Below are 112,907 nucleotides of genomic sequence, written 5' to 3'. Positions count from 1 at the left end.
GATCGCGCTGTTGCGTTCATCCAACTGTTTTCTGCCGCCGGTCCGGGTCCCCCATTTGTGATGGGCCGTCTTCGGTTTCGGAATGTAGATGATTTCTCCCTGCACGTACTTTTGGATTTCTGCGATCAAGGTTTCTGGCAGCATGCTGGCTGCATTCACATATTTCATTTCCGCTCGCTCCTTATTTTTGAAGTGAAAAATAAGGGGCAAAGCCAGGAAATAAGAAATGAGATACGTTAGAGAAGGCGATGAATTGTCTAAACGACTGTCCACCTCATGCAAAGTATCGCCTTATTCCCAGGCTTTGCATGAGACGCTGCAGTATCTGGCAAACCAATTCCATTCACCAACCACACACCCCCTCGTTCTCGTTTACTCCCTGCGCGCCGCCAAGTGCCCGCGCAGTAGTTCCCATTATAAATCATCTGTCCGCCATTTGCACCGCGGCTCTGGCGATTTTTTCACCACGCGCGCGCCGTCCGCCTATGCGACAAAGGAGCGGGGGACTCTTTACCTGGTCACAAGAGTGCGGAGCTGTTCTTCCGTCCACTTTTCCACATCCAGCAGCGCCTGGTATGGATCGTCTCCCGGAATGTTAAAATAGGAGGCAAAAGCAGGTTCGGTTTTCAGGCCGTCTTGCTTGAGCTGGCGGATGGCGCGGAGGGCGTCAGCGCCACCGAGCAGCAGCAAACGGTGCTCGACGACCATGTGCCGATACGCATTTTGCTGTTCGACCGGGCGCGGTTGGGCAAACAGCTCAAACCAGAAGCCGCAGGCAAAAAACGTAATCAGGCAGGTGGGCACGCCTTGCACGAGCAGACGAGCTTCCTTGTAGCCTTCATACGCCGCATACGAAGCGCGGACGACGTCGGCAAACTGCTCGAGGTCGTGGCACTCGCAAATAATGTCCAGATCGCTGTCCGCAATGTCGATGTCCAGAGGGATCGTACCTGCGAGCACGGGATCGAACGCTTGCAGCCGCTGCATGACCGCGGATTGGGCGATGGCCTGGCCCGCAGCTTTTTGTTTCGGTGTCCCGTTGTGCAAATAAGATAGGTCGCGCCAGTTTCGCGTCATAGTAACCCTCCGCTTTCGTTAAAATAGGCAGGTACTCCTCGCAGACGGCCTCACGGATTCGCAAAAGAAGAGTGCAACTTCAATCCGCTTTTTCTCGTATTACCTATGTGAGAGGAGTGCATAGAGAATGGATATTGTTCTTTGGATTATCGTGTTGGTGCTTTTCGCGCTAAGTATCGCCGGTATATTTTTGCCAGTACTACCCGATACGATTTTACTGTGGGCAGGCTTTTTGCTCTACCACTTTTTCATAGCCGATCCGGGAGCGGGGTTGCCAGCGTCTTTCTGGTGGGGGATGGTGGTGCTCAGTATCTTGCTGTACGGTGCGGATTTGTTGACCAACATGTTTTTCGTGAAAAAGTACGGCGGCTCCAAATGGTCTTCGGTGGCTGCGGCCGTAGGGATTGTTCTCGGAATCTTCGTGTTCCCGCCGTTCGGGATGCTGATTATGCCGTTCGTGCTCGTGGTGCTGGTGGAGTTGCTCGTGCAAAAGCAGCCGATAGAGAAAGCGGTAAAGGCAGGCTTTGGCTCGCTGATCGGCTTTTTGGGAAGCGCAGTTGTCAAAGTCGTGTTGCAGGTGAGCATGATCGTCTGGTTTTTCCTTGCCAGATAAATATAATGATAGAGACGAAAAAGGACAGCGGAGGCTGTCCTTTTTTCATGCGCTGGAACGATTAGTGGATGAGGCGATAGACGCCAATGACTTTTCCGAGAATGGTGACGTTGTCCAAAATGATCGGTTCCATCGTCGCGTTTTCCGGCTGGAGGCGGAAGTGGTTCTTCTCTTTGAAAAAGCGCTTGACGGTCGCTTCGTCTTCTTCTGTCATGGCGACGACGATATCGCCGTTGTTGGCGACGTGCTGCTGACGCACGATTACGTAGTCGCCGTCCAGGATACCGGCGTCGATCATGCTGTTCCCGGAAATCCGCAGCATGTACACCTTGTCTGAAGTCACGATATTTTCTGGAAGCGGGAAGTACTCTTCGACGTCCTCAATCGCGGTAATCGGCTGCCCGGCGGTTACTTTCCCGATGACGGGAACGCGAACGACAGAGTCCTCGAAGTTGTCCTGGAAGCGGTCTTCCTCAGACAGCAGTTCGATGGCGCGAGGCTTGGTAGGGTCGCGGCGGATCAGCCCTTTCTTTTCCAAGCGCGCCAGATGACCGTGCACAGTAGAGCTGGAGGCAAGTCCGACAGCTTCGCCGATTTCGCGGACGGATGGAGGATAGCCTTTGTCCCGGACTTCCTTGCGAATAAATTCGATTATGGCTTGTTGTCTGCTGGATAATTTTGACATAGAGAGACACCCCTGATTTCTCGAACATGTTTTCCTATATTATACCATGGGAGCTTGCGTTCGACAAACATAAGTTCGATTTTGATGCGAACAGGAATTTTTGACAGGGTAAATGCATTTGATTCGACAGCAGCGGCCAAATCTCGAAAAAAGCGCGGGCGGGCGGCCGGAGCCGTAAGTTGCAGCAGTTCCATTGTAATAGAGCCGGGCTAACTCCAAGTCGGCAAACAGTTCCATCGTCGCGGAGCCGGGCTTACGTCGAGCCACAAGCCGCTCCACTGTCGCAGAGTCGAGCTCACGTCAAACCGCCAGCCGCTCCAGTACCGAAGAGCCGAGCTTACGCCAAGCCACAAACCGCACCAACGCGGCACACTTGGACTTCTGTTCAGGTAGCAAGCAACCAGCTAGAAACGAGCTAAATCCACCCCAATAGAGTCGCCCGGCAGCGTCATCCGAAGCAAAAACGGCTGCGCACAGCAGCTCCGCGCGAATTTGCGAGACGGCGGTTTTTGTATTGACATGAACATATGTTCTCATTTATGATAGGGATACGAACTTATAGAACGTATGTTTGTAGGGGGTCATATTATGAATGCCATGTCTATCCATAACCGTTTCGAGAAAAAGCAGCCTCGCCGCGTCCGTTTGGGCATCACGAGAGGACAAGCTATTTTGTTTTTGCTGACGTTCTCTCTCTTTTTTTACTTGCTTACCGAACTGGTGTTTGCCTCTTCTGCGCATAAAGAGCCGCTAAAAGGAAAAGAAGTGACCGTTCGCTCCGGCGACAGTCTTTGGACGATTGCTGTGCGCCATCATCATTCGGAAAAGGTGGATGTGCGCGATCTGATTTTCGATATCAAAATGGCGAACAACCTCGACAGCAATCTCATTTATCCGGGGCAGACCTTGTTCATCCCGGAAACGGACTGATTCGAGCACTTGCCCGCCATCCGCTCTCTTGCCAGTTCCGACTGATATGATATAATAAAGCGGCATTACTACAGAGTGGGAGGAACCGGAACGTGGTATCTGACGCGGAAATTAAACGAATCAACGAACTGGTCAAGAAATCTCGCGAGGTTGGCTTGACTGACGAGGAAAAGCAGGAGCAAAAAGCTCTGCGCCAAAAGTACATCGATGCGGTCAAGATGTCGCTTCGAGCGAATCTGGATTCCATCCGCTATGTGGAAGATCTTGAGGAAAATCGTCCAAAACAGTAAACTTACTTGTATTGATACGGCAGACATCCTTGCTTGACGCTCGGGTGTCTTTTTGTTCCTGACGACTTCTGCCAGTTTTGCAATTGAGGAGGGGGACCAATGGCATGGGTGGCTGTAGCGGTTGGGGGAGCAGTCGGCTCGTTGCTTCGTTATGTGCTGGCGCTGGTTGCCAATCAGCCGGGCTGGCCTGTAGGCACGTGGCTGGCGAACATCATTGGCTCGTTTGCCATCGGCGTTTTGTTTGTGATCGGCAAGGAGCGGGGAGGCTTCTCGCCTGAGCTGTATCTTTTGTTTACGACAGGTATTATGGGCGGATTCACGACGTTTTCCACATTTTCGCTGGAAGTGGTTTCGTTCTGGGGAGAGGGACAATGGCTGCGCGGGCTCGTTTACGCCCTGCTCAGTATCGTGGTCGGCCTGCTCTCTTGTGCCGCGGGAATCTGGCTTGCCAGACAAATGCAATAACGACCATCACATTGATAAAAGACGAGAGGGGGGATGGGTGTGAGTACCCAACACCGCGATTACGAGGCAGAACAAAACAAGCTGGATGAGACGATTGCATTGATCGATGGGGAGATCGCTCGGCTGCGCGAAGAGATTCGGGAAGCGACCGACGATTACGTCAAGCAGGTCGTGAACGCAAGCAAGGCAAAAGACCTGCGTTATTTGGAGGATCACGGACGCGACAAGCCGTACTTTGGCCGAGTCGATTTTCTCAAGGACGAGGTTTACGAGCTTGACCAGGTGTACATCGGAAAAAGAGGGATCGTCCGCAGCGATACGTTTGATTCGATCGTCGTGGATTGGCGAGCGCCCATTGCCAGTCTCTATTATTCCGGAGAGAGCAAGGATGCGTTTTACCGGATGGGGCGCGAGATCGTGCGCGGCGAGGTGAGATTGAAGCGCAACTTCGCGATTGAGGACGGAAAAATCGTCGGGATTTACGATGGCGCTGTAAAAGAGACGATCAACCGCGAGATGGGGCACCCGGACGAGTTTTTGCAGGAAGGCTTCATCGACGAATTTTTGAACGCCAATCTGAACTTGACGAATGACAGCCGCTTAAAAGATATCGTCGCGACGATCCAGTCGGAGCAAAATGACATCATTCGCGCGGAAAAAGATCGGCCGATCGTCGTGCAAGGGGTTGCGGGCAGCGGAAAGACGACGATTGCGCTGCATCGGCTGTCGTACCTGATTTACAACTACCAGGATACGATGATGTCGAAAAAATTTATGGTGTTCGCCCCGAACCGGATGTTTCTGACGTACATATCAGAGGTGCTACCCGAGCTTGGCGTCGACGATGTTCAGCAATCGACGTTTGTAGACTGGGCGGCGCGGCTCGTGAAGCCGCTCATGCCCAAAGGCTGGCGGATCGTGAGCCCGGACAAACCGCTGCAGTTGTTTTTTGAAGAAGGGCAGGACGAGCGGGAGCAGGAAATCACCCGCCATCGGCTGCGTTTCAAAGGCTCGCTGGCGTGCCGGGAAGCCATGGAAGAGTACATACGCTACGTGATCGAGACGAGAATCCCGTTCAAAAAACTGAGTTTTCTTTACAACAAGACGAAGCAAGTGTTCTCCATCCCGGGCGAGACGATCCGGCAGTTTTTTCTGGAGCAGTTCGGGTCCTTGCCGTACCATCGGCGCGTCGATGCGCTGCGCAAGCATTTGAAGCAGGAGATGAACAAGCAACTATTTTCGCATTTGCGCGAGCGAAAAGTCGACCTCGACAAGCAAGGGCTGGCCAAGTTTGAAAAAATGCTGGAGCAAATTTTGGATACGTACCTCGTCTCCTTCCCGCGGCTGGACATTTTCGAGTCGTACCGCGAGCTGATCGCAGAGGAGGAGCTGTTGCGCAAGCTTGTCCCTGCGGACATTTCCGACGAAGTGGTCCGCGATGTGAGCCGGTCTTCTGCGGCGCTGTTTGCCCAGGAGCGGCTGGAAGCGGAGGATATCGCGCCGCTGTTGTATTTGCAGCATATCATCGAAGGGATGAACAAGGCCGGGCATTTCGACCATACCGTCGTGGATGAAGCGCAAGACTTGAGCGCGTTGGAGATTGCCGTGATTGCGCTCGCGACGAAGCGCCACTCGCTGACGATTGTCGGCGACATCGCCCAAGGCATTCACAGCTACCGCGGCATTCACGCGTGGGAGGAGCTGACCCAGGGTATTTTCGAACAGCTTCGTCCCGCCTACTACACGCTGGCGCAAAGCTATCGCTCGACAGTTGAGATCATGCTGTGCGCCAACGAAGTGCTGCGGCAGATTGAGCTGCCGGAAGCCGTCTTGGCGAAGCCCGTCTTGCGCCATGGCGAAAAGCCGGTCATGGTCGAGGCCGATTCGCGCGCCAAGCTGTGGACGGAAGTCAGCTCCCGGGTGGCCGCTCTGCAAAAGGAAGGGTTGCAAACGATCGCGATCGTCACCAAGACGATTCAGGCGAGCAAAAAGGCGCACAAGGCGCTTGCAAAGAGCATTGCCGATTTGACGCTGCTCGGCAGCAAAGACAACCAGTTTCCGGGCGGCGTAACCGTGATGCCTGCCTATTTGACAAAAGGCTTGCAGTTTGACGCGGTCATCGTGGTCGATGTGGATGCGTATCAAAGCAACGAATGGGACGCGAAGCTGCTCTACGTGGCGATGACCAGGCCGGTGCATCGCCTCGTGCTGACGAAGATGGCAGGGGAGCAGGCGCCACTGCTGGCTGAGCTTTCGCCCGAGCTGTACACGCAGGCTTGAACGTGGCAAATAGTAAAAACCCCTCTGGCTGAATAAGCAGCAGAGGGGTTTTTGCGTGTGTGGCTCAAAGCGATTAATGGTCGCCTGTGTTTCCTTTGGACGGGTTGGTGATGACGAAGCCTTCTTGCGGCAGATACAGGTAGTCGACGATGATGCCGTCCAGAAGCGGCTCGTCTTTTTTCACGACAACGTCGATTTCCTTGTCAGTGGAGACTACTTCATCCTCTTCGGTCGGTTTGTCCAGCGCCAGGCCGTAGTGTGCATGATCGCCGTGCGCGTGAGTGATATAGACACGCAGCTTCAGGTCTTTGTCTTCTTCCTGCTCCATGATCGTGGTCAGTTGCTTCGCTGCATTGCGAGTGATCTTTACCTTCATCGGTCAAGTCTCCTAACTGTATGTATGTAAGTTTCTTCTCCATCTTAGCAAAGAGGGAATTGCAGATGCAATGTGGAAAGTGTTCTGGAACATAGAGTTGCTAGACGAACATGCGGAAGGGGACGCTTTTATGAAAATGGATTTGCGCAGCGATACCGTCACGAAACCGACTGAAACGATGCTTCGCGCGATGGCGGAAGCCGAAGTGGGCGATGACGTTTATCGCGAAGACCCGACGGTAAACCGACTGGAGCAGCTTGCAGCGGAACGGCTCGGGAAGGAGGCGGCCTTGTTTGTCACCAGCGGCACGCAAGGCAACCAGGTCGCTGTGCTGACCCACTGTGTCAATGGTGACGAGGTGATCGCGGAAGCGGAATCGCATATTTTTTATTACGAAGGGGGAGCGATGTCGGCTCTGGCTGGCGTGCAAACCCGGACACTCGCGGGAGAGCGCGGTGCCTTGCGCCCGGAAGACGTGGAAAAAGCGATCCGCGGCAACAACATTCATTTTCCGCGAACGAAATTGATTTGCCTGGAAAATACGCATAATCGGGCTGGAGGCGCGGTGGTCACGGTCGAGCAGATGAAGGGCGTCTATGACGTGGCGCAAAAGCACGGGATTCCGGTTCATCTAGACGGGGCGAGGCTGTTCAATGCGGCGGTCGCCCAAGGAGTCGACGTTTGCGAACTGAGCCAATACACGGATACCGTTCAAGTTTGCCTGTCCAAAGGGCTGAGTGCGCCCGTAGGCTCCATTTTGGCTGGGGACCGCGCTTTTATCGAAGAAGCGAGATGGTGGCGAAAAAAGCTCGGCGGAGGCTTGCGCCAAGCGGGCTATTTGGCTGCGCCGGGAATCATCGCCTTGACCGAGATGGTCGAGCGGCTGCGTGAAGATCACGAGCGGGCACAGCAGTTGGCCGCAGGCTTTCGCAAGCTGTCCCTGACTGTCGAGCCTGTCGAGACGAATATCGTGCTGGTCAGGACCGATTCGATCCAGGAGACAGCGGTTGACTTTTTGCAGCGGCTCGCAGACAGAGGGGTGTTGGCGGTCGACTTCGACGAATACGTGATCCGCTTTACGACGCACCGTCATATCGACGAGCAAAGCGTCGCCAAAGTGCTGGAAGTCGTAGAGGAGCTGCTGGGAGCAGCGAAGTGTTCCGGGTAACGATACAGGCTGTTTGAGCGAGAGCGAAAAGCCAGTCCAGCACCAGACAAGGGGCGGACTGGCTTGTTGCTTGGGAAGCGCCGAAGAAATAGAATGAATTTTTTGACAATATGCACAAAAATCTTTCGCCGCTAGCACATGATTTTCTACCAACTCGTCCGATTCCTTTTTTGCGGTGATGCGATAGCATGGTGGAGAGTAAAAGACTGTCAATCAGTCATCTTCGCGAACTCGACACAGACGAGGAGGACGCGAGAGTTGAAGAAACGAACAGGCGCGCTATTGATTGGGTTTCTGATTTTTCAATTCGTTGCAGGCTGTAGTTCGTCCCAGCCGTCGGCAACTGACAACCAGGGCACAGAAACAACGAAATCCGAGCAAGCCAAAACGCAAGAGATGGTCTTGAACTGGAATGCGGAAGGGGGAGAACGCCGACGGCAGACCCGGGCCTGGCATCAGACGGGACTTCCTTTGACGTGATTACGGCCTGTTTTGAAGGGCTGACGCGCTACGGGCCTGACGGAAAGATTGCGGGAGCGCTGGCCGAGAACTACTCCGTTTCCCCCGATATGCTGACGTACACGTTTCAATTGAAAAAAGGCGCCCTCTGGTCCAACGGTGATCCCGTCACCGCGCACGATTTTGAATTTGCCTGGAAGTGCAAGCTCGACCCGCAAACAGGCTCGGAGTACGCCTACATGCTTTATTTCATCAAAGGAGCGGAAGAATTTAACACGGGAAAAGGAAGCAAGGATGCCGTCGCGGTCAAAGCGCTCGATGACCACACGCTGGAAGTGCAGCTCAATTCGCCCGCGCCGTTTTTTTACGAGCTGACCGCTTTCCCGACGCTGTTCCCGCTGCACCAAAAAACGGTCGAGTCCAATCCGGGCTGGGCGGCTTCTCCCGAGAACTACATCGGAAACGGCCCGTTCAAGATGGATGTTTGGGAGCATAAAAACAAGCTGGTGCTGGTCAAAAACGACAAGTACCATGACAAAGACGCGGTGAAGCTGGACAAGATCGTCTGGAGCATGATTACCGACACCAACACGTTGCAAGCGCTGTTTGATTCCGGCGATCTCGATTGGGGCGGCCACCCTGCCTATACGCTGCCTGTCGATTTGCTGCAAAGCTTGCAGGATGAGGGCAAAATTGTGCTCGACCCGTATCCGAATACCGTAGCGGTTACGTTTAATACGACCCAGCCGCCGTTTACGAACAAAAAAATTCGCCAGGCGTTTTCCTACGCGATTGAGCGCCAGCCGTTGGTCGACGGAATTGTCCTGCCGGGTGTTCCCGCTGCCTACGCCTGGGTGCCGCCCTCGATGAAGCTCAGCAGCAACGATTACTTCAAGGAAGATGCCGCCAAGGCGACGGACTGCTCGCAGAAGGCTTGAAAGAGCGAAAAATAAATCCAGAAAGCCCCCGTCTGTCCAAGAGCGGCTCTTGCGGCATGGCGGGGGTTTTTCTCCGTCGTTCGCGTGTATTTCCCTTCTTCCAAAGAAATACTATAGCCATTGACTGTTGAGGGAAAAGAGGGATGAACATGATATCGGCCAAAGAGCGTGAGCGGCTGCAAAACCAGATGAAGCGCGACGAGAGCAAGATCGTCAACATCGTTCTCCAAAATGCGCAGCAGGTAGCAGGAGAAATTGAAAAAGCCACCCACCAGGGCATTTACATGGTAGATGGCCGTTATTACGGATACGAAGAGATCAAGGAAATCAACGGCTCGCTCTAGCCGAAAACGGACACGTCGCCAAGCCAGCCGAGTCTGGAAGCGGCTACAGGCGCGGCGGCGGGAAAAAGTGGCGAAGGGCATCCGGCAGCTCCTTTTGCCACAGGCCCCAGACGTGATTGCCCGGCTTTTCGGCATAGGACAGGTTGGCCTGTTTGGCCGTGAGCAGCTTTTTCGCTTCCCGGTTCCATTCGACGAAGTCAAACGTTCCGATATGCGTCTCCACGGCGGTTTCGTCCAGTCCCACGACCATCCAGATGCGCAGCCAGGACAGGCTCTCGCGGCTTTGGATGGCGTCGAGCGTCGGCTGGAAAAAGGCTCCCGACAGCGCAAGCACCTGCGAAAACAGCTCAGGCTGGTCCAGGGCGAGATGCAGCGCCACAGTGCCTCCGAGCGAATCGCCTGCAAGCACGCGGGACGCTTTGTCGCGCCTAACGGGATAGCGCTCCTCGATGTACGGCAGCAGCTCTTCGCAAAAAAAGCGTTTGTACGCTTCGTTTCTTGCGCCGACGGGGGAGTATTCGCTCGTCCGCTTGCTGCGGTCTACCGAGACGCCGACGACGAGGAACGGCTCGATGCCTTCCTCCAAAATGAGCTGGTTGGCGATGGTAGCGATTCGTCCCATCGTAAAAAAGTCATTCCCGTCCTGGCAGTAGACGACAGGATAGGACAGAAGCTCGTTGTAGCCCGGCGGGAGGTACACTTTGACCGAGCGGGGAGTGTCCACATGATTGCTTGGCACTTCTTCTTTTATGATCGTTCGTTTTACATATTCAGACATCGATTTACACTCCTGTTTGCTCAAATGTAAAACTAAGCCTTGAAAAAAACTGATACAGCTTTTATAGTAAATGATAACAGAGAGGAAATAAACCCTGTAATATCAATACTATAACACATTAAACAGACAATTTGTCTGCAGTATAACAGGGTGGTGCAAACGGCGCTGTAAGCCCTTTCTTGCACGAGACAACTTTTCTTCTGCTTTTTCCATTATTGGGGACACTTCCGACATCGTTCGCACTCGCCGCCATTGATTGAGCATCTGCTCGGTGAAACGCGGCAGGGCGCACGGCAGGCAGGAAGCCCCTTATTCTAGTGACGAGGTGAATGAGATGAGCGTAACCACTGCTGTTGAACAAACAGAGAACAACGCCCCGCTGCAAATTCTTGCACCGGACGGTACGGTTGTTCGTCCTGACTTGATGCCTGAGCTCTCTGATGATGAGTTGCGTGAACTGATGCGTAGAATGGTCTTTACCCGCGTGTGGGACCAACGCGCTATCAGCCTGAACCGTCAAGGTCGTCTCGGCTTTTACGCGCCTGTAGCGGGTCAAGAAGCAAGCATGATCGGCTCCGAGGCAGCGCTTTCCAAAGAAGACTTCATCCTGCCAAGCTACCGCGACATTCCGCAAATGGTATGGCACGGTTTCCCTATGCACAAAGCGTTCCTCTACTCCCGCGGACACATCGAGGGTGGACGGATTCCGGAAGGCGTCAACGTACTGATGCCACAAATCATCATCGCTGCGCAATGTACGCAAGCGACAGGTGTGGCGATGGGCTACAAGCTGCGCGGCGAAAAGCGCGTGGCGATCAACTACTTCGGTGACGGGGCAACCTCCCAAGGTGACTTCTACGAGGGCATGAACTACGCAGGCGTTTACAAGCTGCCTGTCATCTTCTTCTCGCAAAACAACGGTTACGCGATCTCCCTGCCGTTCGAAAAGCAAACGGCTTCTGAAAACATCGCCGTAAAAGCAGTGGCTGCCGGTATTGCCAGCGAGCGTATCGACGGTATGGATATCCTCGCTGTTTACTACGCGGTGAAAAAAGCGAGAGAGCGCGGCGTGAACGGCGAAGGCGCGACACTGATCGAAGCGCTGACCTACCGCTATGGTCCACACACCATGGCAGGTGACGACCCAACCCGCTACCGCTCTGGCGAAGAGCAAAGCGAGTGGGAACTGCGCGATCCATTGATCCGCTTCCGCAAATTCCTCGAAGGCAAAGGCCTCTGGAGCGAAAAAGACGAGGAAGCTGTCATTGAAGAAGCAAAAGCAGCAGTTGCGGACGCGATCAAAAAAGCGGACGAAACGCCGAAAATGAAAGTGACCGAACTGATCGATGTAATGTTTGAGACACTGCCGCCTGCACTCGAAGAGCAAAAGGCAGAATTCCTGGCGAAGGAGTCGAAATAAGCCATGGCACAAATGACAATGGTTCAAGCCATTACGGATGCAATGCGCGTAGAGTTGAAGCGCGATGAAACCGTACTTGTCTTCGGGGAAGACGTAGGGAAAAACGGCGGGGTATTCCGTGCGACAGAAGGTTTGCAAGCTGAATTTGGCGAGCAGCGCGTATTCGATACGCCGCTCGCTGAGTCCGGAATCGGTGGACTGGCTGTAGGCTTGTCCATCAACGGCTTCCGTCCTGTAGCGGAAATTCAGTTCTTTGGCTTCGTTTTTGAAACATTCGACGCGATCGCTTCCCAGGCGACTCGTATGCGCTACCGTTCCGGCGGTCGCTTTTCCAGCCCGGTAACGTTCCGCTCCCCATTTGGTGGCGGCGTGAAAACACCTGAGCTGCACGCTGACTCCCTGGAAGGCTTGATGCTGCAAACGCCGGGTCTGAAAGTGGTTATCCCTTCCAACCCGTACGATGCAAAAGGTCTGCTGATCTCCGCGATTCGCGACAACGATCCGGTCGTGTTCCTGGAGCACATGAAGCTGTACCGTTCCTTCCGTCAAGAAGTGCCAGAAGGCGAGTACACCATCCCGCTGGGTAAAGCGAACGTAGTAAAAGAAGGCAGCGATGTTACCATCATCACCTATGGTGCTATGGTGCATACCAGCCTGAAAGCCGCAGAAGAAATCGAAAAAGCGCGCGGCGCGAAGGTAGAAGTCATCGACCTGCGCACCATCAGCCCGCTCGATATCGACACCATCGTCGCATCCGTGAAGAAAACAAACCGTGCGATTGTCGTGCAGGAAGCGCAAAAAACTTCCGGTGTTGCTGCGGAAATCATCGCGCAAATCAACGAGCGCGCCATTCTCCACCTCGAAGCGCCTGTGCTGCGTATCACTGCGCCGGATACAGTCTATCCGTTTGCACAAGCAGAGGATATCTGGCTGCCTGACGTGAAACGCGTGGTAGACGGACTCACGCAAGTGCTCGATTTTTAATCGGAAACAGACATAATGGCGGAAAAGTTGAGAGCTTTCCGCCTTCTTTCCGAAATTTGCAGGCTGTTCATTGAAGCGTAGTGTTTAAAAGGAGGAGATACTGTGAGTCGTTTTACATTCAGACTCCCGGAGCTCGGCGAGGGTATCCATGAAGGCGAAATCGTCAAATGGCACGTACAGCCCGGAGATTCCGTAGAAGAAGACCAAGTCATTATGGAAGTGCAAAATGACAAGGCGGTAGTAGAAGTTCCATCGCCTGTAAAAGGAAAAGTTGTCGAGCTGAAAGTGACAGAAGGGACTGTTTCTGTCGTCGGCGATCCTTTGATCGAGTTCGAAGTAGAAGGCGAAATTCCGAACCTGCCAGACCACGGTCACGGCGATGCGCATGGGGCTGAAGCTGCACCAGCTCCTGCTGCTGACAAAATGGAGCCAGGCTGCGACATCGGCTCCCAGGTGAGCGCAAATGCAAACCAGGCGCTGGAAACGCCAATGGCGCCGCAAGCGACAGCGACAGCGGTTGCCGCTCCAATCGACCGCAAGCACGTGTTGGCTACTCCTTCCGTGCGCAAATACGCGCGTGAAAAAGGCGTGCAGTTGACACTGGTACCTGGTACGGGCAAGCTCGGCCGCATCACCCGCGAAGACGTAGACCGCTTCGTAGCGGGCGGCGCTGTCGCATCCGCTCCTGCCGCACAAGCAGTAGAAACGGCTGCTCCAGCAGCAGTCGAAGCTCCGGCAGCGGCTCCAACTGGTGTTGCCCAAGCAGCATCTGCGCCAACCGTTCACTACAGCGCACAAGCTGGCGAACTGGAAGAGCGCGTTCCGCTGAAAGGCATCCGCAAAGCGATTGCCAAAGCAATGGTGAAATCCGCTTACACAGCGCCACACGTAACGATCTTCGACGAAGTGGACGTAACCGCACTGGTTGCGATGCGCAAAGACGCGAAACCACTCGCAGAAGAGCGCGGCGTGAAGCTGACTTACCTGCCAATGATCGTGAAAGCAGTCGTAGCGGGTCTGAAAAAGTTCCCAGAGCTGAATGCTTCCATTGACGATGAAAAACAAGAAATCATCTACAAAAAATATTACAACATCGGTATCGCGACTTCGACAGAAGACGGCCTGCTCGTTCCTGTCGTCAAAGCGGCTGACAGCAAGTCGATTTTCCAAATCGCTGGCGAAATCAGCGAGCTGGCGAAAAAATCCCGCGAGCGCAAAGCGAGTGCTGACGAGCTGAAAGGCTCTACCTTCAGCATCACCAACATCGGTTCCGCTGGCGGCATGTTCTTCACGCCGATCATCAACTACCCAGAGGTTGCAATCCTCGGCGTTGGTCGCATCAGCGAAAAACCAGTGGTGAAAAACGGCGAAATCGTGGTTGGCCAAATGCTGCATCTGTCCTTGAGCTTTGACCACCGCTTGGTTGATGGCGAACCTGCGCAGCGTTTCGTCAACTACGTGAAGCAGCTTCTGGAAAACCCGACGCTGCTCGTCATGGAGGGATAAGAGACAATGGTAGTAGGTGAATTTACGACAGAAGTAGACGTGCTCGTCATCGGTGCGGGCCCAGGCGGATATGTGGCGGCGATTCGCGCCGCCCAACTGGGGAAAACCGTAGCGGTTGTGGAAAAAGCAGAGCTGGGCGGCGTGTGCCTGAACGTAGGTTGCATTCCTTCCAAAGCGATGATCCATGCGGCACACACGTATGAGCACGCCCAACATACCGAATCCATGGGGATCACCATGGAAAACGTCAAAGTGGATTTTGCCAAAGTCCAGGAATGGAAAAGCGGCATCGTGAAGCAGTTGACAGGCGGCGTTGGCTCCCTGTTTAAAGGCAACAAAATCCAGGTAATCCCAGGTGAAGCGCTGTTCGTCAGCGAAAACGAAGTGCGCGTCTTCCACGGTTATGACGTGAACCGCTATCGCTTCGAGCATTGCATCATCGCGACCGGGTCCCGCCCGATCGAGCTGCCTGCCTTCCCGTTCGGCAAGCGCGTGCTGTCCTCGACAGAAGCTCTGTCCTTGACCGAGCTGCCGAAGAGCATGGTCGTGATCGGCGGCGGCTACATCGGCATCGAGCTGGGTACGGTGTTTGCGAAATTCGGTACCAAAGTGACGATTCTCGAAGGCTCCGATCAAATTTTGCCTGGCTTTGAGCCAGACATGCCGCGTCTCGTGGAGCGCAAGCTGAAAAAGCTCGGCGTGACCATCCATACCAAAGCGCTGGCGCAAGGCATGGAAGAGACCGAAAACGGCGTGATCGTGAAAGCCGAAGTCAAAGGCGAAGCGCAACAAATCGAGGCAGAATACGTGCTCGTCACCGTTGGCCGCCGTCCGAACACCGATGAGCTGGGCGTTCGCGATATCGGCATGAACTTGACCGATCGTGGCCTGATCGTCGTTGACAAGCAAGGCCGCACGAACATTCCTAACGTGTACGCGATCGGGGATATCGTGCCAGGTCCTGCGCTCGCCCACAAAGCTTCCTACGAAGGAAAAGTGGCTGCCGAAGCCATTGCCGGACATCCGGCTGAGGTGGACTACAAAGCGATTCCTGCGGTTGTCTTCTGCGATCCGGAAATCGCAAGCGTGGGTATCAACGAACGAGAAGCAAAAGAAAAAGGCATCGATTATGTGGTGGGACGCTTCCCGTTTGCTGCAAACGGCCGCGCTCTGTCTGTCAACGCAGGCGAGGGCTACGTGAAGCTGATTGCGGAAAAAGGCTCCAACCTCGTCCTTGGCGCGCAAATCGTAGGTCCGGAAGCTTCCAACATCATCGCGGAAATCGGCCTGGCGATCGAAATGGGCGCTACGCTTGAGGATATCGAGCTGACCATCCACGCTCACCCGACACTCGGGGAAGTGACGATGGAAGCGGCTGAGCTGGCGCTGGGTCGTCCGATCCACGTGATGAAATAACAGCGGCACCTGCGAAAAAAGCCTTGTTCCTATACGGATACAAGGCTTTTTTCTTCCACATCTTACCCTTTCCACCTGTTCTTATATAATGTAAAATAGTGGGAGACTGACGTGGGTGGAGGCTTGGCAGCATGGAAACTACGAGTAAGATGATTGATGACTTGCGCCAAAAGCTGGAACGTGCAGCCAAAGAAGCAGGCTACAATTTTCTTGACCCAGAAATCGTGAAAATAAGTCAGCAACTGGATAAATTGATCGTTGCGCATATGTTGCATGAAAAACGCCCTTCTTAAAGGGCGTTTTTAGTGGAAAAGCTCAGGAGAAGGAGTACAGCAGGTGAGCGTTCGTTCCCTTTTTGCTGAGACAAGGCTCCTGGGCATAATAATAGCTGGGATACAGGATTAACTGCTGCGCATGGTCGTCTGGGCCATGGCTCGGATATGTCAGGTGGCAAGTCTCTTCATCCAGGGAGAAGGCGGGAGAGAGCGACTGCAGGTAGGAAAGCAGGGCAGGAACGCTTTGCACGGCATAGTAAATGCGCTCCGCCTCTTTCACAAACTGCGGCGCGATGCTCTCCCAGTTCTCTTCAAAAAACAGTTGCCAGTAAGACGAGACGAACAGGCTGAAACGGCCTTTTACATAATCAGAGTCTTCCTTTATGTCCAAATACACTTGCGGAATCTCGTGCTGCTGCATCCATTGGTCGAGCATCGGAGTCACACTGCGGACAAATTGCTCGGTCGGCAGCGACACGAAGTATTCGTATTGATCGTCCACTCCCATCACGCCTTTTGTCTGGACGGGATCGAAGGAGTCGGGGAGACCATAGCGGAAGAGCGGGAGCAAATACTGCCATTCTTGCTTGAGGCGAGCGGATTCAAATTGCTCCAGCTTGTCCTCTGACCATGAAAAGAAGCGTTCAGGGGGAGTCGGCTGGGCGAGAGTGTGCAGGCTGGCTGCCAGCTCGTACAAAGGAGAGACGCTGTAGCTGATCGCGTTCGAAAGCGGGCCGTTGCCCGGAAGTGGAATGGTAATCATATTGGGCTAAACCTCCATTATGGATACTGCATCCATCATAGAGCATCCCTGTGGGACAATTCAATCATTTTGTTGTAAGAAAAAGGAAAACCCGAACGGACTGATTCCGCTCGGGCCTTTTAGCCAACAGCTTACCCTTCCCGCGTTTTGATGGAGCGGGAATGATTTTTTTGCTTGACTTTTTTGGAGCCAGCCAGCGGTTCGCCGGTCTGCTCCTGTGGCTTTGCCGCATTGTTGTATGTTTGGTGCGGATTTTCGTCGAGAATATGATCCTTTTCCATCAAATCATCTCCTTCTTTTCGTAGTTTGTCGCAATCCGATGGTGACGAACCATAGGAATTGCTGGTATTCTATAAGGAAGCGTGTCTGCGATTAGTAGGAATTGATATGTTGTCAAAAGAGCAGAAAGGCACGATACTGTTTATGTAGCGTCCGTTTGATTATGTAAACAAGAACCGCGCTTTTTTACGGATCTGAAAGGAGCAGCCAATGCCACTGTTGATTGCGCCCGTGTTTAATTCGATGACGACACAGCCCATTCGGATCGAGCTGCCTAATGCGTATTACTTGATCTCGGGGGCTGAGCGGCCGTACGAGATAGCTTCGCGTTATTTGCGAAACGAGATGGACGAGAACAAGCGCATTTTCGATTCGCGGGTCAACCGCAACAGCCTGTTTTTGGTTGCGGAGCACGCGGAGATGAAAGTGACGGATGACCGTCCATGGATCGAAGAGATCGAAAACAAGCTGAATTTGTCCGCCATAGATGGGACATGCTCGATTCCGTACGTCCTGACGATCAATGGCAACATGTGCGGGATCACGTACTTGAAGCGCTCCCTCGACGGAAGCAAATTCGAGTTTGACGAGGCGACCCAAAACGTGTTCGAGCGACTGATAAATCATCAACTGCCGTCGCTTGCTTTTCGCCGTTATTCCCTGTCGCTGGAGAAAAAAAGCAACGAAGACCAACTGCTCGATTTGTGGATTGCTCTGGAGTCGCTGTTTGCTCCCGACGGAAAAAAGGGCGAAATCACCTATAAATTGCGGGTGCGAATGGCGTATTATTTTGGAGAGTCGTACGCGCAGCGGCAAAAAATTGCCCAGTTTGTAAAAAAATCGTACAATCATCGTTCAGAGATCGTGCACAGCGGAAAAATGTTCGGCAACAAGCTGACAGATGAAGTCAATACGCTGCGGTTGATGGCGAGAGCGACGATTCTGAATACGGCGATGCACGGCATCAGCCTGCAGGATATGCGCGTGAGATTGGACGAGTTGATATTGACAGGCGAAACCTATGCACAACGGTATGCGCCGTCTTATTTTGAAAGTATTATTTTGTAGACCTCACAGAGGAAACAGGAGGAAGCGTTTGCATGAGTGTTTTGATTGTGGAAGATTTGTCCCATGGCTTTGGGGATCGCATTTTGTTTCGGGACGTGTCCTTTCGCCTGCAACCGAACGACCGCGTAGGTCTTGTGGGGGCTAACGGAACAGGCAAATCTACGATGATGAGCATTTTGACCGGACAAAACATCCCGGACAAAGGCCGCATCGAATGGATGCCGAAAATCCAGTACGGCTACCTCGACCAGCACACGAAGCTGCAAGCAGGGAAGACGATTCGCGACGTACTCAAGGATGCGTTCTTGCCGCTGTTGGAGCAGGAGCAGGAGCTGATGGCGATCGGCGAAAAAATGGCCGAGGCGTCGCCGGAGGAACTGGAAGAACTGCTGGAGCGCATGGGAGAAATTCAGGATAAGCTGGAGACGAGCGGGTTTTACCTGATCGACGCCAAGGTGGAGGAGATCGCCAACGCGCTTGGACTGAGCGCGATTGGGCTGGAGCGCGACGTCGCGTCCTTGTCCGGCGGTCAGCGCACAAAAGTGCTTTTGGCGAAGTTGCTGCTGGAGCAGCCGACCGTCCTTTTGCTAGATGAGCCGACGAACTACCTGGATGAAGAGCATATCGGCTGGCTGAAAAACTACTTGCGGGAATACCCGTACGCGTTCATGCTGATTTCCCACGACACGGCGTTCATGAACGAAGTCGTCAACGTCATTTACCATCTGGAGTTCACGAAGCTGAACCGTTACACGGGGAACTACGAATCGTTCCTGGCGCAGTCCGAGATGAAGCGCAGCCAGCATTTTGACGCGTTTGAAAAGCAGCAGGAAGAAATTGCGCGCATGGAAGATTTTATCGCCCGCAACAAAGCGCGTGCGTCCACGACAGGCCGCGCGAAAAGCCGCCAGAAGCAGCTTGACAAAATGGAGCGGATCGACAAGCCGGAGACAGCGGCGAAGCCTTCCTTCATTTTCAAGGAAGCACGCGCGAGCAGCCGCTTTGTCATCGAAGCGGAAGACCTGGAGATCGGGTATTCGCATCCGCTGCTGCCAAAGCTGAGCGTGAAGCTGGAGCGCGGCGAAAAGGTAGCGATTGTCGGGATGAACGGCGTGGGGAAATCCACTCTGTTGAAAACGTTGCTCGGCATCATTCCGCCGCTCGGAGGCAAGCTGGAGCAAGGCGATTTCCTGCACCCGGCCTACTTTGAGCAGGAAGTCAAGCCGAAGCCGATCACCGCACTGGACGACGTCTGGAACGAGTTCCCGTCGATGAACAACCACGAGGTGCGCGGAGCGTTGGCGCGCTGCGGCCTGAAAAACGAGCATATCAACCGCAACATGAACGCCCTGTCCGGGGGCGAGCAGGCAAAGGTGCGCCTCTGTAAGCTTTTGCAGCGCGAGAGCAACTGGCTTGTCTTTGACGAGCCGACGAACCACCTGGATGTAGTCGCGAAGGAAGAATTGAAGCGGGCCTTGAAAGAATTCAAAGGCACTGTCCTGCTCGTCTGCCACGAACCTGAGTTTTACGAGGATTGGGTCACGCAGACGTGGGATGTAGAAAAATGGAGTCTAGAGCAAGCGAAAACTCCGATTAAACTGTAAAAACAAACAGGCAGCCACATTCGTGTGGACTGCCTGTTTCATTTGGCAAAAAACTACGTGGAAAGCGATCAGGTAACGGCGTTTCGCATGCGAATCATGGAAAATTGCAGGCTGCTGTCGAGCAGCGCTGCTTTTAGCGGCATCAGGGACGGGGTGATCCGCAGTTCAATGTTCGCCTGCGCGAGCCGGGCGAGCAAGTTGCCCATCGCGGTGACCTCCACAGGCTGAACGGACTTGCTGGAGACGAAGTAGCCCGCCCCTTCGTCGAGACAGGAAAACAGATCGGCAGCAAACGTGTACTGGTAAAGCACGGTCGTGGCAAGCGTACTGTACCAGCGGCTTTCTATCGCAATGACCATCCTGGCACTGCCAAGGCCGAGAAAGCGCTCCTTGTCTGCCGCAGTCGAATCCGCTTTGGCATAAAAAGCAATGCGCGGGCAGTCGCGCGGGAAGTAGTACATCGGCGCGCGTTCCGCGTCGATTGCCCAGACCGAAGGAGGCAGGCTGGGATGGCTGGGATGCGCGCGCGGGTGAAACGTCGCAATCGAAGGGTCTTCACTGTAATGAAAGACGTAGTCCATGGCAGCTCCTTTCGTCGACCGTCTGACGAGGGCTAAATCACCGCCCAGGCGTTCGGGAGGTAGCGGCCGCGGTAATACGGGCAAGACGTTTTCGTAATCGCCTCGCCGTTGTACAGCATCATCGAGCTGGAGCCGCCGTCCATCGCCATGGCGGTTACGATGCCGCGCTCTTCCAGCAATTCTGCCAGGTCGTTCATGCTCGCGCCGATTGAGTGGCCAGGCTGGCGGCCGTCGATGACGACGAAGACGATCGTGCCGTCCGCTTTTTGCCCAATCGCTGTTCGCGGCTGGATGCCCCAGCTTTTCGCAGGCTTGTCCTTGAACAAGTTTTTCCCGTTCACAATCAGTTGCGGGCGGAAGCTCATCGCATCGCGAACGCCCATTTTCACCAATTGCTCGGCCGTATAGCTGCCGGTAATCAGCTTGCCGTCGTAGGTGATGCCCAAGGCAGTTTCTCCGCTTTTCGGATTGTAGCCCTGGAGAATTTTCCCGTCGTGGATCACCACGCCGTATGCTTTGGCGCCTTTTCCGTAGCCATCCGGGTCGGAGAAGCCGCTCGCGTTGACGATACCGATGGCGTTTGTCTTTTTGACGAACTCGTCGAGCAGATCGCCGCGGTCCTTGCGGTTGGTGACGACTAATTGTACCCGTTTCGGGTCGCTGATGTACATGATTTTTCCTTTGAAGTAGTAATTGCCTTTGGAAACGTCGATGTCTTCCACCTCGATCAATTGTTTCGGCTTTTCCGGTGGCGTTTCGACCACGGGCTGCTCCTGCGGCGATTCTTCCGGCTTGGCTGTTTCATCAGGCTCGGAGTTGATGACTTCCGGGTTGCGGATTTGTTGCTTCAAGGCGTTGAGCTTTTCTTCCGGCAAAAACGTGTACGGTGCCCAGTAGTCGTGCTGCGTCGTCAGGAGCGTCCCTGCCGCCCACTCGCGCAGCTCCTCGCCGCTTCTGGTGCCAAACAAAAAGATGATCCCGATGAGTGCAAGCGTAGTGCAAGTCAAGGCCGACGCCAGTATCAGGCGCTTTACCCAGCGCCAAGGTCTTTTTCGTGTTGCGAGCTTGCGCGATCGCGCGCGTGACAAGGTTTGCATGAGTCCTCCACATCCATCTGACAATATGATTGGTTATTCCTTATAAAAGGACGAATGAATGGGTAAAAAGTTTCAGCAAAATAATAAAGGATCACCAGGGGGAAAATAGAAGCGGGAGGTGATGGCTGTGCGCGGCTATGATGAAGCTTTTCAACAGGAAGTAGAGGAGTATCGGAACAATCCCGACAAGGGCACACGCAACCAGACGACGAGTCGGGACCGTCACGACCTGGCCGAAAAGCAGGAAACCCGTAAGGACTCGAACAACGGGTAAAGCACGCCAGGCGAAGTCCGAAACACGGATTTCGCCTGTTTTTCCACATCCGGGACTTGCAGCCTGGGCAAGCGGTCATTCGTGAGCCAGGCCCTCTGTTATACACGGGCAAAGTGTGGTAAGCTTACCCAATGTACGAATATACGCCAGGAGGGTTCTTGTGAGCACCACGTTTGCTGATTTACAAATTAGCGCGCCGCTTGTTGCGATTTTGCGCGAACGAAAAATGGAGACGCCGACCCCCGTGCAAGCAGAAGCGATCCCGTTGATCGCAGCCGGGCGGGACGCCTTGATCGAATCTCCGACAGGGACAGGCAAAACATTTGCCTATTTATTGCCGCTGCTGACAAAAATGGATCTGGATAAAAAGGACGTGCAGGCGCTTGTGCTGGCGCCGACGCATGAGCTGGTCGTTCAAATTGCGAAAGAAGCCGAAAAGCTGTTGCCAGGAGCCGATCATGCGGTCGTTCCGATCATCGGCGGTGTCGATGTCAAGCGCCAGGTAGAGCGTTTGAAGAAAAAGCCGGTGCTGGTTGTCGCCACGCCAGGCCGTCTGCTGGAGCTGATCGAGCAGCGAAAGCTGAAGGTGCACGAAGTCAAAACGGTAGTCGTGGACGAAGCGGACCGAATGCTCGATGCGGGCTTCGGCAAGCCGGTCCAGGAAGTGATGAAAAAAACATTGCGCGACACTCAGCGTCTGCTGTTTTCCGCGACGATTTCCGAGCAAATTGTCGAGGCGGCCAAAGCTTTTACAAAAGACGCTGTGCTTGTGCGGGCGCAAGCACCAGAAGGCGCAGCCGGAGTCGCCCATCTGTACCTCGTCTCCGATCCGCGCAAAAAAGTGGACACGCTCAGACGCTTGCTGCGGCTCGTCAATGTTCGCTCCTCGATCGTGTTTGTCAACCAGATCGAAAAAGTGGACGAGATTGTTTCCAAACTGAACTACCATCATCTGGCCTGCCGACTGTTGCATCGCGATGCGTCCAAGGAAGAGCGGGCGCGGACGCTCCAGCAGTTCCGGGACGGCGTGTTCCCGGTATTGATTACGACAGACGTGTCCGCACGCGGCATTGACATACCGGAAGTGGAATGCATCGTGCATTACGACCCGGCACCAGACGCAGATACGTACATTCACCGCAGCGGACGCACGGGACGGATGGGACGCGCCGGGCTCGTCTTTTCGATCATCAGTCCGCAGGAGCGGTTTATCATCCAGAAGTTCGCCAAACAGACAGAGCTTGCCATCGCAGAAAAAGTGATGTCGCACGGCGCCCTGGAAGATCCGCGACCGGAGCGAAAGCCAGCAGGCAAGCCAACGGCAAAAGGCAGACCGCAAAACCGCCAGCCGGAAGCGGGCAAGCCGGTTGCCGCGAAAAGCGGCTCCTCCTCAAAACGCGTACATAAGAAGGGCGGCTTTGGAACAAAGTAGGACAAGAGGTACACATCTTGTCTGCAGGAGGTTTCCATGCGCAAAGATCGCTTGTATGAAGAGGATTTGCTGGTGAACGGCACGGTCGGCGGAGAGGTTTTGTCGAAGCAGGAGCGGCAGGTGCTTCGCCGCGAAGCAGGAGAATTGAAGGAAAAGATGGAAGCGGCCAAGCAGGAGCCGATTTCCGAGTAACCAAAAACAAAGGAAAGAGCAGAGCAGCCGACGCAAGCGGTGCCCTGCTCTTTTTGCCTAATGCTCGTCGCGGGTGAGATTGCACTGCTGCAAAGGAATCACCTTTGTCTTTTTCACGAATTTATAGCCGAGCCAGAGCAGGAGGAACATGGGCAAGCCGATGTAGGAGACGAGAATGCCGTTCCAGTCGATCGTCTCGCCTGTGAATGCGCTGTAGTTTTGCCCGACGATAATCACCGTACAGAGAATGAAGGCGAACACGGGGCCAAACGGATACGCTTTTGCCCGATACGGCAAGTCGTTCAGATCGCGGCCTTGGGCGACATACGCCTTACGGAAGCGGTAGTGGCAAATAGCGATGCCGACCCAGGCGATGAACCCGGACATGCCGCTGGCGTTGAGCAGCCACATGTACACGACGCCGTCGCCAAACAGCGACGCCAGAAAAGCGAGCATGCCAACCGCCGTAGTCGCGTACAGCGCGCGTGTCGGGATGCCTCGCGCGTTGATTTTGCGCAAAAACTTCGGGGCTTTGCCTTCCATCGCCAAAATCCACAGCATCCGCGCCGAGGCGTACATCCCGGAGTTGCCACAGGATAAAACGGACGTGAGAATTACCGCATTCATCACGGAGGCCGCGAACGCCAGCCCCGCTCTTTCATAGACGAGCGTGAAAGGGCTTACAGAAATGTTTTCCAAATCGCCGCTCATCAGGTTCGGGTCTGTGTACGGGATGAGCAGGCCGATGATTGCAATGGACAAAATGTAAAACAGCAAAATGCGCCAAAACACTTGCCGGATAGCTCGCGGCACGTTCACCCGCGGGTTTTCGCTTTCGCCAGCCGCGACACCGACCAGCTCGGTTCCCTGAAACGAGAAGCCCGCGACCATGAACACGCCGATCATCGCCATAAAGCCGCCGTGAAACGGAGCGTCGCCGACCGTGAAGTTTTTAAAGCCGACCGCTTCGCCGCCCATGATGCCGACGATCATCATCAGCCCGATCGCGATAAAGCAGATAATCGCAATCACTTTGATGAGTGCAAACCAGTATTCCCCTTCGCCGTACGCTTTGACGGAGAGGAAGTTCAGCGCGAACAAAAGTGCGAGAAACAACGCGCTCCACAGCAAGGAAGAGCTTTCCGGCAGCCAGAACTTCATGATGAGCGCGGCAGCGGAAATCTCCACGGCGATCGTCACCGCCCAGTTGTACCAGTAGTTCCAGCCGAGCGCGAAGCCAAGCGCCGGATCGACGAAGCGGGAAGCGTACGAGCTAAACGACCCGGAAACGGGCAGGAACGTAGCCATCTCGCCCAGGCTTGTCATCAAAAAGTAAATCATGATGCAGATCAAGCCGTAAGCCGCAAGCGCACCGCCTGGCCCTGCGGAGTGGATCGTCGAGCCGCTGGCGAGAAACAAGCCTGTACCGATGGAGCCGCCGATGGCAATCATCGACATGTGCCTTGCGCGCAGCCCCTCTTTTCAACTCATACTGCTCTTTGTTCTCTCGTGTGTGCAGTGGAGTATGACTCAATATGATGCCCCCTTTTTTACAGCGAATGAAAATTTATAATATTCAGGTTACAAATAGGATAGTTGATTTGGAGCCGATAATCTATTCGACGGGGTGTCATAAAAATGGGAGTGATTATTATCCAACATGTACAAAAATCCCCTTTTTCCTCACTGGGAATTGGCTGCTGTCCATGCACATAAAAAAGCAGAGCAGCCGTTGTCGGGACGGCGCTCTGCTTTTGCCGGGGTCATGTTTGCTGCGGGCGACTCTCGCTGCGCTCGTGGCGTTGCAAGTACAGCGCAAGCTCCTGCAGCCATTCGCGAACGCTGCCATAAGGCTCGTCCATCTGGAGCAGCTTGCGAATCATGCTGCGGATTTCTGGAGACAGCGCTAGCTCCTCCTCCCAACTGCGTTCCGGCGCGCCTTCCTCGGGAGAGTAGCCGGAATAGAGCAAAAACAGGAAAAAGTGCCCAAGCGCATACAAATCGCTGGCAGGCGCCACTTCGCGCTTCAACTGTTTTTCCGACGGATAGGCGCTGAGCGATTCGGCCATGTACGTCGGCTTGTCGCCGATGAACCGCGCCAGCCCGAAGTCGATCAAATACGGCTGTCCGTCCTGCCAGATGACGTTTGGAATGCGCACATCGCGGTGGATCAGCCCCTGGTCGTGCAGATGGGCAACGAGTTGGCCGATCTGCTGCATGTAGCGGGCGCACTCGTACTCATCCACTGTGATGCCGCGCTCGAACAGCATCTCCTCCAAAGTAGGCCCTGACAAATACGTCATCACGAGAAACGAGTCTTTGCGATACGTAAAGGCGTCCAGGCAGCGAGGAAATTGCGGATGGGACAAGGAGGACAGCACCTTGCGCTCATACGCTTGCATGGCCGCTCCCTTTGGCGTATGGCGCAGGCTGGGCTTGACCTGCTTGAGCACGACCTGTTCTCCTGTAGGCGTGTGGGTGGCGAGATAGGCGATTCCGTAGCTGCCCATCCCGAGTACGTGCTGAATGTTATAAGCGCCGATCGTCGTGCCCGGGCGATAGGGCTTGTCCAGGAAGGTGTTCGTCCACCATTCTTTTACGTGCGTCCACATAGCCGCTTCTCCTCCTGTTGTCATCTTACCACGAATGGAAAAAGCCTGACCTTTTTTCGTGCAGGTTTGCTATAATCAGGTTCGGTACATGTAGACAGGAGCGACGAGTATGAATTTTATCATTGACTGGTTATCCTTTTATTTGATTGAACAGCCTGAGGAAGAAGACGGCATCAAGCAGGTGCGCATGACGCGCTACCTGGGCCATGATGAATATCAGCGCAGCGAGCTTCGCGACTTTTTGGACGGGGAGTTTGCCCGCATCGCCAAACGCAAGGTCGAAATGAATCCGAAGACGGAAGGGACGCCGACCAAGCTCGGCCAATTCGTGGTGGAGCCGGGACATCCGCTCGACTCCAATCCGAACTACGCGCTGCTGAACCGCTTGCTTGCGGCCGAGACGCCCGGCGAGAGCAAGGAGCCGTGCCAGGAGCTGGTGCAGTCGTACTTGCGGACCTCGCAGGTGCGGGGCGGCGTGCTGATTGTCGTGCGCACGCGCCTGGAGCTGCTTGATGAGCGCTACGTGTTTATTTTGAAATGCGATTTTGAACAGAAAACAGCAGTCATTACGGATGAAAAGAGCCTGATTTCCAATGTGCGTATGGCAATCAATGCGAAAAACATGAAGTCGCTGATGTATCCGTACATGATCGAATCCGGGATGAACGATCCGTATCATGTGAAAATCCATCAGTTTTCCCATGCGCGCTACTTCGAGGAATTTTTGCGCTTTATTGAATATCCGCAAACGGTGACGCAACTCGTCTCCGATGAGGTCATTTCCTTGGCCCGTCAGCATATCGAATACACGTATCCTGAGGAATCCGAGGAAAGGGTGCGGGAGGAAGAAGCGATCGAACTGATCGCAGCAAGCCCGAAGCGGGAGCTGGCGGAGAAGTGGGAGCACGAGACGGTCATGGAAGCGATGCACATCATTACCGACCGCCAGCCGGAAGTCGAACTGAAATTCAAGCTCGATCACATGCAAATTCGCACGCTGCTCGCCGATTACGGCTCGAATTTGCACATTGCCAAGGTGAACGGACGGTATTTGGTCGTGTTGGAGGGGGAGCAGCTCCAGTTTGAGCGGGGAGTGTCTCCGGTGGAGTTTGCGAAGCCAAAATCATTGGCCGAGGTCGTCAAGGAGATCGAGGAGCGCAGCAGCCACTACGCCCAGCCAATGGTCAGCATGCCAAGCGCCGTCGACGATACACCGCCTTGGGACTAAACGATGAGGGGGACTACCGCCATGCAGGAAAAAGGACTGACTCTGATCGGGCAGGAACAAAACGTGTATCCTGTCCTGCGCCATGTCTCTATCGCCGAGAAGTTTCCCGGTCGCTTTGTCGTCCGGGAGCACACAGCAGATACGCGCGTGCTGTATGCGCTTGACCGTGGCGAAGGCTACGCGCTGATTGAGACGGACCTGCTTACTCAGGCTGGTTGGACAAACGAACAGCTCCACCAGTACGCGATGGACAATTTGCAAAAGCTGCCGTACACGGTGAAAACGCAGGAAGTGGCGGGCAACCGGATTCATTTTATCAGCCCGCCGGACGGCTACGCGGCAAGCCGGATTCTCCTGGACTCTCTGCTGCGCCGGTTTGACCAAGAAAAACGTGGAGACTCGCTCGGCGTGGCCATTCCGCATCAGGATGTGCTGATCGTAGCGGACATGACAGGGGAAGTCGGCGCGAACTTGCTCGCCCGCCTGACCTACGATTTTGCCTCCAAAGGCCAGGTGCCGATTGCCGTGTTGCCGTTTTTTTGGGAGGATGGAGAGTTGACGCCGTTTCTCGTCGTCTCGCACGACAAAGACAGCAAGCCGAATAACAAGTAGAAAGCGCGAGGGGCTCTCGCGTTTTTTTGTTTTGCAGCCGGGCAAGCAGGGGTTAATGCAGGCTCTAGCGGTCGAAGTTTGTTGCTTTTTTTGTCTGAGTTATCTTGTGGTAGAATCTGACTGGAAGCAAAAATTGCCAGGCAGGTCTGAAAAAGGGAGCGTCACTATATGCACATGCGCAACTTCATGATTGGCCAATACGGTCAATTCGATCACAAAAAGTACAAACGAGACTTTAAAAAAGGGTTTTACGGAATCGAGGCGTGTCTGCTTGCCGCAGAAGAAGACGTTCAAACCTTGCAGCGGGAAGCGCAAGTTAACGGTTTTCAGATCGGCGTTCATTTTCCCCTCAGGGCGGGAGAATCTCCATTCAGGGACGCGTTGTTCATGCACCCCGATGATGGACTGCGAAGCGAAGCATTTGCGCTTGTCGAGCGCGAATTGCAGTACATGCAAGTGCTCAAGCCCGTTTATGTTTTGTTCCATTATCCAAAGCCCGTCATTTTGGATGATCGCGTCGATTGGCAAGAGTGGCGCTTTGCAGACGCCAGCGAGTACGTTTTTGAATCGGAATATTCAATTTCCGCTTTTGTGGAAAGAAGCGAGAGGTTGTTTGCTTGGCTTAGCGAAAAGGGAGAGGCGTATCAGTTTGTCCCCGTCTTGGAATTTGATGCGCTCAATCGGTACGTATATGAGACAGATGTGGTAGAAAAACTGCTTATGAAATATCCGAAGATCAAGCTGTGCCTGGACAGCGGCCGACTATTTTTGCAAGACAAAATCGACCCGCACTTCGATTCGAGGCGAGTGGTGAAGTCTCCATCTGTGGACGATGAAAGCGACGGATGTTTTTTCCCACAATCATTATCCTGTGCTGCCAGCCTGTAAGCCTGAATTTGGCTGGGCGCCAATCGAAGACTACTTGCGGATTGTGAGGGAGATAAACTCGGATGTCAAAATTATGTTCGAGCATCGCTCCGAGCTGATCGACGACAAGCAACTGATGACCTGCTACACCTGGGTGGAACAACTGCTGTACGGGGAACGGGAGCGGGCCGATAGCTAAGCCAATCTACTCGCCAAGCAACAACTCCACAAACCGTCCCGCCTCGTGAATCAGCCAGTAGGGCTGCCGCGGTCCGTATATGTACAGGTCTGTCGCAACAGTAAGCATGTTGCGCACACGCTGCTCATCTCCCATCATGCGGGCACACACGCCCATGACCATCCACGGATACGTGTCGCCAGTCACAAACGTATCGAAGCGAGGAAATGCTTTCGTTATCCGCTCATAGAGCATGGAGGGGACTGTAGGCTCGCACAAGCTGTACACAATTGGAAACGCCTGTGAGGTGACATCTGGATACCATTTTCGCCAGCCGGGATGGGAGCGGTCGTACATCGCGTACGAACGGCGCAGGCGGCTGTACATGCCGGCAATTCCGGCCTTGCAGGCGGCGGCGCGCACAGAAGCCTCCTGTGCCAGCAGCGCATTGCCGAGCGAGGCAAACAAGTAGTGCGCGTCATCCAGTCCTTTAGCGACCTCGCAATTGTCCATCAAATATTTGACGCGAAACGAATGTTTGGCCCAGGTCAGGCCGTCTGTTTGCTGCAGCCGGGCAATCCCTTGCAGCAAGTACGCGAGCACGTCCTGATTGGCTTCGAGCCAGGAGCAATCGCCTGTGCTGCGGGTCCACTCCGCGACGACAGAGAAAAAAGTCGCGTGGTAGCTGTCTTCGCTGTCGGCTGCCCCCGTGTCGAGCTCTTGTCCGCGATCGAGGCGAAAGTCGTTGATGTAACCCTCCGCATTCAAATGCTGCACATACCAATCCATGTAAGCGCGGACCGCCTCCCACTCTTGCAGCCGGACAAGCGCGATCAAGGCCAGATTGGTAAAATACGGATTGATCTGATCCCGGCCAGGTCCCAGCAGAAAAGCCCCGCCAGGAAGCTGGCAGGACAAAAGATAGTCACGTTGATGGGCAAGCAGATCGCTGCGGGCGTCGTACATAGAGGTGTGGCCTCCATACTCAGGTGAACGTTGTCACCAATTTTACGCCGTATTCCATCCAGTGCAAAGCCCGCATGTACGAGGCGGCGTCAATCGCAGGCAGTTGTGCGGGCTTTTCCACCTCCTGATGCCATTTTTCGTCCCGGAACCAGTCGCCGCCATCGGCGGGCGCGTGCTCGACGTCAGCCCAGACGGCGTGCAAGGAGGGACTGTACAGCTTGGGCTGTCCGGGCATTAGCTGGTCGCCCTCCAGTCGCAGCTCGTAGCCTTTGTCCGCTTGCCCCGAGCGGCGGCGCGGGGTAAACAGATGCGGCCAATAGTCTGCGCGCGAGCCGGTATGCGGGATGCGCGTGCAAAACGTGCGCATTTTTTCCAGCCGCTGGCGATCTGCGAACAAAAGCTGGTACAAAGTCTTCCCGATGGCGATGCGCTGGATGAGATCCGGAAAATGATGGACGTTCACTCCGGCGATACTCAGTCTTTTGTCAGTAGGGTGCGCCTTGTAGGGAAACAAAATCTGGTTGAGAGAAAAAAGCGATTGCGTAAAAAACGCATACGTGGAAAAAATGCGTTTCATCGTAAACGGTTTATGTACGACGCGCTGCTCAATGTACTGCTGTTCGTTGACGATCAGGGCGCGCGTGAGCCGCGAGCTGTCGCCTGACGCGAGGAACTCCTGCCAGTACGGCTGCATGAATACGGAGACGCCAAGTGGTGCGAGCAGCGAAGTCAAATCCTCGCCACGCCGCTTCATCTCGGCATACAGGAGCAGTTGCGGGTAGGCATCGTAAAAAATCAGCCAGTTGCTTCGTTCCAGCATCCAGAAAAACGGCTCGATTTCCGCTTCGTCCAAGATGGCGGGAAGCCATTCGCCTTTCAAATCGGTCATGTTCCAACCGCCGTTGCGCGAGACGAGGTGGGCGAGCAGCGCCCAGTGGACTTCCTCATGCTGGCGGTAAAAATTGAGATACGCCTGGGTGCGGGTGACGTTGTTGCGGTTGGCGATGTCCGTTTGCCGCCTGATCTGGGCGACGAGTCCTTGGTGGTCGAGAGAAGTAATCGTTGTCATGGTCATGAATGCTCCTTGCCTTTTGCCATTGGAACAGGCCAGCGAGGGGAAATGGGGAAATGCTTTAGTTGTTGAGAGGGTGAAAAAAGCAGGTCATGAAAAACGACCCGCTTTCGTTTCAACCAATCATTTCCAGGACCAGAAGCCGAACGAGCAATTTTTCCTTGGCTTCTTCCCACGATTTGGCGAAGATGACAACATGCTCGGATTGAAACTGGGTTTCTGCGACAAACATGCCGTCCTGTTCGTAAATGTTCATAGATGATCGTCCTTTCCGCTGCCTTTCAAGCATTGTATGCTATCATCAGAGAGATGATGCATACAAAAGTGCTGGAAAAAGCAAGCAGGAAGGTGGAAACACGGTGAGAATCAAGCTGACGAAGGAAGCTGTAGACCAATTGCAAAAAGCGACGCGACCGGTGCGGATCAACGGCGAGCTGGTAGGCGGCTGTGGAATGACGGTCGAATACGCGCTCTGGCTCGATGAGGTGACACCGCAGGATCAGGTGATACAGGTCGAGGGGATGACGCTGTTGCTCGACCCGGAGACGATCGCGTACATCGGCTCGGAGGCGCTGACGATTGACTACCGTCCGCAGCAAGGCTTTCGCCTGGTCACGCCTGAGCAAATAGTGGCTTACGGCCTGTCGCTCAAAGAGCGCTGGGGCTGACGTTTTTACTTGGGCAAAAATTGCAGGATGAACGCGAGAATCCCGGCAGCGATGAGCGGGCCGACTGCGACGCCGCGGAAAAACGTGACGCCGATGATCGTTCCGAAAAGCAGTCCCGTGACGATCAACGGATTGCCAGCCATCAGCGCCGTTCCTTTTCCCGCCAGGTAGGCGACGAACACGCCGATGACGACGGCCAGCACCGTTTGCCAGTGGGTGAACAGGTCCAGCATGGAGGCGGGAGTGATTTTTCCGCTCGCAAGCGGCGTGAGAATGCCGATCGTCAAAATGATGATGCCAATCTGCAAGCCATGCTGCTCAAGCACCGGGAAAAACCGTTCCAGCGACAGAAGCCGCATCAGCAAAAGCAGCGCTACCGCGATCGAGACGGTCGCATTATTTCCCACGATGCCGAGCGCAAGCAAAAGCAGCAGCGCAAGATTGATGACGTCCATGGCGATTGTGCTCGCTTTCGTTTTTGCCAGTAGTATATCCAGACGCGGCGGGGCTCGTGTTCGGCCAGCAAAAAAAGAGATCAGCATGCTCGTCGGCGCTGATCTCTTTTTTCATTAGTCGTACCAAAGTTCCAGCATGCCGACCGGAAAGCCGGTCTGCTCGTCCGAATCAGGAAAGCGGCCCCAGGCAAACACGCCGTTGAAATAATCAATGGTAAACGGCTGATCGTAGTTGGCGACACTGTACTTTCCGCCAATGCGAAATTCTCCCGTCCCCAAGTAATACGACTTCGCCATGAAATACTTTTGCGTAATAATGGCAAGCTGTGACTCGTCACCCAGTTTCTTTTTCTCCTCGGCTTCCACGTGCAGGCGTTCCATCTCCTCCTGCAGCTCAGCGAGAGTCATTTGACTGTACAAACGCAACGGACTGCCTCCTTTCCATACAGGTATATTGTAGCAAAAGACAGGGGAAAAGGCGATGGATGGAGAATGCTCTAACGGGAATGGAGGAGAAGAAAACAATGACACGATTTGACTTGACTGGAAAAAAAGCAATCATTACCGGAGCGGGCAGGGGCATCGGAAAAGCGCTGGCTGTCGGTCTGGCGGAGGCAGGCGCACAGGTTGCGGTCGTCTCCCGAACCGAGTCGGACTTGCAGGAAGTCGTGCAAGCGATTGAGGCAAATGGCGGGGTAGCTTGTCCGATCGCAGCGGATGTGACGGAAGCAGGGGCGGCGGAAAAAGTCGTAGCCCAAGCCCTGGACGCTTTGGGCGGCTTGCATATCCTCGTGAACAACGCAGGCATGAACATCCGGAAAAAAGCCCATGAAGTGAGCGAGGCAGAGTGGGATCGCATCATGGACCTGAACCTGAAGGCGGCGTTTTTCTTGAGCCAGGCTGCCGCGAGGACGATGTGCGAGCAGCGCTACGGACGGATCGTCAACATCGCGTCTGTCGCAGGGCTTGTGGCGCTGCGCACGGGAGTGGCTTACGGAGCGAGCAAGGCAGGCGTCATTCAGATGACGCGCGTGCTTGCGCTGGAGTGGAGCAAATTCGGCGTTAATGTCAACGCGATTGCGCCGTGGTATTTCCGCACGCCGCTGACGGAAGCGCTGTTGAATGACGAGGCGTTTGTGCAAGAAGTGTTGCAGCGGACTCCAAGCGGACGGATTGGCGATGTGGAAGATTTGGTTGGCCCTACGATTTTCCTTTCGTCCGATGCGGCTGCCTACATATCCGGTCAAACGATTGCGGTAGACGGCGGAATGTCCGTGTACGGCTTTTGACGATTCGCAATGAAAAAGGAGACGGCAACCATGAATATGCGCATCGCAAGCGCCAAAGACGCACCGATTTTGACTTCGCTCATGCACGCCGCGTTTCAGGCGGCGGTTCCGCCATCGAGCGCCCTTTCGGAGACGGTGGAGGATGTCGCGACACAACTGGCAGAGGGGAGAGAACAAGCGGCCATTTGCTGGGAGGACGATCATCCGGCAGGGATGGTGCGGTTTCAGTGGAAAGCTGACTCGCTTTACTTTTTCCGGCTCTCCGTCGATCCTTCCCGGCAAGGCAGAGGAATCGGCCGTTCGATCATTCGCTGGCTGGAAGCGTGGGCGGCCCAAAACGGAAAAGCAGCGTTGACTTGCCGAGTGAGGATGGAAATGGAAGCAAACATGAGGCTGTACCGTTCGGAAGGCTTCGTGGTGACGCAGGAGGAAATCGTGCAAAGGGAAGGGACGACAGGCATCCCTACTGCGCATATGCGAAAAACCATCGGTAACTAGCAAAAAAAAGGGGCATTCCCGCAGGGGGAATGCCCAATTATTTGGGGGCGATTGAGAAAAGGCACGATTGGCGCATGTGACTGGATTGCTCTCACCCAATACAGTCAATCAGCCAGCTACTGTTAGCGTAGGCATACGTAGATGGAACACTTCGATCTACCCATGCTTACGTTAAAGAAGTCATTCTAGGAAGAACATCGTACTTTTTCTCAATGCGTTGAAAAAGTGCTTACACTGACAAGATATCAGCTAAAAGTAAAATTGTGATAAAATGAAAATAAAGTATTATTAAATTTTTCGCGATTAACGGGCAAAACGGTGGTTGCCGATCACGACTGTCTGGGGCCTGGACCAGATCCATTTGGATGTGGCGGTATCAGGATTGAAGAAGTAGAGGGAGCCATTGGTCGGATCCTTTCCATTCACCGCATCCGCGACTGCCCGTCTGGCGCTCTCATTTGTTTGGGACGAGAGTCTGCCGTTACGGACTGGCGAAAACGCGTTGGGAGCGAAAATGACCTCCCGTACCGTATTTGGAAATTGTGAAGAAGCTACCCGATTCAATACGACAGCGGCAATCGCTACCTGTCCCTCATACGGTTCACCCCGGCCTTCCGCATAGACCAACCGGGCAAGCAGTTCCATATCCCTATCTGAAATTTTTCCTTTTCCATGCCGAATCACTTTGCGGCGATCGTCCCGGCTGACCTGGACAGAATCGCGCTTTACTTGTGTGGCAGGGATAGCAGTTTTTGTTTCCTTTTTGGCAGCCTGTACGGGAGCCGCTGTGGCTTGTACCGGAACAGGCGCTGTTTTCTTCACGTGAGGTGCCGAAGCGCTCGTCGGCGTGACGAACAGGCACAGAAGAAGCAAGGCAAAACTGTTGAGAAAGAAGAAAAAGCGCATTCGCGCTTCTCGTGTCTTCATGGTGAGAACCACTCCTTTTCGCTTTTTGCTTTTGATTGCGGAAGCGAATCGGGTCTTTAGCAAGTCTAGCGGGAATGGTTGGATAGCGCAAGAGGAAATTGGTCCCACGGTACTATTTACTAAAACAGAAAGTTGTGAAAATGAGGGGGGCGAAAAGCAGCAGATGCTTGTATCTCCTGTGCTCTCAAAGCAAAACACCACTGTGCAAGCACAGTGGTGTTTTGCTGTTCTAGTCTGAAAGTCTTACTTTTCGGTAATGGTTACGGTGTTGATTTTGATCGGTTGCTCTGGCACGCTCAGTTCGCCCGTTTGCGGATTTTTCTTCACTTTCGTGCCCGCAATTTTTTGCACGACATCCATTCCGCCTACGACTTTTCCGAAAATGGTGTAATTCGGTACGTTTTCCAAACCTTCTACATCTTTTCCGGAACCGATGAAAAATTGGCTGCCGTTTGTGTTGCGTCCAGCGTTAGCCATCGCGACCACGCCGACTTCGTATTTGTGGCCGTTTTTCAGCTCGTCCTCGAACGTGTAGCCAGGGCCGCCGGTTCCGTTGCCCAGCGGATCGCCCGTCTGGATCATGAAATCTTTGATGACGCGGTGGAAAGTCAGACCGTCGTAAAACTTGTCTTTGGCCAAAAAGACGAAGTTGTTCACGGCAATTGGCGCGTCTTTGGCGAACAGATCAATCGTAATGTCTCCCATTGTAGTGGAGATTTTCGCTTGATAAGTCTTGTTTTTGTCGATCTGCATGGCAGGAGCTTTGTCGTACTTTTTCTCGCCAGTAGGGCCTGGAGGCTGGGCAGGCTCCTTGGAATCAGGTTTTGCAGTTGGCGTAGTCGGCTGAGTAGGCTCTGTCGGAGCCGTTTCGTTGCTTGCACTGGAACAACCCGTAACCAAGGCGATTGCCATCAGACATGTGAACAGGGTCATGAAAAACTTTTTCATCTTGTGCACCTTCCTTTGTTTCTTACCTATTGGGTAGTTCGGTTTCGAATTATAGCACAAATGGACAGGCAAATGCCAATCAGCTAGTCTGTCCAGCTTCTGGCATGGTATGATGGTAGAAAAAGGGTGATCGACGTGGGCGAACGATTCGAAACGACTACCGTGCATATTGGACACGCGCCTCTGAGGCAAGCGGAGAGCAAGTCTACCCCGATTTACCAGACATCTGTTTTTGCCTTCGATAGCCTGGAAGAAGTCGAAAAGTACTACGCGGGCGAAGGCGAATATTTGTACACGCGCAACGGCAATCCGAACCAGGCCGAGCTGGCTTTTGCCGTTGCCCGTCTGGAGCAAGCGGAGGCGGGGGTCAGCGCGGCATCCGGCATGGGGGCGATCATGGCTGGCTTGCTTTCGATCCTCTCCCCCGGCGATCACGTTCTCGCCTCTCACGAAATATACGGAGGCACTTACGCGTTGCTGCAAAAAGAACTGTCGCGTTTTGGCATCGAGCTGGAGTGCATCGTGCTTGACGAGGGGACCCATTTGGCGAGCCGCGTACGGCCTACGACAAAGCTGTTTTTCTTGGAAACGATTACCAATCCGCTGCTCACGGTGGTCGATCTGCCTTCCTGGATTCGCCAGGCAAAAGAACTCGGCCTGTTTGTCATGGTCGACAATACGTTTGCGACGCCGTATCTCGTCCAGCCGATCACCTTTGGCGCGGATTTGGTGGTGCACAGCGGAACCAAGTACATCGGCGGGCACAGCGACGTGACGTGCGGTGTGCTGGTCGGAAGCCGTCCGCTCATCGAGCGCGCGACGGAAATCGTCGTCAATTACGGCGCGTCCCTCAGTCCGTTCGAAGCGTGGCTGGCGGCGCGCGGGCTGAAGACGTTGGCGGTCCGAATGGAGCGGCAATGCGACAATGCGCGCGAAGTGGCCAGGTTTTTGCAAAGCCATCCGGCTGTCAGCCGCGTCTACTACCCGAGCCAGGAGGCGACGTCGTTTTTCGCCAGACCGAAGCAAGGGGCGATGGTGTCGTTTGCGCTTCGGGATGAGAGTGAGATTTACGAGTTTTACCGGGCCCTGGACTGGATCCAGTTCGTGCCGTCTCTGGCCGGAGTAGAGACGAGCGTTTCCCATCCGGTTACGACCTCGCATCGCGCTTTTTCCGAGGAACAGCGGCAGGCGACCGGGATTACGATGGGACTGGTCCGCATATCTGTCGGGATCGAGGCCATCGACGACATTTTGAGCGAGCTTGGCCGTGCTTTAGGGAAGTAATTGAAAAAAGGATGGTCCGTTGTAACTTCTTGACGGGCCGTTCGTATAACTTAAATAGGATGGAGCCGGGAGGAATGGCGTGCTTGTATCCCGGCTCGATGCAACAAAATGGGAGAAACCGAGGAAACCGCAATGGGAATGGCGATAAAGCGTTCCGCGCAACCATCGGACCCAGCATCTGGAGACTATTACGAATCTCGTCCTTTTACCGAACTGTACGACGAGTATTTCGACCGCGTGAACCGTTATTTGCGCTGCCGTGTCCAGAGTACGTGGGATGCCGATGATCTGACCACCGTGGTCTTTTTGAAAGCGCTGGAAAAATTCGATCAATACAGCAGAACGAGTCCGTTTGCCTCCTGGATATTCCGTATTGCTCACAATACATACGTGGACTTTATGCGAAAAAACAGGGAGCTTCCCGTCGACCAGGAGGACTTTTTGGGAAGCGAACCGGATGATACGTGGCAGCCGGAACGGCAGGCGTTGACCAACGAGGAAATTCGCCTGCTTCGTGACCGGCTGGACTTGTTGTCGCAGGATCAGAAGGATGTCCTCATGCTTCGCTATTTTGCCGACCTGAAAATCAGTCAGGTCGCTGAAGTGCTTGGCAAGACAGAATCGAGCATCAAAATGATCTCCTATCGGGGCTTACAAAAACTTCAGAAGATGTACGAAAGGGGGGACTCCGAATGAGAGAGGAGGAGAAATACCCCCAAGGTCACAATGACGATCAGACTGTAGCTCAACTCCTGACCCATTTGAAGCGTATGCGCCGTTCTGTCCCTGTCAACTACCAGTTGAAGGCTGATTTGAGAAAGCAGTTGCTGGAACGAATGAAAGAACTGGAAGCAAAAAAAGGGAAGGCTCAAGGAGGACAACAGCCGTGGAAGAGACGCAAGCTGCTCTGGATTAGCTGTGCGGCGCTGGTTGTTGCGCTGTCCGTCGGGGTTTGCCTGTGGTGGGGCAGAGGTGCCGTGACGATCCAAAAGCATGAGGTGCTCACTTTGCCTGCCGAATCGTCTGTGGAACAGGTGGATATCGACAGGTCCGCGACACAGATTGCCTACATCGCCCATCAGTCCGAGCTGCGGACGCTTCCGATTGACGGCGACACAAAGCCTGCCACTGTCAAATTGCCTCCGACAAAAGGCAAGTACGTGGCGGTGGCCTGGTCGAACCAGGGCAAGCAAATCGCGGTTGTCGAGCAGGCCGAGCAGATGTCCCGGCTGTGGATCGTGGAGCTGCCAACGGCGTACAGCATGGGCAGCAGTCGTCTTTTAAAAGAAGAAGAAGGCGTCGCCTACAGCTCTCCAAGCTGGTCGCAGCATGACGACTCGATTGCCTATACCCGCTCGAAAGGCGGCAATGACGAAATTTGGGTCAGCAGCACCATTTCCTTTCAGGAATGGAAGCTGACCGAGGGCTCGCAGCCGGAATGGTCCCCAGATGGACGCTTTTTGGCGTTTCGCAAGGAAGGGGCCGTGCAGGTCATGGAAATGCGTACAGGGCTGATTTCGATGCTCGGACAAGGCCAGTGGGCTTCCTGGCGCTCCGAGCAGGAGCTGACCTATACGCAGCCGGACGGCCAGTTAATGGTAGCCAACGTGGGAGACGAGCCTTTCGTGACAAAAGAGCTGCAACTGCGCAACCAGCATGCTGCCGAGCTGATCCGCGGGAATTGGGCGGCAAAAGGAAAGCAAATCTTGCTTATTTCGCGTGAAAGTCAGCCGCGGGAGCTGGTTGTTTCACTGGCGTCACGATAACGAGCGGAGGAACAAGCATGAAATGGAAATGGATGTTGGTCTTTGCGGTCGCCTGGTTCGGCCTGGTCTTTGCGGGACAGCCGGCGCTGGCGGAGAACAACATGGATATAGAAGTGAATTTGCCTTTGGGCGGCATCGTCAAGTACGAATCATGGGTGCGGCTCGGTGTGACGATCACCAGCCAGGAAACAGACATCTCGGGCTTCGTGGAGCTGTCGCGAAAGCCTCTGTCCAAAAATTTGCGGCAATCGAACTTTCGTCGGCCCGTCAAGCTGGAACAAGGCAAGAGCACGACGCTGTTTTTCGACTTGCCGATGCAAATCTTGCTCGATAACTGGTACGTTCACGTCACGCAAAACGGACAGGTCCTAAAATCCGAAAAGCTGCGCCTCCCTTATCCGAAAGACGGGCAGACGATCGGCGTCGTGGATGAGGGCGGAAACGCGTTTCATTTTCTCGCGGTGAACGCCTCCCAATCGAAAATGAATCGGCCGATCTCGGTGCAAAACTTGACTCCGGACATGCTTCCGGACCAGTCGTGGATGTACGAGAGTCTCGACGTGCTGGCGATTAGCGGCAAGCAAGGAGCGTTGATCGACGACGCGCAGCTTGCCGCGATCAAGGAGTGGATCAAGCTGGGAGGAGTCGTCATCCTGTCGGCAGGGCCGGGACAGGATGGACTGGTGCAAAGGTTCGCGGACATTTTGCCGATTCAGGCGGGACAAAAAGGGAGCGTGCCACTTGCAGAGGCGCTACGCACGTATGCAGGTGACAAGCCCGCCCCGCCCGGCAAGCTGGGCGTGTACAACAAGGAGATGCCGCTATATGTCGCGAAAAAGAGCGGCCAAGGAGTTTTTCTGTTCGTCAACTACGATGTGACCGCTGAGCCGCTGGCTTCCTGGCAGCACAATTTGCCGTTGTGGCAAAACGTCATGGTCCAGCAAGGCGTGACGACTGTGTTGGAAAACAAGCGCTATTTCGACCAGATGTCGCGTTCTTTGTTGGAGCTGAGCAAAAAAATCCCCGACGTGCAAACTCCGCCTCCTGTCTGGATGGTGGTCATGTGGGGCGGCTATGTGCTTTTGGTGGCGCCGCTGGCTTATTTCGTGCTGAAAAAAGCCGGCAGACGGGAATGGGCGTGGGGAATCATTCCGGGAGCGGCCATTCTGCTGACGGTCGGGATTTTCGCGATCGGAAAGCCGCTCGTAGTGAAAACGAACGTCAGCTACACGATTTCGGAAATCAGCGTTTTGGATGAAAAGTTGGCCAAAGTGCGAACCGGGACTACTTTTTTGGCAGTCGACAAGGACGGCTATGACGTGATCGTGGAGCCGTCGATTGTCGCTGTTCCGTTGACGCAGGGCCGAAACGACTACGAGCCGGAAGGAATAACAGACGGTTCACGGCTGTTGTCTTACCGCAATCTGCCGTACCTGACTCCGAAACAGGCAATCGGCTTTGGCGTCATGCACGACATCGGCGCGTTTGAGGTGGATGTGCATGTCGAGGAGAACAGGCTGGTCGGACAGGTGAAAAACAACACGGTGTACTCCTACGAGCAGTCGTTTCTCGAGGTCGGCTTGCAGCGTATTCCGATTGGCGCGCTGAAAAAAGGAGAAGAGAAACAGATTGACGCCGTGCTGGAGTCGCTGTTTATGCCGCGGGATCAGCAGCAGGACGAACAAGATTCGCCCGAAAAACGGCGCAAAGAAATGCAGGAGAACATCATCGGCTATGCCCAGGGCGGCCAGGTGCGGCTGATCGGGATTACGACAGAGCCGGTTCCGCTGATGAAAATGCAGGAGCCGCATCAGGCTCACTACTGGAATGTCGTCAACCAGACGGTCCAACTCCAGCCGCAAGCCGAAGGAGATGTGATCCTGCCGTACGGACTGCTCAATGCAGAGCTGTTTGAAGCGAGCGGCGACTACGAATCGAACTCGGGCTACCTCTGGCAGCTCGGAAAAGGAAGCATTACGTTTGAATTGCGGACGGACGCGACGAACCTGGAGTTGAAGCGGTTGCTTGTTCCGCTTGACCACAGTTCGTACCGCCCGTTCCGAATCGAGTACTTCCACCAGAAAAGCGGGAAGTGGCGGACGGTGGAGCACGGGACAAAGCTGGTGCTGGAGCAAGAACTTCAGGATGCCTTGACAGCCAACCGCACGCTGTTGCTTCGTTTTTCCAACAGCACAGCTTCGCGCCTGTCGCTGCCAACGCCGTTTTTCCAGGTTGAAGGGGTGAGAAAGTGGTAATTGAAACCGTGCATCTGGGGAAGCGCTACGGTACCCTGCAAGCTTTGTCAGACTTGAATCTGTCCATCGCGCCGGGAAAAGTGTTCGGCTTCATCGGCCCGAATGGCGCCGGAAAATCGACGACGATGCTGATTTTGTCCACGCTGCTGGAACAGAGCGAAGGCGAAGCGTACGTCTGCGGCTACAACGTTCGCAAGGACCCGGCCAGCGTGCGCCAGTCGCTCGGCTACATGCCCGACTTTTTTGGCGTGTACGACAACTTGACGGCTGTGGAATATTTGGAGTTTTACGCGGGCGCCTTTAAAATCCCGGCGCGCAAAAGACGCTCGCTCGTAGCCGACCTGCTGGAGCTGGTCAACCTGGCGCACAAGGCGGATGCGTTTGTCGATTCCTTGTCGCGGGGGATGCAGCAAAGGCTGGGGCTGGCGAGATGCCTCGTCCACGATCCGGCGGTCCTGATTCTCGACGAACCGGCGTCTGGCCTGGACCCGCGGGCGCGCATCGAGCTGCGGGAGATTATCAAGCAACTGCGCGAGATGGGCAAAACGATTCTCATCAGCTCGCACATTTTGCCGGAGCTGGCCGAGCTGTGCGATGATATCGGCGTGATCGAAAACGGGAAACTGATCGCGTGCGGCTCTGTCCACGAAGTAAGCAGCAGAGAGACAGGCGGAAGCGTCATGCAGCTTCGCGCGCTGCGCAACCTCGACAAAGCGGCGCTGCTGTTGGAAAGCTCGCCGCATGTGAACCATCTGGAGGAATACATGGGCGGCTTCCGCTTTTATTTTCAGGGCGCCGAGCAGGAAAAGGCCGACCTGTTGCAAGAGCTGATCGACGAGCAGGTGGCGGTCGTCTACTACGGTGACGCGAAGAAAAACTTGGAGGACGTTTTCATGGCGATTACGGAAGGAGTCGGTATGGAATGAACGGCTTCCTTTTCAACCCGATTCTCGTCAAGGAAATGCGCGAGCGGTTTCGCTCCCGGAAAACGGTGTGCATCCTGGCGATTTACCTGCTCATCATGGGCGGGATTCCGCTTGGTTTTTTGCTGACAGATACGTTGCGGGCAGAGGCGCTGGGCGAGAATCGCAACCTGTTTCTCATATCGGCGGCGATTCATTATGCGATGGTCTGCTTTGTCGCGCCTGCCCTGACGGCGGGGGCCATCAGCGGCGAGCGCGAACGGCAGACGCTGCACATTTTGCTGACGACGCAGTTGTCGCCTGCCACGATTGTGTGGAGCAAGCTGATTACGTCGCTGGCTTTTTCCACGCTGTTGCTCGTCGCCTCCATGCCGCTGTACAGCATTGTCATGCTGTACGGCAGCGTGTCGCCGGAGCAGATGGCGCAGTTGATTCTGTTTCTGGCCGTCAACATTTTCTTTTTGGGCTCGCTTGGGCTGTTTTGCTCGACATGGATCAAACGCACCTCGATTAGCACGATTACTTCGTACGGGATCGCTTTCTTTTTCGTCGTCGGAACCGGGCTGCTCTTTTTCTTCATCGGCGAATGGCTACAGCAAAGCTACCCGGACATGTACCCCGATCAAGGCGTCTGGAATTTGCCGGAGCTGCAAGTGCTGGCGGGGATGAATCCGATCATCGTCCTGTTTGGCATACTGGGAGAGACGCTGGACCACTCCGAGCAGCTCGCCTTTTCGCCGTGGCTGTTTTTTTCCTGCTTTTACGTCGTGCTGGCACTATTGCTGATGGTGTGGAGCGCGTATTTGCTCAAGCCGATCCGGCGAAAATGGTGGAGTTGGAAGAAATGGTCTGTTCGTGTAAAATGAAGGGTGTGTGTCGGAAAAGGGAGGGCTTTTTGTGAGCAAACAGGAAGAAGTGCAAATTATTGATTTTGAAGAATTGCTCAGATCGATTGAGAGTCGTCTCGCTTCTGCGGGCATGTACGTGCAGCGTGAAGCGATCATTACGATTCTGCAAGCCGAGGAAGCGTTTTTGCTGGAAAAAGGCGTGCTTCAAGAGTACAGCGAGTAAAAAGCGGACAACCTGCCATGACGGTAGGTTGTTTTTTATAGCGGGAAGGTTTGCCCGGAAAAAAGAGGAAAAGCGTCTTCTGTGGTGAATTTGTCCATATCCTTATGACAGAAGAGGTGAATGGTTGTTGCGTGTACAAGGCGTCGAGGCTGGGGTGCTTTCACCCAAAGAGGAATGGTTCCACATTATTCAAAACGTACATAATCATATTTTTACCTTTATCCGGAATGAACAAGACGAATTTGTCCTGGATCTGTCGGAAGGCAAGCTCGCGTATGAGTTTGGCGTTGACACGGAAAAATTAAAAGGAATGCGCGCAGAAGATATTTTACGCCAGTACGGGATCGAATCGATCATGCCTTACTACCAGCTCGCTTTCGCTGGACAGACGATCGAATACGAGCTTGCGTTTGGTGAACGCTACTTTTCCTCCGTCCTGACGCCGATTTGCCGCAATGGCATCGTCACTGAAATCATAGGCTCTGCCACAGAGATTACGGAATACAAGCAGATGAAGCAGCAGATGCAGGAGGCAGAAGAGCTGTACCGCAGTCTGGTCGAGGATACACTGGTCGGCGTCTACATCGCGTATGTGGACGAGCCGGGGTTTGTTTACGTCAACCCGAGGCTCGGCGATATTTTCGGCTACAGTCAGGAAGAACTGGTGAAAATGACCGCTTCCGACCTCGTCATCGAGGAAGAGCGGGACATTGTTCGCACGCATCAGGAGCGCAGAATCAACGGGGATCGCTCGAACATTCACTACCAGTTTCGCGGTCTGTGCAAAAACGGCAATCGGATTGATGTCGAGGTGCTGCAAAAAACGAGCACGTACAAGCAAAAGCCGGCTGTGATCGGGATTGTGCAAGATATTACCGAGCGTAAACAGGCAGAAGAGCTGGTGCGCAAGTCCGAGCTGCTGTCGGTGATCGGGCAGATGGCCGCGGGGGTGGCCCACGAGATTCGCAATCCGCTGACGTCGCTGAAAGGGTTTGTCCAACTGCTCCGGGCGCACTCCGGCGGCAAGGACGAGTATTACCGGATCATGTTGTCCGAGCTGGATCGGATCGAATTTATCATCAGCGAATTTCTCGTGCTCGCCAAGCCGCAGGTCGTATTCCAGCGGAAAAGGGAGATGCAGCCGCTCCTGGAGCAGATCGTCATGATTGCCGACACGCATGCGATCATGTACAACGTCCAGATACTCACCAGCTACGCCGACAATCTGCCTGCCATCGTCTGCGAGGAAAACCAGTTGAAGCAAGTGTTTCTCAATTTGTTGAAAAATGCAGTGGAAGCGATGCCGAATGGCGGGGTCGTGACCGTGTCGGCGAGTGTCGAGGACGGGATGATGCTGATTGCCTTTACCGACCAAGGCTGCGGCATCGCCGAGGAACAACTGCTGAAACTGGGCGAGCCATTTTTCACCACGAAGCCGAACGGGACGGGACTCGGGCTTATGGTCAGCTACAAAATCATCGCCAATCACGGCGGGACGATTTCTGTGTGCAGCAAGGAAGAGACAGGGACGACTTTCGAAATCAGATTGCCGGTGCGATAGCGCCATTCACCTGTTTGCTTCTGCCGGAAAAAAAGGTATGATGGTGTAGAGAACCAATATCAGCATAAGGACGTGAACGCATTGACAGAAGATAGCAAAGACCTCGAATTGGGCGATATCATTACGCTGGACGATGAAAACGGTGAACCGTTGGGTGATTTTGAAGTAGTGGCGATGTTCGACCTGAACGGTAAAGAATATATTGCCTTGACGGAAGCGCTCGAAGACGAGGAGGCCGAAGAAGAGCTGGATGAAGAAGTAGACATCTTCGTATTCCAGATCGACGGCGGCGAAATGGTTCCATTGGAAGAAGACGAAGAAAGCGCTGTGTACGCGAAGCTGAACGAGGTTCTGGAAGGCATTGAACTGATCGAAAAAGGCGAATAATCGTGTGCCCGCGTTGTTGCGGGATGCTCGCAAGCGTAAAAAAGCCACTGCCTGGTTTGAACAAACCGGCAGCGGCTTTTTTGATGGGCAGATCAGTCGTTCATTTTGATGATGTTGTCTTTCAGGTCGCGGACGACCAAAAGGCAGGTGTAGTCCGTTTCTTGCAGCTCCCTGACCAGCGCGGAGCATTCATCCTTGGTCAACCCGAGCTTTTCGAGCCGGGTGCGCAGCTCCTCGCCGCCGTTGTCGAAGAAGTGGGCTTTGCTGTCGATGTCGCCTACAGCACTTTCAAAATGCGTACTGTATTTATAAAAATTGTCGCGTTGATTCGAGTGGTTTTTATCGGGATTCCACTTCAGCACCCAAATGTCATCCTTATGATAGCCAGACGAGTTCAACGCCTGAATGTCCGAAACCAGCTCCTGATCGTACCGATGAAACTTGACAAACGGCTTGGTCGCACTTATCAACGTTATTCCCCCCTATGTCGCCTCAGGAATCGATGCTCTAATAGGTTGCCCGCCCGCGCGGTATAGATGAATGGAAATAGTTGCGTGCGCGATGTCGGAAGAAATTGTTTGAACGAGCAGGGATTTTCCAAAACGAGCAAGAAATAAAGTAAAGAGCGCAGGCGGGGACTGGTTTCGCTTTGACCTCGCTTTGCTGCAAATGCTACACTAATGACGAAGCGTCATATGCTTGGGCTAAACGGTTTCGGCCTGACGCCAGTGGATACGGGGAATACTGTGCAGGATCGGCCATCTCGCTAGGGGCGGGGTGGTTTTTTTGCCCCATTTTGTGACTAGCGTTGAATACTATGGGAAGCATACGGTACAATAGCGATTAAGTGTTCGCTTTTTTTGTGAAATATTCCCTTTCGGACGGAAAGGATGTTTTCCCAAGAGCAAGGCGATGACCTGTGCGGTTACCAAAACGAAAGCCTGTTTTGGACGCTTTTTCGAAAAGTAGAGGGGAGAGCGCGATTGAAGGAAACAGACACACTACATACACTGACCTATACCGAGGAAGATATCCAGGTACTGGAGGGCCTGATCGCCGTCCGCAAGCGCCCTGGGATGTACATAGGCTCGACCGGAAGCAGAGGTTTGCACCATCTCCTGTGGGAAATCGTCGACAATGCCAAGGATGAGGCGTTGGCTGGCGTCAATGATACGATCATCGTCACGTTGTACAAGGATGGCAGCGTCAGCGTCGAGGACCACGGTCGGGGAATTCCGACGGGGATGCACAAGACGGGACGGCCCGTTCCGGAAGTCATTTTTACGACGCTTCACGCCGGAGGAAAATTCGGCGGCGGCGGCTATAAAAAAAGCGGCGGTTTGCACGGCGTAGGCTCCAGCGTCGTCGTGGCCTTGTCCAAGTGGCTCGAAGTGGAGATTCACCGCGAAGGCAAGATTCACAAGCAGCGCTTTGCCTACGTAGTCGACGAAAAAGGCATCGAGCACGTCGGCAAGCCCGTTACAGACCTTGAAGTGACCGGAACGACCAAAAGGACAGGTACGACTGTGCGCTTCCTGCCGGACGAGGCAATATTTGGCAGCGCGCGCTTTGACTACGAGACGATTCGCGATCGTTTCCGGGAAACGGCGTTTTTGCTCAAGAAACTGCGCATGGTGCTGATTGACGAGCGCGGCCCGGAGAAGAAGCGGGAAGAATTTTACTTCGAGGACGGTCTGAAGTCGTACGTCTCCTATTTGAATGAGGGGAAAAACACGCTGCACCCGATCGTTTATTTTGAAGGGGAAAAAGACAACGTCTACGTCGAGCTGGCTTTTCAGTACAACGACGGCTACGCGGAAACGCTCGTCTCCTACGTCAACTCGATCGTCACGACAGACGGCGGTACGCATGTCACCGGATTTCGCAACGGAACGACCCGGATTTTCAACGAGTTCGCGCGGAAAAAAGGGTATTTGAAGGACAAAGATCCCAACTTGACAGGAAATGATTTGCGGGAAGGTTTCCTCGGTGTGCTGTCATTGCAAATGGCTGATGTCCAGTTCGAGTCCCAAACCAAGGACAAACTGGGCAACGAAGAAGCGCGGGCGATCGTCGAGCAAATTGTCTCCGAGAAGCTGGGCTTCTTCCTCGAGGAAAATCCGGAAATAGGCAAGCTTTTGATCGACAAGGCGTTGCGCTCCGCTGAAATTCGCGAGGAGCTGCGCAAACAGCGCGAAGCTCTGCGCGGAGACAAAAAAGGCAAGACGGCGAAAAAACGCAAATCCATTTCGGAAAAATTCACGCCGCCGCAATACCGGGATTCCAAACGCAATGAACTGTTCCTCGTCGAGGGTGACTCTGCGGGCGGCTCTGCGAAGCAGGCGCGCAACTCCGAGTTCCAGGCGCTGTTTTCTCTGCGGGGAAAACCGTTGAATACGGAAAAGGCCAAGCTGTCTGAAGTGTTGGCGAACGAGGAGTTCCGCACGATTCTGGAAGTGCTGGAGACGGACATCGGGGAAGACTTCGACATCGAAAACTGCGCGTTTGACAAAGTCATCATCATGTCCGATGCGGACGTCGACGGCTCCCACATCCAGACGCTTTTGCTTACGTTTTTCTTCCGCTACATGCGCCCGATGATCGCCGCCGGTCATCTGTACATCGCCCAGCCGCCTTTGTACCAGGTGAAAAAACAGGTGAAGGGCAAGCAGACGGAGTCGATCTACTGTTGGAGCGACCACGAGCTGGAGCAGGCGTTAAAACGGGTCGGACGCGGCGCAGAAGTACAGCGCTACAAAGGCTTGGGCGAGATGAACGCCGATCAGTTGTGGGAAACTACGATGAACCCGGAGACGCGAAAACTCATTAAAGTCGAGCTGGAAGACCTCGCTCACTGTGAAAAGCTCGTGACGGTTCTGATGGGGGACAAAGTGCCTCCGCGTCGCGAGTGGATCGAGAACCACGTTACCTTTGAAGTGGGAGAGGATGAATAAACATGTTGTCCAATCAGATCATTAACCAGAGCTTCGCGGAAATCATGGGCAAGCGGTTTGGGGATTACGCCAACCTGGTTATCCTCTCCCGCGCGATTCCCGACGCCCGCGATGGCCTGAAGCCAGTGCAGCGCCGGATTTTGTACGCGATGTACCAGGAAGGCAATACGCACGACAAGCCGTACCGCAAATCGGCCAAAACAGTCGGGTACGTCATGGGTACGTACCATCCGCACGGCGACTCGGCGATTTACGAAACGATGGTGCGCATGGCGCAATGGTGGAAAATGCGCCAGGTGCTCATTCAGGGACACGGCAACTTCGGAAGCCTCGACGCCGACCCGCCAGCGGCGATGCGTTACACGGAGTCGAGACTGTCCGCGCTCGCTAACGAGCTTTTGCGCGATATTGAAAAAGATACGGTCATCTTCATCCCGAACTACGACAACTCGGCGCAGCAGCCGGCCGTGTTGCCGTCGCGCTTTCCAAACTTGCTGGTGAACGGCGCTACCGGGATTGCCGTCGGCTTTGCCACCGATATTCCTACCCACAACCTGGGCGAAGTCATTGACGCGGCGATCGCGCAGATGAAAAATCCGAACATCTCGCTCGACGAACTGATGAAGCACGTCAAAGGCCCGGATTTTCCGACCGGGGGCATCGTCCAAGGGGTGTCGGGTATTCGCAAGGCGTTTGAGACAGGCCGCGGCCAGTTCATCATTCGCGCGAAGACCCACATGGAAGAGCCAAAGGGCGGGAAAGTGAAAAAGATCGTCATTTCGGAAATTCCTTACGAAGTGGTCAAGTCCAAGCTGGTCGCGCAAATAGACGAGCTGGTGATGGACCGCAAAATCGAAGGCGCGATGGCCGTCCGCGACGAGACAGGGCGCAAGGAAGCGGAAATGAACAAGGTCCGCATCGTCGTCGACATTCGCAAGGAAGCAGATGAGCAGGCGATTCTGAATTACTTGTACAAAAACACCGACCTGCAAATTTACTACAACTACAACATGAACGTGATCCACGAAGGAACCATCCGCCAGATGGGACTTAAAGCGCTGCTCGGCGCGTATATCGACCACCAGAAAGAAGTCGTGACGAATCGCTGCAACTACGACCTTGAGCGCAAGAGCAAACGCAAGCACATCGTCGAGGGGCTGATTCGCGCCAAATCCATTTTGCGCGAAATCGTCGATACGATTATGGATTCCGAAGACCGGTCCGACGCCAAGAAAAACATCATGGAGAAGTACGGCTTCACGGATGAGCAGGCCGATGCGATTTTGAGCATCCAGCTCGCCTCCCTGACCCGGCTGGACATCGTCAAGCTGGAAAAAGAGCTTTCGACTTTGGCCAAAGAGATCGAGGAGCTTGAAGCGATTCTCGCCAGCGAGAAAAAGCTGATTCAGGTCATCACAAGCGAGCTGAACGAAATCAAGAAAAAGTACGCCGAAGAGCGCCTGACCGAAATCCAGGGAGAGATCGAGGAAATCAAGATCGACATCGCGATGCAGATCAATGCGGAAGACTGCATCGTCACGCTCACCAACGAAGGATACATCAAGCGGACGAGTCCGCGCTCCTTCAAGTCAGTGGGCGGAACCCTGGAAACGTGCGGGGTCAAGGAAGGGGACAAGGTCCGCTACTTCGTGGAGACGAATACGTCCCATACCGCCTTGTTTTTCACGCAGGACGGGAAGTATTTCGCCACGCTCGTCAATGCTTTCCCGGACGACAAGTGGAAGGACATCGGTTCCGCGCTGGTCAACGTCATCCCGCTGGAAAAAAATCAGCGCATCGTCGGCTTTACGATCGTGGAAAACTTCAAGCAGCCGCTGTTTGTTTACCACGTCAGCAAAAACGGGCTGATTAAAAAGACCGCGCTGTCCGAGTACGAGACCAATCGTTCGAGCGCGTTGGTGGCTGCCAAGCTGAAATCAGAAGATGACGAATTTGTGCATGTATTTGTGACAGGCGAAGCAGGCGGCATTTTAGGGGCGACCCGAGACGGCATGGGCATTCGCTTCCCGCAGGGAGAAGTCAGCCCGACCGGCCGCGCTTCCAGTGGCGTTAAGGCGATTACGCTCGCGCCTGACGATGCGGTCGTCACCATGCTCCCGATTGAGGAAGAGGACAGCCGCGCCTTCACGCTATTGACAGCCGAAGGTGTGGTCAAGCGGACAGCGATTGCGGCCATTCCGCTGCAAGGCCGGGCCGGAAAAGGCGTACAGCTTATTCGCAAGCGCAAAAACCACCCGCACCAGCTTGCGGCAGTGTTCATCGACGAGACGGTGTACGCGTGGACGGCGCAAAACGAATGGACGCTGGTCGACACGAGCCTGGTCAACGTCAACGAGCAGGGCGGAATTGGTCGCCACCTGGTAGAAGGCGGCGTCAAATCCGTTGTGTTCGAAACCGTCCTGCCGACAGAGGAAGCAAAAGAAGAACCAGCAAAAGGCTCTGGAGAGGGCGAATCCGCGAGTGTGCAACCGAAGTCGACAGCGGCGCCTGTCACTTTGTTCGATCTCGAACCTGGCGAAGAGAAGGAATGATGGAAAATGGCAACTCCGTTTGAAGCTTTTGTATCCCCATTGAGCTGGCAGCAGGTGTCGCTTTTGCTCGATACCGTCCTGTATTTTGAAGACGCGCCTAAGCTGCTTTCGCTTCCGCAGGAGGAAGGCCCGAGCGTGCCTGTTCCGGTGACGGCAGACACGCTGAAAAAGATGCTGGCGAGTCTCGATGAGAACGACGCTTTTGAGCGCAAGCCATTCGCGCTTCGCTGGGAAGGCGGCGAGGATGCGGACAGCGGCCACCTCATCGTGCAACTGCCGAACAACGAAACCGTGAGACAACCCGCCGTCCTGTCGGCGTTCTCGCCTGTGTAGGCAAAAAGAGCGGATGAAGCAAACGCTTTGGCTCTCGTCCAGGCACCTGTACATGTTTTTTGTACAAGTGCCTGGACGTGCCAAAGCGTTTTTTTACGTTTTCTTACAGTTCAAAGGATTGCCAAAAGATTGGCAGATATGATACAGTTTGAACACTTCCGTTTTTTATAAACAAAGGTTAGTTACTTACCGATTGGAGGAGTAAGGAGATGGAACAAGTCATGAACAAAAAGGCTTTTTTTGACGTCATTTCTGAACGGCGATCGGTGCGTCATTACGATCCAACGGTGAAAATTTCCCGCGACGAGCTGAAAGAGATGCTGGCCGAAGCTACGTTGGCGCCATCCAGCTCCAACCTTCAGCCTTGGCGCTTCCTCATCATCGACGAGCAGGAGCTGAAAGAAAAGCTGCTGCCGATTGCGTTCAACCAGAAGCAAGTCGTCGAGGCTGCGGCGATCGTCGCCGTGCTGGGCGACTACGAGGGCTACAAGCAGGCTGAGCAAATTTACCAGAAAGCCATCGACGCAGGCTACATGACCGAAGAGGCGAAGGCGACGATGATCGCCAACATCAATCGCCGCTACGAAAATCGCGAGCGCAGTCTGATTAAGGAAATTGCTCTCGTAGATGGCGGGCTTGTTTCCATGCAGTTCATGCTCGTGGCAAAAGCGCGTGGCTACGACACGGTGCCCATGGGCGGCTACAACGCCGAATTGTTCAAAGAGGCGTTCAACATTTCCGACCGCTACGAAACCGTTATGCTGATCGCCGTGGGCAAAGCGGCGCAGCCAGGTCATCCGACCACCCGGCTCGATGTGGACGACATTACGTTCTGGAACGAAATGCCAAGCAAATAAACGGGCGTACGCACGACAGTCACGGGTCTTTTCGACCGTGGCTGTCTGTTTTTTGCCAGACAATCTAGCCCGCAGGGTAGAAATCGCGCGGGAGGGAGCGTACAATGAAACAGAAAAAGCGGAAGCGTACAGACAGAAGAAAGAAGGGTTAGGATGAATCGGATATTGGCAATCAGCGATATTCACGGGGAGCTGGACAAGCTGGAGTCGCTGATGGAGCTTGTGAATTACGATCCGCAGCACGACCAGCTCATTTTGCTCGGCGATTATGTCGACCGCGGGCCGAAGTCCAGAGAAGTCGTGGAAAAAGTGAAGCAGCTTCATGCGCAAGGGGCGATTGTCCTGATGGGCAATCATGACCATATGATGGTGAAATCGTTCGAGCAGGACCCGGTATTTATCGAGCGCTGGTTTCGCAATGGCGCCCAGGCGACGTTGGCCAGCTACGGCCACACGGCTGCACAGACCGAATCGGGGGCGCCAGCGTCTCTGGAAGTGACGCCGGAAGTGCAGGAGCACCTCGATTTTTTGGGCGGACTGACCCATTATCACGAGACGGATGAATACATTTTTGTCCACGGTGGCGTGCATCCGCAGACGCCTGTGGCGGAAACCGACCCGTACAAGCTGATGTGGATTCGCGACGAGTTCCACAAAGGCTACCAAGGGGAAAAGACCGTCGTGTTCGGGCATACCCCGACGGAAAATTTGCACGGGAAGCACGACGTCTACTTCGGCGAAAACAACATCATCGGCATTGACGGCGGCGCTGTTTTCGGCGGGCGGTTGCATTGCCTGGAGCTGCCCAGCCGCAAAGTGTACTCGGTCGAATAAAACAACCAGTGGGAAAGGACGGCAGGCCCTAGGAAGGGCTTGCCGTCTTTTTCAGTCGCATGCCACGACAAAAAAGCGGGCCGAAGCGAAGTTTTCCAACGGAGCAAATATCTGTATAATGAGAATATTGCGAAATGATTTACCGACAAGCTGGACAACCTGCGACTTCAGCCTTGCTTCTGCCAAAAGGCGGACAGGAACCAGGAAAAAGGGGAGAGGATACCGTGACATTGAAAGTCGGCATTATCGGCTGCGGTTCGATCGCTACGCATCGCCATGCGCCTGAGTACAGCAGCAATCCGTACACACAAATCCACCTCGTCTACGACCCCAATCCCGAGCGCGCGCAAAAACTGGCAGCCCAGTACGGCGGACAAGTAGCTGGCAGTTGGGAAGAAGTCGTCCACCATCCGGAACTTGCAGCGATCAGCGACTGCTCGACAAACGAGATGCACCACATCATCACCACACAGGCGCTGCTCGCCGGGAAGCATGTGCTGTGCGAAAAGCCGATGGCGACGACGAGCGAGGGGGCGGAGACGATTCTCGCCGCAGCGCGCGCTTCGGGGAAGATTTTGATGGTCGACCACAATCAGCGCCTCGTACCCGCCCATCAAAAGGCGCGGCAACTGATCGCGGCAGGCGAGCTGGGAAAAATTCTTTCGTTCAAGACGAGCTTCGGGCATAAAGGTCCGGAGTATTGGAGCGCCAATCGGACAAAAGGCACGTGGTTTTTCAAAAAAGCGCGCTCAGCGCTCGGAGTGGCAGGCGATTTGGGCATTCATAAGGTGGATCTGCTGCGCTATTTGCTCCAGGACGAGATCGTTCAGGTCAGCGCGTTTGCAGACGTCCTGGACAAAAAAGACGAACAGGGCCAGCCCATCGAGGTGTGCGACCATATGGTATGCCTCCTGAAAACGCAGTCGGGCGCAGTAGGCACGGCGTCGTTCAGTTGGAGCTATTACGGCGATGAGGACAACAGCACGATTTTATACGGCGAGCGCGGCATCATGAAAATTTTTGCCGACCCGCAAAAGGACATCGAGGTCGTGACCGCAGGCGGCGAGCGAGCGGTTTACCAGATCGGTGCGATGCAGACCAATGACGCACAGACCAAAAGTGGCGTCATCGACGCGTTTGTCGAGGCGATTCGCACGGGAACTGCTCCGGCGGTGACAGGAGAAGACGGGCTGTACGCCTTGCGCATTATCGAAGCGGCGATGGAGTCCGCTGCGACGGGGAGAAGCGTCGAGCTTTTTGTCTGATCGTAGCATGAGGGAGAAGAGCGTTGGTCACACTAGGAGGGGAGGTGTGACCGCTGTGGAAGGAAACATTCAGGTCAACGGCAAGGACTATCAGTGCGAATGCACATACGATGGCGATTCGCAGTACAACGTGCAGGTGCGAAACGGCAAAAAGGTGGTTGCGAACTATAAAATTTCGGCAGGCTCGGAAGGCGAAGTGCTGGAGTCTGCGCGCGCCCATTTTGCCGCCGACGTGGAATTGGGAAATGTGCAAGGGTAACGCTCAAGCAAGACCGCAGCTCGGGACGGCAGGGCTGCGGTTTTTTGCTTGCCACTTGTCTTCAAACGTGATACAGTGAAAATGTTTCCGAGGAAACAAAAAGGCGATTGGCAAAGGAGCTGACTTCTGAATTGGATCAGAAAACGAAAATTTGGAATCAGTGGCTCGCGCTTCTCCATAAACAGGAGGAGCAGAGCAAACGCCGCGAAGCGCTGCTCTTGCGCCTCATCCAGAACAGCATTCCCGAATACCAGCATCTGGGCAGCCTCTCGGTCACGGAGCTGCACGTCATTTCCGCGATTGGCAGCGATACCCGGATGAACGTAACGACGATTGCGCAAAACATCGGGGTCACGAAAAGCGCGATTTCGAAAATTACGGTGAAGCTGCTGAAAAAAGGGCTGCTGGAGCGCTACCAACTGGAAGACAACCAGAAGGAAGTTTTTTTCCGCCTGACCAAAGTGGGCGAGCTGGTGAACAGCATTCACGATAGCTTTCACGCGCGGCTGGAGAAAAACGTGTACCGCTTTTTGGACAACTACAGCGAAGCAGAGCTGGCGTTTGTCGCGCGGTTCATTGGCGAAGCGACAAAAGAGCTGGAAAAGAACTGGGCAGAGACGTGAAGGGAGACGGATTCGGGTTCTCCCTAACGTTTTCGTAAATTGTTTCCTTGGACACAATTATGAGAATGAGGTGAAACCGCAGATGGATGCGAAAAAAGTACTCGTCTTGTTGGGCGTGACCATTTTGCTCGGAACGTTTGCCCAAAATTTGTTTATGCCGATTCTGCCCGCCATGCAAAAGGCGTTTGCGACGAGCGAATACTGGATCAACCTGACAATCTCGCTGTTTACGGTCATGCTGGCTGTGATGCAGATCGTCTACGGGCCGCTCGTGGATCGGTTCGGCCGGAAAAAGGTGCTGATTCCGGCACTCGTCCTGTATGCGCTCGCTTCCGTCGGCTGCTATCTGGCTGATTCGATTGCTTCCTTGCTCGTTTTTCGCGCGATTCAAGGCGCAGGCTTCGCCGCGATCCCGATTGTGGCTGCCACGATGATTGGCGACCTGTTTGCGGGCAACGAGCGGGCGAATGCGATGGGAACGTACCAGATGATGCTGGCGGTAGGACCAGCCATCGGCCCGTTGCTCGGCGGCTGGATCGGGGGAGTGGGCGGACATTCGGCTGTCTTTGCGTTTTTGGCCGTAACCGCAGTTCTTTTGCTCATCGGGAACGGACTGTTGCTGCCGGAGACGAAAAACAGCCAGACAGCCGCGAGAAGCTTTCACTTGCGCGCCTACTGCGATATTTTCCGGCAGCCGACGGGAGCGGCCGTGATTTTGCTCGGCTTTGCGCAAATGTTTACGTATTACTGCTTTCTGCTGTTCATCCCCGTCGAGCTGACGCACCGCTACCACTTGTCCAGCGAGCGAATCGGTCTGTTGTTTTTGCTCACATCGGTCGTCTTTATGATTAGCAGCAAGCTGGCTGCCCGTGTGCAAAAGCGGTGGGGATCGCGCAAAGCACTCGTCTGGACAGCCGGAATGCACGCTGTTGCGACTTTTTTGTTCATGGCGGCAGCAGATGCATCGCTGGTCTTGCTCGTCGTGACAAGCGCGCTGTTCGCTCTGGCAATCGGAATCGGGATGCCGGTGCATACTACGCTCTTGTCGGAAGTGTTTGAACAGGAACGGGCCACCGCGATTGGCGTCTACAACCTGATCCGCTACATGGGCATGGCGGCGGGACCCGTAGCGGGAGCGGCGATGTACGGAGCGGGCGGCACCTGGCTGGAGTTTGGCGCAGCGGGACTTTTGCTCGTGCTCGCGGTTCTGTTTGCCGCGAAAAACGCGGGCGGGCTGCGCCTTGGCAAAAGCGCATAGCGGCAAGTTTGCCGCATCACCTTTTCTTCCACCTGCAAATGTGCTACAACAAAGAATGACACAAGAGCGGGAGGAGCAAAAAGCATGCAACAACAACACGAGCGAGATCGGCAGCCTGCCAGAGAGGGCGCGCTGGTCGACCCCGCACAAATTCAAGCATACACAGAGGCCGAATGTTTGGCCCTTTTGCAAAAAATAGAAGAGGCACGTACCGACAGTCCGGACGAGCAGCGCGATCGGGCAGAAGCGGCGGTCCTGACCAGGCTGTCCGTTTTGCGCATGGCGAAAAAAGGCGGCTATGCGCTGGCGCAGGAGTGGCTGGAGCGGGCGCTGTCGCTTAAGCCGAACGATCTGTACGCACTGGGTGTACAACTGCGGCTCGCCTTTTCGCAACTGCGCAGCCATCCGTTTGAAACCGGGTTTCCGACCGTTCGCGAGACGGATAATGTCGTCGCCAAAAGACGAGCCGTAGAGGTGCTGCGCGAAAAAGCGCTGCTCGCCCAAGCGGAAATCGAGCAGTGGCAGGCGATTGCCAAAGAAGCGCTGCATACGGCACATAAGCTGGGGGACGAGCAGGCGAGAGCGACAGCGGAACGTCTGGTCGACCTGTACGGCAGGCGGCAGAGGCTGCTGGCCGAGCTGCTGGAGCGCGTCCAATCGTACGGGGCATCGCTCTCCGGCGTGTTTTTCTCGGCAGAGATGTTGAACCAGTTGCAGGAGACGATTCGCGCCCTGAATTTGCAGGCACAGGAAAAGGCGCAGCTTTTGCCGGAAGACGAGCCGGACGTCGCCAGCGAAGCGCCTGCAGCCGAGCGCCATAGCAAGCTGTCAGCGCTGGAGCAGTTGGAGAGCCTGATCGGACTGCGTGACATCAAGCAGCGAGTGCGCCAGCTTGCCCAGTTTTTGCAATACCGGAAACTGCGCGAGGAAAAAGGCTGGCACATGCACGATCAACTGCCGCTGCACCTCGTGCTGATGGGCAATCCGGGCACGGGCAAGACGACGCTGGCCCGTTTGATCGCTCGCCTGTACCACGAGCTGGGGCTGCTTGCCAACGGGCAGTTGATCGAAGTGGACCGCTCTCATCTGGTAGGCGGATACGTCGGGCAGACGGAGCAGCGGGTGATGGAGGCGATCAAGCAGGCGGACGGCGGAGTGCTGTTCATCGACGAAGCGTACAGCTTGAAGCGGCCGGACAGCTCGGGCAGCGACTACGGGCAAAACGCGATCGACACGCTGGTGGCTGCGATGACGAGCGGGGAGTACGCCGGACGGTTTGTGGTCATGCTCGCCGGCTACCCGGAAGAAATGCGGCAGTTTTTGTACGCCAATCCGGGCTTGTACAGCCGCTTTCCGCAGGCAGGCCACTTTGTTTTGCCGGACTACGACGCAGACGAGCTGGTGCAAATTGCGGACGCGGTAGCGGCGCGAAACGACTTTACGCTGACGGATGCTGCCAAGACGGCGTTGCGGGAGCGCATCGAAAAAGCGCAGGTGGACGATACGTTCGGCAATGCCCGCACCGTCACCAATCTGGTGCTGGACGCGATATTCGCCAAAGGGCGGGCGACCGCGGGCAAAGCGCTGCAATGGGACGACTTCACGATTTTGCGGCCGGAGGATGTCAGCGAAGCGCCCCAGCCGACTGCGGAATCGTCCGCCGAAGCACAGCTCCAGTCGTTGATCGGGCTTGAAGCGGTGAAGGCCGAGCTGAAAAAAATCGCCGCCTATGTCGCCGTGCAGCAGGAGCGGGCGGCCAGAGGCTTGCCCAAGAGCGCGATTGAGCTGCACGCGGTGTTTACAGGCAATCCGGGCACGGGGAAAACGACGGTAGCGCAACTGTACGCGCAAATGTTGCAGGAGGTCGGGTATTTGAAGCGCGGTCACCTCGTCACGGCAAGCCGTGCGGATCTGGTCGCAGGCTTCGTCGGACAGACGGCGGCGCTCACCCGCAGAAAAGTGCGCGAGGCGTTGGGCGGTGTGCTGTTCATTGATGAAGCATACGCCCTGCTCGGGCCGGGCCAGCAAGACTTCGGCCAGGAGGCGATCCACACGCTCGTCGAGGAAATGACGAGACACGCGGAAAACCTGGTTGTGGTGCTGGCAGGCTACTCCGGGGAAATGAACGGGCTGCTCCTGAGCAATCCGGGACTTTTGTCGCGATTTAAAAAGTACATCCACTTCCCCGACTACTCCGTGGAAGAGCTTGTGCAAATTTTAGAGCAGGCCGCACAGAAGGCGGGCTATGTGATCGAGGACAGCGCCGTGGCGGCGATTCGGCAAAGGCTGGAAAAAGCGTCCCAGGAGCAGCGGCTGCATGGAAACGGGCGGTTCAGCTACAATCTTTTGCAGGAGGCGATCCAGAACCAGGCGCTGCGCATTACGGGCATGTCCCGCGAGAGCTGGGACCAGGAGCTGCTGGCGACGCTTTTATGGAGCGACTTTCAACCGTTGCTGACACGGGAAAGCGAGGAAAATGGGACAAAAGCCTAGTTTTTGTCCCAGGCGTCTGCCTTCCTACTCTTTTGACAATTCACCCGATCCCGTATAATGGAAAAACAAGGCCATGAGGGGAAGGGTGTTTTTCTTTGCAAAAAAGATGGCAGGCAACATTATCGACAACAATCGCTTTGAGCATGCTGCTGGCAAGCTTGCCGGCAGAGGCCAGGCAGCAGCCGGGAGAGAGACGGGGACATATCGAGATCGAAGCCAAGGAAGAGCTGGCGATAGAGAAAACATCGTCGAGACGGAGCGCTTCTGACCTCGTCGTCATCCAGTTGTCCGGCCCGGTGCGCGAACAATGGAAAGAACAACTGGAAGATTTGGGTGCTACTCTGGGCGATTACATACCGGATTACGCCTTTTTGGCCAAGCTGGCTCGCGAGGAGCAACGCGCAGAAATCGAGCGGCTTTCCTTTGTGAAAAAAGTGATTCCGTATCATCCGCAGGCCAAGCTGGCTCCGCAGTTGCGATCCACCCTGGGAAAAACGAAAGCCGTAGAGGTAGCCGTAATTGGCTTCGACCAACAGGTGGACATGCTGCGCACCGTCAACCGGCTGGCGGATGAAGCAGATATAAAAGAGATCGAGTCGCCAAAGATCGCGCCGCATATCTCCATCGTCACGATGAACGAAGACGCGATTGGACAAGTTATCGAATCGGAGGACGTCATCGCGATCGTCCCTGTCCCGGAAAATGAACTGCACAACGACATCGCAGCGACGATCATCCATGCGGACGAGCTGGCTTCTACAGGCTACACTGGCAAGGGACAGATCGTCGGCGTAGCGGATACAGGGCTGGATACGGGCGACCTGAAGTCGATGCACCCGGATTTTCAAGGCCAGGTCAAAAGCTTGTACGCCATGGGCAGAAAAGACGATGCCAGCGACAGGCACGGGCATGGCACGCACGTGGCCGGGGCTGTTCTTGGCACAGGCGAGGCATCGAACGGGCAGTACAAAGGGATGGCTCCCGACGCGAAGCTCGTCTTTCACTCAATTGAAGACCGCAGCGGCAAGCTGGTGACCGACGTGGAAACGATTTTGCAGGAAGCGTACGAGGACGGCGCCCGGATTCATTCGGATTCTTGGGGCGCCAATGACAAAGGAGACTACAGTTTAAGCTCGTTTTTGTTTGACCGATTTTTGTGGGAGCATCCGGACATGACCGCGCTGATCGCGGCGGGCAACTTTGGAGTTGCTGGCTATCAGAGCGTCGGCAGCCCGGCTACCGCCAAAAATGTGATCGCCGTTGGCGCGTCGGAAAACGTCCGCCCGAGCCTTGGCGACCACTCGGATAACAAGGACGAGGTATGGGAAGACAGCAGTCGCGGACTGACAGCGGACGGACGTTTGAAGCCGGATATCGTGGCTCCGGGCACGTCGATTTTGTCGACCCGCTCTTCGCTTGCGCCGAGCAAAAATTTTGACAAGCGCTTCAACGACTACTACGCCTATATGAGCGGCACGAGCATGGCGACACCGATTCTCGCGGGCGGCGTCGCGCAAGTCCGGCAGTATTTGGACGAGCAGGGGGAGAAAGAGCCGAGCGGTGCCCTGCTCAAAGCGATGCTGTTGACGAGCGCGGATGATCTCGGCGAAGACATGCGCAAGCAAGGCTTCGGACGGGCGAACTTGGAGCAGGCGATCCAGACGAGCTACAAAGACGTCAAGGACGGGTTGCGGACGCGCGAAAAGGCCGAGTACGCGGTCAAGGTGACAGACAGCTCGAAGCCGCTTGCGATCACGCTTGCCTGGACGGACTATCCGGCTTCGTTTGCCGCCCGGCGCACTCTGGTCAACGACTTGAATCTGAAGGTCACGACCCCGAGCGGCGAGCGCCTGAACGGAAACGACTTTTTCGAAGCGCCGTACGACGACCAGGTAGACAATCTGAACAACGTCGAGCAGATTTGGATTTTGCAGCCGGAAAAAGGGACGTACACCGTGACCGTGGAAGGCTACAACGTTCCAAAAGGCCCGCAGCCGTACGCCATCGCCACGACCGGGAAATGGGCGAAGGTCAAGGATGAGGACGAAGACGGCCAGGAAGAGGATGACGACAACAGCGGCCAAGAGGGCAACGAAGACTATGAGATCAGAAGCGAATGGAAAAAAGGGACGCTGAACAAAAAGACTCCTTACAAGGAGTACGTCATCCGCAGCTTTGTAGCGGGAGAGATGAGCTTGTCGCTGGAATGGGACGAGGAAGCGGACCTGCAAGTGTACGTGTACGACAACAACAAGAAGGAGCTGGCTGTCGCGACGGGGACGGACAATCCCGAAGCGCTGTCGGTGAAGCTGCCGAAGTCCGGTCTGTACAAGGTGCGAGTGGAGCTTGCGGACGGCAAAGAAGCGAATTTTCGCATGGACTTGCGGTATCCGGGACGAACGAAAAAGCGCTAGTTACTCCCGACAGCACGGCGAGCGCGATGAATAAACGGAAAAGACACAGCCTTTGCTCTTGGCGCGAGCGAAGGGCTGTGTCTTTTTTTGTACAGATAAGAATGCATAAGCTTCTTATCCGGTATAAGGGCAAGTAAGGCAGCGCCTGGCCATTGGCGCAGCCAAGTTTTCTCATCCGCTTTCAGATGTGTGGCGGTCAAAATGCGTCTTGGCCCAAAAGGCGGCGAGAGCGTCGGCAAAAAGGGCGAATGCCTGGTTGTCCAACGTCGCTGCGCAAACGGTGAACGGCACGGGAGCTGGCCTTTTTTACGCAAGGACGCCTCCCTCTTCTTTTTGCAGCCATTCCCGCGCGCGCAGGGCGATCTCCAGACAGATGCGGCGCTCCGGGGAGGCGTAGTCGTCCCCGAGCAGCTCCGCGATTTTTTCCAGGCGGTGGTAGAGCGTCTGGCGGTGAATGAACAAGCGCTCGGCAGCCTCCTGCTTGGACAAGTTGGCGTCGAGGTAGACGCGCAGCGTGTGGACGAGGGCGGAGCCATGCTTTTGGTCGTGCGCAAGCAACGGGCCCAGATAGTCCGCGATGAAGCTCGCCAGCACAGGCTCGGTCGGGATATGAAACAGCAGGCGAAACAAGCCAAGGTCCGTGAAAAAAGGGCTCGTCGCTTCGCGCTGAAAAGCGAGGGCCTGCTCCGCTTCCGCCAAGTGTCTTCCGGCGTCAGACAACCGTTTGCCCACCCGCCCGATCCCGCAGCAAATCCTGGCGTCCGCTCCGAGCATTTGTCCGGCGATCCGCTTCATGTCTGCCCACGCCTTTTCCAGCGCCCGCCGTGCGTTCGCCGTTGTCTTTTGGTCGATCAGCAAAACGTAGAAGCGGTTGCCCGTGCAGCGGATGAACGGCCGAAAGCCTTGCCGCGTCAGCAGTGAGCGGAATATCGCCGTCAGATCGTGCGGCGGGAGGGCATCGTCTGTCTGGTCGGTGTTTTTTTCGCAGGACATGATGAGCGTGTAGTATGCAGGCGCCTTGCTGCTGCCGGACAGGCCGAGCAACGTGCGCATATGCTCCTCGCGCATCGCGCGGTTGGCAATGAGTTCGTCGAACAGACGGTTTTCCATGGCGCGCGTCTGTTCCTCGGCAAACATTTTGCGCAGGAAAAACTGGGCCATTGCCGAGACGGTGTTGTCCAGCGTCAACAGCAAATACTCGTCTGCCTCGCGCTCGTACAAGATCAGTCCGACGTAGGCCAGCAGGTGGCCCATTGCCATCACCGGCTGATAGATCAACTGCTTGGTCTGTGACAACGCGTGAAAGCGGACGCTGGCGTCGTTCGTGTCTGCTTGCGCAAAATGAGCGCGCATCAGCTCGGTCATCTCCAGTTGGACTGCGTGCGGCAAGGCCGGAACGTACTGGGCAGCGACGTCTGGCGAGTAAAACAGCACCTGGGTTTGCACTGCGGACTGGAAATGCTGGAGCAGCTTGGGGATGCCCGCCGCCTGCAGGCTGAGCTGCTGCAAGCCGCGGGAATACGCTTCGAGGTCGCGCAGCGCCTGCATTTGCCGATTGATGAGATGCTCGTGCAAATCTTGCGTAATATCGACGAAGCGCACAGGCTGATGGAAGACGATGAGCGGAAACTCGTGGTGGTTGGCCATCTCCAGCATGTCCGCCGGAATCGACGGGATGTACACTCCCAGCTCCACGCACAAGCCGGACGCTTTGCGCCGGATCAACTCGGCCAAATAGGCGAGCCGCTTTTCTTTCGCCTCGCCGAAGCCGAGTCCGGTGGAGAGAATCAGCTCGCCGCCATTTAAAAATTGGCCCGTATCGGCCGTCTCCAGAACGTGAACCCAGCGCACAGGCCGGGCCAGGCCCCGGTGGCCCGCCACGACCTCGGCGTGCCGAAACAACGGACGTTTGATCGCCTCGGCGATGGTCAGTCGCCAGTCATTGCTCATAAGCAGCCCCCTATCTGCCCGTCTTCCACAAACGATCCGAGGACGGGCAATTGACATGATGTATGATGAATCCTACCGAATGATTGTCATTTTGTCTAGTGATGAGCGGTTTTATTTTTGGATAAAATGGAATTGTCAAACAAATGATCGCAAGGAGTTGAAAGGATGAACACAGCCGCTGTTGGAAATCCATTGAAGAATTACGTAGGGGGACAATGGGTGGAATCGCAGGCAGCCCGCTTTGAGGACGTGCCCAACCCGGCGACGGGCGAACTATTGTCCCGCGTGCCGCTGTCGACGAAAGAAGACGTGGACAAGGCCGTTGCCGCTGCGAAGGAAGCTTTCGCAGGGTGGAGCGCGACTCCGGTCGTGGATCGGGCGCGCATCATGTTTCGTTTTCACAGCCTGCTGGTGAAGCACGAGGACGAGCTGGCGCGGATGATTACGCTGGAGAACGGCAAAAACCTCCCGGAAGCACAGGCAGAGCTGTTGCGCGGGCTGGAAATGGTCGAGTTTGCGTGCGGGATGCCGACGCTGCTCATGGGCGAGACGCTGCCCAATATCGCGGCGAATATCGACAGCCAGGCGATTCGCTTTCCGCTGGGCGTCGTGGCCGGGATTACCCCGTTCAATTTCCCTGTGATGGTTCCGATGTGGATGTATCCGATCGCGATTACCGCGGGCAATACGTTCGTCCTCAAGCCGTCGGAGCGCACGCCGCTGTCCTGCATTCGCATCGCGGAGCTGCTGAAGGAAGCGGGCTTGCCGGACGGGGTGTTCAATGTCGTGCACGGCGCCCACGATGTCGTCAACGGGCTGCTGGAACACCCGGATGTGAAGGCGATCTCGTTCGTAGGCTCGCAGCCTGTGGCGGAGTACGTGTACAAGACAGCCGCCGCCCATGGCAAACGGGTGCAGGCGCTGGCTGGCGCGAAAAACCACCATCTGGTCATGCCGGACACCGACCTGAAGCGGGCAGCGAAAACGATCGTCAGTTCGGCGTTTGGCTGTGCGGGCGAGCGCTGTATGGCGGCGAGCGCGGTCGTCGCTGTCGAGGACATCGCTGACGAGCTGGTGGCGCACCTGATCGAAGAATCCAACGCGCTTGTGATGGGCAACGGGCTTGAGGCAGGCGTCGATCTCGGTCCGGTCATTCGCGATTCGCATTTGGCCAAAGTGCACAGCTACATTGAAAAAGGGCTCGCATCCGGTGCTGCGCTCGTGCGCGACGGACGGGAGGATGCGAAGCAGCACGAAAAAGGCTACTTCCTCGGCCCGACGATTTTTGACCAGGCCGATGCGGAAATGGTCATCGTGCGCGACGAGATTTTCGCGCCTGTGCTCAGCGTCATGCGCGTGAAAAATTTTGAAGAGGGCCTGGAAACGATTAGCCGCTCCCGCTTTGGCAACGGTGCGACGATTTATACCAACAACGGAAAATGGGGCAGGGAGTTCGTGCAGCGCGTGGAGGCCGGCATGGTCGGCGTCAATGTGGGCGTGCCTGCGCCAATGGGCTTCTTCGCCTTCTCGGGCTGGAAAGAATCGTTTTACGGCGACCTGCATGCAAACGGCAAGGACGGCGTCCTGTTTTACACGAAGAAAAAGACGGTTACCTCCAGATGGTTCGAAGATGGCGATACGAGCATCGGCTCGCAAAAAGTGTTCGTAAAATAAAGGAGGCTTAGGCGATGGAGCAAGATCAACTGTTGCAAGAGTACGACAAGGACAGCCTGCTTGCGGCCGACCGCGAGCACATGTGGCATCACATGTCGCCCTACAACCCGAATCCGATGATCGTGACAGGCGCAAAAGGCTCCTGGATCACCGATATCGACGGCAACCGCTACCTGGACGGCATGTCCGGCCTGTGGTGCGTCAACGTCGGGTACGGTCGGCAGGAGTTGGCAGATGCCGCCTATGAGCAGTTGAAACAGCTCGCCTACTTCCCGCTGACGCAAAGTCACGTGCCGGCCATTCGCCTCGCGGAAAAAGTGAGCGAGTGGCTGGGCGAGGAGTATCGCGTCTTTTTCTCCAATAGCGGATCGGAGGCAAACGAGGTCGCGTTCAAAATCGCCCGCCAATACCACCACCAGAACGGCGAGCCGGGCCGCTACAAATTCATCTCGCGGCACCGCGCCTACCATGGCAACACGATGGGCGCGCTCGCTGCCACGGGCCAGGCTGTGCGCAAAGAAAAGTACGAGCCGCTCGCGCCAGGGTTCCTGCACGTGCCGCCGCCTTATTGCTACCGCTGTCCTGCGGGCAAGTCGTACGGCAAATGCAATCTGGAATGCGCGCAATACTTCGATCAGGTCATCAACTGGGAAGGCGAAAAAACCGTCGCCGCCGTCATCATGGAGCCGACGATTACAGGCGGGGGCGTGCTCGTGCCGTCGCCGGAATACATGCCGAAGGTGCGGGAGATTTGCGACAAGTACGGCGTGTTGATGATCGTCGACGAGGTCATTTGCGGCTTTGGCCGCTCCGGCCAAAAATTCGGCCACCAAAACTTCGGGATCAAGCCGGATATCGTCACGATGGCCAAAGGCATTACGAGCGCCTACCTGCCGCTGTCGGCCACGGCGGTGCGCGCCGAAATCGCCGACAAGTTCAACGAGCAGGGCAACAACCTGCATTTCCGCCACGTCAACACGTTTGGCGGAAATCCGGCGGCTTGTGCGCTCGCATTGAAAAACTTGGAGATCATGGAAGAGGAAAAGCTGGTGGAGCGCGCCGAGCAGTTGGGGGACGAATTGCGTGCCAAGCTCGCCTTCCTGGCCGATCACCCGAATGTAGGCGACATTCGCAGCTTCGGCTTTTTGATGGGCATCGAAATGGTCGAGGACCGCAAAACGAAAGAACCCGCCGCGCCTGCGAAGCTCACGCAGGTCATCGGCGAGTGCAAAAAGCGCGGGCTTATCATCGGCCGCAACGGCGATACCATTCCGGGCTTCAACAACGTGCTGACTCTGTCGCCGCCTTTTTCTACAACCAGCGATGACATCGACTTTATCGCCCGCGTCATGAAGGAAGCGTTTGACACGTTGGAATAGGAGTTTGAGATAGAGCCTTTTGGCCAAAAATCAGTAGACGCCCCTTGCAGGTCCTGTGTGTGACTTGCAGGCCGGGGCGTCTGCTGTCATGTTTGGCTGTTCGCGACGGCGGAGGCGAACAAACCGTTCCGTCCGCTACTCGTACCGCTTCTGCAGCTTCGCTTTGTGAGCGTCGAGAATCTCTTCAAACGGAATGTTGTACTGGTTGGCGAGCAAAATCAGGTTGCCCAGCACGTCGCCGAGCTCTTCCACCAGCTCCTGGCGCGCTTCGTCCGCCTGTTTTTCCCCTTCGTCCGGCCGATCGCGCCCGATTTCGATGGCGCGCACGGCGCGGGCAAGCTCGCCGGCTTCTTCCATGAGAAAGCCTACGCGAATAAACGGCCCGTACTGCGTCCAGCCCCGCTCCTCGTAAAAATCTCCTACCCATTTCTGAAATTCCGTGATATTCACATGTATCTGTCCCTTCTAGATTTTTGTATAATTGTACTATACACCAAAAAGTGGTGACGAAAGCCACTCAACTTTAATGGATCCAGGAGGATGGCATGAAACGTATCTGTGTGTTTGCGGGTTCCAATCCAGGCGTAAATCCGGCTTATGCCCAATATGCAGAAGCGCTGGGGAGAGAACTGCTTGCAAGAGAGCTGGAACTGGTTTACGGCGGCTCCAACATGGGGCTGATGGGACGAGTGGCGAATACGGTGCTCGAAGGCGGCGGCAAAGCGATCGGTGTCATGCCGACCGGACTGTTTCGCGGCGAGATCGTACATACGGGTCTGACAGAGCTGCATGAAGTCGTCACGATGCACGAGCGCAAAGCGAAGATGAACGATTTGTCCGATGGCTTTATCGCCTTGCCCGGGGGCTACGGCACGTTTGAAGAAATTTTTGAAGTGGTGAGCTGGGGGCAGATCGGGCTTCACTCGAAACCGATCGGGTTGTTGAATGTGGACGGCTTCTATACGCCGCTGATGGAAATGGTGCAGCACGCTACAGAGGAAGGCTTCATCCCGCGGATGCAAGGAGAGCTGGTCGTGTGCGAGAGCGATCCGGCTGTTTTGCTCGACCGTCTGCGCGACTACAAGCCGCCCGTCAAAGTGAACAAATGGTCGGAGTTGACCGAGAAGTAGTTGCGTTGAAAAAAAGCAGTTCGCATTGGAAGATGGAGCGAGCTGCTTTTTTGCTTGGCGGAAGGGCGTTTTTGCGTTGAACTAGAAAGGATTGACACACAGTAAGAACAGGTGATAAGGTAGATGACAATATATCATAGTGAACGCATAGGAATAGTAATGATATGTTTGGGCTTCATACATAAGGAGGAACCGTCATGATGAAATCGAACAAGTGGCTTCAGCTTTCCCACAAAGCGGCGCTCATCGCTGCGCTGGTTCTCCCGGCGACAGCGGGAGCAGCGGCTGCGAATCAGCCTGTGGCAGTCTTGGCCAAAGAAGCGGCGAGCGCATCGGCCGAGGCAGAGTACGGCAGCTTTTTGTTGCAGCAATACGGCATCTCGCTTGACAAGGCGGTGACGCGCGGGCAATTTTCCCAGGCACTCGCCAAGGTAGTTGCGGCTACCCAAAGTATAACGGAAAAAGAAGCGAGCGCGAAAGCCTACGTTCCCGAAGCGCAGGCGCAAGCGACGAAAATCGCAGCCTGGGAAGCAATCAGCGCGGCTGTGAAGGCAGCGGACTTGTCCGAGCTGGCTTACACGTACAGCGAGGATAAAGTGGCAGCGTCGCTGAAAGCGGCGGGCATTTCCTACCAAAAGGGTGGAGCGCTCTCCCTGCAGGCCGCACAGGAAGTAGCGGTTGCCCTTGACACCGGGCTTGTGTCCGCGAGCACGCTGGCCGCGATCAAGGCAGACGGGGACACGACCGGAGAGCTGGCTGTCCAACTATTGGGGAAAGTCGTGGAGTTCCACGGCGACTACAAAAACTACCTAGGCAGCGTGCAAGAGGCGGACATTTACGGCAAGCTCGCGCAAGCCTGGAGCGAATCGTCGATTATCAAGGCAGGAGAGCTGCAACAGATCATCGACACGGGCCTCAAGCAAAACCTGATTACCGGCTACAACCTGAAGGATGCTGCCTTCGATCCGCACTTTGATCCGGAGCGCACCATTACTTACGGACACAGCGATATCGCGCACGCCATTCAACTGATTGGCCTGTTGAAAAGTGAAGGCATCGACGCCAAAGTCCAGTTCGAGCCGAAAACATCCGCCTTCATCTATTTGAAAGAGTGGGGCGAGCCGACCGAGTCGGATGACTACCAGGTCGTGCAAATCGAAAACGGCAATTTTATCGCCTATGCAAAAGAATACGACCTGAGCTTCGAGTTTGCGAGCAAGGAGGAGAAGGAGCGCTTCCAGCCATTGGTGCTGAAATACGCGAAAAGAAACCAGGAAGACGTAACAGGGCTGTTGAAAGCGTCCTGGTGGCAGCCGCTCTACCACTCCCGCACGGAGCTGGCAGACTATCCGATCATTACGAACAACGTCATCAAGGAAGGCCGCTACATCGTCCAGTCGTTCTCCCTGAACGAAGAGTCGCCAAAAGTGGTGGCGGCCCTGAAAAAACTGAGCGACAAGCTGAACGTGGAAACGTACAAGTTCTGGGTTGACCAGCCATTCTACAACTACCTCCACGGCGAATCGAAATAAGCCTGTCCGTCAACGGAGAGGATCGGATAAATAGCGAAAAGCCTTGCTTTGCCCAAGCAGTGGGAAGCAAGGCTTTTTTCGCTCGCCCGCTGATCCGGATGGAGCACTAACGTATAACCCGCTGGCAAAAGCTTCAGGCTGTCCAGCAGTGGCCATTTTCACAAGGGACAAACAAAGAGAAAATGTTCGCAAAAATCCGGCATGTTTTGCTAAACTGGGATAGATAGACAAGGAAAGGCTGATCGGGGAGGGACTACCGTGTTCGCGAAATATGTGTTTCTTTTGCTTACGAGCTTTAGTTTGGCTGCAACCGCAACGGCAATCGGTTCGGCAGCCAGCGTGGCGACGGGCCTGCAACAGACTGCGCCGAGCCAGACCGCAACAGGTCAAGCGAATGCTGCGCAGGAGCTGGCGCAAGTTTCGCTCGTCCACGCGTTCCAGGGCGGCCAATGGCAACGGGACGCGCTGGGCAAATTTTTGGGACAAGCCGTCAAGTCGTTCGACGATTATGTGTATTATCAGGCGGGGATTGCCGTCAAGTGGGATGAAAACGGGCGAGCGTTCGGGGTGTTGGCAGAGCCTGGCTTCAAGGGAGAAATCGTTCCGGGCATTACCGTTCAGACGTCGCAGCAGGAGATTTTGCGCAAGCTGGGCACGCCAGCCTTCACAGAACAGGAGTACGGGCTGATCGGCTATTCTTACCAGGATTACTACTTGTTTGTCACGTTTGCCGAGCAAAAAGCGAAGGCGTTTTCCCTCTATCGCCGCGATCGCGTTCCCGACACGCGGGCGCTCGTCGATATGGCGCAGCATTTGCAAGCGTATGGCGAAAAGCTCGCCGAGCCGGCTGCTTCCGGGCCTTTTTCGATTTTTGCCGCCTGGGGTCAGCCTGATTTTACTTACCATCTGCACGGAATCGGCACGTATGCCTGGGAGTATCCGTCCAGAGGAATCGCCTACGACGGTGCGCCGGAAGAGGCGACATTGACGATCTACAGCAATTTTCCGGCAAAAGACGCGCTGCCTGCCTTGGCGAAGCTTCCCTATGTGAGCATCTCCCCGGAAGATGCGCTGTTTGTGGCCGAAAAGCAACGAATCGAGCAGGAAAAGGCCAATCTTTTGCAAGCGAAAAGCGAAGGGATTTTTGCGCCGGACCGAAAAACGGTGGCAGTCATCGACTCGGAAGTTCTCTACAGCTCCGCCAGCATCCGTTTTTACGATCCGAATGACAAGCCCGTCGCCCAGTTGTTTCCGGGGCATTACTTGAATAAAGCCGTCTGGCTGGACAACAACTGGATCTATTATGAAACGATGATGGGGGCTGGTGTCTACCATGTACCCACGCAAAAGGCGACTGTCATTTTGTCCTGGGACGAGCAGCAGGCGGCGCCGATCACGATGTTTGACGTCAACGAAACGCATCTCGACCTGGCGAAAAAGGAGATTGCGTTCGTGAGCGCGGACAGCCGCACGTACACCGTGCAATACCAGCTTGCCGGGGAGCGCGTCTTCCTTGCCTGGAAAAAATAAAGCCACCTCCACGTGTACTGGAGGTGACCAAACCGCTGTCTGTTCATTCGCTTTGCTCGCCTTCCTTTTCCGCCAAATACGCGCGCATGCCGCGCACGAACAGCTCGCGGATTACCTCATGCTGTGTCTTGCTGCTGACGAGCGCGCGAATTTGCTCCAGCTCTGCAACCAGCTCGGAATCCAGGTGCAGGTTGACGGTCTTTCCTTTGTGGCGCGGGTGAATTTCCCCATGTCCGCCGCTCTCGCGGATTTGTCCGTCCACAATCGTGCGCGGATCGAGCTGCGCCGGGTCCGGTATGTACAGGCAAGGCGCTTCCAAAATAATATGGGTCAGTTCTTCGCTGAAACGAATGGCGAGGGGCTGCCCCTTTTTTTGTGAAAATCGCGAATTTGTCGGGACAACTCCTGATTGTCCGCGGTATTTTCCAGCATGATGACGGCCAGTTCCATAGTGCCTCCTTACGGGAGAAACAACTCTTCTTCCGGTACTTGAAGCACGACTTCTCCCGTTGTCTCCAATTGAACTTGGTAGAAAAAGCGCAGGTCACGGCGCGACACAGCGGTGACCAATGCCCAGTCTGCGTCCCGGCTGGCACGGCGAAGCTGCACGCGGTCCAGCACTTCGTACGCGGGGACGAGCAGTCCTTTTTCGTACAAAAACGACAGCACCGCCTCGCGCGGATACAGAAACCGTTTGTTGCCCTGTTTGCTCGCCAAAAGCGGAAAGGCTTCCCGTTCGTCCACGCCCTTGCCCAAATAGCCGTGATCCGACCATCGTTTGATCGTGGCCATGCTGCCGATGCGGACCTGCTTTTGCTCCAATAGCTCGAGAATTTCCCGCGAGGACATGTACGCTTTGCGCTGTTCCGACTGCTCGTGATAGCGTTGTTGCTCGTTTTCCAGTTCGGCAAGCAGCGCGGCAAGCTCTGCGATTTGCTGTTTGACCTGCGCGATTTTGCGGGCGTTGTCCTTCATCGTGACAGACTCCTTTGCCGACGTGGTTACTGTTAGCCTATTCGGGCGTGAAATCATTCATGACTGCGAGCGGCGATTGATTTCACTGCGAACATATGGCGATAGGAAATGAAACAAGCATAAAACGGCGATGTTGCACATTGATTAATAGCAAGCATCTTATTCGAGCTGGCAAGGAGGCTGTATATGGATGAGCGTCCCGAATGACCTGCAAAAAAACTTCAGCGAAGTGGTGAGCGCCCTCAAGCCGAAGGAAGCGATCGATGAAGCGAATCGCTGTCTGTACTGCTACGACGCGCCCTGTATCAAGGCTTGTCCCACCTCGATTGACATTCCTTCGTTCATTCGCAAAATCGCGACAGGCAATCTGCTCGGCTCTGCGAGGACGATCATGGAATCCAATCCGGTTGGGGCAAGCTGCGCGCGCGTTTGTCCGACGGAGGAGTTGTGCGAGGGAGCCTGTGTGCTCAATCACGCCTCCAAACCGATCATGATCGGGCTATTGCAACGCCATGCGACCGACTGGGCGATCCGCAACAACGCGGCCTTGTTTCAAAAAGGCGATCCGAACGGCAAGCGGGTGGCGATTATCGGAGCGGGGCCAGCCGGGCTGTCGGCGGCGCGAGAGCTTGCCCGGCTCGGCTACGAGGTCACGATCTACGAGGCAAAAGAAAAAGCGGGCGGGCTGAACACATACGGCATCGTGTCTTTCCGGCTGCCGCAGGAAATATCGCTCTGGGAGGTCGAGCAGGTCGAGGCGTTGGGCGTGACGATCAAGACGAACACGCGGATCGGCGTCGACATCATGCCAGACGAGCTCGTTGCCAACTACGATTCGGTGTTGCTGGCGGTGGGGATGAGCAGCGTGCCTTCCTTGCATATTCCCGGGGAAGAGCTGGAAGGGGTACTGGATGCGATTGCCTTGGTAGAAGATACGAAAACGAAGCCGCTTACCACGGACATGGTCGGCAAAAAAGTGGTCGTGATCGGCGCCGGAAATACGGCGATTGACGCCGCGACCTGTTCGAAGCGGCTGGGGGCGGACAATGTGCAGATTTTGTACCGCAGAACGGTGCAGGAAATGAGCTGCTACCAGTTCGAATACGAGTTCGCCAAGCAGGACGGCGTGGAGTTTCGCTGGCTCGTGGCTCCGACGCGCGTTTTGGGGAACAAAGGGCGCGTGACAGGGCTGGAGCTGATCCGGATGGAGCTGGGAGAGCCGGATGCGAAAGGCCGAAAACGTCCGGTACCGATCCCGGGCAGCGAGTTTTTCATCGAGGTGGACTTTGTCGTCAAAGCGATTGGGCAAAATCGCCACCTGTCGCTGATCGACCAGCTTGGCCTGCAGCATCAAAACGGCACCGTCACCGTCGAGGACGGCACCTACCGGACGTCGCACCCGAAAGTGTTTGCCGCAGGGGACGTCATTTTTGGCGGAGGAAAAACGGACGCGATGGTCGTCGACGCGGCCAATCACGGAAAGCGTGCCGCTTATGCCATCGACAAGGCGATCCGCGACCAGAAGCAGCTTGTCTAGGGAAGTAATGTACAGAAGATTCTGACTGAACTGTAGAAGCATTTTTTGCAGCACGTGAACCTAGCAGGGGAGTACGGCGTGCCCGTGGCAGCGCCAAAAAGATGGAGGAGAGCAATCATGGCCGATCTTTCTATCAATCTAGCAGGGATTACATCCCCGAATCCGTTCTGGCTGGCATCTGCGCCACCGACGAACTCGGGCTACCAGGTCCAGCGGGCTTTTGAAGCGGGCTGGGGCGGAGCTGTCTGGAAAACGCTGGGAGATCCGATCATCAACGTCACGTCGCGGTTTGCCGGACTGACTTTTGGCGGGCAGCGGGTATTCGGGTTCAACAACATCGAGCTGATTACCGACAAACCGCTTGAGGTCAATTTGAAGGAAATGGATGAGACGAAAAAACGGTTTCCCAAGCATACGCTGATCGCCTCGCTGATGGTCGAGCACAAGCAGGAGGCGTGGCATGAGATCGTCAAAAAAGTGGAGGCGATTGGCGTCGACGGCCTGGAGCTGAACTTCGGCTGTCCGCACGGCATGGCGGAGCGCGGCATGGGTTCGGCTGTCGGGCAGCACCCCGATCTCATTCGCCAGCAGGTCGAATGGGTAAAAGAAGTGGCCCAGACGCCTGTCATCGTCAAGCTTACCCCGAACATTACCGATATTCGCTTTACTGCCAGGGCGGCTTCGGCGGGCGGAGCGGACGCGATCAGCATGATTAATACGATCAACAGCCTGATGGGGGTAGACCTGGACAAATGGCTGCCGATACCGCACGTGGACGGAAAAGGAGCGCACGGCGGCTATTGCGGACCAGCGGTGAAACCGATAGCCCTGAACATGGTCGCCGAGTGTGCGCGCGATCCGTTTGTCGGCGTGCCGATTTCGGGCATCGGCGGGATTTCCAACTGGCGGGATGCCGTCGAGTTTTTGCTGATGGGTGCGACTGGCGTGCAAGTCTGTACCGCCGCGATGCACCACGGCTTTCGGATCGTCGAAGACATGATCGACGGCTTGAACAACTACCTCGACCAGCGCAAAATCGCCTCGGTCATGGACATCGTCGGCAAGGCCGTGCACACGTATTCGGACTGGGGCCATTTGAACCTCAACTACAAAGTAGTCGCCCGCATCCACGAAGAAACCTGTATCAACTGCAACAAATGCCATATCGCCTGTGAGGACACTTCGCACCAATGCATTGATATCGTCAAGGACGCCGCAACGGGAAAAGAGCGGTTGGTAGTGCGCGAGGAAGACTGCGTCGGCTGCAACCTGTGCTCGATTGTCTGTCCGGTGGAAGGAACGATCGAGATGGTGGAGATTCCGACGGGCAAGCCGCCGCTTTCCTGGAACCAGCGCCAGGCTGCTTTGGCAGGCGGGGGCAGTTGCGAGACGTAAGTTCTAGGGCCGATGGCATGAATGGGGCGTCTGCGGCATAGCATGTACGAGGAACGGGATGTCTCATTTATGCACGGCAGGGGAAAGGAGCGAGGAAGGTCATGAAAAAATGGATTCGCAACGGGACGGTTGTGACGGCGTCAGACACGTATCAGGCAGACGTGCTGATCGACGGCGAAAAAGTCGTCGCGATCGGCTCGGACCTGCAAGCAACGGATGCGGAGGTTATCGACGCAACCGGGTACTATTTGCTTCCGGGCGGCATTGATCCGCACACGCACCTCGACATGCCGTTTGGCGGCACGGTTACATCCGATAACTTTTTCACGGGCACAAAAGCCGCCGCATTCGGCGGGACGACGAGCATCGTGGACTTTTGCCTGACGAGCAAAGGGGAGTCGCTCCACTCCGCGATTGCGACCTGGCACGAAAAAGCGAGGGGCAAAGCCGTCATCGACTACGGCTTCCACCTGATGGTGTCCGATGCCAACGACCATGTGCTGGAAGAGCTGGAGTCAGTCGTGAACAACGAAGGCATTACTTCACTCAAAGTGTTCATGGCGTACAAAAACGTGCTGATGGCCGACGACGAAATTTTGTTCAAGACGCTGATCCGCGCCAAGGAGCTAGGGGCGTTGGTCCAAGTGCACGCCGAGAACGGGGACGTGCTCGATTATTTGACCAAGCAGGCGCTGGCCGAAGGAAATACCGATCCGATCTACCACGCCTACACCCGTCCGCCGGAAGCGGAGGGAGAGGCGACAGGCCGCGCGATTGCGCTCACGGCGCTCGCGGATGCCCAGTTGTACGTCGTGCACGTGTCCTGCGCCGACGCCGTTCGCCGGATCGCCGAGGCGCGCGAAAAAGGCTGGAACGTCTACGGAGAAACATGTCCGCAATATTTGGTGCTCGATATCACCGCGCTGGAAAAGCCGGACTTCGAAGGGGCGAAATACGTCTGGTCCCCGCCGCTGCGGGAAAAGTGGAACCAGGACGTACTGTGGAGCGCGCTGAAAAACGGGATTTTGCAAACAGTTGGTTCCGACCACTGTCCGTTCAACTTTTCCGGGCAAAAAGAGCTGGGCCGCGGAGATTTTACGAAAATTCCGAATGGCGGCCCGATCATTGAGGATCGCATGACCATCCTCTTTTCCGAGGGCGTGCGCAAAGGCAAAATCAGCCTGAATCAATTCGTGGACATCACCTCCACCAAAGTCGCCAAGCTGTTTGGCATGTTCCCGCAAAAAGGCACGATTGCGGTTGGCTCCGATGCGGACATCGTCTTGTTCGACCCGACTGTGCAGCGGACGATTTCGGTGGAGACGCACCATATGAATGTGGACTACAACCCGTTTGAAGGCATGCAGGTTCACGGCGACGTCATTTCTGTGCTTTCCCGCGGCGCGTTCGTCGTCCGCAACAAGCAGTTCGTCGGCCATGCGGGGGCGGGCCGCTACGTGAAGCGGTCGACGTTTGCCAGACCATAGCCAAATGCAAATGCTGGGGTGAGGAGGAGCAAGATGGCGGATAAAGTGACGATCGGGCTGATTCAGGCCAAAAATGACGTGCACGGCGACGAGCCGGTTCATCTTCACAAGGAAAAGGCGATCGAAAAGCATGTGAAAATGGTGCGGGAGGCTGCTGGCAAAGGGGCGCAGATCATCTGTCTGCAAGAAATTTTTTACGGCCCTTATTTTTGCGCGGAGCAAAGCACGAAATGGTACGAAGCGGCGGAAGAGGTGCCGAACGGCCCGACTGTGCAGCAGTTTTCCGCGCTGGGCAAGGAGCTCGGGACCGTGCTGATCTTGCCCGTGTATGAAAAGGTCGGCATCGGCACCTACTACAACACGGCGGCCGTCATTGATGCAGACGGCACGTACCTGGGCAAATACCGCAAGCAGCACATCCCGCATGTAGGGGTGGGCAGCAGCGGCTGCGGCTTCTGGGAAAAGTATTACTTCAAGCCGGGAAACTTGGGCTACCCGGTGTTCGATACGGCTTTCGCCAAAGTCGGCGTGTACATCTGCTACGACCGCCATTTTCCGGAAGGGGCGCGGCTGCTTGGCCTAGGCGGCGCCGAGATCGTCTTCAATCCTTCCGCCACCGTCGCCGGCCTGTCCGAGTATTTGTGGAAGCTCGAACAGCCCGCACACGCGGTGGCAAACGGCTACTACGTCGCCGCCATTAATCGGGTTGGGACGGAAGCGCCGTGGAACATGGGGGAATTTTACGGACAGTCATACCTGGTCGATCCGCGCGGACAGTTTGTCGCTGTCGGCAGCCGCGATCAAGACGAGGTGATTGTGGCGGAGATGGACCGCGAAAAGATCAGAGAAGTGCGGGATACGTGGCAATTTTATCGCGATCGTCGCCCGGAGACGTACGACGACATGGTGAAGTTGCTGCCGTAAGACGAGGTGAGGGAGGCGCCAGGGATGCGTCTTCCTCCTTTTCCTATGTGGGCACGATTTTGGTTTTGCGAAAAACGCCGGAAAGGAGCGGCCAGATCATGAAGCAGACCGTTTATCGCGGAGTGGAGTATCAGGAAGCGCTGCGGGTAGTCAGGGCGCAGCGCTACGAACGGGCAGAACGCCGCCAGTTTACGAATGGAGCGAGCGCAAAGGCGGTGTTCGGGTCGGGCGTCTATTTGGTGAGCAATCCGGTCGTCGCGGCACAGTACGCGATCTGCCACGCCGAGACGATCGGGGACAAAGCCGCCGTGCTTCAGCAGCAGGTGGCTTTGCCGGGGCTGTTCTGTTTGGACGAGCGCTTCGGCGAAAATGAATTGCGCAGCGAGGCGCTGCGGCACAGGCACGGGGCAGATGAGCTGGCGCGGCGCGCGGCCGGGCTTGCGCACGAGGAATGGCTGGAATGGACCGGAGATGAGGTGCGGGCCTACCTGCTCGCCTGTGGATACCGGGGGATTCGCTACTGGATCAGCCCGGAACTTACGTACTATGTTTGCTATGAGCCTGACGCGCAAATCGAAGACATTTCGCTTCTCTCTGTGCTCGAAGTGTGAGAAATCACCCAAGACTATCGACGGATTCGCCAGAGTTTGGTAAGATTTGGACAGTATTCGAGCTTTTTCAACTTACTACTATGGACACGGGAGGATTACCTACAGCAATGAATCTACTACGTAACCTCAGCACTAGAGCCAAAATGTTCAGCTTGGTCGTCTTGATGGCGATCTTCTTGTGCAGCGTCGGCATCACGGGTTATTTTCACGTGAAAGTATCCGGGGAACGGATGCAGGCCATGTATGAGGAGCAACTGCTTCCAGTGAAGTGGATTAACGACTGGCGACAAGACATTCGGGCTATTGACGGGTTGATCTACAAAATGATTCTCGATCCTGCCCCTGCTGTCTTCGCGCAGTACAAGGCCGAGCTGGACCAGCGCATCGCCTCTGCCGACCAGACGTTTAGGTACCTCCAGAACTCTCGCCTGGACGAGAAAGAACAAGAGCGCGTCAGTAAGCTGAAGGAGCTTCTGGAACAGTACAGCAAAGACCAGAACGAGGTTGTCCAACTGATTAAGGAAAACAAGACCGATCAGGCTTACGCCTACTATCGGGCGACGGACAAAACGCTCAGTTGGATCAATCAGGAACAACTGGAATGGGCGAACTACAAGTCTTCCCAGGCGGATCGGATGCAGCAGCAAAACTGGGACGATTCGAAAAAAGCGGTGCTGCTTTTGCTGATCGTCGGGGGAGCTTCGATCGTCCTGGCGGGCGGACTCGGATTTTTGATCTCCCGGATGATTGCCGATCCGCTGCGCGTCGTCGCAAGCCGCATGGAAGATTTGGCTCAGGGGAACTTGGCGGTTGCTCCGGTGACTTACGTAGCAAAAGACGAGGTCGGCAAGCTCGGGATTGCCTTCAACGAGCTGGTCGCCAACTTCCGTTCCTTGATCGAGCAAGTAAAAGTCGCAGGAGAGCAAGTCGCAGCTTCCTCCGAGGAACTGTCGGCAAGCGCCCAGCAATCCGTGCGGGCCACAGAGCAGGCGATGGGAAGCGTCGAGCAGATTGCGACGACGGCCGAAGTGCAGACCCAGCGCACACAGGAAAGCGTGCGCGTCATGGAGGAAATGTCTGTTGCCATTCAACGGATTGCCGACACGTCCAGCGCCGTTTCCGAAGCATCGGTAGTGGCAGCGGATGATGCGCAGCAAGGGAATATCCAGATTCAGCAAGCGGTCTTCCAAATTGATTCTCTCTCCCAAGGCGTGAACCACGCGGCAGACCTCGTTCAGCAGCTCGGCGTCCGCTCGGAAGCGATCGGGAAAATTGTCGATGTAATCACAGGCATCGCCTCCCAGACCAATTTGTTGGCGCTGAATGCGGCGATTGAGGCAGCGCGGGCCGGAGAGCAGGGCCGGGGCTTTGCCGTGGTGGCGGATGAGGTTCGCAAGCTGGCGGAGCAATCCGAGGAATCGGCGCGGGAAATCGCCCGCCTGATCGGAGAAATCCAGCACGAGACAACCCAGGTCGTCTCCGTCATGCTGGCCGGGACCGAAGAGGCGAAAAAAGGGGCTGCCGCCGTTCAGGAGGCGGGAAAAACGTTCGAGCGCATCGTCGTTTCCTCCAAGGACGTGGCAGGCCAAATCCAGGAAGTATCCGCAGCGACCGAGCAAATGTCGGCGAGCGTGCAGCAGGTTGCTTCCGCCATGGACGAGATGAACAGGCTGTCGGAGGAAGCGGCCGTACATACGCAGTCCGTCTCGGCCGGAGCAGAGGAGCAGCTCGCTGCGATGCAGGAAATTGCCCGCTCCAGCAACAATTTGAACGAGCTGTCCCACGAATTGCAGGAATCGATCAGCCAATTCAAATGGTAGTGTGTTTTTGCGGCAACAAGCAAAAGACTGGCAACCCGTTATGGTTGTCAGTCTTTTTTTGCCGTGATGCGGATTCCGATTCAGGAAGCGCGCGACTCCTGCGCTTGTGTCGTGATCTGGTCGTACTCTTTTTGGCTCATGATCGAGGCGTCGTTTTTCATCATCCACGTGTAGATCGCAAGCGAAATCAAGAGCCCGACCGTCCAGGCGTTGTCCCAAATGATATGGAAGCCGGGGATGTACTTGCTGACAAACGGAATCGCAATCCCGATCAGCATGGCCCAGATCGCTCGCATGTTAAAGCCTGTCTTGTAGGCGTACATGCCGTTCGGTTTGTACAGCTCCGTCAGATGGATGCGTCTTTTGCGCACGAGCCAGTAGTCAGCAATCGCAATTCCGTCAATCGGGCCAAGCAACGCGCCATACGTACCGAGCCAGAGGAAGATGTAATTGCCGAAATTTTCCAAAATATGCCACGGCTGCATGAGCAGGGAGACGACACCGGCGATGATTGCTCCGGCCTCGTAGGAGAGACGGCGTGGCGCGAGGTTTTCCACGGCGCGGGCGGGGGCGACGATGTTGGCGGCCACATTGGTGGTCAAGGTGGCGAGAATGATGCCGATCGTGCCGAGGAAGATGGCGAGCGGCGAAAACTTCGCCAGTACGGCGGCAGGGTCCCACAGCGCTTCTCCGTAAATGACGACGGTAGCGGAGGCGACGGCTACCCCGATGAAGGAGAAGAAGCCCATGGTCGTCGGCAAGGACGAGGATTGGCCGACGATTTGCGCTTTTTGGCTTTTCGCGTAGCGACAGAAGTCCGGAATATTGAGCGCCATGGTTGCCCAGAAGGCGATCGCGCCTGTCAGTGCCGGGAAAAAGACCTTCAAAAACTCGCCGGCAGAGGTGAATGTGGATGGAGCGGAGAGCATCGGCCCCCATCCGCCTGCTTTGGTCAGCGCCCAGACGAGCAAGGCCAGGCTCATGATAATCAGGATCGGCGCTGCCCAGGCTTCCATCTTTTTGATCGCTTCCGGACCGCGATAGGCGACCCATACGTTCAGGAGCCAAAAGCCGAAAAAGGAAATCCACAGATGGCCGGGGACACTGGCCCAGTCTGTCATCGACATGAGCAGCGTATCAATGGCGGCTCCGCCGAACCAACAGTTGATGCCAAACCAGCCAGCTCCGATCAGCCCGCGAGCGACCGCTGGAATGTGAGCGCCCTTGGAGCCGAACCAGAGCCGGGCGAACACAGGGTAGGGGATGCCGAATTTCGTCCCGGCATGGGAGTTGAGAAGGATAGGGATAAGGACAATACAGTTTCCGAGAATAATGGTCAAGATCGCCTGCCACCAGTTCATGCCCAACGAGATCAACCCGGCTGCCATCGCGTACGTGGGAAGACAGATCGACATCCCGATCCAGAGGCTGGCAAAGTTGTACGCGGTCCACGAATGCTCAGCTTTCGTCGTCGGCCGCAGCCCTTCATTGTAGAGCGAGCTGTCTTTGATAAGGTCTTCCCCTGCTTTTGTCAGGGTGACAATTCCATTTGCATCTTCCTGCGTCTTCATTTTCTTTCCCTCCTTTTTTTGACAAAATCGCTGGCATTCGGACAACCGCCCCCAGGTTGTCTCGAATACAAGTTGTAACATTATATTGGGGGAAAGAAGCCCTAAGTACAGCTTTTTCCCGGGCAAAAAAAACGTCTGGAACGATTCGTTCCAGACGTACGGCAGGTGGCAATGCTATGCTTTTGGGAAATATTCGTTCCAGCGTTTGTCGACCAATGCCGATATTTCCGGCAGCGTCTCTACTTCATCCGGGTAGAAAGGCTTCATCCGCGCATCGACGACCAGCGGCCCTTCGTAGCGGATTTTGTTGCGGACAATCGTCGACTTGGCGTACAGATCGTGAGCCGGGTCGAAACGAGTGAACACGGTCCAGAGGAAGCTGCTTTGCTTCTCGGCGATCGCCGCATCGTCCACCATGCAGATCATCGGCCAGTCTGCCAGATTTTCGTTGAGATAGGACAGCAACTCTTCGCCCAGCTCCGGCCTTTCGCTGAAGCTCGGCCCGGAAATGACCAGACATCCGGGGCAAAACGCGCGAATATCGGTTATGCTCGGAATGCCTTGTCCTTTGTACTCGCGTGGCAGCTCGCGGACGGGGTCGCCGATGCCGAGCATGATTCCTTTGGAGCCGTGGTTCAGCTTCCGTCCGGTGTAGTCGAGCGTATCGTTCGACGTATCGTTGACGATGAGCAGGTCGCGCTCCGGCTGGAAGCGAGCCAGGACGATTTCGAGGAAATGCTTGAAATTGCTCAGGTCACACGGCACATCGGTCACCATCAAAAACTTCGTCAAAGTGAGCTGGCCTTCTCCCATGATGCGGAAGGCGTGCGCCATCGCTTCCTTATAGTAGCTTTCGCGCACAATCGCGCCGGCGAGCGCGTGGAAGCCTGTTTCCCCGTATGTCCAGAGCGCTTTGACACCCGGCATGACGACAGGGAAGAGAGGCGACAGCAGCCGTTGCAAATAATCCCCGATGTAATAGTCTTCCTGGCGCGGCTTCCCGACGACGGTGGCCGGATAGATCGCGTCTTTGCGGTGCCACATCTGCTTCACGTTGAACACCGGGAAGTCATGCTCCCAGGAGTAATAGCCGAAGTGGTCGCCAAAAGGCCCCTCAGGGCGTCTGATGTGCGGAGGAACTTCTCCCGCGAACACAAACTCGGCTTCCGCGACGATCCGGTGCGGATGGTTCGGCACCTCCGCCATTTTCAGCTTGTCGCCCATCAAGAGCGAGGCGAAGACCAGCTCCGGCACCATTTCCGGCAGGGGCGCGATTGCGGAGACGATCAGGGCAGGAGGGCCGCCGATCGTAAGGGTAACAGGCAGCGACTGGTTCCGTTTTTCGGCTTCGTGGTAGTGGAACCCGCCGCCTTTTTGGATTTGCCAGTGCATGCCCGTCGTGTTTTTGTCGTAAATCTGGATGCGGTACATGCCCAGGTTGTGCTCTTTTGTATCAGGGTGCTCTGTATAAACGAGCGGCAAGGTGACGAACGGACCGCCATCCAGGTGCCAGCTTGTCAAGGCAGGCAGCTTGGTCATGTCAACATCGGTTGTTGCGATTTGAGTCACAGGCGCTTGGGAGGCAGATACGGTTTTGGTGCCCGTGCGCATGACTTCCAACAGCGGCTCGCGCAGCTCCCACAAGCCGGAGAGCTTTGGCGGCAACAGCTTGTCCATCCCGTGCACCAGGTTGCGGACGACAGCCTCGGGTTTTGGCCCAAACGCCATGTCGACCCGCTCTACGGTCCCGAACAAGTTCGTGACCACGGGAAACGATTTTCCTTTGACATTGGTGAAAAGCAGAACAGGTCCGCCCTCTTCAATGACTCTGCGATGAATCTCGGCCAGCTCCAGATGGGGATCGACTGGTGCGTCGATTTCCACGACTTGTCCGGCGCGGCGCAATTGTTCTATGAACGAACGAAGGTTCGCGTGCATCTGTAGATACCTCCACATCCCCGTAATTCCCTTTTAACTGTACACGAACATAGGCGATGAAGCTACCTTTTTATCGGCCCGGGATGGTAAGATGAACCAAGAGGTGAGCGATTTGTGACTACTGCCCGAAAAGTGATGTCTCTGCAAACGAGAATGATTTTGCTCATTACGGTCGGCATTATTTTGATTATTTCGTCAGTTGGGGCCGTCTTCTCTTCCATCGTAGCCTCGTCGATCGAGGAACAGATCGGGAAAAAGGCGCTGAGCGTAGCCAAAATCGTCGCCCACGACCCCGAACTGCGCCGGGCTTTTCAAAGCAGCTCGCCGTCTGCGCTGATCCAGCCGATCGCGGAAAACGTCCGGCTGCAAACCGGAGCGGAATTTGTCGTCGTGGGCAACCGGGAAGGCATTCGCTACGCGCATCCGCTGCCTGACCGCATCGGCAAGTCGATGGTCGGCGGCGACAACGAGCCGGGGCTGACCCACGGACAGTCGTACATTTCCAAAGCGATCGGGAGCATGGGCCCTTCCTTGCGCGGCAAGGTGCCGATTCGCGACGACAATGGCGCGGTGGTCGGCATCGTGTCGGTCGGCTTTTTGCTGGAGGATATCGAAGAAGCCATTGGCGATTACCAGAAAAAAGTTCTGCTCATTACGCTGATCGCGCTCGTCTGCGGGATCGCCTTTGCCATCGGGCTGAGCCGCTATTTGAAAAGGCTGACGCTCGGACTGGAGCCGGAAGAGATCGCCGCTCTGTACGTGGAGCGCAACGCCGTGCTCGAATCCGTCCGGGAGGGGATCGTGGCGATTGACAGAAACAGCGAGATCACGATGATGAACAAGGCAGCGATCCGCATTCTCGAATTGCCGGAGGAAGACATTCACCGCAAGCACATTTTGGACGTGCTGCCGGATAGCCGCATGCCGGAGGTGCTGAAGACGGGGGAACAACAGCTCGACCGCGAGACGATCACGAGCGGCAAAGAAATCATCGTCAACCGCCTGCCGATCAAGCTCGGGGACAAGGTCGTCGGTGTCGTCAGCAGCTTTCGCCCGAAATCGGAGATCGACAAGCTCGCCTCGGAGCTGTCCCAGGTCCGGCGCTATGCGGATGTGCTGCGCGCCCAGACGCACGAGTTCCACAACTTGCTGTACACGATCTCCGGGCTGTTGCAGCTCGGCTCGGTGCAGGAGGCGATCGAGCTGATTACGAGCGAGACATCGGCGCAGGAAGAGCTGATCCTGTTTGTCGCCAGACGGATTCCGGACCCGATGATTGGCGCTCTTTTGCTCGGCATGCACAACCGGGCGAAAGAGTTGAAAGTCCAGTTTGTGATCGACCAGGACAGCCATCTCGAAGCGCTTCCCGCGCATATCAACCGCCAGCAGGTGATCGTGCTGCTCGGCAATCTGCTGCAAAACGCGCTGGAAGCGGTCAACGATGCAGCCGTCTCGCAAAAGCGCGTCGACATTTACTTGGCCGACACGGAAGAAGAACTGCTGTTTGAGATAGCCGACTCCGGGCCGGGAGTGCCTGACGCATGGCGCGAGACCATTTTTGAAGACGGGTTTTCGACGAAAGCGGGCGAGGAGCGGGGGCTTGGCTTGGCAAAAGTGCGCGGAATCATCGAAGAGATGGGCGGCTACATCGTCGTCGGAAAAAGCGACTATGGCGGCGCGCTGTTCACCGTTTCCTTGCCGCGAGAAGGGAGGACTGGCAGTGAAGAAGCTTGAAGTGCTGATCGTCGAGGACGATTTGCGGATTATTGACATTAACCGAAGATTCGTGAGCAAGATCGAGGGATTCGAAGTGATTGCCACCGCCACTAACGGCAGCGACGCCAAAGAGCTGTTCGCCGCCATACGTCCCGATCTGGTTTTGCTGGACGTGTACTTGCCCGATATGCTCGGCACAGAGCTGGTCTGGTACATCCGCCAGCATTATCGCGAGGTGGACATCATCATGATTACGGCAGCCAAGGAGATGGAGATGGTCCAGGAAGCGCTGCGCGGCGGCGTTTTTGACTACATCGTCAAGCCGCTTGTGTTCGAGCGCTTTCGCGAGCGGCTGGAGAGCTATCGCGCCCATCTGGCACGGACGCGAGAGGCGACAGAGGTCGATCAGGATGTCATCGACCAGATGCTGACCAGGCGGCCGATCCAGGCGAAAATGCGCGAGTCAGCCGTGCCAAAAGGCATTGACCAGTTGACACTGGAAAAAGTGATCGAGGCGATCAGGCAGACAGGCGACAAAGGTGTCTCGGCAGAGGAGATCGGCCGCGAGATCGGCACCAGCCGGACGACGGCTCGGCGCTACCTGGAGCATCTGGTGCAGGAAAAAAAGGCGCGAGCCGACCTGATCTACGGCAGTGTCGGCAGGCCGGAGAGAAAGTACCGTTTTTTGCAAGAGCGGGCATGAACAATATGAACAAAAAGTTTAAAATTTTCTAAATATACCTTATGCACGAAAACTATTCCCCGCAAGACCCGGCATGATACGTTAATGGCAAGCGTGGTAACGCTTACAAAAACGACGGGTTCGAGGGGGATTTTTGTTTGAAAAAGAAAAGATGCATGCTCATTACTTTGTCTGCTTTCTTTACGCTCGCGCTGGCCGCCTGTGGCGGGGCGAACAGCGGCTCGTCCGGCTCGGGCGCGCAGCCTGTGCCTACTGCATCCAACTATCCGGAAAAGCCGATCGTGTTCGTAGCTCCATCCGGGGCAGGCGGCGGCTGGGACAAGACAGCCCGCTCGCTCGGCAAAGTATTGAACGAGAGCAAGCTGGTGACCGAAGCGATTACGGTAGAAAACAAGCCAGGCGGCGGCGGGACCGTCTTCATGGCGGAATACGTCAGCAAAGACAAAGGCAACCCTTACAAGCTGTTCGTCAGCTCTCCGCCGATTCTCATCAACCATAACAAAAAAGAGGGGAACAGTCCGTTCGGTTTCCAGCATGTGACGCCACTGGCGCAAATGACGAAAGACTTTGGCGCCCTGGTCGTGCGAGCAGATTCGCCGTACAAGGATATGAAAAGCTTTTTGGACGAGCTGAAAAAAGACCCGACGAAAATGACGCTCGCAGGCGGTTCGGCTCCGGGTTCGATGGATCACCTCGTCAGCGTGTTGCCCGCCGCCAAATACGGCATGGACCCGAAAACGGTCAAGTACGTCTCCTACGACGGCGGCGGAGAAGCGATTGCGGCCTTGCTCGGCGGCAATGCCGACATGATCGCGACCGATGCCTCCGGCGTAGGAGAATATGTGAAGGCAGGCAAGGTTCGCGTGCTCGGCGTCACGTCGGAAGAGCGAATGGGCGGAGAGCTGAAGGACGTCCCGACCTTGAAAGAACAAGGAATTGATGCGACGTTTACGATCTGGCGCGGCGTATTCGGCCCGGCTGACATGCCTGCGGATGCCAAAGCGTATTGGGATACCAAGCTGAAAGAGTTGTCGGAGAGCGAAGCGTGGAAGCAGGAGCTTGCCGCAAACGGCTGGGAGAGCGAGTACAAGGACGCGGCGACCTTCACGGCGTTTTTGGAGGAGCAGGATCAGCTAGTAAAAGAGCTGTTGACCTCGCTTGGCATGGCGAAATAGGGAGAGGGCACTCCTCTCCTTTTTTTGCCCCGCTTTTTGCGGCGCGCGTCCGCTTTTCCTGGTGGAGAGAAAGACGCGTCTGCAACTCCCTTATCGAAAAAGGAGGTACGTATGAACGCAAGGTTTGATCGGTACGGCAGTATCGCTTTTGCGCTAGTGGGCGCTTTTTTCATCGCGGAGAGCCAGCATATATCGACCAGTGCATACGGCAGCCAGGTCGGGCCGAACATGTTTCCGTTCGGCTTGGGCATCTTGCTTGTCCTGCTCAGCCTGCGCCTGTTTTGGGAGACATTCCAGGCGAAAAACCGTGCCGTGGCAGAAGCGCCCGAAAAACTTTTGTACAAACGGTTTCTCCTGATGCTCGTGGCGACGGTGCTGTATGTCCTGCTTTTGGAGCCAATCGGGTATGTGATCGCTACCGCCCTGTTTCTTTACGTCACGTTTCTGGTCATGGGCAGCAAAAGCCAACTGCAATCGGCGGTTGTCTCCTTGCTGTTTTCCGTCGGCGTCTACGTGGTGTACGTGCAATTGCTGAAAGGAACGCTTCCAGGACTTCCAACCTGGCTCGGCGTCTAGGGAGGGATCGGAATGAGTGCGCTGGACTATTTGGCCGATGGATTTCTCATCGCTTTTCAATGGCATAACTTGCTTTACGCGTTTATCGGGGTGCTGATCGGGACGGCTGTCGGCGTGCTGCCGGGCATCGGGCCGATGAGCGGAGTGGCGCTGCTGATGCCGGTCACAGCTTCCTTGACGGCGGGCTTGCCGCCGGAGATGGCCGCGGCGAGCGCCCTGATTTTGCTGGCAGGCGTGTACTACGGCGCGATGTACGGCGGTTCCACCACGTCGATTTTGCTGAACACGCCAGGCGAATCGTCTTCGGTCGTCACGACCTTGGACGGGTATCAGCTCGCGCGGCAGGGACGGGCGGGAGCGGCGCTGTCGATTGCGGCCATCGGCTCGTTTGTGGCCGGGATCGTGGCGCTGGTCGCGCTCGTCTTTCTCGCCGATCCGCTCTCTGACCTCGCGCTGCAGTTCGGTCCGGCCGAGTATTTTTCGCTCATGCTGCTCGGCCTGTGCGCCGTGAGCGGGCTTGGCGGCAAGTCAATGACCAAGGCGCTGCTGATGACCGTCCTTGGGCTTTTGCTGGCCACGATTGGCATCGACAACGTATCGGGAGTCGCCCGCTTCACCTACGACATCCCCGACCTGTATCAAGGGCTGGAGTTTCTGACCATCGCGGTCGGCCTGTTCGCGCTAGGAGAGGTTTTCAAAACGATTCTGGAAAACGACCAGTCCTCGCAGGAAATTATCAAGGTCGGCCGGATTCTCCCGACGAAGCAAGACCTCAAGGAGAGTGCCGCTCCGATCGCGCGCGGTTCTTTGCTCGGCTTTTTCATCGGCGTGCTGCCGGGAGCAGGCGCGACGCTGGCCTCTTTCTTTTCTTATATTTTGGAGAAAAAATGGAGCAAGCACCCGGAGCGCTTCGGAAAAGGCGAGATCGCCGGAGTAGCCGCCCCGGAATCCGCGAACAATGCCGCCTCCGGAGGGGCAATGATCCCGCTGTTGACGCTCGGAATCCCGGGATCGGGGACGACCGCGATCTTGATGGGGGCACTGCTCATGTACAACGTCCAGCCGGGGCCGCTGTTGTTCAGCGATCATCCGCAAATCGCCTGGGGACTGATCGCGAGCATGTTCATCGGAAATCTGATGCTGCTCGTGCTGAACATGCCGTTGGTCAAAGTGTTTGCCAAAATTATTGAGACGCCGCCGCATTTTTTGATTCCGATGATTATCGCCATCTCTGTTTTCGGCGTCTACGCGGTACAGATCAGCACGTTCGACCTCATCCTGCTCGTCAGTTGCGGCATTCTCGGCTACTTTTTGAGCAAAAACGACTTTCCGCTCGCCCCGCTCGTACTGGGGCTGGTGCTCGGCCCGATGATCGAAAACAACATGCGCCGCGCGCTGACGACATCCAACGGCGACTTCTCGATTTTTTACACGAAGCCGCTGTCCGCCGTCTTTCTGCTGTGCGCGCTGGCCTGGCTCGTCGTGCCGCTGCTGTTGAAGCGGCGAGGAAAACAAGTCGTGATTAACGAAGAAGCCTGATTTTCCTTCAGGCATACAGCAGGGGATCCGTCCGCAAGCTGTTCGTCTGCCGGCTCGTTTGTCGCAAAGCTTCCTATCGCTTCTTGACAACGGCTTCCTCCCCCCTTATCATAGGAAAAATTTCGGGAAACTGTACTGCCCGGACAGCCGGGCAGTACAGCAGAGGAGAGACGAAGATGCGAACAATCGAGCCTGTCACATTGGAAGGAAAGCGGGTCAGACTGGAGCCGCTGCGCCCGGCGCATGTGGACGGAATTTTTGCTGCGGGGGCCTTTCCGCCAATCTGGTCGTACATGTCGGTGGAGATTCAGACGCGCGAAGACGCGCAAGCTTTTATCGAGCAGGCGCTGAAAAACGAGGCGGAGCAAACCGAGCTGCCCTTTGCCATCGTCAGCCGCGCGGACGGGCAGGTCATCGGCAGCACGAGGTTTCTCGCCATTTCCCGCAAAGATCGCGGACTGGAAATCGGTTTTACGTGGCTGACCCCCGCCGTCTGGAAAACGGCTGTCAACACTGAGTGCAAATGGCTTTTGCTGCGCCACTGCTTCGAAGAACTTGGCTGCATTCGCGTCCAGTTGAAAACCGATGCGCGCAATCTCAACTCCCAGCGCGCCATCGCCCGCATCGGCGGCATCCGCGAGGGCGTGCTTCGCAATCATATGGTGATGCGGGACGGATACATTCGCGATTCGGTTTATTTCAGCATCCTCGACAGGGAGTGGCCGGAGGTGAAGCAACGGCTGGAAATGTTGCTGTTTGGTGAATAAAGGGGCGGGGCGATTGTAGGTCCAAAGCTGCATGTGTACAATAGGGATGAACCTTGAGGAATACCTCTAGTTGCGCTTAGAAAAGAGGGTGTACATGAGACTCCGCATCTTGCCAACCGGCTGCGTCCTGCTCGCCGGGGATCTGCTCGCCTTTTTGCTGTTTGTCTACTATGGAAAGCTGGCCCACAACTTGCCAGTCACGTTTCTCGGAATAGGCGAGACGCTGGCTCCGTTTTTGATCGGCTGGATCATCGCCATCCTCGTTTTTCGCACCTATGCGGAGCGCGCCTACTCGTCCTGGGGACGGCAGTTGCTCACGATGCTGTTCACGTGGACGCTGGCGGCTCCGATTGGCCTATTGATCCGCTCCTGGTGGACGGGCGTGCCGATCACGCTCATTTTTGCCGGCGTGACCTACTTCGTGACTCTGGCCTTTCTGCTTGGCTGGCGTCTGCCCTTTGCGCTGGTCCATGCGCTGTGGAAGCGGACCCGGCACCAGACCGTTCACTAATAAACCGTGCCAAATTGGTTACGCTATCCTGTGTGTGATGACCACAGGAGGTGAATCCGTTGGGCAAAAACAACAACAGCAAAGACTTGGGGAAAAACCGCGGGAAAACGCTCGATCACAACGATCAGAACACGAACCTGCGCCAATCCCACCACAATGACCGTAACGAAGGTACCGCCAAAGACCGCTGAGCTTTCAGCGGTTTTTTTCTGCTTTTCACCAGCCTGGCCCGCACAGCAAATGGTTCGATTCCGGACGAGTTGTGTTATAATAGGTTTTGTTTTTCAAGCGAGTGGAGGGGAAAACAGTATGACGGAACCGTTGCATGACGTACAGCCGGTGACCATGTCGTCACAGGCGTTTTTGATTTTGTGCCGACTCTACGACGGATGCTACGACGAGTTGAAGCAAAACGAGCAGCTTCGCGAGCTGGTCGAATCCATCGGGGATATGCTTTTGGCCGGAGTGGAGACGCTGGAGAAGCAAGAGATCAAGCCAAAAACGATTACCTTTCCACTGACGGTGCAGCAAGCGTTTTTCGTGCGGAGGCTAGTCGTGGAGCTGCTCGCGCAAGCGCCTGCCGGCAACGACGACAAGACGACGCGATGGCTGCAGGAATGCTTGACGGCGTTGTCCGGAGGCGGTGCCAGTGCCGATGCCAAAGCAGATGCGCACTAGCCGGGAGCTTCACGTCATTACGAGCGGCAGGCAAACGCTCGAAGAGGTGCTGCGGATGGCCGAGGCGGCCTATGCCGGAGGGATGGATTACCTGCATATTCGCGAAAAGCAGCGAACCGCCAGGGAATGCATGGACTGGGTTCGGGCTTTGGCGAATGTGGTTCCGCTCGCAAGCCTGCTGGTCAACGATCGGGTCGATGTGAGTGCCGCGTCCGGCTGTGCAGGCGCCCATCTGGCGTACCACAGTCTGGAGGTCAGCGACGCGCGGCAAGTGTTGCGGCGGGAACAAAAAGTAGGTTGCTCTGTCCATTCCTTCGCGGAAGCCGAACAGGCGGTGACAGCAGGGGCAGACTATTTGATGTACGGACACATTTTTCCAAGCGGCTCGAAGCCGAATCTCGCGCCCAGAGGGACGGGCGAGCTGATGAAAATAACGGCCAGGTGGACGGTTCCCGTGATCGGGCTTGGCGGGATTACGCCGGAGCGGACTGCTGAGGTACTCGCCGCAGGCTGCGCAGGCGTTGCCGTACTATCGGGAATTACCAATGCGGCAGATGCGAAGGCAGTGGCTATGGCTTATCGCGAGGCATTGGATCGTTGGGAGGGGAATGAAAAATGAACGACAGGCAAACACTTCGGGAAAAGATGGGCGTTTATTTGGTGATCGGCACCCAGGATTGCGGATTTTCCAGCGAGAAGACAATCGAAATCGCGCGCGAGGCGCTTGCGGGCGGAGTCGGTACGTTGCAGTTGCGCGACAAAGGCAGCAAGCTGACTTCCGAGGAGCGCCACGAGCTGGGACGGCAGCTTCAGCAGCTTTGCCGCGAAGCGCAAGCGCTGTTTTTCGTCAACGACGATGTGGAACTGGCTGTTCGGCTGCAAGCGGACGGGGTACACGTCGGACAGGATGACATGCAGTTGGCCGAGGTGAGAGCAAAAGTAGGCGAAGCCATGTACATCGGCGTGTCCGCAGGGACGGTGGAGGAAGCGCTCGCCGCCAAAAGCGGTGGTGCAGACTGCATCGGGGTAGGAGCGATGTTCGCCACTTCGTCGAAGGCAGATGCGGGCGAGCCGATTGGACCTGAGGGACTGCGCGCCATCCGGGAGGCTGTCGGCAGCGACTTGCCGATCGTGGGCATCGGCGGGATCACGCTTGAGAATGCAGAGCAGGTGCTACGCGCGGGAGCCGATGGCGTCGCTGTCATCAGCGCGATCAGCCGGGCCGACTCGCCCAGGAAAGCGGCGGCAGACTTGCTGCGGATTGTACGCTCGATCTAGCACGGACAAAGAGACGAATACATATGGTAGGGTAACATTACTCATTCACGAAGGAAACCGATACTGGCGACCAAAAGGAGGTGGAACCGATGAAAAATCGGATTTACCGGATCGGATACGAATGGGTCAGCAAACGGGAGTTGCTTGAGCGACTGTACTTGAACGACTGCATCCTGATCGAGCACAAGCGGCTCCAGCCGCCTCCGGACGATCAGGATACCGAATTGCCGCCGGAAAAAGAAGTCCATGCTGTCCTGATTCGCAGTCAGCGACGTCCGGGCGAATGGGTGACTTTTAACGGGCTGTACGAGATTCAAACCCGCGAACCGATTCCGTGGATTGATTCTCCCCTGGAGTATCACCAGTTCGGAACGGAGTTGATTCCGGGCAACATCCGCCGGGAAAAAGCGCCCCAGGGCCGGATTCCGGCGAGGACGAAGCTGCAGATTGCCGCTGTTCGCCAGGATACCGTTTTTGTGACGGTGCCCGGGCATCCATCCCGGCGCTACGAGATGGCTTTGGCTCATGCGCGCTTCGCCAAAGATTTTCCGACGGAACTCGAAATGAAGCTGCAAGTGTATGCGTTTCCACCGCGCCACGACATCTTCGTCGACTGGCTTTTGAAGGAAGGGCGGAAATCGGGAATCATCACACGGCCGAATCAGGAGAGAGTGGAGCGGTCCGCTTTCCAAGTATGGGATGACTTGCGCCAGGAGTACGGGCTCAGCGTCAGCGCGGCACTACTTGCGATCAAGCAGGCGCTGATCGTGCTGGATCGGGCAGGCGTGGAAACCGATTTTCCTTATCCGGTCCAGGAGCGCTCGGACCTTTCCTTGTTCAGCGAGACGGAGCGCGACGCTTTTTACTCGTACCAGTCCGTGCGCTGCGCCATGGCGGCTGTCGCGGCTTTGCTGACGGTTGATCCAAAAGACCCGTTGCAGGACACTTTGTTGATGGATATTATGCTGGAGCAGCAGATCAACCGCAGACGTGACTGACGCGTCTGCGGTTTTTTGTTTTTCGCTGCGTCGTTGTATAATGGAAGGGCAACCCATTTAGAAAAGGACGTGGACAAGCATGTACGTATCAATGAACCGATTGAAAGTTCCTGCCGATTACCAGTCTCACCTCGAACGCGCTTTTGGCGGCGGTGGCGAGCGGATGAAGGAAGTTCCAGGGTTTTTGGAGTTTCTCTTCCTCGCGCCAACAGAAGGCGACGAGTACATCGTCTTCACGAAATGGACAGATGAACAGGCGTTCCAAAACTGGACGCAGAGCGAAGCGTTCAAGCGCGCTCACGCTGGCACAAACCAGAACAGCCCGGTCAAATCCGACTTGCGCAACTACATCGTGAAAGCTCACTCATAGGAAAAAGGAAGCATTTGTCGTTGCTGGGCAAATGCTTTTTTTCTTAATCGTTGAACAATAAACGTTTTTTTGCCAAACTCATGCATGATCGTGATATGATAGAAGTAGATAAGAGGGCGGTTTCAATTAGCTTTCTGGCAGGAAAGTTGTCTACAAACAATCGCCGGCAGACGGCATGCGCGGCAACCCTCTCACGTCAGCGGGATCGGCTGGCGATAATCTACCTGTTTGTTGGACACTCTTCTTTACATCATGTCGGTTTTGTGTCCATAATAGAATCATTATCATACATACTTGAAGGAAGGCCTCAATGAAGCAAGAAGAAGAAAAGGAGTCAGAGCGTTTTGAAAAATCGAATAAGTAAGTATCTTACTCATTTGGCCCCTGCAGCGGTGGCCAAAACGTTTTCTTTTCTTTCTGAAAAACACGACCACTCTGCTTCGCTTCTGGGAGACCGCGCACATACTGAGGCTTTGCTTGTCCAACTGCTCTTTCGCTGGGCGGAAGTTGTGGAAGAGAATGATCCAACAGCAGCAGAACAAGAAATTAACGAAATCGCTTACAAGTGTTTGCTTCAAGGATTGAATCTTGCGACGCTGGTACAATGCCTGCGGGTGTGCCGGGACAGCATTGTCGAGCAGATGAACAACGACTCTGCCATGCTGGTGCAAAGCGAGGCGGAGCAGCTTGAGCTTTTACGGGGACAATACGCGTTTTTTCTGGCGATGGACCAGTTGATTGCCCAAGTCGTGGGCGTCTACAGCCAGGAGCATCGACCGCCGAGCCAGCAGCCACATACGGGCACGGCTCTGGAGCGGGCGCAGGGGGAACAATTCGCCCTGCTTGCCGAGCAGGAGCTGGTCCAACTGGTGCTGCATTCGAGCGACATAGCCGTTTTGATGATTGATCGCACGCTGAAAATTATCGAGGCCAACCATGCGTTGTGCCATCTGTTTGGCGTCAAACGCGAGCAAATTATCGGACAGAACATTGACGAAGCTTTCTTGCCGCACGAGAGTGAAAGGTTCGTCCAATGGGTCGTCGAACGCGGACAGTCAGGCCATTACATGGCAGAATACCGTGCAAAATGGACGACAGTCAGCACCAGTCCGATTTTTTACATGGGCGAGATGTGGGGAGCAATCGCCGTTTTTCGAAATATTACCGAGAGCAAACGATACGAGGAAGAGCTGAACAAGCGGGAAGCTTTGGCGGCTGTAGGACAACTAGCCGCAGGGATGGCGCATGAAATCCGCAATCCGCTTACTTCGATCAAAGGCTTCATCCAGTTGTTGCGCGAGCAGGGAGAGGCGGGGCGCAGCGAGTCCTACTTTTCCGTCATTTTGACGGAGATCGAACGCATCGACGGATTGTTGAACGACGTGCTGGTTTTGGCCCGGTACAGGGATGACAAAATCGTTTCCGAACGTTTTCTCGTGCTGGACGAGCTTTTTGGGGTCATTCGTTTACTGGAGCCAGAAGCCAATCGCAGGGGGATCAAGCTGGAGCTCGACATCACCCCTGGCGAATGGTACGTGTTCGGCTACCGTTCCCGCATCAAGCAGGCGATCCTGAACATCATGAAAAATGCGTTTGAAGCGCTGCTGACCCAAGGCAGCGTGGTGCGCGTCACCGTCTACGCCTCCATCAGCCAGGTCGTCATCGTCGTCGAGGACAACGGGCCGGGACTGAGTACCGCTTGTCTGGACAATTTGTTCGTGCCGTTTTTTACGACCAAGCAGGAGGGGACAGGACTTGGCTTGTCCACGACCCAGCGCATCATTGCAGATCACGGCGGCGAAATTTTTGCCGACAACTCGCCGCGACTGAATGGAGCGCGCTTTGAAATCCGCCTGCCTCTTTCCGTATCGGAAAACACATAGAAGCTGTTTCCTTATCCAAAAAGACGGAGCAAACCATCCGTCTTTTTTTGTTGCCTTCCTCCGAAAAATGCGGCGTCTGTCCAATCCGGATTTCACGCCAAAAGGCGCAGTTCTGTGCGGGTTAATCTGTTTTAAGTAGGTATGAAGTCCTTTTAGCTCAAAAGGTTGCAAGTCTTTCGAATCAATCTCTATGTAAGATGTTGTCAAACTGTGTCGTTTGGTGGAATAATTTACAAAAAGGCTGAACGGAGTTGAACGTAGAGTGATCCGGATGTTGCATAAAAACGAAAAGAGGTGGAGCTACTGGGAAGCGTGGTATGACGAAAAAGACCGTCTGTACACGGTCCATTACGGTCAGGTAGGCGAGAGCGGCGACCACTATGCGATCGTGGCTGAGCAAATCGAAGGAAAGCCGACTCATGTGCTGCAAAACTGGGCGGAAGAAATGAAGGAAAAAGGCTATGCGGAACTGGCAAAAGAAGACTGGCAGAAGCTGGTGGTGAGCTTTCCGCACCTGTCGGAAGCAGATGTGGAGATGAGGTATGCTATCGAGGCGTTGCTCGATGAATGTCTCGGCCGGACCGGAAACGGGCATAGTGACGGAGGAGACGACAGCCGGGACGAGCTTGCCGTCATTTGCTGCGTGATCGACATGGAAAAAGCAATTGCCGCCGTCCAGGAAGCCATGTCTGCCGCCCGCCTGCACGACGGGCTGGTGATATGGCGCTTGCAGGACGACGGCACGCGTGTCTCGCTCTATCCTTCTGCCTGCTGAAACGAAAATGTTTCGTCTTACTTCACGATTTTGAGTCGAAGGGCTTTGGCGACTGCCTGGGTGCGGTCCTCGACGCCCATTTTTTGCAAAATGCGGTGCACGTGTGTTTTTACCGTGCCTTCCGAAATAAACAAATTTTGCGCTATCTGATCGTTTCGATACCCGTAGGCGATCTGTTGCAGGACGTCAAGCTCGCGGTCTGTCAGCTCATCGAGCAGGGCTGAAGGAGCAGAGGCGTGTTCGGAAACGCTGCGCTGAACTTGCAGGGCTTCCGCCAGCGCCTTGGCTGCTGTCGCGGTATGAAAAAGAGCTTCCCCCTGGGAGGCTCTGCGTATCAGGTCGAGCATCTCCTGCGAGTCGGCGTCCTTCAGCATGTAGCCGACAGCGCCTGCGCGGATTCCTTCCACGACGTAATTGTGGTTGTCAAAGGTGGTGAGAATCAATACTTTGACGGCCGGATGCATGTTCATGATCTCCCGTGTCGCTTCAATCCCCGACTTTTTCGGCATTTGCACGTCCATCAACACTACGTCTGGCACGATTTTTCCTACCAGCTCCACAGCTTCTTCCCCGTCAGAGGCTTCTCCGACGACCTCCATATCTTGCTGCATTTGTATCACGTAGCCCAACCCTTGGCGAATCATGTTTTGGTCGTCTACCAGGACCACACGAATTTTTTTGGCTTGGTCTGTCATGTTCGTATGCTCCCTTCTTTTTCCAGATGTTCCAGCGGCAATCTTACATCGAGTTTGAATCCATGCGGTTCTTTTGCCGAATAGGACAGGCTGCCGTTCAACTGCTTGATGCGCTCGGCAATCCCTGTCAGTCCAAACCCAGGCTTGATTTGATCCTGGGGAGTGATGTCACCGTCGTCCTGTATCGAGAAGTAGAGGGAGCCTTCCCGCTGCTCGATCATGACCTGAATTTCTTTTGCATTGGAGTGGCGCAGCGTATTTGTAATCGCTTCCTGTAAAATCCGGTAAAACGTGATCGTCAGCTCCTGGGACAGCGGGATATCCAGCTCGGATGAGATGAGCTCCATCTTGATCCCTGTATGCTTTTGCGCCTGCGACAGCAAAGCGCGCAGCGGAGTGAGTCCCAGCGATGTTTTGTCCATGGCGAGCGTATGCACGGAGGTGCGGATTTCTTCCAGGCTTTGCTTCGCTACGCCGAGCATGTTGCGCACGGCTTCCTGCGCGTGCTCCGGTCCGTCCTGCAGCATGTACTTCAGCGCGTGAAGCTGGACAATCAGCGAGGTAAGACTGTGACCCAGCGCGTCGTGAATGTCGCGGGCAATCCGCGTCCGTTCCTCCAGAACCGCTACCTGCAACGAGTGCAAGGCCGCTTCCTGAAGCTGGGAATGCGCTTCCTGCAGCTCGGTATGGGCTTGTTGCAGCTCCTCCAAATGGGCTTGGTTCGTTTTGTACGCCTCGCTTTGAATCCGGTATCCCCGCGCCCCGATATAGCAGCCGATGTACGTCAGGATAAACGGAATGATATGCGGAAATTGGAGGATGCCGTAAAAATACAAAAACAACGTGGTGCACGCGCCAAAAAAACTCGCGTAAGCCAGCGCACGCCGTCCTTCGATGTAAAAGCCGATAAAGACGGCGAGCGGGAGCATCATTCCGAAGCCTTCTCCTCCGGCGAACACGCTTTTTAAGAGCGCCATGGTGCCGAGCATAACCGTAGCTAGTTCAAATTGGTACGGCTTCCAGTTCCTTTTTGAAATCCAGAATACCACAATGTAACAAAAGAATAGTACAATCGTAAGAGAAAACTGTAAGGGAGTCTCGCGCATGAACGAATCTGGCAGCAAGGCCAGCACGATCAAAATGGAGAACCAGATGATTAGCAAACGTTTTTGAATCGCTTTTATACTCAGTTTCAGCAAAAAGATATCCTTCTTTCTCTGGCCGGATGCTCGTTTACTTTCATTCTAGCACGGGGTGTCGTCTATCTCCAGATAGACCCCTCGCTGACGGGAAATCAACCTGCTGATAGACTTCACTACTCATGACTATAGGTAGAATAAATCTTGGCTAATAAAAGATGTAGATGGGTCATGTGGGATAGTGAGGGAGGCTTTCATGAAAGAACTGATTCAGTTGGCTAAGCTCCTGAAAGAAGCGAGTGCCTTGTTTGCGTCCATTTCCAAAAAGGAACTGGACAGCACTGATCTGAACTGGCAGCAGGTGCTGATTTTGGAACAGCTCAGCAACGGTTCAAAAACGATGGGGGAAATTTGCAAGGCTGTCGATCTTCCGTACAGTACCACATCAGGATTAATCAACAGGCTGGAGCAGGAAAATCTGGTGCGTCGTTTTCGAGACCAAACCGACCGCCGAATCGTGTGGGTTTCCTTAACGGAGCGCGTGTCTGAACAACGGGAATTGAAGCCGGAAGATCCTCACGCGATCTCATCTCTTCATGCGCTGCAACAATTGTTCTCCCAAAAGAAAGAAATAACAGGCTAATTGTCGCTTCCGGCAAATGGCAATGCCGAAAGTGTCACGATTAGCCATGTCAAGTTTTCCAGAAGAGGTGAGTGGATTTGAATCTGTCTGAACTCTCGATTAAACGCCCGGTCACGATGATTATGCTGACCGTGGCCATGCTGATTTTCGGTTTCGTCTCCCTGCCTCGCTTGGCGATTGACTTGATGCCGGAGCTGAATTTTCCGGTTGCCGTGGTCGTCACGTCTGTGGACGGGGGCTCACCCAGTGAGGTAGAAAAACTGGTGACAAAACCGATCGAAAATGCGCTAGGTACGGTTTCCAACCTGGACAGCATTTCATCCGTGTCTATTGAAGGGGCCTCGCAGGTCATCCTCATGTTTAACTGGGGAACGGATCTCGATCAGGCCACTCTCGATATGCGAGAGAAAGTCGATCAGGTGAGGAGCATGCTCCCTGATTCCGCGCATGCGCCGCGGGTATTGCGCATCGATCCGAACAGCCAGCCGATCATCCAGTTTGCCGTCACAGGCGAGCAGGATGTCAACAAGCTGAAAAAGCTCGCGGAAGACATGATCCAGTCGCGACTGGAGCGTATTGACGGCGTCGCGGCTGCTTCCATCAGCGGCGGTCAGGACCGAATCGTCGACGTCATCGTCGATCCGGCCAAGCTCTCCGCGTACGGACTGTCCCTGGAGCAAATCCAGCAGGCGCTCGCAAGCGGCAACCTGTCTGGCTCCGCCGGTTCCGTCCGTGAAGGGGACAGCAAGATGAACATCCGCGTCCAGGGTGAATTTGCCAACGTGGAGGAAATCGCGCTGACGCCGATTTCGGTAGGGGCCAACTCCATTCGCCTGAGCGATATTGCCGAAGTCAGAGATACGCTCGAAGACATTACGCAGCTCAGCTACGTAAATGGCAAACCGAGCCTCGGTATCTCCATTACGAAAGCTTCCGGCGGAAACACCATCGAGGTGGCCGACGAAGTAAAAGCAGAGCTGGAGAAAATCAAGGCGGATTTGCCGGAGCACGTGCAAATCACTACGACGCTTGACACTTCGACCTACATCAAAGATTCGATCTACACAACAGCGGAGCACGCGCTGCTCGGTGGACTGGTCGGGATCATCCTGCTGTTCTTCTTCCTGGGCAGCCTACAGTCGATGCTGATCGCGATTATCGTGTTGCCTGTATCCATCGTCGCGACCTTCCTGTTGATGTACATGACAGGACAGACGATCAACCTGATCTCGCTTTCCGGTTTGACGCTGGGGCTGGGGTCATTGATCGACTTTGCGGTCGTTATGCTGGAGAACATCTTCCGCCAGCGGGAGCAAGGAAAAGGCATGATGCAAGCCGCGCTCGACGGCTCCAAAGAGGTTGGAACGGCCGTTATGGCCTCCGCCTTGGCGCAAATTTGCGTATTCTTGCCGATTGCCCTGACGGAAGGGATTGCTTCCGAGCTGTTCGGACCGCTGGCTTTGACAGTCGTGTACTCGCATATTGCGGCACTCGTCTTCTCGATTTTGCTGGTGCCGATGCTCAGCTCGCGCATTTTGAAGAAAGTACCGAATCATGCGAATCACGAAAATTATCGTGGCATCAACCCGGTTACTTGGTTTAACATCGGGTTTGGCAAAGTGGAAAAAGGCTACCAAAAGCTGCTGGCATGGGCTTTGGGCCACAGAAAAACAGTCATGTTTTCTTCTGTCGTCATGATGGTCGGCTCGCTTGCCCTGACGCCGCTGATCGGGGCGGAGTTCATCCCGAGCATGGACCAGGGACAAATTTCTGTATCGGTTAAGATGCCAAACGGAACCGTTTTGGCTGAGACGGAAAAAGTCGCCAAGCAAGTAGAAGAGATTGTGAATCAAGTGCCGGAAAAAGACATTGTGGCGACGTCGATCGGCAGCAACGGTTCGCCGATTGCAAGCACGCTGTCCTCCAACCAGGCAACGATCACGCTGCTGCTCGTCGACGTGACAGAGCGCAAACGTTCCTCAAGCGACATCGCCATAGACTTGCAGCAGAAGCTGAAAAATATTCCGGGGCCGGAAATCAAGGTGAGCGCAGCAGAAGGCATGTCCATGGGCTCGCCAATCGAGCTGAATGTGCGCGGCGACGATTTGGCCGTCCTCAAAGACATCAGTGCGATCATCAAGGGCGAGGTCGAAAAAGTACCCGGCACGAGCAACGTTACAACTAGCCTGGAAGCGTCCAGACAGGAATTTGAAGTCAAGGTCGACGCGGAAAAAGCGAGCTTGTACGGCTTGTCGACAGGACAGATTCTCTCCAGCGTCCGGACGGCCTTCCAGGGGCAAACGGTCACGAAGTATCGTACAGGCGATGACGAGATTGACATTAACCTGAAGCTGCCTGAAAATTATCAAGAAGACATCAACTACTTGAACAACCTGCGGATTGCTGCGCCAGGCGGGGCACAAATCGCGCTGTCCTCGGTGGCTACCATCAGCAAAGTGGACGTGCCGCTCACGATCAACCGCTCCAACCTGACGCGCGAAGTGAAGGTTACGAGTGATCTGGCCGGGCGTGACCTGAATTCCGTCACACAGGAGATTACGGCGAAATTGAACAACCTGAATCTCCCGGACGGTTACAAAGTCGAGTTCGGCGGACAAAGCCAGGACATGGCCGAGTCGTTCGGCAGCCTCGCGCTCGCGATTCTGCTCTCCGTTGTGCTTTTGTACATGGTGATGGCGGCGCAGTTCGAGTCGTTTTACAGCCCGTTCATCATCATGTTCTCGGTTCCGCCGACGGTTACAGGGGTTCTCCTGGGACTTTTGGTTACCGGAACGACGATCAGCGTATCCGTATTGATCGGGTACATTCTCCTGATCGGTCTGGTCGTGAACAACGCGATCGTGCTGATCGACTACGTGAACCAGTTGCGGGCAAAAGGCTGGGAGCTGCGCGAAGCGATTCTCCATGCCGGACCAATCCGTCTGCGTCCGATTCTGATGACGACGCTGACGACGATCCTCGCGATTGGACCGCTGGCTTTTTCCGGCGGATCGGGTACAGAGACACAGGCACCAATGGCTATCACCGTTATTTTCGGTCTGAGCTTTGCGACACTCATTACCCTTGTTTTGGTTCCGGTCGTCACTTCGTGGTTTGACGATATCGGCAAAAAGCGTCGTGAAAGACGCATGAAACGGAAAGAAAAGAAACAAAAGAAAACCGTTCCCGCTTTGGAATCGTAAGAAGCGTTTGTGGGATGAGGAGGGACATTCATGAAACTTAGCATAAAACCCGTCATACTGGCCGTATTGGCCGTAAGCCTCGTGGCAGGTTGTTCCAGCCCGCAAGCGGAAACACCGCAGGCAGAAACGGTGGAAGCGGCAACACCTGTCCAGGTCGAAACAGTCGCCACAGGCTCCGTCACGACAGAGTCGGGCCTGACGGCGAAGCTGGCGCCGAGTGAAGAAGTACAGCTCACTCCGAAAATGGGCGGCAAGATCACTTCGCTGCCCGTGCAGCTCGGACAGTATGTGACAAAAGGCCAGGTGCTGTTTAAACTGGATGAAAAAGATTTGCAAAACAGCGTCAAACAGGCGGAAGCCGCATACGAGCTGGCCCAGGCGAGCTTGAATCAGGCTGGAAGCAGCTCGGATCAGGGACTCGTTCAAGCGCGCAACGGACTGAAGCAGGCGGAAGTCGCTTTGGCTGACGCGAAGCTGAACCAGCAGCGGATGAACCAGTTGTTTACGCAGGGAGCGATCTCCGCCCAGCAAATGGAGCAGGCGAACATGCAGTTGACCAACGCGCAAACTGCTTATGACAACGCGCAGCAAAACTTGCAGGTCGCCCAGCAAAAAGCGAACGTGCAAGTGTCGGCGGCTTCGGCGAAACAGGCTGCGGTCAGCTTGCAAAACGCCCGTGAGCAACTGGCGAACGCGACCGTTACTTCGCCAATCAACGGCTTTGTCTCCAGCGTAAACGGAGCGGTCGGCCAAATGGCAGGGCAGCAGCCAGTCGTGGTAGTAGTCAACACCAACCCGCTGCTCGTAAAAGCGAACCTGTCCGAAGCGGACATCACGAAAGTCAAAGTCGGCACCGTCGTGAAAGTGAACGTGCAATCGACTGGAAAAACGATTGATGCCAAAGTAACGGCAGTCAGCCCTGTGATGGATTCCGCGCTCAAAGCGTATCCGATCGAAATTACGATCCCGAACCCATCCAATGAGCTGAAGTCCGACATGGTCGTCAATGTGACGTTCCCATCCGACGGAGCGAGCGGCGCGAAAGCTCTCGTCATCTCGCGCAAAGCAGTCTTTGACCGCGACGGCAAGCAATACGTGTTCAAGCTTGAGGGCGACATTGCGAAGCAGGTAGAAGTCACTACGGGAAAATCGTCCAGCGACAAGATCGAAGTCACAAGCGGCCTTGCAGAAGGCGACAAAATTGTCGTAACCGGAATCACGATGCTGCAGGATGGCAGCAAGGTTAGCATTCAGCAGTAAAACAGGAGATGGAAGGAAGAGGCGGAGCGATTGTCCGCCTCTTTTTTCTATGAATATGGAAAAAATCTTCGCCCAAGCCGCTGCCGCTGGGAAAAAGGGCGGAGGAATCGGTGCGTGTAGCCCATAACGGTGATAATGGTAACGTAATTGTCACGGATTTAAGACAAAGTGCCGGTTTCGCTTTTGAAGGGGAGAAAGATTCGTTACAATAAGGAATATAGTGGAGGAAACAACCATTCGGAGGTACATATGACTGGGAATCTTACGGTGTTTTTGGCGTTTGCGGCGGGGTTTCTCTCGTTTATTTCGCCTTGCTGTCTGCCGCTTTATCCGTCTTTTTTGTCCTACATCACCGGAGTGACAGTGGATGAAGTGAAAAAAGGGAAAGCCGTCTTCCAAAAGCAGGCCCTTTTACATACGCTTTTTTTCATCATCGGCTTTTCCATTATTTTTATTGCCCTGGGGCTGTCTACCTCGTGGATTGGCAATCTGTTCGTCAACCAAAAGGACCTGATCCGGCAGCTTGGCGGGATTTTGCTCGTCATTATCGGCCTTGTCATGCTGCAAGTGTTTAAAATGGACTGGATGATGCGGTCGTTCAAGATCGATTTAAAATCGCGCCCTTTGGGGTATACTGGGTCCATACTGGTGGGAATGACCTATGCTGCTGGATGGACGCCTTGTGTCGGACCGATTCTCTCCGGCATTATCGTGCTCGGAGTCACCGATCCGTCTCGGGCCTTGACGTACACGTTGGCCTATACACTCGGGTTTGCCATTCCGTTCTTCGTCATGACGTTTTTCATCAGTAAAGTGAGCGCGATCGTCAAGTATTCGGATCAATTCATGAAAGTCGGCGGCGGCGTGATGATTTTGTTCGGCGTGCTGTTGTACACGGACAAACTGACAGACATTACGCGCGTGCTCATTCAATTGTTCGGAGGCTTTACAGGATTTTAAGATCAGTCATGCAGAGGTGACGAAATGAAAAAGCTGTTGCTGGCGGTGCTGGTGATTGCGGGAGCAGGAATCGCGGTATGGGAGAAGCCGGAGTCATCAGCGTCAGTCGTAGCAGATGTTCAGAAACCGGAAGTAGGCTACATGGCGCCTCACTTTACCCTGACTGGCCTGGACAATCAGACGTACAAGGTCGAGGGAAAAAGGAACAAGCCGTTGCTGCTCAACTTTTGGGCATCCTGGTGCGGGCCATGCCGGATGGAAGCGCCGGATTTGCAGAAAATCTATGAGAAGTACGGCGGACAGATTGACATGTACGGGGTGAACGTGACGAGCAGCGACAACCCCGAAGCCGCGCAAGCTTTTGTGCAAACTTACAAGTTAACCTTTCCCATCCCGATGGACGTAAGCGGCTCGGTGTCCAACCGTTATCTCGTACAGGCTTTCCCCACGACTTACTTGATCGACGCACAGGGCATTATTCGCAAAAAAATCATCGGAATGATTGACGCAAGCACGCTGGAGCTGGAGCTTCGGCAGCTTCAGAACGAGAAAAAGTAGCGAACGAAACATCCGAACCGCTGGCGCACGCTGCCCGGCGGTTTTCTTTTGCCGTCAAAGCGAGCGTTGGCCCATTTTGCCGACAGCGATCCCGTTTTGTATGTTTGCCTAAAGAACAGGGTTGTTCTCCCTCATAGACTGGAGTGAACCAGGGCAAAGGGAGGGGATCGGATGGCCAAGGGCAAAAAGGTAAAGAAAAGAAACAGTCGGCAGCACCCCAATCAACTGAATTTGAAAATCGTGACCTCCAGCACATGCCTGGCATGCAAGCAGCAATGCGCGCGCGGCTTGGCGTATTTGGAGCGCATGTCCCAGCCTGGTGCGATTGGAAACGGGGTTCCCTGTATTCTTACCAAACCAAAGGCGTAAGCGAAAACAGGTACCCGATCGTCAGGAGATAATCCCTGCCAGAAGGCTTAAAGCAGGGGATTATCTCTTTTTGATTGGGGCCGCCCTCTCTGGCAGCTTCGGACGCCATGTATTATACTGAGAAGACCGCATTTCGCAACCGAAAGGAGCTGTTTTCATGCGTCCCTTGCAAATCTCGCCGGAAACCGCAGTGAAGCTTGCCGAAGCCTTGAATGTTCCATTGGAGCGGCTGATGCACATGCCGCAGCACATTCTTTTGCAAAAAATGATGGAGCTGGCCAAGCAGGAGCAGGAAGCGGACAAGCAAGCGCCTGGCAAATCCGAGTAAGCTAGACAAGCCAGCGTCGCGTTTGTCGACCGCACACAGCCGCATCTCCGGGCAGGAAAAACGGCGAGCCGCTTTTCGCAGAAAAAGGACTTTTGCTCCTGCTGTGGAAAAGATACTAGAACAAGTCCACATACATACATGGGAGGCAAGCACATGGCTGCAAATGTCGCACATAAGTTTCGCACGGGACTGACGCCAAAAGCGTTCGTCGAAGGCATGACCAAAAATCAGGAGGCTTTCCAAAGCTGGTCGGAAGCGTTTGCTTGGGCAGATGAGCAGGAGCGGGCGTTTTTTGCCTCGCTGCAACATCGGGATGACCTCAGATGCCTGATTCTCGCCGCAGAATGGTGCGGGGACGTGGTACGAAACTTGCCCGTCGTTCTCCACGCGCTGAAAGAAACGGACATGCCTGTCGAAATCATGGTCATGGAAGACCACCTCGACCTGATGGATGAGTTTTTGACCATGGGCGGCCGCGCGATCCCGGTCGTTATTTTCGCAGATACAGGCGGACATGTCCTGGCCAAATGGGGCCCGCGCCCAAGCCACGTCCAGGCAGTCATGACGGCATTCAAGCAACAAAATCCCGACCGCAACGCGCCGGACTACGAAGAAAAAATCAAAGTAGCGCGCGCGGAAATGCTCAAGCAGTACGGCGAAGGAACCGGCTACCAGCAAGTCATCGTCAAGGAATTGAAAGAGCTGCTTTCCGCGATTTAGGGAAAGGCAGAAGCGAAAAGGACGAATACAGGGCGGAGTCGCGGCTCCGTCCATTTTCATGCAGAAAGGCGGAGAAAGTGCATGCACTACTATGGAAACGAAACGATCATGTCGCTGGAGCAAGTTTTGCGCTTGCAGCCCTCTGAAGTGCAAATTTTGGAGTGGGTGCGCACGTACGAGTTTTTGGAAAATCGCTTCGGCATCGACGAGTCTGTGCCGTATTTTTTGGAGATCAAATGCGAGGCAGGGCAAGTGCTCATCCGCAAAAACCGCATCCTCGAATTTCCCGACTACGCCTGTGAGGAGCAACGTCATTTTCCGGAGGTGGAGCAGGCTCTCGCCGTTTTTCAGCAGTGGGCGCAGGAAATTTTGCAGCAAACGGAAATTCATTGAGTAAAATTTATTGACGGATCAACTTGTTCATGGTAGATTTAAAAGCGTTGTCTCTGATAGATACAAGTGAAAATCAGCAGGCGCACGCTAAGCTGGGGAGATAGTGAAGTGGCTAAACACGGCAGACTGTAAATCTGCTCCCTCCGGGTTCGGCGGTTCGAATCCGTCTCTCCCCACCATTGATTTTTTAGCGAAAATGTGCTAGTATTAAACTACAGCTTGTTTACATGCCGGTGTGGTGGAATGGCAGACACGATTGACTCAAAATCAAGTTCTCGCGAGGGAGTGGAGGTTCGAGTCCTCTCACCGGCACCATAATCTAGGAGAATGTTCTTTAGGATTAATAACCTAAAGAATTTTTTTGTTTTTTAAAGCTGTAAACATTCGCTCATTGCATGGGCTGAAGTGATTTTCGTACTGACATCCAAATGGGCATAAATATTTGCTGTTGTTGAGAAATCGCTATGCCCCAGCTATGCTTGTATTTCTTTCATGCTAACTCCATTGGCCAGAAGTAGGCTGGCGCAGCTATGCCTCAAATCGTGATAGCGAATTCGTCGCAAATTATGCCTTGAGAGTACGATGGGAAAGTGTTGCGTAATATATCCTGGCTTAATTCGATGCCCTAGCTTGTCCAGATAAATGTAATCGAGGTAATCGGTGCAGTAAGAATCTTTATATAGGCATCTGTCTTGTTCTTGTTGTTTCTTTATCCGTAATAGAAGTTCTTCAAATGCTGCAACCAGCGGCAAGGAACGATGACTTGATTTATTTTTGGTACGGTCTTTCTCTACGATAATAAGTTTCCCTTCAACAGACGTTTCGATCACAGTATGTTGAATGGTTATGGTTTTATTCTTGAAGTCAATCGCATCCCACTTTAACCCGACTACTTCACTTCGACGTAAGCCATAAAATGCAGCGAGCAATACGGCTAATTCAATTGGATCGCCTTTGACCGCGTCGAATAACCTGTTCATCTCTTCTTTGTCATAAAAACTGCCGACAAATTTATTTTTTTCGGGCGTTCTACTTTATCCGCGGGATTCGATAGAATCATATCCGTTTTAAACGCATATTGAAGCGCTTTTCGGATGTTAGCGTGGTAGTGAATAACCGTATTCGCCGTAACGCCGCGGACCTCTAATTCATATTGGTAATAATCCTGAATATGCTTTGGCTGCAATTCTTTAAGCCGAATCCCTTTTTCTTTGAAATAGGGAGCTATTCTCTCTTTTATAGCGTTTGAATAAGAAGCATACGTTGTAATTTCAATACGATGTTTCATCATTTCCAGCCACTGAAGCATAAAATCAGAAAACAATGGGTTTTCTTGATCTACTTGTTGGGGAACTTCAAAATTTTTACGAGCTTCAATAAGCAATGCTTCGGCTTTCTTCTTATTGCCTTTCACAGACAAACCCGTGGAAATCCACTTATTTTTCCTCTTTCCGCATTCGTCTTTATAATTTAAGACGATGTAGAAATAACCTTTCTTCTCCTGTAGGTGGCCTGCTACCAAATCATGTCCCTCCTTGACATAGCAGCCCCAATCTCCTACCATTGACGATAATCGGCGATTCAATACACTAAAGCGTTGGAAGCTACCCGAAAACGCACTCATGCTCGTGGAACACATCGTCGGGGCAGACATGAGCAACGCCTGCTCCATACGATTCCTGACAAGCTGAAGCCCGAAGAGCTTGAGGAACTGAAGATTTGGTTAGCAGAAGATCCACATCTGGAACGACTCTACTTTGCGCTTCAAGACATAAGAACCGTGTATGCCGTTGAAACCCAAGAGGCAGGGGAGGAAGCGCTTCAGAAATGGATTGTCGACCATCTCTATTCTCCGACTCCTGCGGTTCGTTCCATTGCCAAAACGATTGTCCAGGGGCAAGAGCCCATTCAGAATTATTTTTCCTTTCGGGTAACGAATGCCAAGATTGAAGGGACACACAACAAAGTGAAGGTAATCAAACGAAGAGCCTACGGCTACCGCAATCTAGAGAGATTCAAGATTCGCATTAGACTGGAGTGTAAACCGGCTACATAACTACGAAAAACTGCGATAGAGGGAGATCAAGCACGTTTTACGGTGAAGAGCTCTTGAAACAGGTGCGCAACTTTATTATGGTTATTCCGTCTTCTTCCTTCTTTCAATTTCCATTCTTTGTATCACCTGAAGTAATCGTTGTTCTTCTTTGGGATCCGCTTCAATAAAGTCAATTCCATAAATTATTTCATTCATTAGTTCCTCTTTTCGTATAATCTTTCCTTTAAAAGTAAACTCCTCATCATCAAGCACAAAATAGAGTTGCAAAAAAACCTGTTTTCTGACAGGCAAATCAAATTCACAGCTCAATTTTATACCTGTACGGCCGATGTTCTTTATCTTCCCTTCTCCTTTTCTTTGCATCAAAGGTTCCAATAATTTATCACCAAAATCGATAAACTCAAATATGCATACCTGATCCAGAAGATTTATTCGGAAAGCCCTTCTTCTTTCCGTATCTCTCAATTTGGCTTTTAGGTCAGTCAGTGACTCTTTTAATAGATAGATTTGGTCATCCTTTTTTCTTAATTGCCTCATATAGATCCAGTGTATTAGCAAAAGTATCAGAATAATCAAAAACACAGTCAGGATACTTCCCCATATCACCTTTTCCATATCACACACTTACCCCTTCTTTTAGTGAATCTCGCTGATCGGCAAGGGTTCTCCTAATAAGTATCCTTGCCCTAAATGAACTCCCAATAACTTAGCCATTGCTAAATCGGTTGGCTCTTCAATCCCTTCCAATATCAATTTCATGTTTTTTTGCTGGCAAAGCTTCAAGAGCATCTGAATCTCGTTTTGTTTTTTAATTGAAGCGGAAAGTTTCACGGCATAATATCGATCCAATTTCACAAAGTCTGGCTCAAGTTCAATGACAGTCTGCAACGATGACTCCCCTTTACCGAAATCATCAATTGCAATGGCATACCCCTTATCCTTCAAAAGATGTACCACTTTTAGCCAGAGCATGATGAACGGAGCAAATATCCAAGTCATACAATCTGTTTTTTTCAATTGCCAAACGAAAAAGCAATTCGGGATTTTTGAAAAACTTGCAACGTAACAAAGCTTCATACCCGAATACTTTCCAATTTTCCATTACATACAGCGGTTGGAAAACATGTTGAAACATTTTCTTTCGTATGATGTCCTCTAAAAGATTTCCATTTTCGTCTGACGTGGTGAAAACTCCCAATCTTTTCACTTGAATCACCAGTTATAAAAGATAATAGCGCTAAAGGCATGGGTATTTAAACCCATTATACGACTTTATTCGCCTTTTTTCGACGTTTTTTGCAAAAAAATAATACTCATAGTATATCATCGTTTTATTTTTTATATCTATTGTCTCTTGGGGGAGCCTAAGACTAAAGATACAGTTACCTAAGAGGTGGTAGAATGAGTGACTTGCCAAAGCTTATTGGGGAAAGGATTCGAAAATACCGCAAAGCAAAGGGATTGAGCCAAGAGGAATTAGCCCACTTAGCCAATCTCCACACTACATATATTGGGCAATTGGAACGTGGAGAAAAAAACGCCACTTTGGGGAGTGTAGAAAAGGTGGCAAACGCCCTGGGGATTCCGTTAGAAAATCTTTTTCGGTCAATCCACTCTAATCCAGATTCTCAAGAGTATACATTGACCCGAATCGTCACCCGCTTGCAAACAAGGAGCATTGAGGATCAAAAAATCTTCCTCAAGTTACTAGATCTATTGCTGGACTGGAAAGATCTGTGAAAAACATTCGTTTAGCAAGTATTCTTGAAATGTCAAAAAAAGGCGGAACCACATTCTTCGACCCTCTATTTCATATTGCGTATTCAACATCATTAAGTTTTGCTTGTATCTCGTCCACTGTGGTTACTGCTCGCTCCACTTCAAACTAAGTTTGAGCAAATTTACAATAATCGGAGACTAAACGGGATCCCATCGCCTTAATATTCTGGTAATTTGTACCACCTGTTTCGGACAGTCTCCGCCGATTCCAGCAAACGAAATAAGTAAGAGGAAACGTTTTGCTTCCCGTTCGATCGCGTTTTCCGGATGAAGCCGGCTCATCGCGTACTCGTCGATTGTCAAGCTTTGCTGCGGCGCTGGCCGAGCGAAGATGAGCTGGAGCAATTCAAAGGGCAGATCGCTTTCCAGCAGTTGCTGTGCTCCCTGTTCGAGCAAACGCGAACGGTAGAAGAAGAGGACTCGGCGGCTGCAATCGAGCGTTCGATTGAGTATGTGCACGAGCATTACGCCGAAGAGCTGACCGTGCAGCAATTGGCGAGGCAAGCGAATCTCAGCGTTCGTCAGTTTACCCGTTTGTTCAAAAGGGCGACGGGAAAAAGCCCGATCGGTTACTTGACCGCCTACAGCATCAACCGCTCGAAGGAAGAACTGCTTAGCGGCGGCGAGCTGTTGCATACGATTTCGCGCAACAGCGGATTCAAAGACACCCATTTTTTCAATCGACGGTTCAAACAAATCGTCGGCCTTCCCCCGAAACAATATGCGCGCTTTCGGGGCTACGATACGAAAATCGTCACGCTGCACTATGTGGGCGACATGCTGGCGCTTGGCGTCAAGCCGATTGGCGCGCTCGACATTTCGCTGGACTCGATTCGCGAGATCGCGAGCAGCATCGAGAGCATCGGCGACAACCAAGTGGAGCTGGCTCGAATTGAACCTTTGCAGCCGGATCTGATCGTGGCCTCAGATTTTATGGTGCGCTCGGAGTTTTCCCTCATTTCCCGACTGGCCCCTGTCATCGTCGTCCCTTGGGACGAACGAGTGTTCGAGCGCCTGCAGCGAATCGCACGGGTGCTCGGCAAAGAGGCGGAAGCCAGCCAGTGGCTGGAGCGCTATGAAGCGAAGAAACAGACTGTTTCGAAACGACTGCGGCCACTGGTTTCTCCGGGAACAACAGTGGCTGTCCTGCGCATAGACAACGGCAAGGTGTGGGTGCATGCTCCGCGTCTTTTCCCGACCATCTACGAGGTGCTCGGATTTTCCGCTCCAGGCTTGCTGGTGAACCAAGCCAGGCAGGACGAACGCATTCGCCGAGTGCCCATCGACTTCGACCGCTTTGCGGATTTGCAGGTAGACAAGCTGATCGTCATCCGCGGAAGAGAGCGGCAATTTCAAGAATGGTTCGACGAATTGCAGCGCACGAAAGGCTGGCAAAACCATGAAGCGGTTCGCAACGGCCGGGTGCATGTGCTCGAGCATCGCTGGGCTTCCTACGACGCGATTACGCTGGAATGGCAACTGGAGATGGTTGACCGTCTCTTATTCGATTTACCAATGACTGGGGTGGGTCCATCATGAGCAATGGCAAGAAGCAGTTGAAGCTGTCTACTTCGCTCATTGCGCCGGGTTCTTCCGGCGGGGGCTGGCGGGATCAGGCGGCACAGCCGGAACGAATCCTGGACTTTGCCTTTTATCGTGAGCTGGCGCGAACGGCAGAGGAAGGCAAGCTCGACTATATTTTTCAACCGGATAAATATACGGTATCAGCGAACAGCCCCGAGGAACTGCGCCGGGGGATCAACATTTGGCCCTGACCGTTGACGTTGCTGTCTGCCCTTGCAGGTGCGACTTCGCATATCGGCTTGTCTGCGACGGTGTCGACGACCTACCATGAGCCGTTCCATGTCGCGCGCATGCTGGCGACGCTCGACCATCTGAGCGGCGGCCGTGCTTCCTGGAACGTCGTCACCTCGATTGGCGATCTGGACGCGCACAACTTTCGCAACGATCACCGCCCGCGACACGAGCAGCGGCACGCGCATTCCGAGGAATTTCTCGATGTGGTAAAAGCACTGTGGGACAGTTGGGAGGACGATGCGATCAAGATAGACCGGGAAGCGGGCGATTTCGCCGATCCTGGCAAAATTCATGCGTTGCATCACGAAGGGACGTGGTTTTCCGTGCGCGGTCCGCTGAACGTGGCAAGGCCGATTCAAGGGCATCCTGTCATCGTCCAGGCGGGGCGGTCCGATACGTTCAAGGAACGGTCGGCCCAGGGGGCAGACGTCGTGTTCACCGCTTTACGCACCTTGCCGGAAGCGCAATCGTTTTATTTCGACCTGAAACGGCGCTTGGCCAAATACGGCCGGCCTGAGTCTGATCTGCTGCTGATGCCGCCGCAATCGCTGGACGATCTCGTTCACTACGTGATCCCCGAACTGCAAAACCGCGGCATTTTTCGCACGGAATACAGCGGTAATACGCTGCGTGAACATCTCGGCTTGCCGCGCCCGTCCAATCGCTTCGTCGTCCGCTGACGGGAAAAAACGAGGGTGACGCCTTTTCCCAACCGGAGAGCCATCCAAAAGTGCCATTGGCGATGGAAAAGAGCGAGAAAATCGTCAGTTTTTCGAAACCGGGGAGCAAAAAAGGGGTGCTCATCGGGGGCTGGGGGCTTTTCGCCAGTTTTCGCCGTTCTTTTAAATGCGTGCGTTATGCGTTACGATCTGCGCCTGAGAAAGAGTGCAAACGGAAAAGCCTGTCAGCTCCAAGGGGATGAGGCCCCAAGAGCTGGCAGGCTGTTTTTGCTTGCAAATGTTCGGCTGTTCGGCAACGGCTTGAGACTGCGCGCTGATGTTTGGCTACTTTTTTCTCCCTTTTGGCCATCTGAACGGCGGAACGTATTTGACCATCGTCTCAAACATTACGCCCCACTGCTCCTCGCTTAAAGACTCCACCCGCAAATCCGCTGTTCCCTTCAGGTTTCGCTTTAAATGCGTGATTTGCGGAGGGGTAAAAATGCCCCGAACAGCGTCGTCGATCGCTGCCTTTGGCGCTTTCAGGATGTGTTCGGCAAGTCGGTGGAAAAGGACGTGATGTTTCAGCGGGACAAGCGGCTTTGCTTTTCGCGTAATGGAAAGAATGGCCGAATCCACCTTCGGAGGGGGAGCGAAACATTCCCTCGGCACGGTTTTTACGTAACAAATGTCAAACCACATTCTCCAGGCGGCCACATACGCATCTTTGACCGCTTTGGCTGTAAATCTTTTGGCGGCTCCTTTTTCCATAACGAGAACGCCTCTCTGAAAGCCGCTCGCCGGGTGGTTTAACAGCATTTTCATGATCGGAGTCGTGATGGAATAGGGGATGTTGGACACGACAACAAAGTTTTCTTTGGGAAGCTGCAGCTTTACGATATCTTGCTGAATGATCGTCACATTCCCGTTGTGCGCTGTTTTTAGCTTCAAAGTTTCGATCAGGCGGCGATCATACTCGACTGCCACTACTTTTCCGGCTTTTTGAAGGAGAACCTCGGTCAAAGCGCCTTTTCCGGCCCCCAGATCCAGCACCGTATCCGCCCGGCTTAACCGTGCCTGATTGGCAAGCTCATGAATCAGCTTTTTCGTGTGGAGAAAATGCTGGCCTAAAAAATTCGGGGCGTCTTCACGACGGGTTTTTTTGCTATGGTACGTATGCTTCTTTTTGGTCACGGTATCTC

The 112,907-nt window shown here is 54.7% G+C and carries 114 protein-coding genes, 2 tRNA genes and 2 pseudogenes (1 of these 118 running past the window's edge); 86 read left to right on the top strand and 32 right to left on the bottom strand.

Annotated features, from left to right (window positions below; translation table 11 throughout):
* Both AC27IT_RS01915 and AC27IT_RS01910 read right to left on the bottom strand, forming a co-directional pair.
* Positions 1–168, bottom strand: partial view of a CD3324 family protein gene (locus AC27IT_RS01915; RefSeq protein ID WP_005835805.1) — the 5' portion only. Its footprint begins 96 nt before the window's first position; the window shows 168 of its 264 coding nt (coding positions 1–168); its start codon is at positions 166–168; its stop codon lies off the left edge, out of view.
* Positions 169–510: 342 nt separating this feature from the next.
* Complete coding sequence (locus AC27IT_RS01910; RefSeq protein WP_197186885.1) at positions 511–1,077, bottom strand: DUF4269 domain-containing protein; 567 nt, start codon at positions 1,075–1,077, stop codon at positions 511–513.
* A gap of 127 nt (positions 1,078–1,204) precedes the next feature.
* Between AC27IT_RS01910 and AC27IT_RS01905 the strand changes: the two genes are divergently transcribed.
* Positions 1,205–1,690 (top strand): DUF456 domain-containing protein, encoded by a 486-nt coding sequence (locus AC27IT_RS01905; RefSeq protein ID WP_005835801.1) that lies wholly within the window; start codon positions 1,205–1,207, stop codon positions 1,688–1,690.
* Positions 1,691–1,751: 61 nt separating this feature from the next.
* Here AC27IT_RS01905 and lexA read toward each other — a convergent pair whose 3' ends face one another.
* Positions 1,752–2,375: a transcriptional repressor LexA gene (gene lexA / locus AC27IT_RS01900; RefSeq protein ID WP_005835798.1), complete on the bottom strand. Its 624-nt coding sequence runs from the start codon at positions 2,373–2,375 to the stop codon at positions 1,752–1,754.
* 588 nt (positions 2,376–2,963) lie between these two features.
* Here lexA and yneA point away from each other — a divergent pair.
* The 4 genes from yneA to AC27IT_RS01880 all read left to right on the top strand — a co-directional run bounded on the left by yneA (position 2,964) and on the right by AC27IT_RS01880 (position 6,340).
* On the top strand, positions 2,964–3,305 hold the full coding sequence (yneA, locus tag AC27IT_RS01895) for a cell division suppressor protein YneA (RefSeq protein ID WP_005835797.1): 342 nt from the start codon (positions 2,964–2,966) through the stop codon (positions 3,303–3,305).
* A gap of 92 nt (positions 3,306–3,397) precedes the next feature.
* Positions 3,398–3,595, top strand: coding sequence for a DUF896 domain-containing protein (locus AC27IT_RS01890; protein WP_005835795.1), 198 nt, complete (start codon positions 3,398–3,400; stop codon positions 3,593–3,595).
* Positions 3,596–3,694: 99 nt separating this feature from the next.
* Positions 3,695–4,060 carry a fluoride efflux transporter CrcB gene (gene crcB / locus AC27IT_RS01885; RefSeq protein WP_005835794.1) on the top strand — a complete coding sequence of 122 codons (366 nt, stop codon included), beginning with the start codon at positions 3,695–3,697 and terminating at the stop codon, positions 4,058–4,060.
* A 39-nt stretch (positions 4,061–4,099) separates the two neighbouring features.
* The gene (locus AC27IT_RS01880) at positions 4,100–6,340 is read left to right on the top strand and encodes a HelD family protein (RefSeq protein ID WP_026557288.1); all 2,241 of its coding nucleotides are present in this window, start codon (positions 4,100–4,102) and stop codon (positions 6,338–6,340) included.
* Between the two features lie 73 nt (positions 6,341–6,413).
* Here the strand turns inward: AC27IT_RS01880 and AC27IT_RS01875 are convergent, their stop codons facing one another.
* On the bottom strand, positions 6,414–6,716 hold the full coding sequence (locus AC27IT_RS01875) for a HesB/IscA family protein (RefSeq protein ID WP_005835790.1): 303 nt from the start codon (positions 6,714–6,716) through the stop codon (positions 6,414–6,416).
* Positions 6,717–6,846: 130 nt separating this feature from the next.
* Here AC27IT_RS01875 and ltaE point away from each other — a divergent pair, with 130 nt between their 5' ends.
* From ltaE to AC27IT_RS01855, 4 genes are all read left to right on the top strand, one after another.
* On the top strand, positions 6,847–7,884 hold the full coding sequence (gene ltaE / locus AC27IT_RS01870; RefSeq protein ID WP_025845996.1) for a low-specificity L-threonine aldolase: 1,038 nt from the start codon (positions 6,847–6,849) through the stop codon (positions 7,882–7,884).
* Positions 7,885–8,142: 258 nt separating this feature from the next.
* On the top strand, positions 8,143–8,364 hold the full coding sequence (locus tag AC27IT_RS01865) for a hypothetical protein (RefSeq protein WP_005835787.1): 222 nt from the start codon (positions 8,143–8,145) through the stop codon (positions 8,362–8,364).
* The gene (locus AC27IT_RS01860; RefSeq protein ID WP_025845993.1) at positions 8,361–9,281 is read left to right on the top strand and encodes a peptide ABC transporter substrate-binding protein; all 921 of its coding nucleotides are present in this window, start codon (positions 8,361–8,363) and stop codon (positions 9,279–9,281) included. Before AC27IT_RS01865 ends, AC27IT_RS01860 begins: the two co-directional genes overlap by 4 nt.
* A gap of 143 nt (positions 9,282–9,424) precedes the next feature.
* Positions 9,425–9,625: a hypothetical protein gene (locus tag AC27IT_RS01855; RefSeq protein WP_007786962.1), complete on the top strand. Its 201-nt coding sequence runs from the start codon at positions 9,425–9,427 to the stop codon at positions 9,623–9,625.
* Positions 9,626–9,668: 43 nt separating this feature from the next.
* Here the strand turns inward: AC27IT_RS01855 and AC27IT_RS01850 are convergent, their stop codons facing one another.
* Positions 9,669–10,403, bottom strand: a complete 735-nt coding sequence (locus AC27IT_RS01850) for an alpha/beta hydrolase (protein ID WP_025845991.1) — start codon at positions 10,401–10,403, stop codon at positions 9,669–9,671.
* 334 nt (positions 10,404–10,737) lie between these two features.
* On the opposite strand from AC27IT_RS01850, the gene pdhA reads away from it, so the two are divergent.
* The 5 genes from pdhA (at position 10,738) to AC27IT_RS01825 (ending at position 16,022) form a co-directional block, all read left to right on the top strand.
* Complete coding sequence (pdhA, locus tag AC27IT_RS01845) at positions 10,738–11,823, top strand: pyruvate dehydrogenase (acetyl-transferring) E1 component subunit alpha (protein ID WP_007786964.1); 1,086 nt, start codon at positions 10,738–10,740, stop codon at positions 11,821–11,823.
* Between the two features lie 3 nt (positions 11,824–11,826).
* Positions 11,827–12,807 (top strand): alpha-ketoacid dehydrogenase subunit beta, encoded by a 981-nt coding sequence (locus AC27IT_RS01840; RefSeq protein WP_005835781.1) that lies wholly within the window; start codon positions 11,827–11,829, stop codon positions 12,805–12,807.
* 102 nt (positions 12,808–12,909) lie between these two features.
* Positions 12,910–14,313 (top strand): dihydrolipoamide acetyltransferase family protein, encoded by a 1,404-nt coding sequence (locus tag AC27IT_RS01835; protein WP_122952629.1) that lies wholly within the window; start codon positions 12,910–12,912, stop codon positions 14,311–14,313.
* A 6-nt stretch (positions 14,314–14,319) separates the two neighbouring features.
* A complete protein-coding gene (gene lpdA, locus AC27IT_RS01830) occupies positions 14,320–15,729 on the top strand; it encodes a dihydrolipoyl dehydrogenase (protein WP_005835777.1) in 1,410 nt (469 codons plus the stop codon).
* A gap of 131 nt (positions 15,730–15,860) precedes the next feature.
* Positions 15,861–16,022: an aspartyl-phosphate phosphatase Spo0E family protein gene (locus AC27IT_RS01825; RefSeq protein WP_007786969.1), complete on the top strand. Its 162-nt coding sequence runs from the start codon at positions 15,861–15,863 to the stop codon at positions 16,020–16,022.
* Between the two features lie 22 nt (positions 16,023–16,044).
* Here the strand turns inward: AC27IT_RS01825 and AC27IT_RS01820 are convergent, their stop codons facing one another.
* Both AC27IT_RS01820 and AC27IT_RS01815 read right to left on the bottom strand, forming a co-directional pair.
* Positions 16,045–16,767 carry a hypothetical protein gene (locus AC27IT_RS01820; RefSeq protein WP_005835775.1) on the bottom strand — a complete coding sequence of 241 codons (723 nt, stop codon included), beginning with the start codon at positions 16,765–16,767 and terminating at the stop codon, positions 16,045–16,047.
* A 131-nt stretch (positions 16,768–16,898) separates the two neighbouring features.
* Entirely contained in the window at positions 16,899–17,048 is a 150-nt protein-coding gene (locus tag AC27IT_RS01815; protein ID WP_005835773.1) for a small acid-soluble spore protein P, read from the bottom strand.
* Positions 17,049–17,256: 208 nt separating this feature from the next.
* Here AC27IT_RS01815 and AC27IT_RS01810 point away from each other — a divergent pair, with 208 nt between their 5' ends.
* Positions 17,257–18,114 carry a HEPN domain-containing protein gene (locus AC27IT_RS01810; RefSeq protein ID WP_005835771.1) on the top strand — a complete coding sequence of 286 codons (858 nt, stop codon included), beginning with the start codon at positions 17,257–17,259 and terminating at the stop codon, positions 18,112–18,114.
* Between the two features lie 32 nt (positions 18,115–18,146).
* Positions 18,147–19,718, top strand: coding sequence for an ABC-F family ATP-binding cassette domain-containing protein (locus AC27IT_RS01805; RefSeq protein ID WP_025845985.1), 1,572 nt, complete (start codon positions 18,147–18,149; stop codon positions 19,716–19,718).
* 68 nt (positions 19,719–19,786) lie between these two features.
* Here the strand turns inward: AC27IT_RS01805 and AC27IT_RS01800 are convergent, their stop codons facing one another.
* Positions 19,787–20,299, bottom strand: coding sequence for a DUF6886 family protein (locus AC27IT_RS01800; RefSeq protein WP_007786974.1), 513 nt, complete (start codon positions 20,297–20,299; stop codon positions 19,787–19,789).
* 32 nt (positions 20,300–20,331) lie between these two features.
* The gene (locus AC27IT_RS01795) at positions 20,332–21,396 is read right to left on the bottom strand and encodes a phosphodiester glycosidase family protein (RefSeq protein ID WP_007786976.1); all 1,065 of its coding nucleotides are present in this window, start codon (positions 21,394–21,396) and stop codon (positions 20,332–20,334) included.
* Between the two features lie 127 nt (positions 21,397–21,523).
* On the opposite strand from AC27IT_RS01795, the gene AC27IT_RS01790 reads away from it, so the two are divergent.
* From AC27IT_RS01790 to AC27IT_RS01780, 3 genes are all read left to right on the top strand, one after another.
* The gene (locus AC27IT_RS01790) at positions 21,524–21,670 is read left to right on the top strand and encodes a hypothetical protein (RefSeq protein ID WP_165328990.1); all 147 of its coding nucleotides are present in this window, start codon (positions 21,524–21,526) and stop codon (positions 21,668–21,670) included.
* Between the two features lie 160 nt (positions 21,671–21,830).
* Positions 21,831–23,102: a DEAD/DEAH box helicase gene (locus tag AC27IT_RS01785; RefSeq protein WP_005835763.1), complete on the top strand. Its 1,272-nt coding sequence runs from the start codon at positions 21,831–21,833 to the stop codon at positions 23,100–23,102.
* Positions 23,103–23,138: 36 nt separating this feature from the next.
* Positions 23,139–23,294, top strand: coding sequence for a hypothetical protein (locus AC27IT_RS01780; protein WP_005835761.1), 156 nt, complete (start codon positions 23,139–23,141; stop codon positions 23,292–23,294).
* Positions 23,295–23,351: 57 nt separating this feature from the next.
* On the opposite strand, the gene AC27IT_RS01775 is transcribed toward AC27IT_RS01780, so the two are convergent.
* The gene (locus AC27IT_RS01775; protein WP_051353887.1) at positions 23,352–24,752 is read right to left on the bottom strand and encodes an amino acid permease; all 1,401 of its coding nucleotides are present in this window, start codon (positions 24,750–24,752) and stop codon (positions 23,352–23,354) included.
* A 305-nt stretch (positions 24,753–25,057) separates the two neighbouring features.
* Complete coding sequence (locus AC27IT_RS01770; RefSeq protein WP_025845981.1) at positions 25,058–25,906, bottom strand: serine/threonine protein kinase; 849 nt, start codon at positions 25,904–25,906, stop codon at positions 25,058–25,060.
* A 109-nt stretch (positions 25,907–26,015) separates the two neighbouring features.
* Between AC27IT_RS01770 and AC27IT_RS01765 the strand changes: the two genes are divergently transcribed.
* From AC27IT_RS01765 to AC27IT_RS01755, 3 genes are all read left to right on the top strand, one after another.
* Entirely contained in the window at positions 26,016–27,134 is a 1,119-nt protein-coding gene (locus AC27IT_RS01765) for a DUF3900 domain-containing protein (protein WP_007786985.1), read from the top strand.
* A 21-nt stretch (positions 27,135–27,155) separates the two neighbouring features.
* Positions 27,156–27,746, top strand: coding sequence for a DUF1444 family protein (locus tag AC27IT_RS01760; protein ID WP_327920047.1), 591 nt, complete (start codon positions 27,156–27,158; stop codon positions 27,744–27,746).
* A gap of 168 nt (positions 27,747–27,914) precedes the next feature.
* Positions 27,915–28,634: an apurinic/apyrimidinic endonuclease family protein gene (locus tag AC27IT_RS01755; RefSeq protein WP_310670308.1), complete on the top strand. Its 720-nt coding sequence runs from the start codon at positions 27,915–27,917 to the stop codon at positions 28,632–28,634.
* Positions 28,635–28,818: 184 nt separating this feature from the next.
* Here the strand turns inward: AC27IT_RS01755 and AC27IT_RS01750 are convergent, their stop codons facing one another.
* From AC27IT_RS01750 to AC27IT_RS01740, 3 genes are all read right to left on the bottom strand, one after another.
* Complete coding sequence (locus AC27IT_RS01750; protein WP_487091551.1) at positions 28,819–29,757, bottom strand: hypothetical protein; 939 nt, start codon at positions 29,755–29,757, stop codon at positions 28,819–28,821.
* Between the two features lie 19 nt (positions 29,758–29,776).
* The gene (locus tag AC27IT_RS01745; RefSeq protein ID WP_487091550.1) at positions 29,777–30,832 is read right to left on the bottom strand and encodes a DUF2515 family protein; all 1,056 of its coding nucleotides are present in this window, start codon (positions 30,830–30,832) and stop codon (positions 29,777–29,779) included.
* Positions 30,833–30,944: 112 nt separating this feature from the next.
* The gene (locus AC27IT_RS01740; RefSeq protein WP_007786995.1) at positions 30,945–31,085 is read right to left on the bottom strand and encodes a hypothetical protein; all 141 of its coding nucleotides are present in this window, start codon (positions 31,083–31,085) and stop codon (positions 30,945–30,947) included.
* A gap of 103 nt (positions 31,086–31,188) precedes the next feature.
* Here AC27IT_RS01740 and AC27IT_RS01735 point away from each other — a divergent pair, with 103 nt between their 5' ends.
* Positions 31,189–31,497, top strand: a complete 309-nt coding sequence (locus AC27IT_RS01735) for an iron-sulfur cluster biosynthesis family protein (protein ID WP_025845973.1) — start codon at positions 31,189–31,191, stop codon at positions 31,495–31,497.
* A 5-nt stretch (positions 31,498–31,502) separates the two neighbouring features.
* On the opposite strand, the gene AC27IT_RS01730 is transcribed toward AC27IT_RS01735, so the two are convergent.
* Both AC27IT_RS01730 and AC27IT_RS01725 read right to left on the bottom strand, forming a co-directional pair.
* A complete protein-coding gene (locus AC27IT_RS01730) occupies positions 31,503–31,952 on the bottom strand; it encodes a DUF441 domain-containing protein (RefSeq protein ID WP_025845972.1) in 450 nt (149 codons plus the stop codon).
* A gap of 114 nt (positions 31,953–32,066) precedes the next feature.
* Positions 32,067–32,378 carry a YfhH family protein gene (locus tag AC27IT_RS01725; RefSeq protein WP_005835742.1) on the bottom strand — a complete coding sequence of 104 codons (312 nt, stop codon included), beginning with the start codon at positions 32,376–32,378 and terminating at the stop codon, positions 32,067–32,069.
* Between the two features lie 98 nt (positions 32,379–32,476).
* On the opposite strand from AC27IT_RS01725, the gene AC27IT_RS01720 reads away from it, so the two are divergent.
* Positions 32,477–33,241 carry an SDR family NAD(P)-dependent oxidoreductase gene (locus AC27IT_RS01720; RefSeq protein WP_005835740.1) on the top strand — a complete coding sequence of 255 codons (765 nt, stop codon included), beginning with the start codon at positions 32,477–32,479 and terminating at the stop codon, positions 33,239–33,241.
* Between the two features lie 30 nt (positions 33,242–33,271).
* Positions 33,272–33,739 (top strand): GNAT family N-acetyltransferase, encoded by a 468-nt coding sequence (locus tag AC27IT_RS01715; protein WP_327945178.1) that lies wholly within the window; start codon positions 33,272–33,274, stop codon positions 33,737–33,739.
* A gap of 303 nt (positions 33,740–34,042) precedes the next feature.
* Here the strand turns inward: AC27IT_RS01715 and AC27IT_RS01710 are convergent, their stop codons facing one another.
* Together AC27IT_RS01710 and AC27IT_RS01705 are read right to left on the bottom strand one after the other, a co-directional pair.
* Entirely contained in the window at positions 34,043–34,666 is a 624-nt protein-coding gene (locus AC27IT_RS01710; protein WP_026557279.1) for a cell wall hydrolase, read from the bottom strand.
* A gap of 243 nt (positions 34,667–34,909) precedes the next feature.
* On the bottom strand, positions 34,910–35,614 hold the full coding sequence (locus AC27IT_RS01705) for a peptidylprolyl isomerase (protein ID WP_005836293.1): 705 nt from the start codon (positions 35,612–35,614) through the stop codon (positions 34,910–34,912).
* Positions 35,615–35,749: 135 nt separating this feature from the next.
* Between AC27IT_RS01705 and AC27IT_RS01700 the strand changes: the two genes are divergently transcribed.
* The 9 genes from AC27IT_RS01700 to AC27IT_RS01660 all read left to right on the top strand — a co-directional run bounded on the left by AC27IT_RS01700 (position 35,750) and on the right by AC27IT_RS01660 (position 44,861).
* The gene (locus AC27IT_RS01700; RefSeq protein ID WP_290426156.1) at positions 35,750–36,898 is read left to right on the top strand and encodes a trans-sulfuration enzyme family protein; all 1,149 of its coding nucleotides are present in this window, start codon (positions 35,750–35,752) and stop codon (positions 36,896–36,898) included.
* Positions 36,899–37,030: 132 nt separating this feature from the next.
* The gene (locus AC27IT_RS01695; RefSeq protein WP_007787010.1) at positions 37,031–37,594 is read left to right on the top strand and encodes an RNA polymerase sigma factor; all 564 of its coding nucleotides are present in this window, start codon (positions 37,031–37,033) and stop codon (positions 37,592–37,594) included.
* A complete protein-coding gene (locus tag AC27IT_RS01690; RefSeq protein ID WP_487091549.1) occupies positions 37,591–38,664 on the top strand; it encodes a TolB family protein in 1,074 nt (357 codons plus the stop codon). The genes AC27IT_RS01695 and AC27IT_RS01690 overlap by 4 nt, the downstream gene beginning before the upstream one ends.
* Positions 38,665–38,681: 17 nt before the next feature.
* Positions 38,682–40,919 carry a hypothetical protein gene (locus tag AC27IT_RS01685; protein WP_487091548.1) on the top strand — a complete coding sequence of 746 codons (2,238 nt, stop codon included), beginning with the start codon at positions 38,682–38,684 and terminating at the stop codon, positions 40,917–40,919.
* On the top strand, positions 40,913–41,845 hold the full coding sequence (locus tag AC27IT_RS01680) for an ABC transporter ATP-binding protein (RefSeq protein ID WP_005836304.1): 933 nt from the start codon (positions 40,913–40,915) through the stop codon (positions 41,843–41,845). The genes AC27IT_RS01685 and AC27IT_RS01680 overlap by 7 nt, the downstream gene beginning before the upstream one ends.
* Positions 41,842–42,708, top strand: a complete 867-nt coding sequence (locus AC27IT_RS01675) for an ABC transporter permease (RefSeq protein WP_005836305.1) — start codon at positions 41,842–41,844, stop codon at positions 42,706–42,708. The genes AC27IT_RS01680 and AC27IT_RS01675 overlap by 4 nt, the downstream gene beginning before the upstream one ends.
* Positions 42,709–42,739: 31 nt before the next feature.
* Positions 42,740–42,913 (top strand): hypothetical protein, encoded by a 174-nt coding sequence (locus tag AC27IT_RS01670; RefSeq protein ID WP_005836307.1) that lies wholly within the window; start codon positions 42,740–42,742, stop codon positions 42,911–42,913.
* Between the two features lie 124 nt (positions 42,914–43,037).
* On the top strand, positions 43,038–44,474 hold the full coding sequence (locus AC27IT_RS01665; protein WP_487091547.1) for a PAS domain S-box protein: 1,437 nt from the start codon (positions 43,038–43,040) through the stop codon (positions 44,472–44,474).
* Positions 44,475–44,555: 81 nt separating this feature from the next.
* Positions 44,556–44,861: a DUF1292 domain-containing protein gene (locus AC27IT_RS01660; RefSeq protein WP_487091546.1), complete on the top strand. Its 306-nt coding sequence runs from the start codon at positions 44,556–44,558 to the stop codon at positions 44,859–44,861.
* A gap of 92 nt (positions 44,862–44,953) precedes the next feature.
* Here AC27IT_RS01660 and AC27IT_RS01655 read toward each other — a convergent pair whose 3' ends face one another.
* On the bottom strand, positions 44,954–45,331 hold the full coding sequence (locus AC27IT_RS01655) for a YflT domain-containing protein (RefSeq protein ID WP_005836313.1): 378 nt from the start codon (positions 45,329–45,331) through the stop codon (positions 44,954–44,956).
* A 513-nt stretch (positions 45,332–45,844) separates the two neighbouring features.
* On the opposite strand from AC27IT_RS01655, the gene AC27IT_RS01650 reads away from it, so the two are divergent.
* The 11 genes from AC27IT_RS01650 (at position 45,845) to AC27IT_RS01600 (ending at position 60,703) form a co-directional block, all read left to right on the top strand.
* Entirely contained in the window at positions 45,845–47,815 is a 1,971-nt protein-coding gene (locus AC27IT_RS01650; protein WP_035317597.1) for a DNA gyrase/topoisomerase IV subunit B, read from the top strand.
* A 2-nt stretch (positions 47,816–47,817) separates the two neighbouring features.
* Positions 47,818–50,367, top strand: a complete 2,550-nt coding sequence (gene parC, locus AC27IT_RS01645; protein WP_025845952.1) for a DNA topoisomerase IV subunit A — start codon at positions 47,818–47,820, stop codon at positions 50,365–50,367.
* A 6-nt stretch (positions 50,368–50,373) separates the two neighbouring features.
* Positions 50,374–50,700: a hypothetical protein gene (locus tag AC27IT_RS01640; protein WP_005836319.1), complete on the top strand. Its 327-nt coding sequence runs from the start codon at positions 50,374–50,376 to the stop codon at positions 50,698–50,700.
* A gap of 209 nt (positions 50,701–50,909) precedes the next feature.
* On the top strand, positions 50,910–51,557 hold the full coding sequence (locus AC27IT_RS01635; protein ID WP_025845950.1) for a nitroreductase family protein: 648 nt from the start codon (positions 50,910–50,912) through the stop codon (positions 51,555–51,557).
* A gap of 153 nt (positions 51,558–51,710) precedes the next feature.
* A complete protein-coding gene (locus AC27IT_RS01630) occupies positions 51,711–52,391 on the top strand; it encodes a metallophosphoesterase family protein (RefSeq protein WP_429776833.1) in 681 nt (226 codons plus the stop codon).
* A 224-nt stretch (positions 52,392–52,615) separates the two neighbouring features.
* Positions 52,616–53,656, top strand: a complete 1,041-nt coding sequence (locus AC27IT_RS01625; RefSeq protein WP_025845946.1) for a Gfo/Idh/MocA family protein — start codon at positions 52,616–52,618, stop codon at positions 53,654–53,656.
* A gap of 46 nt (positions 53,657–53,702) precedes the next feature.
* Complete coding sequence (locus AC27IT_RS01620) at positions 53,703–53,915, top strand: hypothetical protein (protein ID WP_005836325.1); 213 nt, start codon at positions 53,703–53,705, stop codon at positions 53,913–53,915.
* A 131-nt stretch (positions 53,916–54,046) separates the two neighbouring features.
* Positions 54,047–54,538, top strand: coding sequence for a MarR family transcriptional regulator (locus AC27IT_RS01615; protein ID WP_035987133.1), 492 nt, complete (start codon positions 54,047–54,049; stop codon positions 54,536–54,538).
* 82 nt (positions 54,539–54,620) lie between these two features.
* Complete coding sequence (locus AC27IT_RS01610) at positions 54,621–55,796, top strand: MFS transporter (protein WP_025845941.1); 1,176 nt, start codon at positions 54,621–54,623, stop codon at positions 55,794–55,796.
* A gap of 84 nt (positions 55,797–55,880) precedes the next feature.
* Positions 55,881–58,289, top strand: coding sequence for an AAA family ATPase (locus AC27IT_RS01605; protein ID WP_025845939.1), 2,409 nt, complete (start codon positions 55,881–55,883; stop codon positions 58,287–58,289).
* Between the two features lie 143 nt (positions 58,290–58,432).
* The gene (locus AC27IT_RS01600; protein ID WP_487091577.1) at positions 58,433–60,703 is read left to right on the top strand and encodes a S8 family serine peptidase; all 2,271 of its coding nucleotides are present in this window, start codon (positions 58,433–58,435) and stop codon (positions 60,701–60,703) included.
* Positions 60,704–61,009: 306 nt separating this feature from the next.
* On the opposite strand, the gene AC27IT_RS01595 is transcribed toward AC27IT_RS01600, so the two are convergent.
* The gene (locus AC27IT_RS01595; RefSeq protein WP_238503581.1) at positions 61,010–62,653 is read right to left on the bottom strand and encodes a PucR family transcriptional regulator; all 1,644 of its coding nucleotides are present in this window, start codon (positions 62,651–62,653) and stop codon (positions 61,010–61,012) included.
* A gap of 165 nt (positions 62,654–62,818) precedes the next feature.
* Here AC27IT_RS01595 and AC27IT_RS01590 point away from each other — a divergent pair, with 165 nt between their 5' ends.
* Together AC27IT_RS01590 and AC27IT_RS01585 are read left to right on the top strand one after the other, a co-directional pair.
* Positions 62,819–64,327 carry a CoA-acylating methylmalonate-semialdehyde dehydrogenase gene (locus AC27IT_RS01590; protein WP_005831007.1) on the top strand — a complete coding sequence of 503 codons (1,509 nt, stop codon included), beginning with the start codon at positions 62,819–62,821 and terminating at the stop codon, positions 64,325–64,327.
* 14 nt (positions 64,328–64,341) lie between these two features.
* Complete coding sequence (locus tag AC27IT_RS01585; RefSeq protein WP_005831005.1) at positions 64,342–65,706, top strand: aspartate aminotransferase family protein; 1,365 nt, start codon at positions 64,342–64,344, stop codon at positions 65,704–65,706.
* 135 nt (positions 65,707–65,841) lie between these two features.
* Here AC27IT_RS01585 and AC27IT_RS01580 read toward each other — a convergent pair whose 3' ends face one another.
* The gene (locus AC27IT_RS01580) at positions 65,842–66,156 is read right to left on the bottom strand and encodes a MazG nucleotide pyrophosphohydrolase domain-containing protein (protein ID WP_007780339.1); all 315 of its coding nucleotides are present in this window, start codon (positions 66,154–66,156) and stop codon (positions 65,842–65,844) included.
* A 95-nt stretch (positions 66,157–66,251) separates the two neighbouring features.
* Between AC27IT_RS01580 and AC27IT_RS01575 the strand changes: the two genes are divergently transcribed.
* The 3 genes from AC27IT_RS01575 (at position 66,252) to AC27IT_RS01565 (ending at position 69,898) form a co-directional block, all read left to right on the top strand.
* Complete coding sequence (locus AC27IT_RS01575; RefSeq protein WP_005831001.1) at positions 66,252–66,836, top strand: LOG family protein; 585 nt, start codon at positions 66,252–66,254, stop codon at positions 66,834–66,836.
* 197 nt (positions 66,837–67,033) lie between these two features.
* Positions 67,034–68,368, top strand: coding sequence for a hypothetical protein (locus AC27IT_RS01570; RefSeq protein ID WP_487091545.1), 1,335 nt, complete (start codon positions 67,034–67,036; stop codon positions 68,366–68,368).
* A gap of 258 nt (positions 68,369–68,626) precedes the next feature.
* Positions 68,627–69,898 (top strand): hypothetical protein, encoded by a 1,272-nt coding sequence (locus AC27IT_RS01565; protein WP_327945182.1) that lies wholly within the window; start codon positions 68,627–68,629, stop codon positions 69,896–69,898.
* A 43-nt stretch (positions 69,899–69,941) separates the two neighbouring features.
* Here AC27IT_RS01565 and AC27IT_RS01560 read toward each other — a convergent pair whose 3' ends face one another.
* Positions 69,942–70,217, bottom strand: a complete 276-nt coding sequence (locus AC27IT_RS01560) for a hypothetical protein (RefSeq protein ID WP_005830995.1) — start codon at positions 70,215–70,217, stop codon at positions 69,942–69,944.
* A gap of 140 nt (positions 70,218–70,357) precedes the next feature.
* Positions 70,358–70,873, bottom strand: a complete 516-nt coding sequence (locus tag AC27IT_RS01555) for a hypothetical protein (RefSeq protein ID WP_327920033.1) — start codon at positions 70,871–70,873, stop codon at positions 70,358–70,360.
* A 190-nt stretch (positions 70,874–71,063) separates the two neighbouring features.
* Between AC27IT_RS01555 and AC27IT_RS01550 the strand changes: the two genes are divergently transcribed.
* The 6 genes from AC27IT_RS01550 (at position 71,064) to AC27IT_RS01525 (ending at position 78,647) form a co-directional block, all read left to right on the top strand.
* Complete coding sequence (locus AC27IT_RS01550; RefSeq protein ID WP_487091544.1) at positions 71,064–72,410, top strand: NAD(P)-dependent oxidoreductase; 1,347 nt, start codon at positions 71,064–71,066, stop codon at positions 72,408–72,410.
* Between the two features lie 117 nt (positions 72,411–72,527).
* Positions 72,528–73,805, top strand: a complete 1,278-nt coding sequence (preA, locus tag AC27IT_RS01545; protein WP_487091543.1) for an NAD-dependent dihydropyrimidine dehydrogenase subunit PreA — start codon at positions 72,528–72,530, stop codon at positions 73,803–73,805.
* 101 nt (positions 73,806–73,906) lie between these two features.
* On the top strand, positions 73,907–75,292 hold the full coding sequence (gene hydA / locus AC27IT_RS01540) for a dihydropyrimidinase (RefSeq protein ID WP_238503539.1): 1,386 nt from the start codon (positions 73,907–73,909) through the stop codon (positions 75,290–75,292).
* A 33-nt stretch (positions 75,293–75,325) separates the two neighbouring features.
* Positions 75,326–76,216, top strand: a complete 891-nt coding sequence (locus AC27IT_RS01535) for a nitrilase-related carbon-nitrogen hydrolase (RefSeq protein WP_005830984.1) — start codon at positions 75,326–75,328, stop codon at positions 76,214–76,216.
* Between the two features lie 98 nt (positions 76,217–76,314).
* A complete protein-coding gene (locus tag AC27IT_RS01530) occupies positions 76,315–76,827 on the top strand; it encodes a hypothetical protein (protein WP_005830982.1) in 513 nt (170 codons plus the stop codon).
* A gap of 107 nt (positions 76,828–76,934) precedes the next feature.
* Positions 76,935–78,647, top strand: coding sequence for a methyl-accepting chemotaxis protein (locus AC27IT_RS01525; RefSeq protein WP_025845922.1), 1,713 nt, complete (start codon positions 76,935–76,937; stop codon positions 78,645–78,647).
* An 80-nt stretch (positions 78,648–78,727) separates the two neighbouring features.
* On the opposite strand, the gene AC27IT_RS01520 is transcribed toward AC27IT_RS01525, so the two are convergent.
* Entirely contained in the window at positions 78,728–80,218 is a 1,491-nt protein-coding gene (locus AC27IT_RS01520) for an NCS1 family nucleobase:cation symporter-1 (protein ID WP_025845919.1), read from the bottom strand.
* Between the two features lie 174 nt (positions 80,219–80,392).
* On the bottom strand, positions 80,393–82,156 hold the full coding sequence (locus tag AC27IT_RS01515; RefSeq protein WP_310670536.1) for a UbiD family decarboxylase: 1,764 nt from the start codon (positions 82,154–82,156) through the stop codon (positions 80,393–80,395).
* Positions 82,157–82,291: 135 nt separating this feature from the next.
* On the opposite strand from AC27IT_RS01515, the gene AC27IT_RS01510 reads away from it, so the two are divergent.
* From AC27IT_RS01510 to AC27IT_RS01440, 15 genes are all read left to right on the top strand, one after another.
* Positions 82,292–83,890 (top strand): ATP-binding protein, encoded by a 1,599-nt coding sequence (locus AC27IT_RS01510; protein WP_206699192.1) that lies wholly within the window; start codon positions 82,292–82,294, stop codon positions 83,888–83,890.
* Entirely contained in the window at positions 83,826–84,575 is a 750-nt protein-coding gene (locus AC27IT_RS01505) for a response regulator (protein WP_051353885.1), read from the top strand. Before AC27IT_RS01510 ends, AC27IT_RS01505 begins: the two co-directional genes overlap by 65 nt.
* A gap of 137 nt (positions 84,576–84,712) precedes the next feature.
* A complete protein-coding gene (locus tag AC27IT_RS01500) occupies positions 84,713–85,750 on the top strand; it encodes a tripartite tricarboxylate transporter substrate binding protein (protein WP_412677619.1) in 1,038 nt (345 codons plus the stop codon).
* Between the two features lie 111 nt (positions 85,751–85,861).
* Positions 85,862–86,326, top strand: a complete 465-nt coding sequence (locus tag AC27IT_RS01495) for a tripartite tricarboxylate transporter TctB family protein (RefSeq protein WP_005830968.1) — start codon at positions 85,862–85,864, stop codon at positions 86,324–86,326.
* A 12-nt stretch (positions 86,327–86,338) separates the two neighbouring features.
* Positions 86,339–87,865, top strand: coding sequence for a tripartite tricarboxylate transporter permease (locus AC27IT_RS01490; protein WP_005830966.1), 1,527 nt, complete (start codon positions 86,339–86,341; stop codon positions 87,863–87,865).
* Positions 87,866–88,041: 176 nt separating this feature from the next.
* Complete coding sequence (locus tag AC27IT_RS01485) at positions 88,042–88,632, top strand: GNAT family N-acetyltransferase (RefSeq protein ID WP_025845911.1); 591 nt, start codon at positions 88,042–88,044, stop codon at positions 88,630–88,632.
* 94 nt (positions 88,633–88,726) lie between these two features.
* Positions 88,727–89,143, top strand: a complete 417-nt coding sequence (locus tag AC27IT_RS01480; protein WP_007783927.1) for a DUF3054 domain-containing protein — start codon at positions 88,727–88,729, stop codon at positions 89,141–89,143.
* A 59-nt stretch (positions 89,144–89,202) separates the two neighbouring features.
* A complete protein-coding gene (locus AC27IT_RS01475) occupies positions 89,203–89,334 on the top strand; it encodes a hypothetical protein (RefSeq protein WP_255320463.1) in 132 nt (43 codons plus the stop codon).
* Positions 89,335–89,452: 118 nt separating this feature from the next.
* Entirely contained in the window at positions 89,453–89,821 is a 369-nt protein-coding gene (locus AC27IT_RS01470; RefSeq protein ID WP_007783929.1) for a hypothetical protein, read from the top strand.
* Positions 89,799–90,440: a thiamine phosphate synthase gene (locus AC27IT_RS01465; RefSeq protein ID WP_487091576.1), complete on the top strand. Its 642-nt coding sequence runs from the start codon at positions 89,799–89,801 to the stop codon at positions 90,438–90,440. The genes AC27IT_RS01470 and AC27IT_RS01465 overlap by 23 nt, the downstream gene beginning before the upstream one ends.
* On the top strand, positions 90,437–91,099 hold the full coding sequence (gene thiE, locus AC27IT_RS01460; protein ID WP_005830956.1) for a thiamine phosphate synthase: 663 nt from the start codon (positions 90,437–90,439) through the stop codon (positions 91,097–91,099). Before AC27IT_RS01465 ends, thiE begins: the two co-directional genes overlap by 4 nt.
* Positions 91,100–91,188: 89 nt before the next feature.
* On the top strand, positions 91,189–92,097 hold the full coding sequence (locus AC27IT_RS01455) for a hypothetical protein (RefSeq protein ID WP_005830953.1): 909 nt from the start codon (positions 91,189–91,191) through the stop codon (positions 92,095–92,097).
* A 79-nt stretch (positions 92,098–92,176) separates the two neighbouring features.
* The gene (locus tag AC27IT_RS01450) at positions 92,177–92,467 is read left to right on the top strand and encodes an antibiotic biosynthesis monooxygenase family protein (protein ID WP_005830951.1); all 291 of its coding nucleotides are present in this window, start codon (positions 92,177–92,179) and stop codon (positions 92,465–92,467) included.
* 344 nt (positions 92,468–92,811) lie between these two features.
* A complete protein-coding gene (locus AC27IT_RS01445) occupies positions 92,812–94,350 on the top strand; it encodes a two-component system sensor histidine kinase NtrB (RefSeq protein WP_025845899.1) in 1,539 nt (512 codons plus the stop codon).
* A 271-nt stretch (positions 94,351–94,621) separates the two neighbouring features.
* On the top strand, positions 94,622–95,125 hold the full coding sequence (locus tag AC27IT_RS01440) for a hypothetical protein (protein WP_206699193.1): 504 nt from the start codon (positions 94,622–94,624) through the stop codon (positions 95,123–95,125).
* 17 nt (positions 95,126–95,142) lie between these two features.
* On the opposite strand, the gene AC27IT_RS01435 is transcribed toward AC27IT_RS01440, so the two are convergent.
* Together AC27IT_RS01435 and AC27IT_RS01430 are read right to left on the bottom strand one after the other, a co-directional pair.
* The gene (locus AC27IT_RS01435; RefSeq protein WP_007783939.1) at positions 95,143–95,820 is read right to left on the bottom strand and encodes a response regulator transcription factor; all 678 of its coding nucleotides are present in this window, start codon (positions 95,818–95,820) and stop codon (positions 95,143–95,145) included.
* Positions 95,817–97,019, bottom strand: a complete 1,203-nt coding sequence (locus AC27IT_RS01430) for a sensor histidine kinase (RefSeq protein ID WP_007783941.1) — start codon at positions 97,017–97,019, stop codon at positions 95,817–95,819. Before AC27IT_RS01430 ends, AC27IT_RS01435 begins: the two co-directional genes overlap by 4 nt.
* A gap of 196 nt (positions 97,020–97,215) precedes the next feature.
* Here AC27IT_RS01430 and AC27IT_RS01425 point away from each other — a divergent pair, with 196 nt between their 5' ends.
* The 11 genes from AC27IT_RS01425 to AC27IT_RS01375 all read left to right on the top strand — a co-directional run bounded on the left by AC27IT_RS01425 (position 97,216) and on the right by AC27IT_RS01375 (position 105,708).
* Complete coding sequence (locus tag AC27IT_RS01425; RefSeq protein WP_005830943.1) at positions 97,216–97,602, top strand: MarR family winged helix-turn-helix transcriptional regulator; 387 nt, start codon at positions 97,216–97,218, stop codon at positions 97,600–97,602.
* Positions 97,603–97,679: 77 nt separating this feature from the next.
* Positions 97,680–100,805, top strand: coding sequence for an efflux RND transporter permease subunit (locus AC27IT_RS01420; protein ID WP_005830941.1), 3,126 nt, complete (start codon positions 97,680–97,682; stop codon positions 100,803–100,805).
* A gap of 30 nt (positions 100,806–100,835) precedes the next feature.
* Positions 100,836–102,065, top strand: coding sequence for an efflux RND transporter periplasmic adaptor subunit (locus AC27IT_RS01415; protein ID WP_283857855.1), 1,230 nt, complete (start codon positions 100,836–100,838; stop codon positions 102,063–102,065).
* Between the two features lie 249 nt (positions 102,066–102,314).
* Complete coding sequence (locus AC27IT_RS01410; protein WP_005830936.1) at positions 102,315–103,025, top strand: cytochrome c biogenesis CcdA family protein; 711 nt, start codon at positions 102,315–102,317, stop codon at positions 103,023–103,025.
* Between the two features lie 24 nt (positions 103,026–103,049).
* Positions 103,050–103,583 (top strand): TlpA family protein disulfide reductase, encoded by a 534-nt coding sequence (locus tag AC27IT_RS01405; protein WP_005830934.1) that lies wholly within the window; start codon positions 103,050–103,052, stop codon positions 103,581–103,583.
* Between the two features lie 171 nt (positions 103,584–103,754).
* Positions 103,755–103,952: a hypothetical protein gene (locus AC27IT_RS01400; RefSeq protein WP_005830933.1), complete on the top strand. Its 198-nt coding sequence runs from the start codon at positions 103,755–103,757 to the stop codon at positions 103,950–103,952.
* A gap of 157 nt (positions 103,953–104,109) precedes the next feature.
* On the top strand, positions 104,110–104,280 hold the full coding sequence (locus tag AC27IT_RS01395; protein WP_005830931.1) for a YycC family protein: 171 nt from the start codon (positions 104,110–104,112) through the stop codon (positions 104,278–104,280).
* A 153-nt stretch (positions 104,281–104,433) separates the two neighbouring features.
* Entirely contained in the window at positions 104,434–105,000 is a 567-nt protein-coding gene (locus AC27IT_RS01390) for a thioredoxin family protein (protein WP_007783950.1), read from the top strand.
* Between the two features lie 81 nt (positions 105,001–105,081).
* On the top strand, positions 105,082–105,393 hold the full coding sequence (locus AC27IT_RS01385; protein WP_005830927.1) for a hypothetical protein: 312 nt from the start codon (positions 105,082–105,084) through the stop codon (positions 105,391–105,393).
* A gap of 94 nt (positions 105,394–105,487) precedes the next feature.
* Positions 105,488–105,572 (top strand) — tRNA-Tyr (locus AC27IT_RS01380).
* Positions 105,573–105,622: 50 nt separating this feature from the next.
* Positions 105,623–105,708 (top strand) — tRNA-Leu (locus AC27IT_RS01375).
* Between the two features lie 158 nt (positions 105,709–105,866).
* Here AC27IT_RS01375 and AC27IT_RS01370 read toward each other — a convergent pair.
* Together AC27IT_RS01370 and AC27IT_RS01365 are read right to left on the bottom strand one after the other, a co-directional pair.
* Positions 105,867–106,373 (bottom strand): site-specific integrase, encoded by a 507-nt coding sequence (locus tag AC27IT_RS01370; protein WP_235694680.1) that lies wholly within the window; start codon positions 106,371–106,373, stop codon positions 105,867–105,869.
* Positions 106,370–106,681 (bottom strand): tyrosine-type recombinase/integrase, encoded by a 312-nt coding sequence (locus tag AC27IT_RS01365; RefSeq protein ID WP_487091575.1) that lies wholly within the window; start codon positions 106,679–106,681, stop codon positions 106,370–106,372. Before AC27IT_RS01365 ends, AC27IT_RS01370 begins: the two co-directional genes overlap by 4 nt.
* A gap of 297 nt (positions 106,682–106,978) precedes the next feature.
* On the opposite strand from AC27IT_RS01365, the pseudogene AC27IT_RS01360 reads away from it, so the two are divergent.
* Positions 106,979–107,449, top strand: a pseudogene (locus AC27IT_RS01360) (ISL3 family transposase); the annotation flags it as partial.
* Between the two features lie 81 nt (positions 107,450–107,530).
* On the opposite strand, the gene AC27IT_RS01355 reads toward AC27IT_RS01360, so the two are convergent.
* Entirely contained in the window at positions 107,531–108,064 is a 534-nt protein-coding gene (locus AC27IT_RS01355; protein ID WP_025847727.1) for a PilZ domain-containing protein, read from the bottom strand.
* A 21-nt stretch (positions 108,065–108,085) separates the two neighbouring features.
* Positions 108,086–108,526 (bottom strand): EAL domain-containing protein, encoded by a 441-nt coding sequence (locus AC27IT_RS01350; RefSeq protein WP_025847729.1) that lies wholly within the window; start codon positions 108,524–108,526, stop codon positions 108,086–108,088.
* Positions 108,527–108,850: 324 nt separating this feature from the next.
* Between AC27IT_RS01350 and AC27IT_RS01345 the strand changes: the two genes are divergently transcribed.
* From AC27IT_RS01345 to AC27IT_RS01335, 3 genes and pseudogenes are all read left to right on the top strand, one after another.
* The gene (locus tag AC27IT_RS01345) at positions 108,851–109,189 is read left to right on the top strand and encodes a helix-turn-helix domain-containing protein (protein ID WP_025847731.1); all 339 of its coding nucleotides are present in this window, start codon (positions 108,851–108,853) and stop codon (positions 109,187–109,189) included.
* A 306-nt stretch (positions 109,190–109,495) separates the two neighbouring features.
* The gene (locus AC27IT_RS01340; protein WP_487091542.1) at positions 109,496–110,767 is read left to right on the top strand and encodes an ABC transporter substrate-binding protein; all 1,272 of its coding nucleotides are present in this window, start codon (positions 109,496–109,498) and stop codon (positions 110,765–110,767) included.
* Positions 110,764–111,726, top strand: a pseudogene (locus AC27IT_RS01335) (NtaA/DmoA family FMN-dependent monooxygenase). Before AC27IT_RS01340 ends, AC27IT_RS01335 begins: the two are co-directional and overlap by 4 nt.
* A 324-nt stretch (positions 111,727–112,050) precedes the next feature.
* Here AC27IT_RS01335 and erm read toward each other — a convergent pair.
* On the bottom strand, positions 112,051–112,899 hold the full coding sequence (gene erm, locus AC27IT_RS01330; protein WP_487091541.1) for a 23S ribosomal RNA methyltransferase Erm: 849 nt from the start codon (positions 112,897–112,899) through the stop codon (positions 112,051–112,053).
* Positions 112,900–112,907 lie beyond the last annotated feature (8 nt).

The sequence above is a fragment of the Brevibacillus sp. YAE8 genome (genome assembly GCF_057543335.1).
Note: the sequence above shows the minus strand (reverse complement) of the source record. Positions and strands in the feature narration are given on the sequence as shown.

Bases quoted from the DNA above. Each gene is read 5' to 3' on its own strand.
- AC27IT_RS01910 (WP_197186885.1), bottom strand. From the start codon at position 1,077: ATGACGCGAAACTGGCGCGACCTATCTTATTTGCACAACGGGACACCG.
- AC27IT_RS01905 (WP_005835801.1), top strand. From the start codon at position 1,205: ATGGATATTGTTCTTTGGATTATCGTGTTGGTGCTTTTCGCGCTAAGT.
- lexA (WP_005835798.1), bottom strand. From the start codon at position 2,375: ATGTCAAAATTATCCAGCAGACAACAAGCCATAATCGAATTTATTCGC.
- yneA (WP_005835797.1), top strand. From the start codon at position 2,964: ATGAATGCCATGTCTATCCATAACCGTTTCGAGAAAAAGCAGCCTCGC.
- crcB (WP_005835794.1), top strand. From the start codon at position 3,695: ATGGCATGGGTGGCTGTAGCGGTTGGGGGAGCAGTCGGCTCGTTGCTT.
- AC27IT_RS01875 (WP_005835790.1), bottom strand. From the start codon at position 6,716: ATGAAGGTAAAGATCACTCGCAATGCAGCGAAGCAACTGACCACGATC.
- ltaE (WP_025845996.1), top strand. From the start codon at position 6,847: ATGAAAATGGATTTGCGCAGCGATACCGTCACGAAACCGACTGAAACG.
- AC27IT_RS01855 (WP_007786962.1), top strand. From the start codon at position 9,425: ATGAACATGATATCGGCCAAAGAGCGTGAGCGGCTGCAAAACCAGATG.
- AC27IT_RS01850 (WP_025845991.1), bottom strand. From the start codon at position 10,403: ATGTCTGAATATGTAAAACGAACGATCATAAAAGAAGAAGTGCCAAGC.
- pdhA (WP_007786964.1), top strand. From the start codon at position 10,738: ATGAGCGTAACCACTGCTGTTGAACAAACAGAGAACAACGCCCCGCTG.
- AC27IT_RS01840 (WP_005835781.1), top strand. From the start codon at position 11,827: ATGGCACAAATGACAATGGTTCAAGCCATTACGGATGCAATGCGCGTA.
- lpdA (WP_005835777.1), top strand. From the start codon at position 14,320: ATGGTAGTAGGTGAATTTACGACAGAAGTAGACGTGCTCGTCATCGGT.
- AC27IT_RS01825 (WP_007786969.1), top strand. From the start codon at position 15,861: ATGGAAACTACGAGTAAGATGATTGATGACTTGCGCCAAAAGCTGGAA.
- AC27IT_RS01820 (WP_005835775.1), bottom strand. From the start codon at position 16,767: ATGATTACCATTCCACTTCCGGGCAACGGCCCGCTTTCGAACGCGATC.
- AC27IT_RS01815 (WP_005835773.1), bottom strand. From the start codon at position 17,048: ATGGAAAAGGATCATATTCTCGACGAAAATCCGCACCAAACATACAAC.
- AC27IT_RS01810 (WP_005835771.1), top strand. From the start codon at position 17,257: ATGCCACTGTTGATTGCGCCCGTGTTTAATTCGATGACGACACAGCCC.
- AC27IT_RS01805 (WP_025845985.1), top strand. From the start codon at position 18,147: ATGAGTGTTTTGATTGTGGAAGATTTGTCCCATGGCTTTGGGGATCGC.
- AC27IT_RS01800 (WP_007786974.1), bottom strand. From the start codon at position 20,299: ATGGACTACGTCTTTCATTACAGTGAAGACCCTTCGATTGCGACGTTT.
- AC27IT_RS01795 (WP_007786976.1), bottom strand. From the start codon at position 21,396: ATGCAAACCTTGTCACGCGCGCGATCGCGCAAGCTCGCAACACGAAAA.
- AC27IT_RS01780 (WP_005835761.1), top strand. From the start codon at position 23,139: ATGCGCAAAGATCGCTTGTATGAAGAGGATTTGCTGGTGAACGGCACG.
- AC27IT_RS01775 (WP_051353887.1), bottom strand. From the start codon at position 24,752: ATGTCGATGATTGCCATCGGCGGCTCCATCGGTACAGGCTTGTTTCTC.
- AC27IT_RS01770 (WP_025845981.1), bottom strand. From the start codon at position 25,906: ATGTGGACGCACGTAAAAGAATGGTGGACGAACACCTTCCTGGACAAG.
- AC27IT_RS01765 (WP_007786985.1), top strand. From the start codon at position 26,016: ATGAATTTTATCATTGACTGGTTATCCTTTTATTTGATTGAACAGCCT.
- AC27IT_RS01760 (WP_327920047.1), top strand. From the start codon at position 27,156: ATGCAGGAAAAAGGACTGACTCTGATCGGGCAGGAACAAAACGTGTAT.
- AC27IT_RS01755 (WP_310670308.1), top strand. From the start codon at position 27,915: ATGCACATGCGCAACTTCATGATTGGCCAATACGGTCAATTCGATCAC.
- AC27IT_RS01750 (WP_487091551.1), bottom strand. From the start codon at position 29,757: ATGTACGACGCCCGCAGCGATCTGCTTGCCCATCAACGTGACTATCTT.
- AC27IT_RS01745 (WP_487091550.1), bottom strand. From the start codon at position 30,832: ATGACCATGACAACGATTACTTCTCTCGACCACCAAGGACTCGTCGCC.
- AC27IT_RS01740 (WP_007786995.1), bottom strand. From the start codon at position 31,085: ATGAACATTTACGAACAGGACGGCATGTTTGTCGCAGAAACCCAGTTT.
- AC27IT_RS01730 (WP_025845972.1), bottom strand. From the start codon at position 31,952: ATGGACGTCATCAATCTTGCGCTGCTGCTTTTGCTTGCGCTCGGCATC.
- AC27IT_RS01720 (WP_005835740.1), top strand. From the start codon at position 32,477: ATGACACGATTTGACTTGACTGGAAAAAAAGCAATCATTACCGGAGCG.
- AC27IT_RS01715 (WP_327945178.1), top strand. From the start codon at position 33,272: ATGAATATGCGCATCGCAAGCGCCAAAGACGCACCGATTTTGACTTCG.
- AC27IT_RS01710 (WP_026557279.1), bottom strand. From the start codon at position 34,666: ATGAAGACACGAGAAGCGCGAATGCGCTTTTTCTTCTTTCTCAACAGT.
- AC27IT_RS01705 (WP_005836293.1), bottom strand. From the start codon at position 35,614: ATGAAAAAGTTTTTCATGACCCTGTTCACATGTCTGATGGCAATCGCC.
- AC27IT_RS01695 (WP_007787010.1), top strand. From the start codon at position 37,031: ATGGGAATGGCGATAAAGCGTTCCGCGCAACCATCGGACCCAGCATCT.
- AC27IT_RS01690 (WP_487091549.1), top strand. From the start codon at position 37,591: ATGAGAGAGGAGGAGAAATACCCCCAAGGTCACAATGACGATCAGACT.
- AC27IT_RS01685 (WP_487091548.1), top strand. From the start codon at position 38,682: ATGAAATGGAAATGGATGTTGGTCTTTGCGGTCGCCTGGTTCGGCCTG.
- AC27IT_RS01675 (WP_005836305.1), top strand. From the start codon at position 41,842: ATGAACGGCTTCCTTTTCAACCCGATTCTCGTCAAGGAAATGCGCGAG.
- parC (WP_025845952.1), top strand. From the start codon at position 47,818: ATGTTGTCCAATCAGATCATTAACCAGAGCTTCGCGGAAATCATGGGC.
- AC27IT_RS01640 (WP_005836319.1), top strand. From the start codon at position 50,374: ATGGCAACTCCGTTTGAAGCTTTTGTATCCCCATTGAGCTGGCAGCAG.
- AC27IT_RS01635 (WP_025845950.1), top strand. From the start codon at position 50,910: ATGGAACAAGTCATGAACAAAAAGGCTTTTTTTGACGTCATTTCTGAA.
- AC27IT_RS01630 (WP_429776833.1), top strand. From the start codon at position 51,711: ATGAATCGGATATTGGCAATCAGCGATATTCACGGGGAGCTGGACAAG.
- AC27IT_RS01610 (WP_025845941.1), top strand. From the start codon at position 54,621: ATGGATGCGAAAAAAGTACTCGTCTTGTTGGGCGTGACCATTTTGCTC.
- AC27IT_RS01605 (WP_025845939.1), top strand. From the start codon at position 55,881: ATGCAACAACAACACGAGCGAGATCGGCAGCCTGCCAGAGAGGGCGCG.
- AC27IT_RS01600 (WP_487091577.1), top strand. From the start codon at position 58,433: ATGCTGCTGGCAAGCTTGCCGGCAGAGGCCAGGCAGCAGCCGGGAGAG.
- AC27IT_RS01595 (WP_238503581.1), bottom strand. From the start codon at position 62,653: ATGAGCAATGACTGGCGACTGACCATCGCCGAGGCGATCAAACGTCCG.
- AC27IT_RS01590 (WP_005831007.1), top strand. From the start codon at position 62,819: ATGAACACAGCCGCTGTTGGAAATCCATTGAAGAATTACGTAGGGGGA.
- AC27IT_RS01585 (WP_005831005.1), top strand. From the start codon at position 64,342: ATGGAGCAAGATCAACTGTTGCAAGAGTACGACAAGGACAGCCTGCTT.
- AC27IT_RS01575 (WP_005831001.1), top strand. From the start codon at position 66,252: ATGAAACGTATCTGTGTGTTTGCGGGTTCCAATCCAGGCGTAAATCCG.
- AC27IT_RS01570 (WP_487091545.1), top strand. From the start codon at position 67,034: ATGATGAAATCGAACAAGTGGCTTCAGCTTTCCCACAAAGCGGCGCTC.
- AC27IT_RS01555 (WP_327920033.1), bottom strand. From the start codon at position 70,873: ATGAAGGACAACGCCCGCAAAATCGCGCAGGTCAAACAGCAAATCGCA.
- AC27IT_RS01550 (WP_487091544.1), top strand. From the start codon at position 71,064: ATGAGCGTCCCGAATGACCTGCAAAAAAACTTCAGCGAAGTGGTGAGC.
- preA (WP_487091543.1), top strand. From the start codon at position 72,528: ATGGCCGATCTTTCTATCAATCTAGCAGGGATTACATCCCCGAATCCG.
- hydA (WP_238503539.1), top strand. From the start codon at position 73,907: ATGAAAAAATGGATTCGCAACGGGACGGTTGTGACGGCGTCAGACACG.
- AC27IT_RS01535 (WP_005830984.1), top strand. From the start codon at position 75,326: ATGGCGGATAAAGTGACGATCGGGCTGATTCAGGCCAAAAATGACGTG.
- AC27IT_RS01530 (WP_005830982.1), top strand. From the start codon at position 76,315: ATGAAGCAGACCGTTTATCGCGGAGTGGAGTATCAGGAAGCGCTGCGG.
- AC27IT_RS01525 (WP_025845922.1), top strand. From the start codon at position 76,935: ATGAATCTACTACGTAACCTCAGCACTAGAGCCAAAATGTTCAGCTTG.
- AC27IT_RS01520 (WP_025845919.1), bottom strand. From the start codon at position 80,218: ATGAAGACGCAGGAAGATGCAAATGGAATTGTCACCCTGACAAAAGCA.
- AC27IT_RS01515 (WP_310670536.1), bottom strand. From the start codon at position 82,156: ATGCACGCGAACCTTCGTTCGTTCATAGAACAATTGCGCCGCGCCGGA.
- AC27IT_RS01510 (WP_206699192.1), top strand. From the start codon at position 82,292: ATGTCTCTGCAAACGAGAATGATTTTGCTCATTACGGTCGGCATTATT.
- AC27IT_RS01505 (WP_051353885.1), top strand. From the start codon at position 83,826: ATGGCGGCGCGCTGTTCACCGTTTCCTTGCCGCGAGAAGGGAGGACTG.
- AC27IT_RS01495 (WP_005830968.1), top strand. From the start codon at position 85,862: ATGAACGCAAGGTTTGATCGGTACGGCAGTATCGCTTTTGCGCTAGTG.
- AC27IT_RS01490 (WP_005830966.1), top strand. From the start codon at position 86,339: ATGAGTGCGCTGGACTATTTGGCCGATGGATTTCTCATCGCTTTTCAA.
- AC27IT_RS01485 (WP_025845911.1), top strand. From the start codon at position 88,042: ATGCGAACAATCGAGCCTGTCACATTGGAAGGAAAGCGGGTCAGACTG.
- AC27IT_RS01480 (WP_007783927.1), top strand. From the start codon at position 88,727: ATGAGACTCCGCATCTTGCCAACCGGCTGCGTCCTGCTCGCCGGGGAT.
- AC27IT_RS01470 (WP_007783929.1), top strand. From the start codon at position 89,453: ATGACGGAACCGTTGCATGACGTACAGCCGGTGACCATGTCGTCACAG.
- AC27IT_RS01465 (WP_487091576.1), top strand. From the start codon at position 89,799: ATGCCAAAGCAGATGCGCACTAGCCGGGAGCTTCACGTCATTACGAGC.
- thiE (WP_005830956.1), top strand. From the start codon at position 90,437: ATGAACGACAGGCAAACACTTCGGGAAAAGATGGGCGTTTATTTGGTG.
- AC27IT_RS01455 (WP_005830953.1), top strand. From the start codon at position 91,189: ATGAAAAATCGGATTTACCGGATCGGATACGAATGGGTCAGCAAACGG.
- AC27IT_RS01450 (WP_005830951.1), top strand. From the start codon at position 92,177: ATGTACGTATCAATGAACCGATTGAAAGTTCCTGCCGATTACCAGTCT.
- AC27IT_RS01440 (WP_206699193.1), top strand. From the start codon at position 94,622: ATGTTGCATAAAAACGAAAAGAGGTGGAGCTACTGGGAAGCGTGGTAT.
- AC27IT_RS01435 (WP_007783939.1), bottom strand. From the start codon at position 95,820: ATGACAGACCAAGCCAAAAAAATTCGTGTGGTCCTGGTAGACGACCAA.
- AC27IT_RS01425 (WP_005830943.1), top strand. From the start codon at position 97,216: ATGAAAGAACTGATTCAGTTGGCTAAGCTCCTGAAAGAAGCGAGTGCC.
- AC27IT_RS01415 (WP_283857855.1), top strand. From the start codon at position 100,836: ATGAAACTTAGCATAAAACCCGTCATACTGGCCGTATTGGCCGTAAGC.
- AC27IT_RS01410 (WP_005830936.1), top strand. From the start codon at position 102,315: ATGACTGGGAATCTTACGGTGTTTTTGGCGTTTGCGGCGGGGTTTCTC.
- AC27IT_RS01405 (WP_005830934.1), top strand. From the start codon at position 103,050: ATGAAAAAGCTGTTGCTGGCGGTGCTGGTGATTGCGGGAGCAGGAATC.
- AC27IT_RS01400 (WP_005830933.1), top strand. From the start codon at position 103,755: ATGGCCAAGGGCAAAAAGGTAAAGAAAAGAAACAGTCGGCAGCACCCC.
- AC27IT_RS01395 (WP_005830931.1), top strand. From the start codon at position 104,110: ATGCGTCCCTTGCAAATCTCGCCGGAAACCGCAGTGAAGCTTGCCGAA.
- AC27IT_RS01390 (WP_007783950.1), top strand. From the start codon at position 104,434: ATGGCTGCAAATGTCGCACATAAGTTTCGCACGGGACTGACGCCAAAA.
- AC27IT_RS01385 (WP_005830927.1), top strand. From the start codon at position 105,082: ATGCACTACTATGGAAACGAAACGATCATGTCGCTGGAGCAAGTTTTG.
- AC27IT_RS01370 (WP_235694680.1), bottom strand. From the start codon at position 106,373: ATGAACAGGTTATTCGACGCGGTCAAAGGCGATCCAATTGAATTAGCC.
- AC27IT_RS01365 (WP_487091575.1), bottom strand. From the start codon at position 106,681: ATGAAACATCGTATTGAAATTACAACGTATGCTTCTTATTCAAACGCT.
- AC27IT_RS01355 (WP_025847727.1), bottom strand. From the start codon at position 108,064: ATGGAAAAGGTGATATGGGGAAGTATCCTGACTGTGTTTTTGATTATT.
- AC27IT_RS01350 (WP_025847729.1), bottom strand. From the start codon at position 108,526: ATGAAGCTTTGTTACGTTGCAAGTTTTTCAAAAATCCCGAATTGCTTT.
- AC27IT_RS01345 (WP_025847731.1), top strand. From the start codon at position 108,851: ATGAGTGACTTGCCAAAGCTTATTGGGGAAAGGATTCGAAAATACCGC.
- AC27IT_RS01340 (WP_487091542.1), top strand. From the start codon at position 109,496: ATGAAGCCGGCTCATCGCGTACTCGTCGATTGTCAAGCTTTGCTGCGG.